We start from the raw sequence: 115,343 nt of genomic DNA on the forward strand, positions 1-115,343 counted from the left end.
CGGACGGTGACATTGGCTGGTAAAGGTGTGAAATCATATCATTACCACGGTCAACTGCCAGAGTGTACTGCGTTAAATCATTGGTGCCGATACTAAAGAAATCAACTTCTTTGGCCAAATGACGCGCAATTGTTGCGGCAGCCGGTGTTTCCACCATTACGCCGATTTCAATTGACTCGTCAAACGCTTTACCTTCGTCGCGCAGTTCCTGTTTGTAGATTTCGATCTCTTTGCGCAGTGCACGCACTTCTTCAACAGAGATGATCATCGGGAACATAATGCGCAATTTACCGAAAGCTGAGGCACGCAGGATAGCGCGGAGCTGATCGCGCAGGATCTCTTTACGATCCATCGCGATACGGATAGCGCGCCAGCCGAGGAACGGGTTCTCTTCTTTCGGGAAGTTCATGTATGGCAGCTCTTTGTCGCCGCCGATGTCCATGGTACGAACGATAACCGCCTGCGAGCCACACGCTTCAGCCACTGCTTTGTAAGCAGCAAACTGTTCTTCTTCAGTGGGCAGCGCGTCGCGGTCCATGAACAGGAACTCAGTACGATACAGACCAACGCCTTCAGCGCCGTTACGCTCTGCACCTTCAACGTCACGAACCGTACCAATGTTAGCGCATACTTCTACCTGGTGACCGTCCAGCGTAATAGCTGGCAGATCTTTCAGTTTAGCAAGCTCTGCTTTTTCAGAAGCCACTTGCTCCTGAACAGCGCGCATTTTATCAATAACTTCGTTGGTTGGATTGACGTAAACCTGATTATTTACGGCATCCAGAATCAGATAGTCGTCATTTTTCACCTGAGAGGTGACGCTACCGGTACCCACGATAGCAGGCAGTTCCAGAGAACGCGCCATGATAGAGGTGTGGGAAGTACGGCCACCCGCGTCGGTGATGAAACCCAGTACCTTCTTCAGGTTCAACTGTGCGGTTTCGGACGGTGTCAGGTCAGCGGCAACCAGAATGACTTCATCCTGAATGGCGCTCAGATCGATAATCTTCAGACCCAGGATATTGCGCAGCAGGCGCTTACCGATATCACGCACGTCAGCCGCACGCTCTTTCAGGTATTCATCATCCAGTTCTTCCAGGGCAGAAGCCTGACCTTCAATAACTTCATGAGCAGCTGCGTCAGCCGTCATGTGCTTATCTTTAATCAGGGCTATGATTTCCTGCTCCAGCTCCTCATCTTCGAGCAGCATAATATGCCCTTCAAAGATGGCTTCTTTTTCTTCACCGAACGTTTCACCAGCTTTCGTTTTGATCGTTTCCAGCTGGGCTGATGCCTTGGCACGACCGCTCAGAAAACGTTCAACTTCCTGATCAACCTGGTCGGCAGAAATTTTTTTCCGGTCAATGACGATTTCGTCTTCTTTCAGAAGCAGAGCTTTACCGAAAGCGATACCCGGGGATGCTAAAATGCCTGAAATCATAACCCTACCTTACTTGTGACTGATTTTTAAAAGAACCCGGAAAATTACTCGAGTTCCGCCATCAGTTTAACCAGATGTTCAACCGCTTTCTGCTCGTCTTCGCCTTCAGCGGAGATAGTCACAACGGTCCCTTGAGTCAGGCCCAGAGTCTGCAGTTTAAACAGGCTTTTTGCGCTGGCGCTTTTGCCGTTGGAAGTCACAGTAATTTCAGAAGTGAAGCCCTTAGCTTCTTTTACAAACTGGGCAGCAGGGCGGGTGTGCAGACCGTTCGGAGCGGTAATGGTAACTTCTTGCTGGAACATTGTATTTCCCCAACTTATAGGTTTAGTGTTGTGGAACTAAAGTCTAGCCTGGCGGTTTGACTTTAGCCTGTATTGTTAGCGCCAGTTTTTAACAGACGCGACGCACGAAGTGTTCTGTACAGTCCATTGCTGGCGGATATTGACCGCTGACGTTTCGTTCATCATTAAACATTATGCCGCTAAAGGAAGAATTGAACCAAATCATAAAATCGATTCAGCTAAGGCTTTTCCTGTAACGATTAATTTCGCGCATCAAAATAATTAGTCAGGTTAAATACCAGTTCCGACAGGCTGAATCAATGCCAGGAGAGGCTAAAATTTGAAGTAGGCCACAAAAAAGCACCTGAAAAGGTGCTTTTTTACGCATTTTTAACAAGCTGGCATTACTGTTGCAATTCTTTTTCGGTAAAGAGATCGGCAAATAATGCGGTGCTTAAATAACGCTCACCCGATGATGGCAGAATAACCACAATATTCTTATTGGTAAAGCTTTCATCTTCTTGTAGTTTCAACGCCGCAGCAACCGCCGCGCCGGAAGAGATTCCGGCAAGAATGCCTTCTTCTTCCATTAAACGACGTGCAGTAGAGATAGCTTCTTCATTGGTGATGCCAATAACTTTATCGACCAGTTTGAGATCAAGGTTCGCCGGGATAAAGCCAGCGCCGATGCCCTGGATTTTATGCGGGCCGGGTTTGATTTCTTCACCTGCCAGCGCCTGGGCGATGACGGGAGAATCGGTTGGCTCAACGGCGACAGAGATGAGATCAGTCTTGCCTTTGGTGCCTTTAATGTAGCGGCTAACGCCGGTCAGCGTACCGCCAGTACCGACACCCGCAATAAATACATCAACCTGACCGTCGGTATCTTCCCAGATCTCCGGACCGGTGGTTTTTTCATGAATTTCCGGATTCGCCGGGTTGCTGAATTGTTGCAGCAGCAGGTATTTCTCTGGGTTACTGGCGACAATTTCTTCTGCTTTTTGAATCGCGCCTTTCATGCCTTTCGCGCCTTCAGTCAGTACCAGGTTTGCGCCCAGGGCTTTCAGCAGTTTGCGACGTTCAATACTCATTGTCTCTGGCATGGTCAGAGTGAGTTTATAACCGCGAGCGGCTGCCACATAAGCCAGAGCAATACCAGTGTTGCCGCTGGTGGGTTCAACCAGTTCAACGCCGGGTTTCAGCACGCCGCGTTTTTCGGCATCCCAAATCATATTGGCACCGATACGGCACTTAACGCTGAAGCTGGGGTTACGAGATTCCACCTTCGCCAGAATACGTCCGTTACCGATGCGATTCAGGCGAACCAGCGGTGTGTGACCGATAGTCAGCGAGTTATCTTCAAAAATCTTACTCATGGCCTGTCCTTAACTGTATGAAATTGGGATACAACAGGTAGCATACCCGCTCAGAGAATATGCGGAAGTAAGGATTTAGCATATCTATATACAGAAGGGAAATAATGGCTTGCAAGATGGAATAAGGGTGGCATAAGCCACCCCTGTTTCATACAAAAAGTTTACAAAACAACCGGAAGATTGTTACCGCCATAATGCATGTTTAGCGCGATAGCAATCGACCCACATCGCTGTCGCGCCACAGACGGCCACCGGCATGATGAACAGGTTGAGCACCGGGATCATCGTGAACAGACTCGTTAATGCGCCAAACTGCATATTGGTGATTTTGCGCGTGCGCAGGGCAGTGCGCATCTCTTTGAACGGCACTTTGTGGTTGTCGAACGGATAGTCGCAGTACTGAATGGCTAACATCCAGGCGCTGAACAGGAACCACAACACTGGCGCGACGGTTTGCCCGATGCCCGGGATGAAGTAGAGGATCAGCAATACGATGGCGCGTGGCAAATACCACGCAAATTTTTGCCATTCGCGTTTCATAATTCGCGGCACATCTTTCATGATGCCAAAAATTCCGGTATCCGGCGGCGTAGCGCCTGTCAGCCTTGCTTCCAGCTGTTCAGCCAATAAACCGTTAAATGGCGCGGCAATCCAGTTCGCAATAGTTGAGAAAAAATAGCCAAAAATCAGTAGCACGGAGAGAACCGCGACAGGCCACAGCAAATAGCTTAACCATTGCAGCCAGTCAGGCACGTGGCTCATTAATGATGGGATCCAGACATCCAGTTGGGTAAAGAGCCACCAGAATGCACTTCCCATCAACAAAATATTGACTAACAGAGGTAAAATGACAAAACGCCGAATCCCGGGTTGCGAGACGAGCTTCCAGCCTTGCGCAAAATAGTAAAAACCGCTGCGTGGGGAAGATGTGTATGTTGAAACCATAATCAGGAGATGCTCCTTTTGACCAATCCCAGGAAAATTCTGCGTATTTTACCGACTAATTGCGCAATGGACAGTTAGGATATGTTCGAAAAAACAGCAAAAAGCACGATTTCATCTATCTTTGTGCTGTGAAAGTTAAGAGTGCACTTGCACTCGAGGTAATCGGCAAATACTCTTAGTGAGTAAATGTTTGCCGTGGTGGCAAGGTGTTAGAACAACAGAGAATATAATGATGCAGGATTTGCGTCTGATATTAATCATTGTTGGCGCGATCGCCATAATCGCTTTACTGGTACATGGTTTCTGGACCAGCCGTAAAGAACGATCTTCTATGTTCCGCGATCGGCCATTAAAACGAATGAAGTCAAAACGTGACGACGATTCTTATGACGAGGATGTCGAAGATGATGAGGGCGTTGGTGAGGTTCGTGTTCACCGCGTAAATCATGCCCCGGCTAACGCCCAGGAGCATGAGGCTGCTCGTCCGTCGCCGCAACACCAGTACCAACCGCCTTATGCGTCTGCGCAGCCGCGTCAACCGGTTCAGCAGCCGCCTGAAGCGCAGGTAGCGCCGCAACATGCTCCGCATTCAGCGCAGCCGGTTCAGCAACCGCAGCCAGTTCAGCAGCCGGCCTACCAGCCGCAGCCTGAACAGCCAGTTGTTTCGCATGTACCGCCAGCTCCACAACCGACGCAGCCAGTGCCCCAACCAGCGCAGCAGGCTTTCCAGGTTGCAGAACCCGTAGCGGCACCGCAGCCTGAACCTGTAAATGAACCGGCGCCTGTCATGGATAAGCCGAAACGCAAAGAAGCGGTGATCATTATGAACGTTGCGGCGCATCACGGTAGTGAGCTTAATGGTGAACTGCTTCTTAACAGCATTCAGCAGGCGGGCTTCATCTTTGGCGATATGAATATTTACCATCGTCATCTTAGCCCTGACGGCAGTGGCCCTGCGTTATTCAGCCTGGCGAATATGGTGAAACCGGGAACATTCGATCCTGAAATGAAGGATTTCACCACTCCTGGCGTCACTATCTTTATGCAGGTTCCGTCTTATGGTGATGAACTGCAAAACTTCAAGCTGATGCTGCAATCTGCGCAGCATATCGCTGATGAAGTCGGTGGCGTGGTTCTTGACGATCAGCGCCGTATGATGACTCCGCAGAAACTGCGCGAGTATCAGGACATCATCCGCGAAGTGAAAGACGCTAACGCCTGATACACTTAAGGCAAATTAACTCTTCTTCGAACCCCCGCTTGTCGGGGGTTTTTAGCATTGATGGTGCGATATGGAATCAATCGAAAGACAACTCACAGAACTGCGAACGACGCTTCGCCATCATGAATATCTTTATCATGTGATGGATGCGCCGGAAATTCCCGACGCTGAATACGACAGGCTGATGCGTGAGCTGCGCGAGCTGGAAGCAAAACATCCGGAACTCATTACCCCGGATTCACCAACCCAGCGCGTAGGCGCAGCACCGCTGGCAGCCTTCAGCCAGATTCGTCATGAAGTTCCGATGCTGTCGTTGGACAACGTTTTTGATGAAGAGAGTTTTCTCGCCTTCAACAAACGCGTACTGGATCGTCTGAAAAGTAACGAAAAAGTCACCTGGTGCTGTGAGCTGAAGCTGGATGGTCTTGCCGTCAGCATTCTGTATGAGAATGGCGTTCTGGTCAGTGCGGCGACCCGTGGCGATGGCACCACCGGAGAAGACATTACGTCTAACGTCCGTACTATCCGCGCTATTCCGTTGAAATTGCATGGTGAGAATATCCCGGCGCGCCTGGAAGTACGTGGTGAAGTATTCCTGCCGCAAGCGGGATTCGAAAAGATCAACGAAGAGGCGCGACGCACGGGCGGGAAAGTATTTGCTAACCCACGTAATGCGGCGGCAGGTTCGCTGCGTCAGCTTGATCCACGTATCACGGCGAAGCGACCGCTCACTTTCTTCTGCTACGGCGTTGGTGTGCTGGAAGGCGGCGAGCTGCCTGACACCCATCTTGGCCGTTTAATGCAATTTAAAAAGTGGGGATTACCGGTCAGCGATCGTGTCACGTTATGTGAATCGGCAGAAGAGGTGCTGGCGTTTTATCACAAAGTTGAAGAAGACCGCCCGACGTTGGGCTTTGATATCGACGGCGTGGTGATTAAAGTCAACTCACTGGCGCAGCAGGAACAGCTTGGCTTTGTTTCACGTGCCCCGCGCTGGGCAGTGGCGTTTAAATTCCCGGCGCAGGAACAGATGACTTTCGTGCGCGACGTTGAGTTTCAGGTTGGACGTACCGGCGCTATTACGCCCGTTGCGCGTCTGGAACCTGTACATGTTGCAGGTGTGCTGGTGAGCAATGCTACCTTACACAATGCCGATGAAATCGAACGTCTTGGTTTACGTATTGGCGATAAGGTGGTGATCCGCCGCGCTGGCGATGTGATCCCGCAGGTGGTTAACGTAGTGCTTTCTGAACGCCCGGAAGATACCCGTGAGGTTGTATTTCCGACGCATTGTCCGGTATGTGGTTCTGATGTTGAACGTGTGGAAGGAGAAGCAGTCGCCCGCTGTACTGGTGGCCTGATTTGCGGCGCTCAGCGTAAAGAGTCGCTGAAACATTTTGTTTCCCGCCGCGCGATGGACGTTGACGGTATGGGTGACAAAATCATCGACCAGCTTGTCGAAAAAGAGTACGTCCACACACCTGCTGACCTGTTCAAACTCACCGCAGGCAAACTGACCGGACTGGAGAGAATGGGGCCGAAATCAGCGCAAAACGTGGTTAACGCGCTGGAAAACGCGAAAGAAACCACCTTTTCCCGCTTCCTTTATGCGCTTGGCATCCGCGAAGTCGGCGAGGCCACTGCAGCAGGTCTGGCGGCATATTTCGGCACGCTGGAAGCACTGGAAGCAGCCTCGATTGAAGAGCTGCAAAAAGTTCCCGATGTCGGAATTGTCGTTGCATCCCATGTTCATAACTTCTTTGCCGAAGACAGTAACCGCAATGTCATCAGCGAGCTGTTAGCGGAAGGCGTTCGCTGGCCTGCGCCGGTCGTCATCAACGCTGAAGAGATCGACAGTCCGTTTGCCGGTAAAACCGTGGTGCTCACCGGTAGCTTAAGTCAGATGTCGCGTGATGACGCTAAAGCTCGCCTGGTCGAACTGGGCGCGAAAGTTGCGGGCAGCGTGTCGAAGAAAACCGATCTGGTGATCGCCGGAGAAGCCGCAGGTTCTAAACTGGCGAAAGCGCAGGAATTGGGCATTGAAGTGATCGACGAAGCTGAAATGCTACGTTTGCTGGGTAACTGAGATGGAAAAAGAGCAGCTGATTGAAATAGCCAATACGATAATGCCGTTTGGCAAGTATAAAGGGCGTCGCTTAATCGACCTGCCGGAAGAGTATCTTTTGTGGTTTGCCCGCAAGGATGAGTTCCCGGCGGGAAAACTCGGTGAGCTAATGCAAATCACGCTGCTGATTAAAACCGAGGGGCTGACGCAACTGGTTCAGCCCCTGAAACGACCGCTTTAAATCTTCCCAGCGTGGCTTTCCTGCTGCGCCTGTAGTTGCTCGGTCTGGCGCTTATAACGACGCGCCAGCACCGCGCAAACCATCAGCTGGATCTGATGGAAAATCATCAGTGGTAGCACCATCATACCGATAACTGACGTTGGGAACAGAATGTTCGCCATCGGAATACCATTCGCCAGGCTCTTTTTCGAACCACAGAAGACAATCGTTATCTCATCCGCTTTATTGAAACCTAGTCGGCGTGCCATAAAGACGTTAATCACAATCACGATAGCCAACAGCACGCAGCTGACCACCACGATAAACAGCAACGATCCCCAGCCGACTTTGTGCCAGATGCCGTTAACGACGGCTTCGCTGAACGCCGTATAGACCACCAACAGAATGGAGGTCTGGTCAGTTTTCGCAATCCACTTTTTATTGCGCGCCACCCAGTTGCCAATCCACGGGCGAGAAAGATGCCCCAACACAAAAGGTAGTAACAGCTGCAGCATAATCTTACCGACCTGCTCAAGGCTGCCCTCTGCACCGTGAACATTCATCACCAGACCAACCAGCAATGGCGAAAGGAAAATACCCAGCAGGCTGGATGCTGATGCAGAACAAACGGCCGCCGCGACGTTACCGCCCGCCATCGAAGTAAAAGCGATTGCAGACTGCACGGTGGCAGGGAGAATGCAAAGATAGAGAAAGCCGGAATAGAGCATGGGATCGACGTTTACGGGTTTCCACCAGGCAAACAACACGCCCAGAACCGGAAACAGCACGAAGGTACTGCACATCACCCACAAATGCAGTCGCCAGTGACTACCGCCTGCAATAATAGCCTCTCGCGACAACTTCGCGCCGTGCATAAAGAACAACAGGGCAATGGCTGCCGTGGTCAGATTTTCAAAGAAGGGGACAAAACCGCCTCTGGCCGGAAAGAAAGAAGCCAGTAATACCACCGTGACCAGGGTTAAGGTGAAAGGATCGAGGATACGAAAAAGTTTCATAAAGACTCCAGATGATCGATGGTGCTATTGTGCTTCTTTCAGTTTGAGAAATAAAATTGATTTATTGCATTCATTCATGAAGAAAATAGATGAATGACTCATTAAAACAATTAAATGTTTTCGTCACAGTAGCGCAGGAAGAACCGGTCACTTTCAACAACTGCTGAAGCATTAGAGGACGTGGAGCAAGAACAAGGAGAATAGTGATGGCAGGGCGAGAAGGGGATTCGTTGTATCATATATCGTGTTATGTATTTCTGCCGGGAATCCCGGCAGAAATGGTTCAGAAGTTAAATTTGACCGAGTAAATGATGGCGTCCTGATACCAGGCTTCTCCCAGCTTGTCATCCGCGTAGCGATACTGAATGCCTGCGGTGATTTTCGCGGTAGCGTTCCACCAGAGGGCGACCGCACCGTTCAGCCCTTCTTTACCGCCATTACCTGCTGCGTAGGTGGCATCACGATCAAACTCGTACTCGTTCCAGTTGGTGAGGGTGAATTTCTCTCTGCCCAGCATAAAGCTGTAACCCGCAACCCAACCTGCCACGTAACCGTTATCGCCAGTGTAATAGGTTTGATCCGTATAGCGTTTAGCGAAGAACGGTTTGAACCACCACCCCTTGCCAGTAAAGTTGTAGCCGATACCGTACAGGAACATATCATCGTGGAAATTCACACGATTTGCAGAACCGTAGGTGCCATACGCGTGCAGGTAGAGATTAAATCCGGTATCGCCCAGGTAAATGCGGTTGGTATTTTTAAAGGTATAACGCTGCTCGCTACCTGGTTTATCGTGGCGGTCGTTATAAAAGTTTTCCCAGTCGAAGAACCCGTACATTTCTCCCCAACTAAAGTTAGCGCCGCCTTCCAGTTCAAGATAACCAAAATCATCTTTGTGTGATTTGGTCGACGATTTCTCAGTGGTTCTGCTGGTCCAGTCCAGGTAATGCACGCCGATATCTGCAAATCCACTTTTAAATTCTGCATGAGATATAACAGGTATGGCTAATAAAGAGGAAAGAGTCAGAAGATGTTTTTTCATAGCATAAATCCCTATGCCGATCGTTATTAGTAGATTGCTTAATAAAATGGTTGCTTAAAAACGGCATATTGTTAATGCAAGGGAGTGAGTATCACCAATACAGTTTTTGCTGAGAATTAATAGTGAAAAGATATAAATCCATCGATATCGAATCACTATTGAATGCGTGAAAAAAGTGTATTGGTAAGAGCCGGGACAACCTCGCTATAAAAAGGCGTTAGATTCAACCCCACAGAAAAAGGATATATATGTCTCAGGCAAATTTTTCTCATAACCCGCTGTATTGCGTCGATATTATCCGGGCTTATAAACCAGATTTCACACCACGAGTGGTTTTTATTTTAGGTTCCGGGCTGGGCGCGCTGGCCGATCAGATTGAGAACGCTGTCGCCATTTCCTATGAAAAGCTGCCGGGCTTCCCGGTGAGTACGGTGCATGGACATGCAGGCGAGCTGGTGTTGGGGCATCTCCAGGGCGTTCCGGTGGCATGTATGAAAGGTCGGGGACATTTCTATGAAGGTCGTGGAATGACCATCATGACCGATGCGATTCGTACTTTCAAATTGCTGGGTTGTGAACTGCTGTTCTGCGCCAATGCGGCGGGATCACTGCGTCCGGAGGTGGGGGCGGGCAGTCTGGTTGCGCTGAAAGACCACATCAACACCATGCCGGGTACACCGATGGTGGGTCTTAACGATGAACGTTTTGGAGAACGCTTCTTCTCGCTGGCAAATGCCTATGATGCGGATTACCGGGCTCTGTTGCAAAAAGTGGCGAAAGAAGAGGGATTCCCCCTGACGGAAGGTGTGTTTGTTTCGTATCCGGGACCGAATTTCGAAACGGCGGCTGAAATTCGCATGATGCAAATTATTGGCGGGGATGTCGTTGGAATGTCCGTTGTGCCTGAAGTTATTTCAGCACGCCATTGTGACCTGAAGGTAGTGGCCGTTTCTGCGATTACCAATATGGCGGAAGGTCTGAGTGACGTGAAGCTCTCGCATACCCAAACGCTGGCAGCAGCGGAGCTCTCTAAGCAGAACTTTATCAACCTTATTTGCGGCTTTCTGCGCAATATTGCCTAAGTAAAACAACAATAAACGGCCTCACGGGTGAGGCCACATGATGCGATAAGGAAACGATTATGAGCATCGCTTTACGCTTAAAGGTAATGTCCTTTTTGCAATATTTTATCTGGGGGAGCTGGCTGGTTACCCTCGGTTCTTACATGATTAATACCCTTCATTTTACCGGCGCTAACGTCGGTATGGTCTACAGCTCCAAAGGGATTGCTGCGATAATTATGCCTGGCATTATGGGGATTATCGCGGATAAATGGCTGCGTGCGGAACGTGCATATATGCTGTGCCACTTGGTGTGTGCTGGTGTGCTTTTTTATGCGGCGTCGGTGAGTGATCCGGATACGATGTTTTGGGTGATGTTAGTCAATGCGATGGCATTTATGCCGACTATCGCATTATCGAACAGCGTCTCTTATTCCTGCCTCGCCCAGGCGGGGCTTGACCCGGTGACGGCTTTCCCGCCTATTCGCGTTTTTGGTACGGTGGGGTTCATCATCGCGATGTGGGCGGTAAGCTTACTGCATCTGGAATTGAGCAGTCTGCAACTGTATATCGCTTCCGGGGCGTCTCTGCTGCTGTCGGCTTATGCGCTGACTTTGCCTAAGATTCCTGTTGCGCAGAAAAAAGTGGCTACTTCGCTTGCCAGTAAGCTCGGTCTGGATGCCTTCGTCCTGTTCAAAAATCCACGCATGGCCATCTTTTTCCTCTTCGCCATGATGCTGGGCGCGGTACTGCAAATTACCAACGTTTTTGGCAACCCGTTCCTGCATGATTTTGCTCGTAACCCGGAGTTTGCTGATAGCTTCGTGGTGAAGTATCCGTCCATTTTACTGTCAGTTTCACAGATGGCTGAAGTCGGTTTTATTCTGACGATTCCGTTCTTTTTAAAGCGTTTCGGTATCAAAACGGTCATGCTTATGAGTATGGTGGCCTGGACGCTACGCTTTGGCTTCTTCGCTTATGGCGATCCGTCACCAACCGGGTTTATTTTGCTGCTGCTGTCGATGATTGTTTACGGCTGCGCGTTTGATTTCTTCAATATTTCCGGTTCGGTCTTTGTCGAACAGGAAGTTGATTCCAGCATTCGTGCCAGCGCACAGGGGCTCTTTATGACCATGGTAAATGGTGTCGGTGCGTGGGTCGGCTCGATTCTGAGCGGTATGGCAGTAGATTACTTCTCGGTAGATGGCGTAAAAGACTGGCAAACTATCTGGCTGATGTTTGCAGGATATTCTCTTTTCCTCGCAGTGATATTTTTCTTTGGGTTTAAATATAACCATGACCCTGAAAAGATAACACATCGAACAGTGACACATTAAAAGGATTTGCAGCTCTGTTTTTCGGGGCTGCTTTTATGATAAAGGTTAATTAGTGAAAGTTCTTCTGGTGTCGGTTTTGGCATTGGTGCTTTATTTACAATCGTGCGATTACCTATTCCTGTGCCAAATGTATTGCCGGGTATATTATCTATTGTGTTTATGTATGTAGGTTATCTGGTGGTGAAATACTTTATGCCGTGATAATTTAACAAGATATATTTATTAAACGGAGCACTTAATTATGGAACGCATTTACAGAACAGACCTTAAGTTGCTCCGTTATTTTCTTGCTGTAGCGGAAGAGTTACATTTTGGCCGCGCAGCGGCGCGTTTAAATATGTCTCAGCCTCCGCTCAGTATTCATATTAAAGAGCTGGAAAATCAACTTGGCACACAGCTTTTTATTCGTCACTCGCGCAGCGTCGTCCTGACACACGCGGGCAAAATTTTGATGGAAGAATCGCGCCGATTGCTGATGAATGCAAATCAGGTGTTGGCTCGGATTGAACAAATAGGGCGGGGAGAAGCAGGGCGGATTGAACTCGGTGTGGTCGGAACGGCAATGTGGGGACGGATGCGACCGGTTATGCGGCGATTTCTTAGGGAAAACCCCAACGTTGAAGTACTGTTTCGCGAAAAGATGCCTGCGATGCAAATGGCGCTGTTGGAGCGTCGCGAACTCGATGCCGGGATCTGGCGAATGGCGACAGAACCACCGGAAGATTTTACCAGCTTACGCTTGCATGAATCGGCGTTTCTGGTAGCGATGCCTGAAGAGCATCACCTCTCATCATATTCCGCCGTTCCGCTGGAAGCACTACGTGACGAGTATTTTGTCACAATGCCGCCCGTGTACACAGACTGGGATTTTTTGCAGCGTGTTTGTCAGCAGGCGGGGTTTTCACCGGTTGTTATTCGCGAAGTTAATGAACCGCAAACGGTGCTGGCCATGATCAGTATGGGTATTGGTATCACCTTGATAGCAGACAGCTACGCACAGATGAACTGGCCAGGTGTCATTTTCCGTCCGCTCAAAGAGCGCATCCCGGCAGATTTGTATATTGTTTATGAAACGCAGCAGGTGACACCCGCGATGGTTAAGCTGTTGGCAGCATTGACACAGTAGGCGAGGAGTTGCCGGAAATCGTAGGTCTGATAAGCGAAGCGCATCAGGCAATTTCGTAAATCGCAGATAGCAAAAAAGCGCCTTTAGGGCGCTTTTTTACATTGGTGGGTCGTGCAGGATTCGAACCTGCGACCAATTGATTAAAAGTCAACTGCTCTACCAACTGAGCTAACGACCCGAAGTGGTGGGTGATGACGGGATCGAACCGCCGACCCCCTCCTTGTAAGGGAGGTGCTCTCCCAGCTGAGCTAATCACCCACTTCGGTACTTCACATTGTTACAAGAAATTTAGCTGGCGAGAAAGTGGTGGGTGATGACGGGATCGAACCGCCGACCCCCTCCTTGTAAGGGAGGTGCTCTCCCAGCTGAGCTAATCACCCACTTCTCAATTTCTTGCTACACGGCGGAGACTACATAAAGTAGTTGGTGGGTGATGACGGGATCGAACCGCCGACCCCCTCCTTGTAAGGGAGGTGCTCTCCCAGCTGAGCTAATCACCCCCGCTGTGTGGAGTCGCATTATAGGGAGAGTTCGAAATGAGTCAACGCATTTTCTAAAGAATTTGTTTGTTCGTCGTAAAATTAAGCAGGGTGATCGCAAAACAGACCGTGTTGCGCAATTTCTCAACGAAAACAATAATGCATCATGTAGCAACCCGAACTACATTGAGGAATCAGGCTGGAGTGATAGAATATCGCCCACTCAATTTTTCCAGGATTTGCCGGTTGTCGGCATCTTTCTAAACGTAAGGCCATTTCATGAAAATCAAAACTCGCTTCGCGCCAAGCCCAACAGGCTATCTGCACGTTGGCGGCGCGCGTACTGCTCTTTATTCCTGGCTTTTTGCACGTAACCACGGCGGTGAGTTCGTGCTGCGTATTGAAGACACCGATCTTGAGCGTTCTACGCCGGAAGCTATCGAAGCCATTATGGATGGTATGAACTGGCTGAGTCTGGAGTGGGATGAAGGTCCGTACTATCAGACCAAACGTTTTGATCGCTATAACGCAGTTATCGATCAGATGCTGGAAGAGGGCACGGCCTATAAATGCTATTGCTCTAAAGAGCGTCTGGAAGCACTGCGTGAAGAGCAAATGGCGAAAGGTGAGAAGCCGCGTTATGACGGTCGCTGCCGCCACAGCCATGAGCATCATGCTGATGATGAACCGTGTGTCGTACGTTTTGCTAATCCGCAAGAAGGTTCTGTGGTTTTTGACGATCAGATCCGTGGTCCGATCGAGTTCAGCAACCAGGAGCTGGATGATCTGATTATCCGTCGTACCGATGGTTCTCCGACCTATAACTTCTGTGTAGTTGTCGATGACTGGGATATGGAAATCACCCATGTTATCCGTGGTGAAGACCATATCAACAACACGCCGCGCCAGATCAACATTCTGAAAGCCCTGAAAGCACCAGTGCCGGTTTACGCGCACGTTTCTATGATCAACGGCGATGACGGTAAAAAACTGTCCAAACGTCACGGTGCGGTCAGCGTAATGCAGTATCGCGACGACGGCTATCTGCCGGAAGCATTGCTGAACTATCTGGTGCGTCTGGGCTGGTCCCATGGCGATCAGGAAATCTTCACCCGTGAAGAGATGATCAAATACTTCACCCTGAATGCCGTCAGCAAATCTGCCAGCGCGTTCAATACCGACAAGCTGCTGTGGTTAAACCACCACTACATTAACACGCTGCCGCCGGAGTATGTTGCTACCCATTTACAGTGGCACATCGAGCAGGAAAATATCGATACCCGCAACGGCCCGCAGCTGGCGGATCTGGTTAAACTGCTGGGAGAACGCTGCAAAACTCTGAAAGAAATGGCACAGAGCTGCCGTTACTTCTACGAAGATTTTGCTGAGTTCGATGCCGATGCAGCGAAAAAACATCTGCGCCCGGTAGCGCGTCAGCCGCTGGAAGTGGTTCGCGACAAACTGGCAGCTATTACTGACTGGACAGCTGAAAACGTTCACCACGCTATTCAGACGACGGCGGACGAGCTGGAAGTGGGGATGGGCAAAGTCGGTATGCCGCTGCGTGTCGCTGTCACTGGTGCGGGGCAGTCGCCGGCACTGGATGTTACCGTTCACGCGATCGGCAAAGCTCGTAGCATCGAGCGCATCAACAAAGCTCTGGCTTTTATTGCTGAACGCGAAAGCCAGCAGTAATTAGCGCATAAAAGATAAACGGCAGGAGATAGTATCCTGCCGTTTTTTATTTATGCTGATTCGTCAATGTCGAGACGGGCAAGGAAATTACGAATCCCTTCACGCGATAAAAATTGCGCAACTTTTTCCTGCTCACTGTGAGTCATATTGTCTATTGCGCTGATTATTTGCCGATAAGCCGGAGTGCGCATACCCGGCGCGTATTCAGCAAGGGATTCTTCGGCCTCGAGAAGCATTGGCGTATTATGGAAGGCAGGCGTGTTTTGAATAAATTCGCAAACATGTGTGTCCAGTAGAATAAGTCTGGCTCGACCACCTTTCACTCCGGGAAATTTTTCTGTTTTCCAGCCTTTTTCTCTAATCCAGCGGTTAACTGTTTGTTTCGCCACACCGAGGCATTCCGCCAGTTCTTCGGTGGTCATTTTATTGCGTAATCTTTTCATATTATTTGCTGTTGCGAATCCCTAAGCGTTGTAATAACCCGATAATCCCTTCCCGCAGAAGCAATGATGTAAACTGCTTTTGTTCAGCCGGCGTCATCTCTTTCGCCAGCGTAGCTAACAGCACTTCAAGCGGTGCATCGCCAGACAGGGCGGGTATTTCTCCCTGACCCTCCGGGCGTTCTGCATTGCGAATATATTCACGAACCTGTTCATTGACGTGTACCAGTCGAGCCTTGCCCCCCTGGACGCCCGGTTTTGGTGATGTCGTCCAGCCTTCCTTGCGTACCCATTTATTAATGGTCTGCCGGCTATAACCGGTCAGTCTGGCAAGTTCATCTGGCGTCATCCTCTCCTTGAACATAACAATTCCCTGAATAGTTGTGGGTCTATTAAGTGTTCATTTTATAGCATCAATTTACATGAAACCGTGACATGAATAACTACTGAATGCGAGGCGTAATCCAAAAATGTTCATTTGCCTGATTTTTCAGCGATTGAAACAAGACGCTGCAATTTGCCGTTGACACATTCGGACGGAATTCATATGATGCCGCCCGTCAACTCGACAAGCTTTACGTGATGGGGCTATAGCTCAGCTGGGAGAGCGCTTGCATGGCATGCAAGAGGTCAGCGGTTCGATCCCGCTTAGCTCCACCAAATTTTGCACCCAGCAAATTTGGTACGTAAATGCATCGTGGGGCTATAGCTCAGCTGGGAGAGCGCTTGCATGGCATGCAAGAGGTCAGCGGTTCGATCCCGCTTAGCTCCACCAAATTTCAAACCCTCGCTGTGAAGCGGGGGTTTTTTGTCTCTGATTTTTGCCGCTTTTGTAATACAGTCTACGCCCGGGTTAGTGCCGCCTGGTGAAAGCATCATTGGATGAAAAAGCGGCAACAGGCCGACTCCTGTTTGCTTCGCGATGCGAATAAACTTATTATTTGGGTGCCTGAAAACCCCGATCAGTGAGAGTAGTCTACTCATGTTTGTGGAGCATAATCTGATAAAAAATATCAAGATATTCACACTGGCGTTTACGCTCACCGTGGTACTTATTCAGCTATCCCGTTTTATTTCGCCACTTGCCGTTATCCACTCCAGCTATATCTTTCTGGCGTGGATGCCACTGTGCGTAATGCTGTCAATATTGTTCATCTTTGGCTGGCGTGGTGTTGTTCCTGTTTTATGCGGGATGTTTTGCACTAATCTGTGGAATTTCCATCTCTCATTTTTGCAAACTGCCGTCATGCTCGGTAGCCAGACATTTGTAGTGCTGTGTGCCTGTGCAATATTACGCTGGCAGTTAGGAACGCGTTGGCGTTATGGGTTGACCACCCGATACGTCTGGCGACGTCTCTTCTGGCTTGGTTTAGTGACGCCGATTGGCATCAAAGGCAGCATGTATCTGGTGGGTAGCTTTTTTGATTTCCCGCTAAAGATATCGACATTTTTCGGCGATGCAGATGCTATTTTCACGGTCGTTGATTTACTTAGCCTTTTCACGGCAGTGTTGATTTACAACATGCTCTATTACTATCTCACTCGCATGATTGTAAGCCCCCACTTTGCGCAGATATTGTGGCGCAGGGATATCGCCCCGTCGCTGAACAAAGAGAAACGTGCATTTACTTTAAGCTGGCTGGCGGCTCTTAGCGTACTGCTACTTCTGATGTGTACGCCTTATGAAAACGACTTTATTGCCGGTTACCTGGTGCCCGTTTTCTTCATCATCTTTACCCTTGGTGTTGGTAAACTTCGTTATCCGTTTTTAAATCTCACCTGGGCTGTTTCGACTCTTTTCCTCTTGAATTACAACCAGAATTTTTTACAAGGGGTCGAAACTGAATATTCGCTGGCATTTATTCTCGCGGTGCTGATTTCCTTTAGCGTTTGCCTGCTTTACATGGTGCGTATTTACCATCGAAGTGAATGGCTTAATCGCCGCTGGCATTTGCAGGCGCTGACCGATCCATTAACGCTATTACCCAACTTTCGTGCACTCGAGCAATCGCAGGAGCAGGAGGCGGGAAAGAGTTTTTGCTGCCTGCGTATTGATAATCTTGAGTTTATGAGTCGTCATTACGGTCTGGTGATGCGTGTTCATTGTATCCGCTCAATTTACCGTACCTTGCTGCCGTTGATGCAGGAAAACGAAAAGTTGTATCAACTGCCGGGCAGTGAATTGCTGCTGGTACTGACCGGGCCGGAAACGGAAGGCCGACTACAGCATATGGTTAACATCCTCAATAGTCGGCAGATTCACTGGAACAACACCGGTCTGGATATGGGCTATGGTGCCGCCTGGGGGCGTTTTGATGGCAATCAGGAAACCCTGCAGCCTATGTTGGGGCAGTTAAGCTGGCTGGCGGAACAATCCTGCGTTCATCACCACGTGTTGGCGTTGGATAATCGAGAGGAGATGGCGTCCGGGCAGACCACCAAACAGGTACTGTTGCTGAACACCATTCGTAAGGCGTTAGATAATGGTGATTTGCTTCTCTACGCCCAGCCCATTCGTAACAAAGAGGGGCAGGGCTATGATGAGATCCTGGCGCGTCTGAAATATGACGACGGCATTATGACGCCGGATAAATTTCTGCCGCTTATCGCCCAGTTTAACCTTAGCGCGCGTTTCGATTTGCAGGTGCTGGAATCTCTGTTGAAGTGGTTAGCAACTCACCCTTCCAACAATAAAGGTCCACGCTTTTCAGTCAATTTAATGCCGCTCACTCTGTTGCAAAAAAATATCGCCGGGCGGATTATTCGTCTGTTTAAGCGTTATCACATCTCCCCGGAGACAGTCATTCTTGAGATCACCGAGGAGCAGGCGTTTTCAAATGCAGAGAGCAGCATGTACAACATCGAGCAACTGCATAAATTTGGCTTCCGTATTGCGATTGATGACTTTGGCACTGGTTATGCCAACTACGAGCGATTAAAACGTTTGCAGGCCGATATCATCAAGATTGATGGCGTCTTTGTGAAAGATATAGTGACTAATACGCTGGATGCGATGATTGTGCGGTCAATTACCGACCTGGCGAAAGCGAAGTCGTTAAGCGTGGTAGCGGAGTTTGTAGAAACGCAACAGCAGCAGGCGTTATTGCATAAACTTGGGGTGCAATATCTGCAAGGGTATTTGATTGGTCGCCCGCAGCCATTAGCTGATTAACAGGCATAAAAAAGCCGGGGGATTATCCCCGGCATTTGAGGCTGATGACAACCAGTAAACTGTCTGATGCGCTATGCTTATCAGGCCTGGGTGGAAATCACAATCTATTGAATTTGCGATGTTTTGTAGGCCGGATAAGGCGTTTACGCCGCATCCGGCATAAACAGAGCACACGTTGTCAACAAACTGAAGCCGGGGAACATTCCCCGGCTTTTTTAATGAATGTATTGGACTTACAGCACCAGTGCTGCGATTGACGCAGAAAGTACGCTCACCAGCGTAGAGCCGTAAACCAGTTTCAGACCGAAGCGAGAAACCACGTTACCTTGCTCTTCGTTCAGACCTTTAACCGCGCCCGCGATAATCCCGATAGAAGAGAAGTTAGCAAAGGATACCAGGAATACAGAGATGATGCCTTCTGCACGCGGAGAAAGCGTGGAAGCAATTTTCTGCAGATCCATCATCGCAACGAACTCGTTGGAAACCAGTTTGGTCGCCATGATACTGCCCACTTGCAGTGCTTCGTTGGATGGAACACCCATTACCCATGCAACCGGATAGAAGATGTAGCCCAGGATGCCCTGGAAGGAGATGCTGTAGCCAAACCAGCCAGTCACGGTGGCAAACAGTGCGTTCAATGCGGCGATCAGGGCGATAAAGCCGATCAGCATCGCTGCAACGATAATGGCAACTTTGAAACCTGCCAGAATGTATTCACCCAGCATTTCGAAGAAGCTCTGACCTTCGTGCAGGTTGGACATCTGAATGTTTTCTTCGCTGGCGTCAACACGGTAAGGGTTGATCAGCGACAGTACGATAAAGGTGCTGAACATGTTCAGTACCAGTGCAGCAACGACGTATTTCGGCTCCAGCATCGTCATGTATGCGCCAACGATGGACATCGACACGGTGGACATCGCTGTTGCTGCCATGGTGTACATACGATTACGGGAGATTTTGCCGAGGATATCTTTATAGGCGATAAAGTTCTCGGATTGTCCCAAAATCAGGGAACTGACGGCGTTAAAGGATTCCAGTTTGCCCATGCCATTGACTTTGGAAAGCAGGAAACCAATCGCGCGAATAATCACCGGCAACACGCGAATGTGCTGGAGAATACCGATCAACGCAGAAATAAAGACGATAGGGCACAGCACTTTCAGGAAGAAGAACGCCAGGCCTTGATCATTCATGCTACCAAAGACGAAGTTAGTACCTTCGTTGGCAAATCCGAGCAGTTTTTCGAACATTTCGGAGAAGCCTTTCACGAAGCCCAGACCAACGTCAGAGTTCAGGAAGAACCACGCCAGTAATACTTCGATAACAAGCAGTTGAATAATATAACGGATACGAATTTTTTTGCGGTCGCTGCTTGCCAGCAATGCGAGAATCGCAACAACGGCTAGTGCCAGTACAAAATGAAGGACGCGGTCCATATTTGCTCCAAATATGAGGCAGGTTAAATTTCCGTGCACATTCTATGCAACATGATTCAGGAAAACGAGATCTGACACACACTATAATGACGTCCTGTGACAAGCTTCAAAAATAGTGAGCTGTCCTACATTTCTGCTATGTTGTGTATGGAAGCGGAAAGTTATGTAAATGTGCTAACATTAAACATAAAAATAACATTCAAGCCATCAATCTTTTCTTAGTCATAATCCTGGTCTATCAGAGAAATCATCACAACCCATTTAAATGAATTTGATAATCATTCTCGTTTGACATAGCATGAAACATAGCAAAGGCTATGTTTTAGAGGCACAACAAGATGACGAACTATCGCGTTGAGAGTAGCAGCGGACGGGCGGCGCGCAAGATGAGGCTCGCATTAATGGGACCTGCGTTCATTGCGGCGATTGGTTATATCGATCCCGGCAACTTTGCGACCAATATTCAGGCGGGTGCCAGCTTCGGCTATAAGCTATTGTGGGTTGTTGTCTGGGCTAATCTGATGGCGATGCTGATTCAGATCCTCTCGGCCAAGCTGGGGATTGCCACCGGTAAAAATCTGGCGGAACAAATTCGCGATCACTACCCGCGTCCGGTCGTCTGGTTCTATTGGGTTCAGGCAGAAATTATTGCGATGGCTACCGACCTGGCGGAATTTATTGGCGCGGCTATCGGTTTCAAACTGATTCTTGGGGTTTCGCTGTTGCAGGGCGCCGTATTAACGGGTATCGCAACCTTCCTGATTTTAATGCTGCAACGTCGCGGGCAAAAACCGCTGGAGAAAGTGATTGGCGGGCTACTGCTGTTTGTCGCAGCGGCTTACATTGTTGAGCTGATCTTCTCCCAGCCTAACCTGGCGCAGTTAGGTAAAGGAATGGTGATCCCGAGTTTACCTACCTCAGAGGCGGTCTTCCTGGCTGCGGGTGTGCTGGGGGCGACGATTATGCCGCATGTGATTTATTTGCACTCTTCGCTGACCCAGCATCTGCATGATGGGTCACGCCAGCAACGTTATTCAGCCACCAAATGGGATGTCGCGATTGCCATGACTATTGCTGGTTTTGTCAATCTGGCGATGATGGCAACGGCTGCTGCCGCGTTCCACTTTTCCGGCCATACTGGTGTCGCCGATCTTGACGAAGCCTACCTGACGCTGCAACCGCTGTTAAGCAATGCTGCAGCGACTGTCTTTGGTTTAAGCCTGGTGGCAGCTGGGCTTTCTTCAACGGTGGTGGGTACGCTGGCGGGGCAGGTGGTCATGCAGGGTTTTATTCGTTTCCATATCCCGCTGTGGGTGCGCCGGACAGTTACCATGTTGCCGTCATTTATTGTCATCCTGATGGGATTAGATCCGACACGAATTCTGGTCATGAGCCAGGTGCTGCTAAGTTTTGGTATCGCCCTGGCGCTGGTTCCACTGTTGATTTTCACCAGTGACAGTAAGTTGATGGGCGATCTGGTGAACAGCAAACGCGTAAAACAGACTGGCTGGGTGATTGTGGTGTTGGTAGTGGCGTTGAATATCTGGCTGTTGGTGGGAACGGCGCTGGGGTTGTAGTTGAACGGGCGTCGCATCAGACACCACAGGCGGATGCGGCGTAAAACGCCTTATCCGCCCTACGCGTTCAATGGAGTGGGGCTGTAGGCCTGATAAGACGCACAAGCTTCGCATCAGGCATCGTGCTCCATTAGTGGATGTTTAATGACGATGTCCGTGTCCACGGCCTTTCCCGCGATGATCATCACGGTCGCGCCAGCCTTCACGATAGCCACGCTCATACGCTTTACGCTTATCCCAGCCACGGTGGTAGCCATTATCGTGACGCCACCAGCGGTTTTTACGCCATTCGTAATTACGGTGCCAGTAATCACGGTCGCGCCAGTGACCACCGTCCCAGTAATTACCGTAATGATCGCGATCGCCAATTTGTAATTTGATTGATGGCAGTAGGGTAATTTCACCTGCGTTTGCCGCAAGCGGGGTAAAAGCCATCAGGGCGGCCGCCAGAAACAGTGACCTGAACATTGTTATTCTCCTTCACGATCGAAGCCGTCAGCGGCCTGTTAACGCAATATTACGGGGAGGTAAAGCCCCGTTTCATCGCCATAACTCTTAAATCATGAGGGAGAGCATTTTTTGCTAAAGGCTATCGTGGGGTGGTTGCTGCTTCGGGCGATTCACAATCATCATTGGTTTGCCAGCCAGCAATAGCCATGCCGGAAGCATAACGATACAAAGTAGCGGTAGCAGATTGGTATCAGGTACAACGACCGCCGCCATAAACAGGCTTAACCAGCCATCGCGCGTTACCACCAGTACCATACCGAGAATAGCGCAGGAGACAGTAATTGCCGCCGGGACTGCGGGAACGTGTTCATGTAGCATCAAACCTAACGCCACGCCAACAAACACTGCCGGGAAGATTCGCCCGCCACGAAACCCGCTGGCGGCGGCAATGACCAGAGCGGCGAGCTTAATCACCGCCAGTAAAAAGTAATCACTGGTGCTGAAAGCCTGATTCATCACCATTTGCTGCATCTCATCCAGCCCTTTAAACAGTGAAACCGGCCCACCAATAACGCCCAAAATACCGAGAATAAACCCGCCAACCCCGAGCATGAGCACAGGGTTTTTAATCTGATGCATCATTGCGTGCAACCGTGGCAGACACCATACGGCGACCATCCCCGCAGCGATAGCAATCGCCGCTACAATCGCACCGCTGATGATGTCTGCCATCTGCATCTGTCCGTAATGCGCAATGGGCAGCGAAAAATGAGGATGGAAAAATAGACTTGTCGTCAGCGCACCAGCCGCCGCTGCCATTAACGGCGCAAAGAGTCGATCCCATAGCGGCACTTCATTACTGCCATTTAAGGTTTGCGAAAATATCAACGCCGCCGCGACAGGTGTGCCAAATAGCGCACCGATAGTTCCGGCTGAGGCTAAAATAGTCCATTCCATCCGGTTAACTCGAGGCAACAGACGAGCGCCTATCGCCACCGCTAGGGCGATATTAACGGTCATAATCGGATGTTCCGGCCCCAGGCTGACGCCACCGGCAAGACCGAGAATTAATGCTACGATAAGCCCTGGTAGCGCAGAAGGGGAGACTGGCGCGCCGATCAGCGGTTCACTGGCGGGATCTGGTCCGGCATGACCCTGGCTGAAACGGATAACCAGTCCCACTGCGATCCCCGTCAGCGTTAATATTCCGATGATCCACAGCGGTGAATCCTGGGCTATCCCCAGACTTCCCGGCAGTCGTTGCCAGAGTAAATTCTGTAATACCGAGGCGATTTTCATCACCACAATCAGAATAAGACTGGACGCAATCCCAATTGCCAGGGCAGGAAGCGATAATAACAACATGGTTCTGGCTCGCGAATGGAGCATGTTCTATTCCTTATGCGGGGTCAGATACTTAGTTTGCCCAGCTTGCATAAAGGCATCGCTGCAATTGGTGCTGAAACGATAAAGTAATAGTGTGACCCAGATCGATATTTACAGGGAGCCCGCCTTTCCGGCGTTGTTGTTAGGCTCCCAGGTATTTACAGTGTGAGAAAGAATTATTTTGACTTTAGCGGAGCAGTAGAAGAATGACAAAGTATGCATTAGTCGGTGATGTGGGCGGCACCAACGCACGTCTTGCTCTGTGTGATATTGCCAGTGGTGAAATCTCGCAGGCTAAAACCTATTCTGGGCTTGATTATCCCAGCCTGGAAGCGGTTATCCGCGTTTATCTCGAAGAACATAAGGTCGAGGTGAAAGACGGTTGTATTGCCATCGCTTGCCCAATTACCGGTGACTGGGTGGCAATGACCAACCATACCTGGGCGTTCTCAATTGCCGAAATGAAAAAGAATCTCGGTTTTAGCCATCTGGAAATTATTAACGATTTTACCGCTGTATCGATGGCGATCCCGATGCTGAAAAAAGAGCATCTGATCCAGTTTGGTGGTAAGGAACCGGTTGAAGGTAAACCTATCGCGGTTTACGGTGCCGGAACAGGGCTGGGAGTGGCGCATTTGGTTCATGTCGATAAACGCTGGGTAAGCCTGCCAGGCGAAGGCGGTCACGTTGATTTTGCGCCAAACAGCGAAGAAGAGGCCATTATTCTCGAAATACTGCGTGCTGAAATAGGCCATGTCTCTGCTGAACGCGTGCTCTCTGGACCAGGCCTGGTGAATTTGTACCGCGCGATTGTGAAAGCCGACAACTGCCTGCCAGAAAATCTCAAGCCAAAAGATATTACCGAACGCGCGCTGGCCGACAGTTGCACCGATTGCCGCCGCGCGTTGTCGCTGTTTTGCGTGATTATGGGCCGTTTTGGCGGCAATCTGGCGCTCAATCTCGGCACATTTGGCGGCGTGTATATTGCAGGCGGTATCGTGCCGCGTTTCCTTGAGTTCTTCAAAGCCTCTGGTTTCCGTGCCGCTTTTGAAGACAAAGGCCGCTTTAAAGAATATGTCCATGATATTCCGGCTTATCTCATCGTCCATGACAATCCGGGTCTTCTCGGCTCAGGCGCACATTTACGCCAGACCTTAGGGTACGTCCTGTAAATCCTTCCTGCCATATCGGGAGGCAACTCTCCCGATAACCTTTTAAATCATGCGGTTAGTTCAATTTTTCTTTGTGTTTCATCACAAGGCCGACCTGCGTCACACTTCCGCACTACGGGATTAATTCTCCAGTAAATGCATTATTTGTCTGGTAACGGCAATTTGTTTTGCACGTTCATAATTTCACTCGTTAACTATAAACGAACGAGGAAATAACGATGAGTAAGAAACTGATTGCCTTATGTGCCTGCCCGATGGGCCTTGCGCACACTTTTATGGCGGCTCAGGCGCTGGAAGAGGCCGCAGTGGAAGCTGGCTATGAAGTGAAGATTGAAACCCAGGGCGCAGACGGCATCCAGAATCGCCTGACGGCGCAGGATATCGCCGAAGCAACCATCATCATCCACTCCGTAGCTGTTACCCCGGAAGATAACGAACGTTTCGAATCCCGCGACGTTTATGAAATCACTTTGCAGGACGCAATTAAAAACGCTGCGGGCATCATCAAAGAAATCGAAGAGATGATTGCCGCTGAACAACCGTAATTTTCGACAGGGATAATTGTTATGGCCATTAAAAAACGCAGTGCAACCGTTGTGCCTGGCGCATCCGGTGCGGCAGCGGCAATTAAGAATCCGCAGGCCTCTAAAAGCAGCTTCTGGGGTGAACTTCCGCAGCATGTGATGTCAGGGATTTCACGCATGGTGCCGACCTTAATTATGGGCGGCGTGATCCTCGCTTTCAGCCAGCTGATTGCTTATAGCTGGCTAAAAATTCCCGCTGACATTGGCATTATGGATGCACTTAATAGCGGGAAATTTTCCGGTTTCGACCTCTCCTTACTGAAATTTGCCTGGCTGTCGCAGTCCTTCGGCGGCGTGTTGTTTGGTTTTGCCATTCCGATGTTTGCCGCTTTTGTGGCGAACTCTATCGGCGGCAAACTGGCGTTCCCGGCTGGGTTTATCGGCGGGTTGATGTCTACCCAGCCAACGCAACTGCTGAACTTTGATCCCAGTACTATGCAGTGGGCGACCTCTTCACCGGTGCCGTCTACCTTCATTGGTGCACTGATTATTTCCATCGTTGCGGGTTATCTCGTGAAGTGGATGAACCAGAAAATCCAGTTACCGGATTTCCTGTTAGCGTTCAAAACCACATTTTTGCTACCGATTCTTTCCGCCATTTTTGTCATGCTGGCGATGTATTACGTCATCACCCCATTTGGTGGTTGGATCAACGGTGGGATCCGTGCCGTATTGACCGCTGCAGGTGAGAAGGGGGCGCTGATGTATGCGATGGGTATCGCAGCAGCGACCGCAATCGACCTCGGTGGCCCAATCAACAAAGCAGCAGGTTTCGTTGCTTTCAGCTTTACCACTGACCACGTATTACCGGTTACCGCGCGTTCTATCGCAATCGTCATTCCGCCGATTGGTCTGGGTCTGGCGACTATTATCGACCGTCGTTTAACCGGCAAACGCCTGTTTAACGCCCAGCTTTATCCGCAGGGTAAAACCGCCATGTTCCTGGCGTTTATGGGGATCAGTGAAGGTGCGATTCCGTTTGCGCTGGAAAGCCCCATCACCGCAATTCCGTCCTATATGGTCGGTGCGGTTGTCGGCTCCACCGCCGCTGTCTGGTTGGGTGCAGTGCAATGGTTCCCTGAATCAGCAATCTGGGCGTGGCCGCTGGTGACTAATCTGGGCGTCTACATGGCGGGGATCGCGCTGGGGGCAATCATTACCGCGCTGATGGTGGTGTTCCTGCGTCTGATGATGTTCCGCAAAGGCAAATTGTTAATCGATAGCCTGTAAGAAGGAAAATCCAGATGACATTACTCGCTTCGCTGCGTGACTGGCTTAAGGCGCAACAACTGGATGCGGTGCTTCTCTCCTCACGACAGAACAAACAGCCGCATCTGGGGATCTCCACCGGATCAGGCTATGTGGTGATTAGCCGTGAGAGCGCGCACATTCTGGTGGATTCGCGCTATTACGTGGAGGTGGAAGCTCGTGCGCAAGGCTACCAGCTACATTTGCTTGACGCGACGCACACGCTGGCAACCATCGTCAATCAAATCATTGCCGATGAACAGCTGCAAACGCTCGGTTTTGAAGGCCTGCAGGTGAGTTGGGAAACCGCGCACCGCTGGCAGGCTGAACTTAATGCAAAGCTGGTCAGCGCCACGCCGGATGTGCTGCGGCAAATCAAAACGCCAGAGGAGGTGGAGAAAATCCGTCTCGCCTGTGGGATTGCCGATCGTGGTGCAGAGCATATTCGCCGCTTTATTCAGGCGGGGATGAGCGAATGCGAGATAGCTGCTGAACTGGAGTGGTTTATGCGCCAGCAGGGCGCAGAAAAAGCCTCCTTTGACACCATTGTCGCCAGTGGCTGGCGTGGAGCGTTACCACACGGTAAAGCCAGCGACAAAGTGGTTGCAGCGGGCGAGTTTGTCACCCTCGATTTTGGTGCGCTGTATCAGGGCTACTGCTCTGATATGACGCGCACCTTCCTGGTTAATGGCGAAGGGGTGAGCGCCGAATCTCACCCGCTGTTTAACGTCTATCAGATTGTCCTGCAAGCACAGCTCGCGGCAATCTCCGCGATTCGCCCCGGCGTGCGTTGCCAGCAGGTTGACGACGCCGCGCGCCGGGTGATTACAGAGGCAGGTTTTAGCGAGTATTTCGGCCATAACACCGGCCATGCTATCGGCATTGACGTTCATGAAGATCCACGTTTTTCACCACGTGATACCACGATGCTCCAGCCAGGCATGTTACTGACCGTAGAGCCGGGGATTTATTTGCCAGGACAAGGTGGGGTACGCATCGAAGATGTCGTGCTGGTTACCCCGCAAGGCGCAGAAGTGCTCTACACCATGCCGAAAACAGTGTTGCTCACGGGAGATGCATAATGGATTTATCGCTATTAAAAGCGTTGAGCGAGGCCGATTCGATCGCCTCCTCTGAACAGGAAGTCCGGCAGATCCTGCTGGATGAAGCGGATCGCCTGCAAAAAGAAGTGCGATTTGACGGTCTGGGATCGGTGCTGATCCGCCTGAATGAATCGACGGGGCCGAAGGTGATGATCTGCGCCCATATGGATGAAGTGGGGTTTATGGTGCGTAGCATCTCCCGCGAAGGCGCGATCGATGTGTTGCCGGTTGGCAACGTGCGCATGGCTGCCCGCCAGTTGCAGCCGGTGCGCATCACCACCCGTGAAGAGTGCAAAATACCTGGCCTGCTTGATGGCGAGAGGCAGGGGAATGACGTTAGCGCCATGCGCGTAGACATTGGTGCGCGTTCGTATGACGAAGTGATACAGGCGGGAATTCGTCCAGGCGATCGCGTCACGTTTGATACCACTTTTCAGGTTCTTCCTCACCAGAGAGTGATGGGGAAAGCCTTTGACGATCGCCTCGGTTGCTATCTGCTGGTGACTTTACTGCGCGGACGGCACGGCGCCGAACTGCCTGCGGAAGTGTGGCTGGTAGCCAGCTCCAGCGAAGAGGTCGGCTTACGCGGCGGGCAAACCGCTACCCGCGCGGTTTCACCAGACGTTGCGATTGTGCTGGATACCGCCTGCTGGGCGAAAAACTTTGATTATGGCGCGGCTAACCATCGTCAGATTGGTAACGGGCCGATGCTGGTGTTAAGCGACAAGTCGTTGATTGCGCCGCCAAAACTCACCGCCTGGATAGAAACCGTGGCGGCAGAAATTGGTGTGCCGTTGCAGGCCGATATGTTCAGCAACGGCGGTACGGACGGCGGAGCGGTGCATTTAACCGGTACTGGAGTACCTACGGTGGTGATGGGGCCAGCCACCCGCCACGGACATTGCGCCGCATCGATTGCCGATTGCCGCGACATTTTGCAGATGCAGCAACTTTTATCTGCCCTTATTCAACGTCTTACCCGTGAGACGGTTGTTCAACTGACGGATTTCAGATGATCTCCTGATTAACCCGGAGCGGTTATGTTATCGATTCAATTTCTCTGTCCTTTGCCTAACGGCCTTCATGCCCGTCCGGCGTGGGAACTTAAAGAACAGTGCAGTCAGTGGCAAAGTGAAGTGATCTTCATCAACCATCGCCAGAACGCCAAGGCCGATGCCAAAAGTTCACTGGCGCTGATTGGCACCGGCACCTTATTTAATGACAGTTGCAGCCTGAGCATTAGCGGCAGCGACGAAGAGCAGGCGCGGCGCGTACTCGAAGAGTACATCCAGGTGCGCTTTATCGACAGCGACAGCATCCAACCGACACAAGCAGAACTGACGGCGCATCCGCTGCCACGTTCATTAAGTCGCCTTAACCCGGATTTCCTGTACGGTAACGTGCTGGCGAGCGGCGTCGGCGTTGGTTCGTTAACGTTGTTGCAGAGCGACAGCCTCGACAGTTATCGGGCGATCCCTGCCAGTGCGCAAGACTCCACTCGCCTGGAACACAGCCTGGCAACGCTTGCCGAGCAACTGAACCAGCAACTGCGTGAGCGTGACGGCGAAAGTAAAACCATTCTTAGCGCCCATTTGTCGCTGATTCAGGATGAAGAGTTTGCGGGGAATATCCGTCGTCTGATGGCTGAACAACATCAGGGGCTGGGGGCGGCGATCGTCAGCAATATGGAGCAGGTTTGCGACAAACTTTCTGCTTCTGCCAGCGATTATCTGCGTGAGCGAGTTAGTGATATTCGTGATATCAGCGAACAGTTGCTGCATATCACTTGGCCGGAGTTGAAACCGCGCAATAATCTGCTGCTTGAAAAACCGACCATTCTGGTCGCAGAAGATTTAACCCCAAGCCAGTTTTTGAGCCTCGATTTAAAAAATCTTGCGGGCATGATTCTGGAGAAAACCGGGCGCACCTCGCATACCCTGATTCTGGCCCGCGCCTCGGCGATCCCGGTACTGAGCGGCCTGCCGCTGGATGCGATAGCCCGTTATGCCGGGCAACCTGCGGTGCTTGACGCCCAGTGCGGCGTGCTGGCGATCAATCCTGATGACGCGGTGAGCGGTTATTACCAGGTCGCGCAGACGCTGGCGGATAAACGTCAGCAGCAACAGGCGCAGGCTGCCGCGCAGCTGGCCTATTCCCGTGATAACAAGCGTATCGATATTGCCGCGAATATTGGCACCGCTCTGGAAGCACCAGGCGCGTTTGCCAACGGCGCGGAAGGCGTCGGGCTGTTCCGTACCGAAATGTTGTATATGGATCGCGACAGCGCGCCGGACGAACAGGAGCAGTTTGAAGCCTACCAGCAAGTGCTACTGGCGGCGGGCGACAAGCCGATTATCTTCCGCACGATGGACATCGGCGGCGATAAAAGCATTCCTTACCTCAACATTCCCCAGGAAGAGAACCCGTTCCTCGGCTATCGCGCGGTACGTATTTACCCGGAATTTGCCGGCCTGTTTCGCACTCAACTGCGGGCGATTTTACGTGCTGCAAGTTTTGGCAACGCCCGGTTGATGATTCCGATGGTTCACAGCCTCGATCAGATCTTATGGGTGAAGAGCGAGATCCAGAAAGCAATCGTTGAGCTTAAGCGCGATGGCCTGCGTCATGCAGAGGCGATTACGTTGGGTATCATGGTGGAAGTGCCGTCGGTTTGCTACATCATCGACCACTTCTGCGATGAGGTCGATTTCTTCAGTATTGGTTCCAACGATATGACCCAGTATCTGTATGCGGTCGATCGCAATAACCCGCGCGTATCGCCGCTGTATAACCCGATTACACCATCGTTCCTGCGCATGTTGCAGCAGATAGTGACCACTGCGCATCAGCGGGGAAAATGGGTGGGCATTTGTGGTGAACTGGGTGGTGAAAGCCGTTACCTGCCGCTACTGCTTGGGCTGGGTCTGGATGAGTTAAGCATGAGTAGCCCACGCATTCCGGCGGTGAAAAGCCAGTTGCGTCAACTGGATAGCGAGGCGTGTCGGGAACTGGCACGTCAGGCATGTGAATGTCGCAGCGCGCAGGAAATTGAAGCGTTACTCACCGCGTTTACGCCGGAAGAAGACGTTCGTCCGCTGCTGGCGCTAGAGAATATCTTTGTTGATCAGTCCTTTAGCAATAAAGAACAGGCGATTCAGTTCCTGTGCGGCAACCTCGGCGTTAACGGGCGCACTGAACATCCGTTCGAGCTGGAAGAAGATGTCTGGCAGCGGGAAGAGATTGTCACCACTGGCGTTGGTTTTGGCGTGGCGATCCCGCACACTAAATCTCAGTGGATCCGCCATTCCAGTATCAGCATTGCCCGGCTGGTGAAACCGATTGACTGGCAGTCAGAAATGGGCGAAGTCGAGCTGGTGATTATGCTGACGCTGGGCGCTAGCGAAGGGATGAATCATGTGAAAGTCTTCTCGCAGCTGGCGCGCAAACTGGTGAATAAAAACTTCCGCCAGTCGCTGTTCGCCGCGCAAGATGCACAAAGCATCCTGACGCTGCTGGAAACAGAATTAACCTTCTAAAGTTAGCCCTGAAAACGGGCGCTGTACTCTCCCGGCGTCAGGCCAAACTGACGCCGGAAGACGCGACAAAAATAGTCGCTGTCTGGAAAGCCGCAACGCTGTGCCACTTCATGAATCGACAGATGATATTTCTGCAAAATCATCCTCGCCTTTGCCATTCGCACCCAACGCACATATTCGATAAAACGCATCGTCCCATGCTGCGCAAACAGTTTTGACAGATGATTGGGCGTGATATTAAAAAACTGCGCCACGCTCTCGCGGGTGAGCGGCTGGGCGTAGTTATCCTGAACCCAGTTACAAATGCTGTGATAGAGAAAATCGCCGCGCGGCTGTGAATTGCCCGGCGGCATGTTCACCACATTTCGGCAAAGATGCAGCAAACTTAACACCAGCGGCTGAATGATATTCTGCTCCAGCGGCGAACGGCTGAGATGGGTGAGGGCAGTAAGCATCGCTTCACCTTCGCCACGTTGCAGGCTGGGAAGCTGGAGCTGGCGAACCGGATGCAGTAACGACGTGGTACGGCTATCGTAAAACGATAACCCCAGCCAGGTCGGCGCGAACACCAGGCTTAACAGCATCACCGGTTTTTTGTTCACTGGTAAATTAGCCGCGCGCGCCGGAATAAACAGCATTTCTCCTTCCACCAAACGTTGCTGTTTTGCTTCCAGCAGGTTGCCATATTCGCCGCGCAGCACAATATCCAGACGAGGAAAATCAATACACAAACTGCCCACCGGCAACGTGGCGGGCTGACTGGCAAACCAGACGCGCCCCAGTAGTTGCGGGTTAAGCACCAGGCCGCTGAACAGATCGGCGAAAAATTGTTGATCGGCGGGCAAGTCTGTTGCTTTCATGAAAGTTCCCGATTACAGATGCATTAACTGCCTGAATTCTTTTACTTTGCTACGGCTGACCGGCACTTCAAAATCCAGATCTTTCAGTCGCAGAATGTAGGTGTTATTAAACCACGGTTCGATTTCGCGGATTTTGTTCAGATTGACACAAAACGAGCGATGGCAGCGGAAAAAATGCGACGGTGGTAGCTTGCTGCAAAACTCGGTAATGTTCATCGGCATTACGTAGGATTCACGCCGCGTATAGACAAAGGTCATTTTTTCGTGCGCTTCGGCGTAATAGATATCGTTAATTGGCGTGACGATTATTCGCTCATCTTTCACCAGATTAATGGTGTCATTCTCACGCGTTACCGTCGCGGCAGGCGTACTGCTGGTCTGCTGTTGTTGCCAGGCCGCTTCCAGTTTTTGCAGCATCCCGGTAATGCGTGACTCCTGATACGGTTTGAGAATGTAGTCAAACGCCTCCAGTTCAAACGCTTCTACCGCATGTTCTTTCCACGCAGTGATGAACACAATAAATGGTTTATGGGCGAACTGGCTGATGTTTTGCGCCAGCAACACGCCATCCAGCGACGGAATATTGATATCCAGAAAAATGGCGTCGACGCGGTTATGCTGCAAAAACTTCAACACGTCCAGACCGTCGTCAAAGGTGCCGACAATCTCCATCTGGCTGTGCTCTTTAATTAGCCAGCTCAGTTCCTGTTGTGCCAGGAATTCGTCTTCAACAATGATGACTTTCACAATATCACTCCGGCTCAAAGCAATAACGTAGCCTGTGAGGCGACTGGGGTGCGTTGGTTAGGAATGTAAAACGCAATTTCCGTCCCCGGCTCCAGGCGGCGGATATGCAGCCCCTCGCCATACAATAACTTCACGCGATGATGGACATTCAGCAGGCCAATTTTATTGCCCGGCATTTCGTTCGCTTCGACCCGCTCAATCACTTTCGGATCGATGCCGTGCCCGGTATCTCTCACCGCAATGCGTACCCGATTACCGCACTCTGCAACGCTGATGGTGACAACGCCTTTACCTTTGCAAGGCTGAATACCGTGGACAATAGCGTTCTCCACCAACGGCTGGATCAGCAGGCTGGGTATACAGCAATTCACCTCTTCATCAATATCATAGATAACCGTCAGCTTGTCGCCAAAGCGAGCCTGCTCAATGGCGATATAGTCTTTTATTTGATACAGCTCTTTTTTGATATCGATTTGCTCATCGTCTTTTAATTCAATGTTATAGCGCAGATAACGTGACAGATTAAAGATCAGCTGGCGAGCGGTATCCGGATTCAGGCGAATTGATGAGGAGATTGCATTCAGAGCGTTAAACAGAAAATGGGGATTAATTTTGCTTTGCAGGGCGCGAAGCTCTGCCTTATTTGCCATTTCACGCAGCTGCTCGGCGCGAGAAACTTCCAGTTGCGTGGAGATGATTTGCGACAAACCGACCGCCATTTCCTGCAATGACGAGGTGATCTGATGTGCGTGGCAGTAGTAAATTTTCAGCGTCCCGGTAACGACTCCTTTCTCCCAAAGCGGGATCACCAGCATTGAGTGGATTTCCGGTGTGCGGTGAGCTTCATCATTATTTTTAATGATGATTTTTCCGTAATTCATCGCCTGACGTGTGGTTGGGCTAATAAAGTCATCACCATTCTGATAGTTATGTTCACCCACGCCAACGTAGGCCAGCACATGATCGGTATTGGTGATTGCTACCGCATCGGCGTGAATGTCATCGCGGATAATTTCGCAGACCTTGCGTAATGACTCGCTATTGACATGGCGAAACAGCGGCAGCGTTTTGTTGGCGATATCCAGCGCCAGCTTGGCTTGCCGCGCGGCGCTGGCCTCCTTTTCGCCCTCAACGCTTTGCACCAGCAGCACAATAAAACCGATACAGACGCTGCCGAGGATCATTGGAATCCCGATTTTTGACACAATGTCCAGCCCCAGTTCAGTGGTCGGCGCCCAGACAATCACCAGAATCATGGTCAGCGTTTCGCACAACATGCCGCCGAGAATACCGACTCGCCAACGCTGCGCTTTGGGGATTTTCAGATTGATCCAGCCCGATATACATCCCGCCAGAATACTGGTGATAAAGCAGGGGATCGCCGTCACGCCACCAATATCAATAAGATAGCGGTGAATCCCGGCTATCACGCCGGTAATGATCCCCACCCACGGGCCAAATAAAATCCCGCCGGACATCACCGCAATAATACGTACATTAACCAGTGAGCCTTCCACCGGCACACCGGACCAGGTGCTGAACAGGGCAAACAGCGAGAAAATGGCGGTAACGGCGAGCAGCTCTTTCGGTGAGTGTGCCGACTTGTGCAACAGTTCGCGAAACAGGCGGATACGGATGAGAAAGAACAGGCAGATAAGCATTAACGCTGCCCGATCGAAGACCGCCAGCAGCATGTTGAATATTTCGTGCACGGGTAACTCTGGATAAGGATTAAACCTCTATGATAGGTAACCTGAAGGCTGATGACCAGCAGGCCGTTTTTGAGGAAAAACCACAATTTTAAAAGGGGATTGTCAGGCAAATGGTGTATTGGCAATGCATCTCTTGATAATGCACACTCAATAAGTAAATTTATTGAAATTATAATGTTAATTAATATGAATTTAATTTTCCTGGAAGAAAGTAAGGATTTCCCGTTTTATTACAGGTTTTCCTCTTTTTTTGGTAGAAAAAAATATTTGCTAAAACGCTCGACAGACAGAAATTAATCAGGCTATTTTCAAAACAGCCACCATCGTGGCAGCGTCGCTCGGACGGTCCGGGCGCTAACGTTAATCTGAGGAAATTATGGCTGACACTCGCCCTGAACGTCGCTTTACGCGTATTGATCGTCTCCCGCCCTACGTTTTTAACATTACCGCTGAACTGAAAATGGCTGCGCGCCGGCGTGGCGAAGATATTATCGATTTCAGTATGGGCAATCCGGACGGCGCAACCCCGCCGCATATCGTCGAAAAACTCTGTACCGTGGCGCAGCGCCCGGACACACATGGCTATTCCACTTCACGTGGCATTCCCCGGTTGCGTCGCGCCATTTCCCACTGGTATCAGGATCGCTACGACGTTGAGATAGATCCGGAATCAGAAGCCATCGTCACCATTGGCTCGAAAGAGGGGCTGGCGCACCTGATGCTGGCGACGCTGGATCACGGCGACACTGTGCTGGTGCCGAATCCAAGTTATCCGATTCATATCTACGGCGCGGTGATTGCCGGTGCGCAGGTACGTTCAGTGCCACTGGTGGAGGGTGTTGATTTCTTCAATGAACTGGAACGCGCAATTCGCGAAAGTTATCCGAAACCGAAGATGATGATCCTCGGCTTCCCGTCGAACCCAACCGCGCAATGTGTGGAACTGGAATTCTTCGAAAAGGTTGTTGCGCTGGCGAAACGCTACGATGTACTGGTGGTTCACGACCTGGCCTATGCCGATATCGTCTACGATGGCTGGAAAGCGCCGTCAATCATGCAGGTTCCGGGCGCACGTGACGTGGCGGTCGAGTTCTTTACCTTGTCGAAAAGTTACAACATGGCAGGCTGGCGTATTGGCTTTATGGTCGGTAACAAAACGCTGGTCAGTGCGCTGGCGCGTATCAAAAGCTACCACGATTACGGTACTTTTACGCCATTGCAGGTGGCTGCAATTGCCGCGCTGGAAGGCGATCAACAGTGCGTGCGCGATATTGCCGAACAGTATAAGCGCCGCCGCGATGTGCTGGTAAAAGGGCTGCATGAAGCGGGCTGGATGGTTGAAATGCCGAAGGCTTCGATGTATGTCTGGGCAAAAATCCCTGAACCGTATGCGGCAATAGGCTCGCTGGAGTTTGCCAAAAAGCTGCTTAACGAAGCGAAGGTCTGTGTCTCTCCGGGGATTGGCTTTGGCGACTACGGCGACACGCATGTACGCTTTGCGCTGATTGAAAACCGTGACCGTATTCGTCAGGCGATACGCGGGATTAAAGCGATGTTCCGCGCAGACGGTTTACTGCCCGCCAGCAGTAAACATATTCACGAAAACGCCGAATAAATGCATTCTCAGAAAAGCAAACAGGAGCCAGATGGCTCCTGTTTTTCGTTGCACAGTTTGCTTTTAGATCATCAGGGCAAAAGTACCGGCCCAAACGATGACCATAAAAGAAATGCCCATAAAGAAATATTTCACTTTACATCTCTCCGCGTAATTACAGTTACGCCTGAATGACTTCATTACATCTGATACAGTGAGCTGACACCGGGAAAACGACCTTAACAGGCCTCTGTTTTGCCGTGGGCATCACCCCAGAATTCTGAGCTGATTTGCTCGAGACGGCGCTAATGTACGCCTAAAACTAAATTGAAACAAGTGGCATTTTCTTATTTACTTTTAGTAACTTACGAGTGTCTCATATCGGCGACAGTTTAATTTCTGTCAGTAATAATTCATGATTCAGCGAAGGGGAAAGCCTTAAGAAAAAAGCCATAAAAACCATTGAGTTATTATGGCTAATTTGAGGAGGGAAGAAGAGCTGGTCGTTTGTTAAACGTATAACGACGCTTCACCCACCGGACGCGTTTTGAAGCGGCGGTGGATCCAGAGATACTGCTCCGGTGCGCGCATAATCTCTTTCTCAATAATCTTGTTCATATAAGCCGCAGCCTGACCTTCATCAGTCGGGTAGCCTTCCATTTCTGGGGTGATATACAAACGGTATCCGCTGTAATCGGCTTTTCGTACCATCGTCACAGTCAACATGGCGGAACCTGAGAGGCGTGACAATACGTAAGTGCCATTGGTTGTCGCAACATTTTCTACCGCAAAGAACGGAGCGAAGGAGCTTCCTTTACGACCATAATCCTGGTCGGGAGCGAACCATACGGCTTCACCTTTTTTCAAAGCACCAACAATACCGCGCAGATTATTTCTGCCGATCATCGCTTTATTCGAACGCATCCGACCACGGGTCTGCACCCATTCCATCAATTGATTATTATGCGGACGATAAGTTGCCATCATTGGCTGGCAAATCCCCATTACGCGGCCGCCCAGTTCCAGTGACATAAAATGTACGCCGACTACCATCACGCCGCGATTTTGCATTTGTGCGCGTTGCAGGTTATCCAGACCTTCAACATCAAACCATTTACGCACGCGACGATCGGGCCAGAACCACGCCATGCCGGTTTCTACCAGAGCCATACCAAGAGAACGAAAGTTTTCGGCAATCATCTTCTCGCGTTCTTCAGATGAATGCTGTGGGAAGCAAAGTTCAAGGTTTTTGCGGGCGATGGATTCGCGACGTTTCAGAAATGGTCTGGCCATCGTGCCGATACGTGTGCCAAGAAAACACAGGACAGGATAAGGAAGCTGTACCCAAAGCCAGAGTACGCCCAGACCAAACCACGTGAGCCAGTAGCGAGGATGGAGAAACTCGCGGGAAAATTTGCGTTGTGGAAACATAGTTACCTTCTGTAGATACGAATTGTTGTATCGCAGAAGATTCCATGTCGACAGCGGTACACTCAATATATTAGGCCATCATGTACGACAATGGTTCCTGTAAAGAGTGTAAAGACTAGCCAGGACAAAACCACGAGGAGCATGAATGCGGTATTTCCATTTTATCATCAGCCGATTGTTTTCAGCTACTGATTATTAATCACTCAAGTAAATATTTTTCAGAACTGGAAGCTCTATTTTTAACATCTTGTTTTTATTAGGACTTGGCAAAAATTGCCAGCGATTAAGAATTGTCTTACTATTAAACTACCTGAAGTAACAGGTTTTTTAGCGCGGCAGGAGGTTGAGCTATGATTTATTTATGGATGTTTCTCGCTCTGTGTATCGTTTGTGTCAGCGGATATATTGGCCAGGTACTAAATGTAGTATCTGCTGTCTCTTCATTTTTCGGCATGGTGATCCTCGCCGCCCTCATTTATTACTTCACTATGTGGTTAACTGGCGGTAATGAGCTGGTAACGGGGATATTTATGTTTATTGCCCCAGCTTGTGGCTTGATGATCCGCTTTATGGTGGGGTATGGAAGGCGGTAATAGGGGGCGAAAATTTTTATGGCAGGTGTTCAGAGCACCAACTGAAGAGATTTTCACCTGTGACCATCCATTTCGTGAATATATAATGCCACTTTAGAGCAATCGGCTGGACATGACCGTTATTGTTGAGTTGGTGGCCGTTTTTACGTCATTTCCGATAAAAGGTCTTTGCATAGAATTATGCACAAACACGAAAAAAGAGAGTGTTAGAAATTCTGGGGCATTTCAGTAATTTGCAATCAGAAAGGAATGACGTATGTACCGGCCCTTCGATTTTGATGAAACCCTTAGGTGCTTCAGTCTGGATCTAACGGATGAAGACGGCATTTTAGATCATTTAATCAAACAGTTAACCTCAGCTGCATTGACTGCGGAATTTGGCTCTCGTCTGGTTCAGTAGTTGGAAGCCAGGTCTAAAAACGGTTCCAGTAAAAAGATTATTAAAGCCACAACGGGCAGTTTCGAATGGACTGCGTCACGCGACTCTAATCGCTCGGTTGACTCCCAATTAGTGAAAAAGCGCCAGACCACGTTCCCCGATAAGATCGAACAGATTATCATTCTCTTGTTGTGCTTGGGGTACGCTGCAGGATCTCTGCAGTGAGATTGAAGATTTATATGCTTTCAGCGTGCCCGCTATGACCATCATCGCCATGACAATAAGGCCATTTCTGAGTTAAACCAGTGGCAACAACGTCCACTGGAAAAGTTCTGAGTCTGTATCGGCTTAAAAAAGAATCGCTAGTTTCTGGTCATTTGTATCAAGTGACCAGCAAAATTAAAGCCCCTGCTTCGGGGCATAAATCATGCAATACTTTAGTGGCAGTGAATTTCGCTAATTAAGTTTGTTGGAACAATCATAACCCAGTTTGCTGGTTTGATTTGTATGGCTGAATTTGCGTTATCAATTTTTTCAGCGTGACATATTGAATAATAAAAATGATCATTTAAAAAAATGTTTTTCTTTGCCATTTCACCTTCTGATATTATGTCTGCATTCACAATATAAATACACAATAACACTCCGGAAATAAAATAAGATAAATAACTGATTGGCTTTGAGAGATTACATTGAGACAAACATGCTATGAACAATAAGATAGAGAGAAAGTTTGTTCCTACAAAATATCTATCAGGAAATGTAGTTTGATAGTTATTCAGGAGATCACTGAGACCGATTCTACCAAAAACAGTCGTAACAAGACAGATAAAGAGTGCGATCGCTAAAGTAAGTAAATGTTTTTTTATTGTTATATCTTTAGTTTTGCAAATAATAGTCGTACAAAAGGTAATATATATAAATGATAGAATTATTGATATTGAATCATTTAATTTTTCATACCACGGAAATATAAATGGATAAAGTAGCAGCCGAGCTGTTACCATTTCAATAATATTATTAGGGTTGTAGCCAGCGTCACCAAGTCCACCAGAGCCGTTGATTCGAGGAATTATAAATAAAGCTAATATGACCATGGATATTGCTAAAGGTAGCATGTCCTTAATTAAAATATACTTTTTTTCAATATTTAAAAACTTGAAGGAATAATAAACTCCTACAATTATAAATACGACTGGGTTTGTTGCGGCAGTTAACCAGATCATCATGTCAATAATAAATTTAGCAATTTTTTTATTGACGTACTCTCTCTGTATAATAAGAGCACTCGCTATAGCAGGCATATAAAAACCAATTTGTAACAAATGACCGATATTTTCAGATTGAGAATGGCCTAAAGGCAATAAGAGAGTTATGAAATATGCTAAAATAGAAAATAATGGATTGGATATTTTAATAATTAAATGAAAAGCCATAACGGCCATTAGACTATAGAAAAAATATGATACTACAGCTATAGATTGCGGAAGAAGTAATAAGGGACTCCCACTTATAATACTGCTGATTGATGTTGATACAAACAAAAACAAAATATTAAAGAATACAAAATAATCTTCTCTGGCATTAATGAAGGTTTCTAGCCAACCATGATTCAATGCATTAGCAACCCAGACACCATCTTCCGCATAAAGCCAGGGATTGATGATTGGAGTCGTATAACGCATAGCCAAAATTATCATGCCAAATATTATTAAAATAATATAACTGTTGATGTTTATATTTCTCATTTTCCTTTTCCTTGATTATAAAATCCAAAACACGCTTTAAATAAGACAATCAATATGGAAAAATTTCCTTTGATTCCATTTATTTTGGTAGGTATTTCACCTTTAGGATAACGACGAATGGTCGGAATTTCTAAGCAACGATAACCAAGTTGTGGGACTCGGTATGAGAGATATGCCAGTAGTTCATAAGATGAGAAAATATCACGGAACGGTGCAACACGCTCGTCAAGCAGCATTTTACTACTATAAGCCCTAAATCCTTGAGTAGTATCTGTCCATTTAAATCCTGAAAAGAAACTAAGCATAGGCGCATGGATAAAACGTATTGCAATATCTCGGGTGAGAGGAGTATTTTCTGCTACACCACCATTAAGGAAACGAGATGCCTGGACGAAATGTACACCATTTTTTAGTGCTGTGATAAATTGTGGAATAGCCACAGGATCATCTTTGTCATTTCCATCAATAGTCACAATGCCTTCATAACCTTGCTCAAGAGCAAAAGCATAGGCACATCTTAGCTGTGTGCTTAGCTTACCTTGTGCTTTTTTCAGTATTAGACCTCGAACGCCTTTTTCCTGTAGGATATTGGGATTTAGAGAACTATCGGTACTGCCACCATCAACAATAATTATATCCGCATAAGTTGATACATTTATGGCAGCCATTCTTGCTAATAGGTTATGTATACGATTGCCTTCGTTAATTACGGGGATAACGACGCAATAATTGTGTTTTTTACCAAGCCACATTTGGTTTTCGTAGGCAGGGACTTGCCATTTGGTGCGAAGTGTTTGAGATATGAATTCAGTCATAATGTTTGCTTAACTTTTTACTTAACTTTAAGGGTAATAAGGGCGACACCACTCATCACCAACAGAATTCCAGTAATGGTAGACCAGTAAACTGGTTCGCGGAAAATAACGACAGAGAATAATGCGACACAGGCAATTGCACCAGAGGTCAGTATTGGGTGTGCTACATTCAAAGGTAAAAATGCCAGGGTAACAGCATATAACAAAAAGGCAATTCCATATAGAAATATCCCTAACCATAATGGCCAATTTGCAAGCGCAGCAAGAGGTTCAGCCAGACTTGGGAGCCTTCTGGGAGGGGTTATTGCTAATTTTATAAGAACACTGGCCGAGGCATTAGAAAATATGCCAAGAATTAAAATGAGCCACTTCATGCTATTCCCTCTTTCTACTGACGATAATGAGAAATTGCGAAATCAAGAGCATCCTCAATAGAGGAAAGCGAATGTTTATTTTTGGGATCGAGCATTTCAATTGTTGCAATTGAGTTCGGTAATGCGTGATAGAGAGCATTAGCAATATGTGTATGATTCGCACCGCTACAGCCTAAAGGAGCCAGATCTGGTTCACTGAGATGAATGTGACCTATAATGTCAGCGTTTTGCTGAAGGATATCATTAATATTTTCTTTGTTAATTATGATGGCACCAGTATCCAGCTGCATTTTAATTGCTGGGTGATTTACTTGCCGAACAACAAAAGCAGTTTCAGCACTGTCAATCATAAAATTTGCCCCGTAACAGACTGGGTTTGGTTCAAGGCAAAAATAAACGCCTTCTTGCTGCGCAATATCACCAAGATGATTAAAGAAATTTATTGCAATTTCAAGAGTGATACTATCAGATAATCCCTTTCGGTCGCGGTTTTTAGGTGATCCAAATACTAATGCTGGAATTCCTAAACCGGCAGCAATACGACTGATAGCCTGTAAGTGAACCAACATTCTTTTTTGTACTTCGTTGGTTGAAAAAAGATTTAACCCTTGGGTTCCAAATAATAGTGATTGCATACCAACTAATGAAATTTCATTATCATGCCAGTAATTACGAACGGCAAATATTTCGTGTTCACTTGCGTCTAACGGATTGGAGAAGTATTTTCCAGGGACAATATCTATTGCATCAATCTGTCTGGAATGTAGTAGGTGACAGATAGAATCATCATTAGTTATATTCCAGGCTATACCTGAGAGTGAAAGTCTCATTTTAATTACTGCCTATTTTCAGATTGTGCATAAGCGCGTATTGCCATCAATGATTCACGACGGTTATACTGATAGTCATGATCGTTAGTAAATAAGTGGCTATGGCAACTTTTCATATCGTAATATCCAGGTTTATCCTGAATGTGATTGCAAAACTCGAAGCCAAAGCTATGTTGTGCTATATCAGCGACGCTTATTGGTGCCGCAGTCAAATGTACCAGCGATAATTTATGTTGTAGCGCAATGTTAATGTCATACCACAAGTTGATCATCGGGTAAAATTGAAAAACACTACGACTTTCAATTTGTAAAATATTATTTTTATGCAAAAAATCATAGATAATGTTTTTTTTGAGACCTGGCCCAACGAGGCCTGGTAACCGTACAATTAGATTGTCAGGGAATTGTTTGCTCACAAATTGTTCTAAATAATATCTGTGTGCACCGTAAGCATGTAATCCTTCTGTTTCGATTGATGTAGTCTCATCAACATTAACTGGATCTTTAAAGATATCTACAGTACTAATCAAAATGAATTTTTGACAAGATATGTTTTTTAATTTTTCAATTAGGTTATTGATTTTTTTTATGTCGTCGGCAGGATCTTTATTTGCAAGCCATTTTTGTGCAGGGGCACCGGCACAAACTACCGTGTCAAATGTTTTCCCAACAATTTCGCCGATGTTGGTTGAGCGATATAGTGCATCGAAACGACGTTGTCTTAATAAAGTTGTACCGACAAAACCGGAATATCCAATCAGTGCGTCCATTCTTCCCCCCTAGTCTGTGGTGTTAAACCATCACGACCAGTTTGTACATAATTAGACTCTAGTGGCAGAGACGTGTGCATGACATTAAACCTATCGGTATTAACCATAACTTCACTTGTTCGTTCATAAACCACTGCATATTCTGCCTGTGAGTTGCTTTCATCCAGCAGGCGCCCCAAATACTCGCCAAAAAAAGCCATCATGACGAACTGAATTATAAATAATGAAGTTACAACTAATATAGACGTTGTCCAGCCCTCAACAATAAGCCCACTGAACAGATGGATCAACACGCTATAACAAGCAAATAGAAAACCCGCAAGACTTCCGCCGAAACCGAGAATAGACATCCAACGTAGCGGCTTCGTGGAGTTAAATATTACCAAGTGCATCAATCGATGCAATGATTTTACTACCCCGGCGCCCTCTGATTGTTTTAGCGGTTTGTAGATGAGGGCTTCGGCTGGATAGCCGGTTTTGTGAATACGAAGATAGAATTGGTGGTGAAATCGACCGATTCGAGTAACGGCATTTACAGCGCGACGGCTTAAACAACGTAACCCCGTTGAATTAGAAGGAATCTCATAATCTATGGTGCGCAATGCAACATTCATGAGTCGACGAAGTATCCGATAACGTAGTGAACGAACGCTATTCGAGACACCAATTACGACATCGGCACCTTCACGACATTTGTTAACACTTTGAGGTACGACTTCTACCGGATCGGCCAGTGGATTCCATAAAACAACAAAATCACCAATAGCACTTTCTAATCCAGCCGCTAACGCAACATCATGAAATACGGGAGTGGATAGCTGGATTATTCGTACACAAGGAATATCCTTCAACACTCGATCTTCTACCTGTGCACTCGTACTGTCTAACCCCGGTGCTATCACGACTAATTCGTAATCACTGTATAGCGTATCCAGAAGTGAGGCAAGTTTAGATAAAGAAGCATAGATATAATTCAAGTGGTCTGGAATGACAATAACGACTGATACAAAAGATTCACTTTTCATTTTTATCAACTCAACTCGATCACGCGTTCTATTTCATGTAGAGCATCATAAATATTGTCAATTTTCCCACCCATCACGCAGTGAAGCCCCTTCAAAATATAATTCGGGCGAAATAAAATTGGGCGAGAATCATCGCTATCACTTCGTGGAAGGATTGTTTTTACTTCCCAGAGTGAGCTTTGATATTGGCATTCACTCAAACAAGGGATATAACGCGTGGCATCTCTTATCATATGCCCCCAGGCCGAATGCCGTTCATTTAGTTCATACTTTCTATATGCATCCTCATAAGGTTTATTTGGTCTGTCATTCCATTGGTAATGGGGTGTGTATCGAACATGGCTGAAGGAATGTAGTTGAGCTGGTGGGAATGGCATAACAGAAAAAAATGGGCCGCACATTAGTGTTAGCCCCATTTTTTTTAGCTCATCTGGAACAGTTACAAGGCACATTTCCGTCAGTTCATGACGAAGGGGAATTAATGTAAGCTCAGAACCATTCAAGAGATAATTAATTCTTGAATAAGTACAATTGAAAAGATGATCAACATAGCTAATATCTGGTTGTCCAGATATTGTTGTGATTACCTCTAACCCCTCACCAGATTTGCTAACTTTTTCAACAACCGCGTCCGTTACAATAGTAACTTTTGCTGCTGAAAGCCGTTGTTGCATTGTATTACGCAGCTTATGGGAATCAAATGCATACTCACGGGTAGTAAACACCGCATCGATAAGTACAGGATTAATCAAACGTTTCACTGACGGAGGAGCATCTTCACATTCAGCACCTATACGTTGACAAAATCGGCTAAATTGTGCACCTGTTATTTTACTCAACGCACCTGCAACAAGGTAATATTTGGCAAAATCATCTTCAATGCAGTCGCGAAATTCTGTAACAAAACGAGGGAAAGAGATACGAGAGCGTAACGCTGTCAAGATGCTGCGTGGATAATGATAGCCATTGTGCACTCGAGCCTGATTAACATAGGATGCACGGGACATGAGTTCCTGACTTTTCTCATAAACTGTAACTTTATAACCCTTCAATGCAAATTGTTCTGCCAGATACAAACCAAAAAAACCACCTCCTGCGATTGCAATATTTTTACTCCCCATAATCGTAATCTCCGAATAATACGTTAAAACTAGAAGTATTAATATTGATAAGTATTAATATTGATAAGTATTAACGTTGATAAGTATTAATGTGGTAAATTTGGGTGTGCAAAAACTTAACCGAAATTATATTTTTAGATTGTCCTTAATATTGGGATAATACTTAATTCGTGAGATGAATGAAAGTTTATTGTGAATTTTAGTGGTTTATTGAATTTGTTCATCTGAACAGCGGTGATATGCTCACCTTAGAACAAGCAAGTATCTCAATGAAAAGAAGAAATTTCAGTGAGGATTTTAAATGCGAATCCGGTCAAAGGGTTGTTGACCAGAACTACACAGTGGCTGATGCCGCCAAACTATGGATGTCGGCCTTTCCACGATGACAAGATGGGGCAAACAACTGCGCGATAAGCGTCATGGCAAAGCACCAAAAGCCTCCCCGATAACTCCGGAACAAATCGAAATACGTGAGCTAAAGAAAAGCTACAACGAATTGAAATGGAAAACGAAATATTAAAAAAGCTACCGCGATCTTGATGTCGGGCTCTCTGAACAGTTCTCGATAATCGGGAAACGCAGGGCGCGTTATCCTGTGGTCACTCTCTGCCATGTGTTCGGGGTTCATCGCAAGAGCTACAAATACTGGAAAAAACGTTCTGGAAAACCAGACGGCAGACGGGCTGTATTACGCAGTCAGGTACTTGAGCTACATGGCATCAGCCATGGTTCGGCCGGAGCAAGAAGCATCGCCACAATGGCAACCCAGAGAGGCTATCAGATGAGGCGCTGGTTTGCTGGCAGGTTTATGAAAGAGTAGGGGCTGGTCAGTTGCCAGCAGCCGACTCGCCGGTACAGGCGTGACGGTCATGAACATGTTGCTACTCCTGACCATCTTGAACGGCACTTCGCCGTGACAGAGCCAAATCAAGTGTGGTGTGGCGACGTGACGTATATCTGGACAGGTAAACGATGCTTAAGTCTTGCCAGGAGCTTTCCGGATAGAGAACGCACAGTATTCGAACATGGTTTGTTGCACAAGTGATGGTACTGTCAGAACGGCCTACTATATCAATAACTGTAATGGCCTCAGCATGACCAGTTGTGCCTATGAGTTACCATCCGCAACTGATATTGGAATGGGGGTAGCAATGCATTTGCAGTCAGGTAACGATAATACAATTAACGATTTTATATCCGTGATTATTGGAGATGCTTGATTTTTCAGCAATCGGAGATCAAGCATGTCCAACATGAAAATATTCATTACTGAACAACAAAAAGCTGAACTTGAACGCCTTCATGATTCCAGTCGTGACGGGCGAATCAGAGATCGTTTTAAAGTTATTCTTCTGGCTTCCGAAGGCTGGAGTTCTGCCATGATTGCTCAGGTTTTATGCCTACGTCAGACAATGATTGATCACCATATCACCGAATTCCTGAATAAAGGGAAACTGAAGCCCGAAAACGGCGGCTCATACAGCAAACTCAGAGCTGAACAAACGGCCTTTTTTATCAGCCAGTTATCAGATAATTTATTTCACCATACCCGTGATGTTATTGCGTTTGTCACCCGGACACGGAACATCATTTTCAGTATTCCGGGGATGAATAAGTGGCTGCATCGTAATGGTTTCACCTACAAAAAACCGTCAGGCGTTCCCCATAAATTCAGTGAAGAGAAACAAAGGCAATTGATTGAATATTATGAGAAACTGAAAACAACTGTGGGTGATGAACCGATTCTTTTTATTGATGGAGTCCATCCAACTTAGGCCACTAAAATCAGCTATGGCTGGATACGCAAAGGCCAGAAAAAAGCAGTAAAAACAACAGGCAGCCGCACACGCCTGAATATCATGGGGTGCTAAATCTGAAAGCACTGACGTCACCGCTAATCTGCGAATATAAAAACATTAATGAATATAATGTATCCCGTTTTTTCAATGAGATATGAAAGGTTTATCCTGATTATAACCAGAAAATCCATGTTATTCTGGATGGAGCAGGTTACCACCGTTCACAGTTAGTGAAAGACTGTGCGGAAGTGGTAAATATCAGGCTGCATTACCTTCCCCCTTACAGTCCAAACCTGAATCCGATAGAAAGAATGTGGAAATTAATGAACGAACATGCCCGGAATAATCGCTACTTCAGCAGTACGCGAGAGTTCAGGGACGCAATATCTGTCTTTTTTAACCAGACGCTGCCGGATATAGCGGACTCACTGACATCCAGAATTAATGATCACTTTCAGGTGCTCACACCCGCATCTTGAGGTTTATTGGGTATATATGCATACCAAAAGATGGAGAGGGGAATCCGATTGTTTCTGTTAAAGATAATAATTACGTAACTTTTAATAATCCAATGCTTTCGTGGGGGAAATTATATGCATGGGACTTCTACATACATGGTCCAGGTAATCATATTGTCATAAATGGTGGTAAATTTGGCACGGGAGTGCCGCTAATTGGCTGTACAGATGAAACTGCAGGGGTAACTTTTTATTGTATATAACACTTCGGCTAATATCTATACAGCAAGAATTACATCTGCTCAGAATGCCTTGCAACTAGAGTCATTAAGAGAACGACGCTCTATTGATGGTGAGATTGCGATAACATTTGGTGATTCGACAACAGGTATTGGACTTTTAGCTAGGGATGTTAAATATCATAAAAATGGTAGTTTGGTTACTATTGAGTTTATTATAAGACTGAACGGATTCGCAGATCAATTAGGTGAAATGAGAAACCTACCACACAAAGCCGCAAACCAAGCATCTGATGTTATTTCCATAACTTTTGGTTTGACAACTGGGTGGCAAGTGTTTACGGCATCCATTGATCGCGGAAATGATCACATTGATTTTTACAAATTTAACAACCCTGATTGTGATCCTGTACATAAAAGCGATGTCAATGTTGATGCCATAATAAAAGGCTCTATAACTTATAGTATTGATTTTTATTGGGCATAGAAAGCATTTAACAAAAATGGTTTATAAACACATTAATAAGGAAGTTGATGTTTATCATATTTTTACACCGTATATTGCGAATAGTATGATATGGGAAAAGAGAACTGGACTTTCGATCGGTATAGTATAAAATGCATGAAAAAAACATTAGGATTCATCCGTGATTAAGTCAATACAAATCTTAAGAGCACTTGCTGCGTGGGCAGTTGTTTATCATCACATTTCTCAAGTCATGTTTCAATGGTCTGTATCATCCAAATTGATGCACACTATTGCACTTAAGGCTGGCAATGGTGTTGATATATTTTTTGTCATAAGTGGCTTTATTATTTATAAGTCAATATTGAAAAATAATATTACACCTACATCATTTGCTCTCAATAGGATGGTAAGAATCATTCCTGCATATTGGTTTTACACATTGCTGGTAGTAATAATATCATACAACTTTCACGGAGTTATTCCATTTGCTGAAATTGGTGTAAATAATGTATTAAAAAGTCTTGCTTTTATTCCGGTAATGAATCAACAGATAGGTTGGTACATTCCAACCTTAACGGTTGGGTGGACTCTTAATTTTGAAATGCTATTTTATACTTGCGTATTTATTTCTCTGTTATTCCCTGGAAACAACAAAAGATTTTGCTGCGTTCTAATTCCTCTTGTTGTAATGAATTTGTTTTCATGGCTTGGCAATAATGAATCTACAGTATTTCTTTTCTATAATGATGAACTGTTATTTGAGTTCGTTATGGGGGTAGTAATAGCTATATGTTATAACAATGGGTTATTCAGAAATATTGGTGTTAAAACTGCTATAACAATATCCGTATTATCACTAATAAGTATATTTTTTAGCAATGAATCAAAAAGACTTCTCCAAATTGGAATCCCTTGCGCTGCTTTAATTGTTTCCGCTTTATGTCTTGAAAAGAATATTGGCAACAGTACTATATCAAGAATTGCATCTAAACTTGGAGACTGGTCATACTCGACATATCTTTCGCATGTGATCATTATATGTATAATAAATAAGCTATGTGATATCTATATGTTAGATAAATTATTGATGGTTGTACCAATTATAGTACTTATTCTTCTGTCTTCATACCTAAGCTATAAATATATTGAAGTTCCATGCGGCTTAATTTTGAAAAGAAAAACTAAAATTAAAGAAAATCTAAAATTAAATGCATCAAATAATTGTAAATAAAAAGATACGTTTAAGCGTAAGACAAAACTGAGACACACAAAGCTTTGCACTGGATTGCAAGGCTTTGTGCTATCCGAGATATAGTAAGGTTGACTCACCCCACCTTTTCATCAAGCCAATCCCCCCACCATTGCATCATTTCTCTGCGCTTATTGAGATACTGAGCATGGTTGTAAATATCACGCACAGATCCGCCATTGGCATGTGCCAGTTGCACTTCAATAGCATCAGCAGGCCATTCGTGCTCGTTCATAATCGTGCTGAATTCATGCCTGAATCCGTGACCGCTTTCCAGACCCTCATAGCCGATTTGTTTGATCACAAGTAGCACCGCGTTCTCGCAAATTGGCTTCTTCTTATCGCTGCGCCCGGCAAAAACAAACTCTGATACTGGTTTAGTGATTGAGCTTAGCGTAGTGAGAAGTTCAACTACCTGGTCTGACATCGGAACCACATGAATCCTGCGTCCCTTCATCACATTGGCGTCGATGGTGATAATCCTGTTTTCAAAATTGACGTTCTTCCATAGCATGGAACGAAGCTCTTTTGTTCTTAGGGCTGTGTAGCGTAAAACTTTGGTCGCAATGAGCGATACGATACTTCCTGAAAATGTTGCAAGTGCTTTGTTGAATGCCGGGATCTGGACGGCAGGTAAAAACGGGAAGTTCTTCTTGCGGTATCCCTTCATGGCGTCAGCAAGGTCAGGTGCAGGGTTATATTTAGCCCTGCCGGTGACAATAGCGTAACGGAAAACCTCGCCGCATCTTCTGCGGGCTTTATTTGCTCGCTCCATTGCACCGCGATCTTCAAATCTGCGGATTACTTCCAGCAGTTGCATCGGCTCAATATCCTGAATCTCAAGACCGCCGATGATGGGTAAAATGTCGTCATCAAACATTTTGGCAAGTTCAGTTGCATAGCCTACTGACCAGACTTGCTTCTTGTGCTCGTACCATTCCTTGTAAATCGCACTAAAGGAATTGTTGTTAGACGAAGCCTTTTTCGCCTTTACCGGATCGATGCCAACCGAGATGTCTTTCCTCGCAGTCCATGCTTTATCCCTTGCCTCTTGCAAAGTCATAAGCGGATATTTTCCGACGGTCAGGATTTTCTTCTTACCGTCAATCTTGTAGCGAAGCTGCCATACCTTTTTCCCGGATACAGGGACATAAAGGTACAGACCATCACCATCGAGAAGTCGATATGGTTTTTCTTTCGGCTTTGCTGCTTCAATCTGTTTAACAGTGAGCATGGGTAAAAATCCGGTGGGTAAAATTATTTTATCCACTTTTTACCCGTCATGGAGTGCGGCTGTTAACAATCTTACGCGAACTATGACGAACTGTGGATGCACGGAAAGCTTGATATTTATGGGATTTTGCGGACTGGTACGGATGGGAGCGAACTGATAAATGGTGTCCCCTGCAGGAATCGAACCTGCAATTAGCCCTTAGGAGGGGCTCGTTATATCCATTTAACTAAGAGGACAATGCGGCATGAGTATAACCGCTATTAAACAGCGGGGTAAGTACACTGCCGCTCGATTGCTTAAACCCTCGCCACTTATAGCGGATTTTTATCATTTTTCTTAATGATTTCCGCATGTTCTGCTTTCTGGCGTGCCTCTTCTTTACGCTTGTTACTCATATCGTTACGGATCTGCGCATGGCTCATTAATGCGAAGATGAAGGTGCCGCCGCAGATGTTTCCCGCCAGAGTAGGTAGCGCGAATGGCCAGATGAAATCGCTCCAGTGCAGCGTGCCGTTAAAGACCAGATAGAGGATCTCTACAGAACCGACGACGATGTGGGTAGTGTCGCCCAGTGCGATAAGCCATGTCATCAATATAATTACGACAATCTTTGCCGCTCCCGCAGCAGGGAACATCCATACCATTGTGGCTATAAGCCAGCCGGAGATGATCGCGTTGGCAAACATCTCGCTGGGGGTGTTTTTCATCACATCCATGCCGATTTTGACAAACGCATCGCGGGTTTCTTCATTAAAGATAGGCATATACTCAAACGCCCACGCCGCAATACCTGTTCCGAGAATATTACCCAGCAGTACGACACCCCATAACCGCATCAGTAAGCCGATGTTGCCGATAGTCGGTTTTTGCATCACCGGCAGTACCGCCGTTACGGTATTCTCAGTAAATAATTGCTGGCGAGCCATAATGACGATAATAAAACCAAAGGTATAACCCAGATTCTCCAGCAAAAAACTCCCCGGCACACCTTCCAGTTCGACATGAAATATCCCTTTTGCCAGTAGAGATGCGCCCATCGACAGACCCGCTGCAATGGCTGACCACAGTAGCGCCATTGCGTCGCGCTCCAGCTCTTTTTCGCCGTCCTGGCGGATATGTTCGTGAATAGCCATCGCTCTGGAGGGGAGCCGGTCTTCATCTATTTCTATTTTTTTCCCGCGTTCTTTTTCTTCGCTCTCTACTTCAAGTTCGTCGCTGTGTTTATCTATTTTGTCATTGTCCATGGTGTCGTCTCTTGAATTAGCACGTATAGCTCAAGCGTAGCGGCTTTTTTGCTCGCAACTGGCGGGAGTTACTCTGAAAATGTATAAAAGGCTGCGTTTGCCTTTTTCTGTTTCTACAGAATCAAGTAGCCTACAGGGCGGCGATTACCAGGCTATGATCAAGTCAGCATTCCAGGGCGTCTGGACATCAGTTGACGTGCTGTTACAATCGCCCACACCTAAACAGGCGGATACGGTATCGTTCCGTCATGGATGGCAAACTGCATAAGCCATAAAAAAGCCATAAAAAACAGGGAGACATTTATGAAGCTTCGCCTGTCGGCGCTTGCTCTGGGAACTACGCTTCTGGTGGGGTGTGCGAGTTCCGGTACAGATCAGCAAGGGCGTTCTGACCCGTTAGAAGGGTTCAACCGCACCATGTACAATTTTAACTTCAATGTGTTAGACCCGTATGTGGTTCGACCGGTAGCTGTCGTCTGGCGTGATTATGTTCCGCAACCGGCGCGTAACGGTTTGAGCAACTTTACCGGCAACCTTGAAGAACCTGCGGTGATGGTTAACTACTTCTTGCAGGGCGACCCTTATCAGGGGATGGTCCACTTTACCCGCTTTTTCCTGAACACCATTTTGGGTATGGGCGGCTTTATTGATGTTGCGGGGATGGCGAACCCGAAACTGCAACGCACTGAACCTCACCGTTTTGGTAGCACGCTCGGTCACTATGGCGTGGGCTATGGGCCGTACGTTCAGTTACCGTTCTACGGTAGCTTTACGCTGCGTGATGACGGCGGTGATATGGCAGATAGTCTTTACCCGGTACTTTCCTGGCTGACGTGGCCGATGTCGGTGGGTAAATGGACGCTTGAAGGGATCGAAACTCGTGCGCAGTTGCTGGATTCTGACGGCTTGCTTCGCCAGTCCTCCGATCCTTATATCATGGTGCGCGAGGCTTACTTCCAGCGTCATGATTTCATCGCCAATGGCGGTGAACTCAAACCACAAGAAAACCCGAATGCGCAAGCGATTCAGGATGATTTAAAAGATATCGATTCTGAATAAGCCGCAAATAAAAAGGTGAGTCGTAAAACTCACCTTTTTTCTTATTAAGCTAACGTGTTATTAGAACGCGTAATTAAAGTTAGTCCCGAACAGCCAGGCTTTACCTTCAGACTCGAAGGAATAAGCTGCCGCGCCTTCACCTTCGGTGAATTTCACTTTCTGACCATGCATATAAGATGCGCCAACGTCAATGGATGCATCTTCATTAAATGCGTAGGTTAACCCAGCACTTAACCACAAGCGATCCTGGTCAGGAATGGAAATAGAACGTTTATCTGCCGGAACCGGGCTGTCGTCATAGGCGATACCGGTACGGAAGGTCCAGTTTTTATCGTAATAGTAGGTTGCACCCAACGCGATACGATATGCGTCACGGAATCCTTCATCTTTATAGAACAGCGTCTGACCACTATCGCCTTTCGCTTTCAGCTCCTGAAACTGGCTCCAGCTGGTATAGGCCATGCTGTAGTGAATTGCCCACTGCGGCGCAACACGGTTATAACCAGAAATCTCCCACATCTCAGGCAGGTTGAGTGTCAAGGATCCATTTTGTGTTGCACCCATCGTGCCATACGGCAAGCCCATGTTACCCAAAATGTTGTTCAGATTTGGGTTAATGGAGCTTTTGTAATCCCCTTCGAAGTCGATTTTAACTTCTGAACGATATGTCAGGCCCCAACGGTTATCTTTATCCAGTTCATAAAGAATACCCGCGTTCCAGCCAAAGCCCCACTCGTCACCTTTCAGATGAGCAATTTGAGAGTCCGGAGTATTAATACCATTGGTCAATGAAGCGGGTACACCCTGGGCAATCAACTGTTGAGACAACAAAGGCCCCAGCGAACCGGCGTAACGCTCAATTTTTGCCTTGGCGTAAACAGCATCAAAACCAAGACCAAAACTCCAGCTATTGTTAAGGCGATAAGCCCCGCTAAGGTTAAGGTTGATTGTCTGCAGATCGGTTTTACCGCCATAGATACCAGCAGCGTAGTTGTCGGTAAATTCCGTAGCCAGGCCGTAGTTGGACGTTATTGACGCTCCCCAACCAAACTGATCGTTAATAGGCGCGACAAAGTGCAGGTTAGGTACCCACGCTGTCGGTGCGATATTTTTAGCATTTGCACTCTGACCGGTTAAATTAGAATGTCCGGTAATATCTACATCCGGATCAATATAAACCGCACCCGCAGAAAAAGTTGGGCGGTCAAACATGGTAATCAACGCGGGGTTACGGCTGACGTTACCGGCATCATCGGCAATTGCGCCTTCCCCTGAATAAGCCCGGCCCAGGCCAGAGGAAGAAAATTCGTTTAACTGAAAGCCTGCCGACCAGGCCTGGGTGGAGATAAGTGCCACTGCGACTGCGAGAGCAGACTTTGTAAACAGGGTTTTCTGGCTCATGACCATAACCTCAATAATTTATTTTTATACAAACTATGTTACGTGCTGTAACAGGAGCGCGAAGTGTAGGTGCTGATGTACATCTTAGAAATCAGACCAGTGGCGAGAGTATAGGTCTGACCAGATGGAATGTTGCAAGTATGTTTCTATCTTTTTTCAAATATGATCTAAGAAACGCGATCCAGCTGGCAAAATTTGGAGGTGGCGCACTCATGGATTCGGGTGAATTTTGTTTTAGATCATTTTTAAGTGTGATTTCGGTCACTTATCCGATTTTGCAGAATTAACAACTGGAGCAGCACTTTCCGGAAGCGTAAAATATCCACAACGTTTATCTGGCACCTTGGGTGCACATACAGAGGAAATCAACGATGAGTAAATGTAGTGCTGATGAAACCCCGGTTTGCTGCTGTATGGATGTTGGCACCATTATGGACAACTCCGACTGCACCGCGTCTTACAGCCGCGTGTTTGCAAACCGCGCAGAAGCAGAACAAATGCTGGCGGCGCTGACTGAAAAAGCCCGTGGCGTGGAATCCGAACCTTGCAAAATCACCCCGACTTTCACAGAAGAGTCTGACGGTGTTCGCCTGGATATCGATTTCACTTTTGCCTGCGAAGCTGAAATGCTGATCTTCCAGCTGGGTCTGCGTTAATTCCTCTCAGGTACGCACGCCCCTGCCAGTTGCTGGCAGGGGCGTTTTGTTTTCTCTTCTTCTTTTCTCTCTGTGTCATAGCTCCCACTTTCCCTTTTCTCCACTTGGCTAAATGTAAAAAAATGGTTAAGACTATGATCAGGTCAGACCACTTTATATATTTTTTTACAGGGGAGTGTTATGGGTCAGGTTTTACCGCTGGTTACCCGTCAGGGCGATCGTATCGCCATCGTTAGCGGATTACGCACGCCTTTTGCTCGCCAGGCGACGGCTTTTCATGGCATTCCCGCTGTTGATTTGGGGAAGATGGTCGTCGGAGAACTGCTTGCTCGTAGCGAGATCCCCGCCGAAGTGATTGAACAACTGGTATTTGGTCAGGTTGTGCAAATGCCGGAAGCCCCCAACATTGCGCGTGAAATTGTTCTTGGCACCGGAATGAACGTCCATACCGATGCTTACAGCGTCAGTCGTGCCTGTGCCACCAGTTTCCAGGCTGTGGCAAACGTTGCCGAAAGCCTGATGGCGGGAACTATTCGCGCGGGGATTGCCGGTGGGGCAGATTCCTCATCGGTATTGCCGATTGGCGTTAGTAAAAAGCTGGCGCGCGTGCTGGTGGATGTCAACAAAGCACGCACAATGAGCCAACGGCTGAAACTCTTTTCTCGCCTGCGTTTGCGTGACTTAATGCCTGTACCGCCTGCGGTAGCAGAATATTCCACAGGCTTGCGGATGGGTGACACCGCCGAACAAATGGCGAAAACCTACGGTATTACTCGCGAACAGCAAGATGCGCTGGCGCATCGTTCGCATCAGCGAGCCGCTCAGGCGTGGTCGGAAGGTAAACTCAAAGAAGAAGTGATGACCGCCTTTATCCCTCCTTATAAACAACCGTTCGCGGAAGATAATAATATTCGCGGTAATTCCACGCTTGCCGATTACGCAAAGCTGCGTCCGGCGTTTGATCGCAAACACGGAACGGTAACGGCGGCAAACAGTACGCCGCTGACCGATGGTGCTGCGGCGGTGATCCTGATGACCGAATCGCGGGCGAAAGAATTAGGGCTGGTGCCGCTGGGATATCTGCGCAGTTATGCATTTACCGCGATAGATGTCTGGCAGGACATGCTGCTCGGCCCGGCCTGGTCAACACCGCTGGCGCTGGAACGTGCCGGTTTGACGATGAGCGATCTGACATTGATTGATATGCACGAAGCCTTTGCTGCCCAGACGCTGGCGAATATTCAGTTACTGGGTAGCGAACGTTTTGCCCGCGATGTGCTGGGGCGCGCACATGCCACTGGTGAAGTGGACGACAGCAAATTTAACGTGCTTGGCGGCTCGATAGCTTACGGGCATCCCTTTGCGGCGACTGGCGCGCGGATGATAACTCAGACATTGCATGAACTTCGCCGACGCGGCGGTGGATTTGGTTTAGTGACCGCCTGTGCTGCCGGTGGGCTTGGCGCAGCAATGGTTCTGGAGGCGGAATAATGGAAATGGCATCAGCATTTACCCTCAATATGCGTCTGGACAACATTGCCATCATCACCATCGACGTTCCCGGTGAGAAAATGAACACCCTGAAGGCGGAGTTTGCCTCACAGGTGCGCGCCATTATTAAGCAACTCCGCGAAAATAAAGATCTGCGCGGCGTGGTGTTTATCTCCGCGAAACCAGACAACTTTATTGCCGGCGCGGATATCAACATGATCGGCAACTGCAAAACGGCGCAAGAAGCGGAAGCACTGGCGCGGCAGGGGCAACAGTTGATGGCGGAAATTCACGCCTTGCCAGTTCCGGTTATTGCCGCTATTCACGGCGCTTGCCTGGGCGGCGGGCTGGAGCTGGCATTAGCGTGCCACGGTCGTGTTTGTACTGACGATCCTAAAACGGTACTCGGTTTGCCTGAAGTTCAGCTTGGGTTGTTACCCGGTTCAGGTGGAACCCAGCGTTTACCGCGCCTGATAGGCGTCAGCACAGCATTAGAGATGATCCTCACCGGCAAGCAGCTTCGGGCAAAACAGGCGTTAAAGCTGGGGCTGGTGGATGATGTCGTTCCGCATTCCATTTTACTGGAAGCCGCTGTGGAGCTGGCGAAGCAGGATCGTCCGGTTTCGCGGACACTCCCGGTTCGCGAACGTGTGATGGCGGGGCCATTAGGTCGTGCGCTGTTATTCAAAATGGTAAGCAAAAAAACAGAACAGAAAACCCAGGGTAACTATCCGGCGACGGAACGTATTCTTGAGGTTGTCGAGACAGGGTTAGCGCAGGGCACCAGCAGCGGCTATGACGCTGAAGCAAGAGCCTTTGGTGAACTGGCGATGACGTCGCAATCAAAGGCATTGCGCAATATCTTTTTTGCCAGTACTGATGTGAAGAAAGATCCTGGCAGCAATGTTGCACCCGCTCCCTTAAACAGCGTGGGGATTTTAGGCGGCGGCTTGATGGGCGGCGGTATTGCTTACGTCACTGCCTGTAAAGCGGGTCTGCCGGTACGAATTAAAGATATCAACGCTCAGGGGATTAATCATGCGCTGAAATACAGTTGGGATCAGCTGGAGAGCAAAGTGCGCCGCCGTCATCTCAAAGCCAGTGAACGCGACAAACAGCTGGCGCTGATTTCGGGGGCGACGGATTATCGCGGCTTTGCCCATCGCGATCTGATTATTGAAGCAGTATTTGAAAATCTCGAATTAAAACAACAGATGGTGGCAGAAGTTGAGCAAAACTGCGCCACTCATACCATTTTTGCTTCGAATACCTCATCTTTACCGATTGGCGATATCGCCGCTCACGCCACGCGACCAGAGCAAGTTATCGGCCTGCATTTCTTCAGTCCGGTGGAAAAAATGCCGCTGGTGGAGATTATTCCTCATGCGGGGACATCGGCGCAAACCATCGCCACTACGGTAAAACTGGCGAAAAAACAGGGTAAAACGCCAATTGTCGTGCGTGATAAAGCCGGGTTTTACGTCAATCGCATCTTAGCGCCTTACATTAATGAAGCTATCCGCATGTTGACCGAAGGTGAGCGGGTAGAGCACATTGATGCCGCGCTGGTGAAATTTGGTTTTCCGGTAGGTCCAATCCAACTTTTGGATGAGGTAGGAATCGACACCGGGACTAAAATTATTCCTGTACTGGAAGCAGCTTATGGAGAACGTTTTAGCGCGCCTGCAAATGTTGTTTCTTCAATTTTGAACGACGATCGCAAAGGCAGAAAAAATGGCCGGGGTTTCTATCTTTATGGTCAGAAAGGGCGTAAAAGCAAAAAACAGGTCGATCCCGCTATTTACCCGCTGATTGGCGCGCAAGGGCAGGGGCGGCTTTCCGCACCGCAGGTTGCTGAACGGTGTGTGATGTTGATGCTGAATGAAGCAGTACGTTGTCTGGATGAGCAGGTTATCCGTAGCGTGCGTGACGGGGACATTGGCGCGGTATTTGGCATTGGTTTTCCACCGTTTCTTGGTGGGCCGTTCCGCTATATCGATTCTCTCGGCGCGGGTGAAGTGGTTGCAATAATGCAGCGACTGACCACGCAATATGGTTCTCGTTTTACTCCTTGCGAGCGTTTAGTAGAGATGAGCGAGCGAGGGGAAAGTTTTTGGAAAACAACTGCAACTGACCTGCAATAAGAAGGTCAAAGCTATATGAATCCGCGCTGAGTGGTGGAGTGCTGGTCAAAATGTAAACACATATTGACTATACTTACGCCATTGAGGTAAAAAACAGCGTTTCATTCGGTGAATGGATAAGGCACAATGCCGGCCACCGTCCTCTTTATCTGGTTTCAGATGAAAGAAGACGGGCGAATCTGGTTAACAAAAGCGGTGCAATATGCAAGTTTTTATCATGCGTCACGGCGACGCAGCCCTCGATGCCGCCAGTGATTCGGTTCGTCCTCTGACCACTAACGGTTGTGACGAATCTCGCCTGATGGCGAACTGGCTGAAAGGTCAAAAAGTGGAAATCGAACGCGTTCTGGTGAGCCCGTTCCTGCGAGCCGAGCAAACACTGGACGAAGTAGGGGATTGTCTGAACCTGCCTTCCAGTGCAGAAGTTCTGCCGGAGTTAACGCCCTGCGGCGATGTTGGCCTGGTCAGTGCCTATCTGCAGGCGTTGACCAATGAAGGTGTTGCTTCGGTACTGGTGATCTCCCATTTACCATTAGTCGGGTATCTGGTCGCCGAGTTATGTCCGGGCGAAACGCCGCCTATGTTTACCACCTCGGCCATTGCCAGCGTAACGCTTGATGAAAGCGGAAAAGGTCAATTCAACTGGCAGATGAGTCCGTGTAATCTGAAGATGGCAAAAGCAATTTGATATGAACGTGTAAGGCCCGCTGGCGTAAGCTGTCGGGCCTTAGTTTTGCTTACTGTATTGAAATCATTGCTATTTAAATGCGTTTAATCGTCCTGGTGTGAAAAAATAAATGTTTCCATTTATAGTAATGGTGCTTATTTATTTTCACAAAGTTACATATGGAAGTAATTGTTGCTTTTTTGCATGGGTTATTATTTTTCGAAAAGAGGTGTTAAAAAATAAAAGATAACATTGCTGAGTAGATATTTTTGGGTCTTGATATAATATTAATTCAGAAAGATTAATATTATATCTTCGAGAAGCTAAAGTCACAATTGCCATATTTATTTTTAGCTGTTTTATGATCCAGAATCATTCATGGTATAAAGTGTTTGTACCGTTTTGATGAAATGTTCTGCTGCTTTTTGAGATAACCCTCAAGCTATTATTTGTGCTGTTGATTATTTAAAAATTTCTACACTGTGTTGTTAGTAAATTTAAATTGAATCAGTCTCATTAAAATATCAACATTGCCGCCACGCCAAAGAATATCATCTCGTGCAACCCGTATTTTATGGATCAGAAATCCTATTCAATGGTTGGTTAAAAGCTGCTGAAGAAAGATTGAGGGATTTTATCGTCAATATTTCAGTTAGCTTATATTCTAATTATTTATGGTTTAAGGACAAATAATGAGTAAGTTTGTAAAAACAGCTATTGCAGCAGCAATGGTAATGGGTGCGTTCACTTCAACATCTTCTTTCGCAGAAGGTAACAACGGTACTGCCCGTTTTTACGGCACCATTGAAGATTCCGTTTGCTCAATCGTACCAGACGATCACAAACTGGAAGTGGATATGGGTAATATCGGTGCAGATAAACTGAAAAACAACGGCACTACCACGCCGAAAGATTTCCAGATTCGTTTGCAGGACTGTGTGTTTGATACCCAAACTACCATGACCACTACCTTCACCGGTACTGTGTCTACGGCGAATAGCGGCAACTATTACACCATTTTTAATACTGATACCGGTGCGGCGTTTAACAACGTGAGCCTGGCGATTGGTGATCAACAAGGAACCTCTTACAAAAGTGGCGCTGGCATTAATCAGCAGATCGTAAAAGATACTGCGACCTCCAAAGGCAAACCGAAACAAACTTTAAACTTTAAAGCCTGGCTGGTAGGTGCGACTGACGCGCCGGACCTGGGTGGTTTTGAAGCTAATACCACCTTCCAGATTACCTATCTCTAAGGTATGTCCCCTCATAGCAGCAATGCTATGAGGGGTTTTTAGCGTTTCGATAGTCTTTAAATAACCACGGATGGATACGTGTATGCCTGACCATTCCCTTTTCCGCTTACGGGCGCTTCCCTGGTGTGTTGCTATGGCAATATCTGGATGCCATATCAATGCCTGGGCCGACGAAGATATTCAGTTTGATTCCCGTTTTCTGGAATTAAAAGGCGACACGAAAATTGATCTGAAGCGTTTTTCCAGTCAGGGTTATGTTGAACCGGGTAAATATAATTTACAGGTTCAGGTAAATAAACAGCCGTTACCCGATGAATATGATATTTACTGGTATGCGTCAGAAAACGATAAAAATAAAACTTACGCCTGCCTGTCGCCAGAGCTGGTGGCGCAGCTGGGTTTTAAAGAAGATATTGCACAAAAATTGCAATGGGATCGCGATGGTAAATGCCTCAAACCAGGTCAACTTGACGGTCTGGAAATACGTGCTGATTTAAGCCAGTCCGCGCTGCTCATCACCTTACCGCAGGCTTATCTTGAATACAGCGATGTAGACTGGGATCCACCTTCGCGCTGGGATGATGGCATCCCCGGTTTCATTGCCGATTACAGCATCAACGCCCAAACCCGACACGAAGAAAATGGCGGCGATGACAGCAACGACATCAGCGGAAATGGTACGGTTGGCGTTAACCTTGGGCCGTGGCGTCTGCGCGCCGACTGGCAGAGCGATTATCAGCACACCCGCAGCAACGATGAAGAGACGGATAACAGCACCGAGAGAAATTGGGACTGGAGCCGTTACTACGCCTGGCGTGCGTTACCGAGCCTGAAAGCCAAACTGGCACTTGGCGAAGACTATCTCGACTCCGATATTTTTGATGGTTTTAACTACATCGGCGGTAGCATCAGTACCGACGATCAAATGTTGCCGCCGAACCTGCGCGGCTACGCCCCGGATATTTCCGGCGTGGCGCATACAGCGGCGAAAGTCACCGTTAGTCAGGCCGGGCGCATAATTTATGAAACCCAGGTGCCTGCCGGGCCATTCCGTATTCAGGATCTCGGTGAATTTAACTCTGGTACGCTGCATGTGCGCATTGAAGAGCTGAACGGTCAGGTGCAGGAGTATGACATTAGCACCGCTTCCATGCCGTTTCTGACGCGCCCGGGTCAGGTGCGCTACAAAGTGATGATGGGGCGCCCGCAGGAGTGGGGCCACCATGTACAGGGCGGATTCTTCTCCGGTGGCGAAGCGTCCTGGGGGATAGCCAACGGCTGGTCGCTGTACGGCGGGGCGCTGGGCGATGAAAACTACCAGTCTGCCGCGCTTGGCATCGGGCGCGATCTCTCCATTTTCGGCGCGATGGCGTTTGATATTACCCACTCGCATACCCGACTCGACGATTCAACCGCTTACGGCAAGGGTACGCTCGACGGTAACTCTTTCCGCGTCAGCTACTCCAAAGACTTTGATGAACTAAACAGCCGCGTCACCTTCGCCGGATACCGCTTCTCTGAAGAGAACTATATGACCATGAGCGAGTATCTGGACGCGAATGACAGCGAAATGGTTAGCGCCGGCAACGATAAAGAGATGTACACCGCCACCTATAACCAGAACTTCAGGGATGCCGGCGTTTCTGTTTATCTGAACTATACGCGCCATACCTACTGGGATCGCGAGGAGCAGACCAACTACAACGTCATGCTTTCCCATTATTTCAATATGGGCGGCATTCGCAACATGAGTATCTCCCTGACAGGTTATCGCTACGAGTATGACAACAGCGCCGACAAAGGCGTCTATATCTCCTTAAGTATGCCGTGGGGTGATAACAGCACCGTGAGTTACAACGGCAACTACGGCAGCGGTTCAGACAGCAGTCAGGTGGGATACTTCAACCGTATTGATGACGCCAGCCACTATCAGATAAACGTTGGCAGCAGTGAAAATCACTCCAGCGTCGATGGTTATTACAGCCATGACGGCTCTATGGCACACGTGGATCTGAGTGCTAACTACCATGAAGGGCAATACACTTCTGCCGGGCTGTCGCTGCAAGGTGGAGCCACGTTAACGGCGCACGGTGGCGCGTTGCATCGTACTCAAAACATGGGCGGTACGCGCCTGCTTATCGACGCTGACGGCGTGGCTGACGTACCGGTCGAAGGTAACGGTTCAGCAGTTTACACCAACATGTTCGGTAAAGCCGTCGTTGCGGACGTCAATAACTACTACCGTAACCAGGCCACGATTGACCTGACTAAACTGCCAGAGAACGCCGAAGCCACGCAGTCAGTGGTGCAGGCGACGCTGACCGAAGGAGCCATTGGCTACCGTAAATTTGCGGTCATCAGTGGACAAAAGGCGATGGCTGTCCTGCGCATGAGTGATGGCAGTTATCCACCATTTGGTGCAGAAGTGAAAAACGAACACGACCAACAGGTCGGCCTGGTCGATGACGACGGCAACGTCTATCTGGCTGGGGTAAAAGCTGGCGAACGTATGAGTGTCTCATGGAATGGGGCTTCCCACTGTGAGATCTCCCTGCCAGATCCATTGCCTGCTGACTTGTTCAATGGCCTGTTACTGCCGTGTAAGCAAAAAGGCACAGTGACGCCTGCTACGCCGGTGGAAATCAAACCGGTGATTCAGGAACAGACGCAACAGGTCACGCCGGGTACACCGCCAGTCGCTATCTCCGCTAACCAATAACGTGATTAAGGAATGATCCATGTATACACAGACTAATACTGCAAAAATGGTTGCCCCGGCGCTGGCGCTGCTGGTGACCGCCGCCAGTTTTACAACCCACGCATCGGTAACGCCCGACCGCACCCGCTTGATCTTCAAAGAAAGTGACAAATCCATCAGCGTCACGTTACGCAATAACGATCCTAAGCTGCCATACCTGGCGCAAAGCTGGATAGAAGACGAAAAGGGCAACAAAATCAGCTCTCCATTGACGGTACTGCCGCCAGTACAGCGCATTGATGCGATGATGAATGGTCAGGTAAAAGTCCAGGGAATGCCGGATATCAGCAAGTTACCCGCCGATCGTGAGAGCATGTTCTACTTTAACGTGCGTGAAATTCCGCCAAAATCGAACAAACCTAACACCCTGCAAATTGCGCTGCAAACGCGTATCAAATTGTTCTGGCGACCCAAGGCGCTGGCAGAAATCAACATGAGAGATCCGTGGCAGCACAAGGTGACCTTAACCCGCAATGGTCAGACCTTCACCGTTAATAACCCAACGCCGTATTACGTGATCCTCAGCAACGCCAGTACGCAGAAAAATGGTAATCCGGCAGCCGGGTTTACGCCGCTGGTGATGCCGCCTAAAACATCTGCGCCGTTGAATGTGAAGATGGACAGTGTGCCGGTGCTGACTTACGTCAACGACTACGGCGCGCGACTTTCGCTGATCTTTAAATGCAACGGCAATAGTTGCCAGGTGGATGCAGAGCAGAGCCGTAAAGGTTAATGCCGGGAGAGTCTTATGAAATACACGTTTCTGGTGGGAACGGGCATTTTGCTCCTGAGCGGCTGGCTGACGGGCAACATTGCCGTCGCAGGGGAAAGTAAAAAGGTGTCATTATCGTTGCGCATTCTGGTCGATGCGCCACCGCCCTGTTCCGTGAAGGGGAGCAATGTTGAATTTGGCAATGTGTACATTAGCAAAATAAATGGCACAAATTACCGCACGACGGATGCGCTTTATACCCTGAACTGCGGTAACAAAATAGCAGGTGTTGATGATCTGCGGATGCAGCTTAAAGGCTCCACCACCGTGATTAACGGGGAAACGGTCATTGCGACCGAAATTTCAGGCCTGGGCATTCGCATTGAAAACGGCGCCGATAACTCCCTGTTTAAAGTGGGTGAAGGTAACTGGTCTGATTTCAATACTAACCAATTACCCAATCTCAAAGCGGTGCCGGTAAAACAGAGTGGAGTGCAGCTTACGCCAGCGGAATTTAACGCCAGTATGACGATGGTGGTGGATTACCAATGAAAAAACTCTCGCTCTTTTTACTCTGCGCGTATGGCGGCATGGCTCTGGCCGCTGACGATGACATCACCTTCCACGGTACGCTGGTGGCACCGCCTGTCTGTACTATCAGCGGTGGAAAGACCATCGAAGTGGAATTTCGCGATCTCATCATCGACAGCATCAACGGGGACTATGGTCGCAAGGAAGTGAACTATGACCTGAGCTGTGACTCCGCAGTTCGCGATCCCGACTGGAATATGACGCTCACCTGGACGGGGACGCAGACCTCGTACAATGACGCAGCTATCGAAACAGACGTTCCCGGCTTTGGTATTGAGCTTCAGCACGATGGTCAGCGTTTTAAGCTGAATACGCCGCTTGCCATTAACGCCATCGATTTTACGCAAAAGCCGAAGCTGGAAGCTGTGCCGGTAAAATCGGCTGATGCTGTGTTGAGTGATACCACGTTTTCGGCCTGGGCAACATTACGGGTGGATTATCAATGAAGACAGGACGCATTTATTCGCTCGGTTACACACTGTTAGCGGGTCTGCTGCTGACCGGTAGTACTCGTACTCTGGCCGTGGACAACAACCTGCATTTTTCCGGCAACTTGTTAAGTCGTTCCTGCACGCTGGTGGTTGATGGCGGAAATCTGGCAGAAGTGCATTTTCCTGCCATCAGCCGTCAGGATCTTATGGTCGCCGGGGAATCCCCGCGCGTTCCGGTGGTGTTTAAGTTGAAAGATTGTAAGGGGCCAGCGAGTTACCAGGTGCAGGTGACCCTTACCGGTACGGAAGACAGCGAGCAACCGGGTTTCCTTGCGCTGGATACCACCTCAGCCGCTCAGGGCGTCGGGATTGGGATGGAGACGACCGACGGTGTGCGGGTGTCGATTAACAACCCGACCGGGGCGAAATTTACACTCAGCGATGGCAGCAATGACATTAATTTCAGGGCCTGGCTGCAGGCGAAAAGCGGTCGCGATGTCACGCTCGGTGATTTTACCGCCAACCTGACGGCAACCTTTGAGTATATATAAGATGAAAAAAATACGATTACTGCTTTGCGCCATGCTGGTGCTGTGTTTTAGCCAGGGAGCTCAGGCGAAACTGGGGGCAGTCTATAATAACGTGACGATCTATTATGGTACGGTTGGTGCCAATGCAACGCTTCGTTTCTACCTGGATTTACTCACCACCAATGGAGTTTATCATGGGGAGTATTATCAGAATCGATCGTATGGCGTCGCTATTGGGGATCTTCCTAATAAGTCATGGACTGGGCCGGGAAACATTCCTGCACCCAAAATAACGATAAAGTCGGGGGATTTTACACAAGACTCACATTGTCCGGGTGTTAAAGAGATTGATCCAAATTTTAACTGGAGATGTTCCGATCTCGTAATGACTATAGAAGTCTCCGGTTCGGCAGAGACGTGCCCGTGGATGGTGGGGATGACGGCAAACAGTTCTGTAACTGTATATTATAATTATCAACCGAGGGTAGAGAATTATAGGGGGCCTACCACCTATACAACAACTTGCCCAGGTGAGCCATTAACAAATTATGATATCTCCTGGAGTGCTAGTCGCGTTGTCCACAGCCAGCTATTGAATCTGAAATCAACCGGGGCCGTGATTGAACAAAACTTATCGACCTACCTGATGAAAGATGGTCAGCTCTGCGATGGCAGCGGAACGGATGAACGCGCCGCGTATTGTCGCTATGTAAATCAGTTGATTACCTTTACTGCTGAAGGATGCGATAACGCTAAAGTGACGGTGGCGCCAACCAGGCACCCGATTACCGATCGGCAACTGCACGATATGTTAGTGCGTGTCGATACCAGTAGCAGGCAGCCTATAGACGCTACGTGCCGATTCCAGTACATATTAAATATGCTGTAGCGCCCATGCCGGATATGGCGTTCACGCCGCATCCGGCATTTCTTGTCGGATGCGATGTTGACGCATCTTATCCGACCTACAAATTCCATATCCGGATGTTGCCATTCAGGGCAATTCTGGCGGCAGCCACTCTTCCACTTCAATCAACACCAGCAACGCCGCGTCGCCACCATACTCTTTCGGTGCCTGGTGAAATGCCATTACATGCGGATGCTGCGCCAGCCACAGCGGTGTTTGCTGTTTTAAAATATGCTTCCCGTGACCATGCATCACACAGGCACAAAACACATGCTCACGGCGGCAGGCGGCAATCAACGCGCCTAACTCTTGTTTGGCCTGAAGCTGCGTCAGACCATGCAAATCCAGAAACAGCTCTGGCGAATAATCACCACGGCGCAGTTTCTTCGCCTCAAAATGACTGACATCCGGGCGGACATATTTCACCGGGCCTTCGGTATTTAATAACGGTTGAAACTCATCGGAGAAATAATGACTGGCATCCGCCTGTTCCTGAATCAACCGCTTGACCGGCACTTCGCTGATTTTTTTACGCTGTGGTCGATGGACAATCGTGTCCTGCTTAATCTTGCGAGTGCCCGCCATCAGCTGGCGAAACAGTGCCTGATCCTCCTCGCTGAGTGTTGTTTTCTTTTTCATTTATGCATCTCTATTTTAATTTTCCTACAGTTTACCCGACTCGCAGCGCAATCGATCGGTCAAAACATAATTTTCCTGTGTCATCGCCGCGTGAATGCTGATTTATCGTCATCTTCATGGCAAACTAGCCGCCGAAATTAATGCGACCATGCCCTGGAGGAATACGTGGATAAAATTTTCGTCGATGAAGCAGTAAATGAGCTGCAAACCATTCAGGACATGTTGCGCTGGTCGGTTAGCCGCTTCAGCGCGGCAAATATCTGGTACGGTCACGGCACAGACAACCCGTGGGACGAAGCAGTGCAACTGGTGTTGCCGTCGCTCTACCTGCCGCTGGATATTCCGGAAGATATGCGTAACGCCCGCCTGACCTCCAGCGAAAAACACCGTATTGTTGAGCGCGTGATCCGCCGCGTCAACGAACGCATTCCGGTGGCCTATTTGACTAACAAAGCCTGGTTCTGCGGTCATGAATTTTACGTCGATGAACGCGTACTGGTGCCGCGTTCGCCGATTGGTGAACTGATCAACAATAAATTTGCCGGACTCATCAGCAAACAACCGCAGCATATTCTGGATATGTGCACTGGCAGCGGCTGCATTGCCATTGCCTGCGCTTATGCCTTCCCGGAAGCGGAAGTCGACGCGGTGGATATCTCTCCCGACGCGCTGGCGGTTGCCGAACAGAACATCGAAGAACACGGCCTGATCCATAACGTCATTCCGATTCGATCCGATCTGTTCCGTGACTTGCCGAAAGTGCAGTACGACCTGATCGTCACTAACCCGCCGTACGTCGATGCGGAAGATATGTCCGACCTGCCAAATGAATACCGCCACGAGCCGGAACTGGGTCTGGCATCTGGCACCGACGGCCTGAAACTGACTCGCCGCATTCTCGGTAACGCGGCAGATTACCTTGCTGATGATGGCGTGCTGATTTGTGAAGTGGGCAACAGCATGGTACATCTTATGGAACAATATCCGGATGTTCCGTTCACCTGGCTGGAGTTTGATAACGGCGGCGATGGTGTGTTTATGCTCACCAAAGCGCAGCTTATTGCGGCACGGGAACATTTTGGAATTTATAAAGATTAAGTAAACACGCAAACACAACAATAACGGAGCCGTGATGGCTGGAAACACAATTGGACAACTCTTTCGCGTAACCACCTTCGGCGAATCGCACGGGCTGGCGCTCGGCTGTATCGTCGATGGTGTTCCGCCAGGAATTCCGCTCACGGAAGCGGATCTGCAACATGACCTCGACCGTCGTCGCCCTGGGACATCGCGCTATACCACCCAGCGTCGTGAACCGGATCAGGTCAAAATTCTCTCCGGCGTTTTTGAAGGCGTCACCACCGGCACCAGCATTGGCTTGTTGATCGAAAACACCGACCAGCGTTCCCAGGATTACAGCGCAATTAAAGACGTTTTCCGTCCGGGTCATGCCGATTACACCTACGAACAAAAATACGGCCTGCGCGATTATCGCGGCGGCGGACGTTCTTCCGCCCGTGAAACCGCCATGCGCGTTGCGGCAGGGGCGATTGCCAAAAAATATCTCGCTGAGAAATTTGGTATTGAGATTCGCGGTTGCCTGACCCAAATGGGCGACATTCCGCTGGAAATCAAAGACTGGTCGCAGGTCGAGCAAAATCCGTTCTTCTGCCCGGACCCGGACAAAATCGACGCCTTAGATGAACTGATGCGCGCGCTGAAAAAAGAGGGCGATTCTATCGGCGCGAAAGTGACCGTTATTGCCAGTGGCGTCCCCGCCGGACTTGGCGAGCCGGTCTTTGATCGCCTGGATGCCGACATCGCCCACGCGCTGATGAGCATCAACGCGGTGAAAGGCGTGGAAATTGGCGATGGTTTTGACGTGGTGGCGCTGCGCGGCAGCCAGAATCGCGACGAAATCACCAAAGAAGGTTTCCAGAGCAACCACGCAGGCGGCATTCTTGGTGGTATCAGCAGCGGGCAACAAATCATTGCCCATATGGCGCTGAAACCGACCTCCAGCATTACCGTGCCTGGGCGCACGATCAACCGCTTTGGCGAAGAAGTTGAGATGATCACCAAAGGCCGTCACGACCCTTGTGTCGGGATCCGCGCGGTGCCGATCGCTGAAGCGATGCTGGCGATCGTTTTGATGGATCACCTGTTACGGCAACGGGCGCAAAATGCCGATGTGAAGACTGATATTCCACGCTGGTAAAACATGAACAAAACCGCGATTGCGCTGCTGGCCCTGCTTGCCAGTAGCGCCAGCCTGGCAGCGACGCCGTGGCAAAAAATAACCCAACCTGTGCCGGGTAGCGCACAATCGATAGGCAGTTTTTCTAATGGTTGTATCGTCGGCGCTGACACGCTGCCGATACAGTCCGAACATTATCAGGTGATGCGTACCGACCAGCGTCGCTATTTTGGACACCCGGATCTGGTGATGTTTATCCAGCGACTGAGTAGCCAGGTGAGCAATCTGGGCATGGGTACGGTGCTGATTGGCGATATGGGGATGCCTGCTGGTGGGCGCTTCAACGGTGGTCACGCCAGCCACCAGACCGGACTGGATGTCGATATCTTCCTGCAACTGCCGAAAAAACGCTGGACCTCCGCGCAGCTCTTGCGCCCGCAGGCACTGGACTTAGTTTCCCGCGACGGCAAACACGTCGTCCCGACGCTGTGGAAGCCGGAAATTTTCAGCCTGATCAAACTCGCTGCGCAGGACAAAGACGTCACCCGCATTTTTGTTAATCCGGCGATTAAACAACAACTTTGCCTTGATGCGGGCACCGATCGCGACTGGTTGCGTAAAGTGCGACCCTGGTTCCAGCATCGTGCGCATATGCATGTACGATTACGTTGTCCTGCCGATAGTCTGGAGTGTGAAGATCAACCTTTACCGCCACCAGGCGATGGTTGCGGGGCTGAACTGCAAAGCTGGTTTGAACCACCGAAACCAGGAACAACCAAGCCTGAGAAGAAGACACCGCCTCCGTTGCCGCCTTCCTGCCAGGCGCTACTGGATGAGCACGTGATCTAATGGAAACGTTTAATAGCCTGTTTATGGTCTCCCCGCTATTGCTGGGCGTTCTCTTTTTTGTCGCCATGCTGGCGGGATTTATTGACTCGATTGCCGGTGGCGGTGGGTTACTCACCATTCCGGCATTGATGGCGGCGGGGATGTCTCCGGCTAACGCGCTGGCAACTAATAAACTGCAAGCCTGCGGTGGCTCTATTTCCGCCACTATCTATTTTATTCGCCGCAAAGTCGTCAGCTTAAGCGATCAGAAACTCAATATCGCCATGACCTTTGTTGGTTCAATGAGCGGCGCATTGCTGGTGCAGTACGTGCAGGCTGATGTGCTACGGCAGATTTTACCCATCCTGGTGATTTGTATCGGTCTCTATTTCTTGCTGATGCCCAAACTGGGAGAAGAAGATCGCCAGCGCCGGATGTACGGCCTACCTTTTGCGTTAATTGCCGGTGGTTGTGTCGGTTTTTACGATGGATTCTTTGGTCCGGCAGCCGGATCGTTTTATGCGCTGGCCTTCGTTACGCTGTGCGGATTTAATCTTGCCAAAGCCACCGCCCACGCCAAATTACTCAACGCGACGTCAAACATCGGCGGCCTGTTGCTGTTTATTCTCGGCGGCAAAGTGATCTGGGCGACGGGTTTTGTGATGCTGGTGGGGCAGTTCCTCGGCGCGCGCATGGGTTCACGACTGGTGTTGAGCAAAGGACAAAAGCTGATCCGCCCGATGATTGTTATCGTCTCGGCGGTGATGAGTGCCAAATTACTTTACGATAGCCACGGACAGGAGATCCTCCACTGGTTGGGGATGAACTAATGAACAGTACACATCACTACGAGCAGTTGATTGAAATTTTTAATGGCTGCTTTGCCGATGAATTTAATACCCGTCTGATTAAAGGCGACGACGAACCGATCTATCTTCCTGCTGATGCGGAAGTACCGTATAACCGAATCGTCTTTGCTCATGGTTTTTATGCCAGCGCCATCCACGAAATTTCGCACTGGTGTATTGCCGGGAAAGCGCGCCGTGAACTGGTTGATTTCGGTTACTGGTATTGCCCGGACGGACGCGATGCCCAAACGCAAAGCCAGTTTGAAGATGTTGAAGTTAAGCCGCAGGCGCTCGACTGGTTGTTCTGCGTGGCGGCGGGATATCCGTTTAATGTTAGCTGCGACAATCTGGAAGGCGACTTCGAACCGGATCGCGTGGTGTTTCAACGGCGGGTACATGCTCAGGTCATGGATTATCTGGCAAACGGTATTCCCGAACGTCCGGCACGTTTCATAAACGCATTACAAAATTATTATCACACGCCGGAACTTACGGCGGAACAGTTCCCGTGGCCGGAAGAGCTCAACTGAAGTCAGCGCCACGTTTTACAATGAGGAAAGAAGATGATCGCGGAGTTTGAATCACGCATTCTGGCATTAATCGACGGTATGGTTGACCATGCCAGTGATGATGAGTTGTTTGCCAGTGGATATTTGCGTGGCCACCTGACATTAGCCATCGCAGAACTGGAAAGTGGTGATGACCACTCCGCCCAGGCGGTGCATACAACCGTTAGCCAGAGTCTGGAAAAAGCCATTGGTGCAGGTGAGTTGTCGCCGCGTGACCAGGCGCTGGTGACCGATATGTGGGAAAACCTGTTTCAGCAGGCGTCACAGCAGTAAGTAATGTGCCGGATAAGGCGTTCACGCCATATCCGGCAAGCAATGCCAGAGCAGATTACCCCGCCTTAACCGCTTTCCCTTTCAACAATTTCCGCACCCATAACCGATTCGGATTTAACGCCGCCAGCGTACTGGCATCCATCGGAATCGGTTCGTCGCTCATCTGCGCCGCCAGAATTTCGGCACACAGTGGGGCAGAACACAAACCACGCGAACCCAAAGCTGCAAGCATAAACAGATCGTCATAAATCGGCGCGCTTACCGCTTCATCTTTCTGTTCCGCCAGCGAGGCATATTCCGCGAGCGTTGCGTCATAATCGGGCACATTTCCCACCATTGGCAGATGATCGCGGGTAGCACAACGCACACCGCAACGAGCCTCTTTTTCACTGACATCGACTTCTGTCGCCCATTGCGCCTGTGGGAAACAATCAATCAACCGCTGGCGATTCTGCAGCTGATCATCTTCACTGTACGCCGTGTCCTCACTACCGCGATGGTAACTGGCGCCAATACAATGATGCTGATTCGCCGGATTTTGTGGCGTGAGATAACCGTCATAACACAGCACCTGCTTAAGCTTCGCCAGTTCCGGCGTTGTCGGAATATGGCTAACCTGCCCGGCAACTGAATACACTGGCAGAGGCGATGTTTGGCTGAAACGGCTAATTTGATGCCCGTTCGCCAGTACCACCACGCTATGCATCGTTTGCTGACTATCCGCAAATGTCAGTTGCCACTTATCATCTTTACGGGATAAATCCTTTAACTGATGCTGATAACGAATCTGCAAACCTTGCTGTTCCGCCAGTTCCAGCACATTACGGGTAAGTTCTGCCGGACACAGCCAGCCGCCTTGCGGATAAGTGATACCACCACAATTTGTCGCAACACCTGTAACGCCTTTAATCTCATTTGCATCGACCGCCATCGCCAGATCTGCGGGTAAATCCATCGACAACATCTGCGCGATTTTATGCTCGCTTTTCTCATCCCAGCCTAACTGCGTGACGCCGCACCAGTCATGATCAAATTTAACGGGCAATAAATCGTAAAGCCGACGAGCAAAAGTAAACGCATTAGAGAAAAAGCGGTTCAGCGCCTCATCATGTTTGCTCAACAACGGATACAGCGCCCCCTGGCGATTGCCAGAAGCACCCAGCGCAGGGGTATCATCCGCGCAATAAAGCGTTACCTGCCAGCCGCGCCGCAACAGCGCCAGAGACAATAACGCGCTGGCGATACCGCCGCCGATAACTGCGGCTTCCCGTGTGCTGCTACCTGTACGGTTAAACCACGGCGTGGAGGAGGGGAGTGGTAATGTCTGTTCCATCACGCCGCAAAGCATTTCCCGTTTCCGCCCAAAGCCCTTACGCTTTTGCATTGTGAATCCGGCTTCCTGCAAACCGCGACGGACAAATCCGGCAGATGTGAAGGTCGCCAGCGTGCCGCCAGGACGCGCCAGACGTGCCATGGCGTTAAAGAGATTTTGCGTCCACATATCCGGGTTTTTCGCAGGCGCAAAACCGTCCAGAAACCAGGCATCCACTTTTTGATTCAGCGAATCGTCCAGTTGGCTGGTCAGTTCGTTAATGTCGCCAAACCATAAATCCAGCGTTACGCGTCCTTCATCGAGCAATAAACGATGGCAACCGGGCAAGGGTAAAGGCCACTGCGCCTGGAGTTGTTCCGCCCACGGCGCCAGTTCCGGCCAGTGTTGATGCGCTAACGCTAAATCAGCACGGGTGAGGGGAAACTTCTCAAAACTAATGAAATGCAATCGCTGCAATTGTGCCTGCGGATGCGCCTGGCGAAACTGATCAAATGCCTGCCAAAGCGTCAGGAAGTTTAATCCGGTGCCGAAGCCGCTCTCCGCTACCACAAACAGAGGATCTGGATGAGCAGGAAAACGTGCCTCTAATTGGTTACCCCCAAGAAAAACATAACGCGTCTCTTCCAGCCCGTTATCGTTGGAAAAATAGACATCGTCAAAATCTCGGGAAACAGGTGTACCCTCAGCATTAAATTCGAGGTTGGCAGGTTGTATTGAGTAGTGTTTCACGTAAGTTACTCGTCTTACAGGCGGTGGCTCGATCTTAGCGATGTGTGTCAGGCCGCGCAAATTTCTCTATAAATTGTCTGATCGGACTTGTTCGGCGTACAAGTGTACGCTATTGTGCATTCGAAACTTACTCTATGTGCGACTTACAGAGGTATTGAATGAAACGTGCAGTGATTACTGGCCTGGGCATTGTTTCCAGCATCGGTAATAACCAGCAGGAAGTCCTGGCATCTCTGCGTGAAGGACGCTCAGGGATCACTTTCTCTCAGGAGCTGAAGGATTCCGGCATGCGTAGCCACGTCTGGGGCAACGTAAAACTGGATACCACTGGCCTCATTGACCGCAAAGTTGTGCGCTTTATGAGCGACGCATCCATCTATGCATTCCTTTCTATGGAGCAGGCAATTGCAGATGCTGGCCTCTCTCCGGAAGCTTACCAGAATAACCCGCGCGTTGGCCTGATTGCAGGTTCCGGCGGCGGTTCCCCGCGTTTCCAGGTGTTCGGCGCTGACGCAATGCGCGGCCCGCGCGGCCTGAAAGCGGTTGGCCCGTATGTGGTCACCAAAGCGATGGCATCTGGCGTTTCTGCCTGCCTCGCCACACCGTTTAAAATTCACGGTGTTAACTACTCCATCAGCTCCGCGTGTGCGACTTCCGCACACTGTATCGGCAACGCAGTCGAGCAGATCCAACTGGGCAAACAAGATATCGTGTTTGCTGGCGGCGGCGAAGAGCTGTGCTGGGAAATGGCGTGCGAATTCGACGCAATGGGCGCGCTGTCTACCAAATACAACGACACCCCGGAAAAAGCCTCCCGTACTTATGACGCTCATCGTGACGGTTTCGTTATCGCTGGCGGCGGCGGTATGGTCGTGGTGGAAGAGCTGGAACACGCTCTGGCACGTGGCGCTCACATTTACGCTGAAATCGTTGGCTACGGCGCAACGTCTGATGGCGCAGATATGGTTGCTCCGTCTGGTGAAGGCGCAGTTCGCTGCATGAAGATGGCGATGCACGGCGTTGATACCCCAATCGACTACCTGAACTCTCACGGTACTTCGACTCCGGTTGGCGATGTGAAAGAGCTGGCGGCTATCCGTGAAGTGTTCGGCGACAAGAGCCCGGCAATTTCTGCAACCAAAGCAATGACCGGTCACTCACTGGGCGCGGCGGGTGTGCAGGAAGCTATCTACTCTCTGCTGATGCTGGAACACGGCTTTATCGCCCCGAGCATCAACATTGAAGAGCTGGACGAGCAGGCGGCGGGTCTGAACATCGTGACCGAAACAACCGATCGCGAACTGACCACCGTTATGTCTAACAGCTTCGGCTTCGGCGGCACCAACGCCACGCTGGTAATGCGTAAGCTGAAAGATTAATAGGTAGAGTCGGTCGGATAAAACGCGCCAGCGTCTCATCCGACAGTAACGCAAAAGGGAACCTGATGGTTCCCTTTTTCACATCGTTGACAATCGCTGCCGCTTCCAGGCAAACTTCCCGCTTTGTCAATTGCCTTCTGAAAACACGTACGCGACGCACCGTAACCCTGAAAACCAGAGAGATGAGACGGGGACACTCCTCGCCTTGCGCTGCATTCTGGAGTAATGCATGACTGCTGTAAGCCAAACAGAAACACGATCTTCTGCCAATTTTTCACTCTTTCGTATCGCCTTTGCGGTTTTTCTAACTTACATGACCGTAGGGTTACCGTTGCCGGTTATCCCGCTGTTTGTTCATCATGAACTGGGCTATGGCAACACCATGGTCGGGATTGCCGTCGGCATTCAGTTTCTGGCTACGGTGCTGACGCGTGGCTACGCCGGGCGGCTGGCCGATCAATATGGCGCAAAACGTTCGGCGCTTCAGGGGATGTTAGCTTGTGGTCTGGCTGGCGGCGCGTTGCTGCTGGCGGCGCTTTTACCCGTCTCTGCACCGATTAAATTTACTCTGCTGGTTGTCGGACGTTTGATTCTTGGCTTTGGTGAAAGTCAGTTGCTGACAGGGGCTTTGACATGGGGATTAGGCATTGTCGGGCCGAAACACTCTGGTAAAGTGATGTCCTGGAACGGAATGGCCATTTACGGCGCACTGGCAGTCGGCGCACCGCTTGGCTTACTGATTCATAGCCATTATGATTTTGCCGCACTGGCGCTCACCACAATGGCATTACCCTTACTGGCGTGGGGCTGCAATGGCACAGTACGCAAAGTACCGGCAATGGCGGGAGAACGCCCATCGCTGTGGAGCGTTGTTGGGCTTATCTGGAAACCAGGGCTAGGACTGGCGCTTCAGGGTGTTGGCTTTGCGGTTATCGGGACTTTTGTTTCGCTTTACTTTGCCAGCAAAGGATGGGCGATGGCGGGCTTTACGCTCACTGCCTTTGGCGGCGCATTTGTCGTTATGCGCGTGATGTTTGGCTGGATGCCAGACCGTTTTGGCGGCGTAAAAGTGGCGATTGTCTCTCTGCTGGTGGAAACGGTAGGCCTGTTGCTGCTCTGGCAGGCACCGGGCGCGTGGGTCGCGTTAGCTGGCGCGGCGTTAACCGGAGCTGGGTGTTCGCTTATTTTCCCTGCGCTGGGCGTGGAAGTGGTTAAACGTGTTCCTTCCCAGGTTCGCGGTACTGCGCTCGGCGGCTATGCCGCGTTTCAGGATATCGCCCTCGGCGTTTCCGGGCCGCTGGCGGGAGTGCTGGCGACCTCGTTTGGCTACTCTTCAGTATTTCTTGCCGGGGCGATATCGGCGGTGCTGGGGATTATCGTGACGATACTGGCGTTTCGCCGGGGTTAACTCACCAGCCAAAACAACATCACAATGATGACGACGAATAATATCCACAAGCTGGGGCGCATTGATATTTTTTGTATCGTGTCAATTAATGGGGTAAAGGGATTGAACAGCGGTTGAATATCACGCGGTTCAATGCCTTTTACCCGCCGCTGATAGAGCTGGTTAAGGATATCCTCGGCCTGTGCAGAAGTCAGGGCTGAATGCGTAGAAAGGCCATACTTTTGCTCAACATAGGTCGATAATACCGTCAGCTCGCTGGCATCCAGTGGCTGTTTTAGCGCCATCTGGAGCGACTCCAGCGTCGGTGTGTGTTGCTGACTTAACGCCTGACGCGCCTGTAACCAGGTGACCAGATGGTTAAACTGTTTCGCCGGAATCAACTCGCCATCTTTCACCCCTGAAAGTTCCAGCATCGATTGCCAGATCTGTTTACTGGGTTCCCCCGTGGCTGCCGCGAGTTTTGTGACCAGTTGTTTGAGCGTATTGTGCTCCGCTGGTAATAAAGGTCGATCGGTCGCCTGGCGCTGTTGCGGCTGCGGGATAACCATCTTCCCTTCCTGTAGCAGAGTCAGGACGGTTTTTAACTGCTCTGGTGAGAGTTGATTCAGCGGCGTCTGACCAAAATTATGCCGGATATAATCCGTGACGGCCTGACGATTATTCCCCAGACGTAAATACTCCCCCAATTGAGCCAGAAGTTGGCGGACAGAATAACTTTTTTGCGCAGACAGCAGACGTTGCGCAAGGTTTTGTTCTGCGGCCGGGAAGTGGCGTGAAAGCAAAGGTGAATCACCCGGCAGACCGATGTCGTGCTTTATATTGGCCCACAATTCCGCTCTCTGCTGTTGCGTCAGCGAAGTTATTTTGGTCATCAAACTTTCCAACGCGGTACGTTGCAAGCTGGATAAAGGCTGATTGCCTGCGCCAGACGACAGGTTATCCCCCTGACCTGGTGGTTGCGCAGGTGGAAGGCCTGAAAGAGGTTGTATCATTACGTATCCTTATACCTGAAATCATCGCAAGTATGCCTGGCCGCGAGATTATGGCACACTTGTACGGTTAACTCTCGTTCTCATACAGGTAGCACAAACGTGAAAATCCTTGTTGATGAAAATATGCCTTATGCCCGCGAATTATTTAGCCGTCTGGGTGAGGTGAAAGCGGTTCCGGGGCGTCCAATTCCAGTCGCTGAACTGGATGATGCAGATGCGCTGATGGTGCGTTCAGTCACAAAAGTGAACGCGTCGCTGCTGACGGGGAAACCGGTAAAATTTGTTGGCACTGCCACGGCAGGGACAGACCATGTTGATGAGGCATGGTTGAAGCAGGCGGGAATTGGTTTTTCTGCGGCACCTGGCTGTAATGCGATTGCGGTAGTGGAATACGTTTTCTCGTCATTGCTGATGCTTGCCGAACGCGATGGATTTTCACTGCATGACCGTACCGTGGGGATCGTGGGCGTCGGTAATGTCGGTCGTCGATTACAGGCGCGGCTGGAGGCGTTGGGGATTAAAACCTTGCTTTGCGATCCGCCACGCGCCGATCGTGGGGATGAGGGAGATTTCCGTTCTCTTGATGAGCTGGTTCAGCACGCGGATATTCTGACTTTCCATACACCGCTCTTTAAAGATGGGCCGTACAAAACGCTACATCTGGCGGATGAAAAATTGATCCGCCGCCTGAAGCCAGGGACGATCTTGATTAACGCTTGCCGTGGCGCGGTCGTTGATAATACCGCGTTATTGACTTGCCTGAACGAAGGCCAGAAGTTAAGCGTGGTGCTGGATGTCTGGGAAGGGGAGCCGGAACTCAACGTAGAACTGTTGAAGAAAGTGGATATCGGCACGCCGCATATCGCCGGTTATACCCTGGAAGGAAAAGCGCGCGGAACCACACAAGTATTTGAAGCATACAGCAAATTTATTGGTCATGAGCAGCACGTTGCGCTGGATACCTTATTGCCAACGCCAGAGTTTGGTCGCATTACGCTGCATGGCTCGCTCGATCAGCCAACGCTGAAAAGGCTGGTGCATTTGGTGTATGATGTGCGCCGCGATGACGCACCGCTGCGTAAAGTCGCCGGGATACCGGGTGAGTTTGATAAACTGCGCAAAAACTACCTTGAGCGCCGTGAATGGTCGTCTCTGTATGTGATCTGTGATGACGCCAGCGCGGCGGCATTACTGTGTAAACTGGGTTTTAACGCCGTTCATCATCCGGCACGTTAATCTCTTCTTCATGCTCTCTGCTGTAATATTGGCAGGGAGCTTTGCTATTTCTGGAGTAAACCACCATGTCTGAAGGCTGGAACATTGCCGTCCTGGGCGCAACTGGCGCTGTGGGCGAAGCCCTGCTTGAAACGCTGGCTGAACGTCAGTTCCCGGTTGGGGAAATTTATGCACTGGCACGTAACGAAAGCGCAGGTGAACATCTGCGCTTTGGTGGTAAGACAATCACCGTGCAGGATGCCGCTGAATTTGACTGGACGCAGGCGCAACTTGCATTTTTTGTCGCAGGCAAAGAAGCGACCGCTGCCTGGGTTGAAGAAGCGACCAACGCGGGTTGTCTGGTGATCGACAGCAGCGGATTGTTTGCTCTCGAACCCGACGTACCGCTGGTGGTGCCGGAAGTGAATCCTTTTGTACTGACGGACTACCGTAATCGCAACGTTATTGCTGTTCCTGATAGCCTGACCAGTCAGTTACTGGCAGCACTGAAACCGTTAATCGATCAGGGCGGTTTGTCTCGTATCAGCGTCACCAGCCTGATTTCTGCCTCCGCCCAGGGTAAAAAAGCGGTCGATGCGTTAGCAGGGCAGAGCGCGAAATTGCTCAACGGTATTCCGATTGATGAAGAAGATTTCTTTGGTCGTCAGCTGGCGTTCAACATGCTACCCCTGTTGCCGGATCGCGAAGGTAGCGTGCGCGAAGAACGCCGTATCGTCGATGAAGTGCGCAAAATTATGCAGGACGAAGGACTGATGATTTCGGCAAGCGTCGTCCAGGCACCGGTATTTTATGGTCATGCTCAGATGGTCAACTTTGAAGCACTGCGTCCGCTGGCGGCGGAAGAAGCGCGTGATGCGTTTGCTCAAAGCGAAGATATTGAGCTTTCTGAAGAGAATGAATTTCCAACGCAGGTGGGCGATGCTTCCGGGTCGCCGCATCTTTCTGTTGGTTGCGTGCGTAATGACTATGGTATGCCGGAACAAATTCAGTTCTGGTCGGTGGCTGATAACGTTCGCTTTGGCGGCGCATTGATGGCAGTGAAGATCGCTGAAAAACTGGTGCAGGAGTACCTGTACTAATGTCCGACCAGCAACAACCGCCAGTTTATAAAATTGCGCTGGGCATTGAGTACGACGGCAGCAGATATTACGGCTGGCAACGGCAGAACGAAGTTCGCAGCGTGCAGGAGAAGCTGGAAAAGGCGCTCTCGCAGGTGGCGAACGAACCGATCACCGTCTTCTGCGCCGGGCGTACCGACGCAGGCGTACACGGCACCGGGCAGGTTGTGCATTTCGAAACCACCGCGCAGCGTAAAGACGCTGCGTGGACGTTGGGCGTAAATGCGAATTTACCTGGTGACATCGCCGTTCGTTGGGTTAAAGCTGTACCCGATGATTTTCATGCCCGATTTAGCGCCACGGCTCGCCGTTATCGCTACATCATCTACAATCATCGGCTGCGCCCGGCAGTACTGAGTAAAGGGGTAACCCACTTTTACGAACCGCTGGACGCCGAACGGATGCATCGGGCTGCGCAATGTCTGCTGGGCGAGAATGATTTCACCTCGTTTCGCGCGGTGCAGTGCCAGTCCCGAACGCCGTGGCGCAATGTTATGCATATCAACGTCACGCGTCACGGTCCTTATGTGGTGGTGGATATCAAAGCGAATGCCTTTGTACACCATATGGTGAGGAATATTGTTGGCAGCCTGATGGAAGTCGGTGCCCACAACCAGCCAGAGAGCTGGATAGCAGAGCTGTTGGCGGCAAAGGACAGAACGCTGGCGGCAGCAACGGCGAAAGCGGAAGGTCTGTATCTGGTTGCGGTGGATTACCCTGACCGATTTGATCTTCCAAAGCCGCCAATGGGCCCGCTATTTCTGGCGGACTAATGAGAATAATGCTCTGAACATTTCAGGCCGTAGCCAACGCAGTTACGGCCTGAAAGAGTAAGAGCAAAAGGCATAGGCAATTATGGACCTGATTTATTTCCTCATCGATTTTATCCTGCACATTGATGTGCATCTGGCGGAGCTGGTCGCAGAGTATGGCGTCTGGGTTTATGCCATCCTGTTTTTGATTTTGTTCTGTGAAACCGGTCTGGTGGTGACACCGTTTCTGCCGGGAGATTCGCTGCTGTTTGTCGCTGGAGCACTGGCTTCGCTTGAAACCAACGATCTCAATGTTCATATGATGGTCGTACTGATGTTAATTGCCGCGATTGTTGGTGATGCAGTTAACTACACCATCGGACGGTTGTTCGGGGAGAAATTATTCAGTAATCCGAACTCGAAAATTTTCCGTCGTAGCTATCTCGACAAAACGCATCAGTTTTATGAGAAACACGGCGGCAAAACCATTATTCTCGCCCGTTTTGTGCCGATCGTCAGAACGTTCGCCCCGTTTGTTGCGGGGATGGGCCACATGTCGTACCGTCATTTCGCCGCTTACAATGTGATCGGCGCGCTGTTATGGGTACTGCTTTTTACCTACGCAGGCTATTTCTTCGGTACAATCCCAATGGTTCAGGATAACCTTAAGCTGCTGATCGTCGGGATTATTGTGGTTTCCATATTGCCGGGCGTCATCGAAATTATCCGTCACAAACGCGCTGCGGCACGCGCCGCAAAATAAAGTAACTCGGCGGTTCGACCACTTTTTTATCCAAAGTTTCGGGCTGTTATGTTTTAATGTGCAACATTAATGGTCTGTTGGGGGCAAAAATGGCATTATGCGTCCCCAAAGATAAAACTGGCATCGAACCAGGTTCAGACAGAAAGGTCCCTAATGAGCTGGATTGAACGAATTAAAAGCAACATTACTCCCACCCGCAAGGCAAGCATTCCTGAAGGTGTGTGGACTAAGTGTGATAGCTGCGGTCAGGTTTTATACCGTGCAGAGCTGGAACGTAATCTTGAGGTCTGTCCGAAGTGTGACCATCACATGCGTATGACGGCGCGTAATCGCCTGCATAGCCTGTTAGATGAAGGAAGCCTTGTGGAGCTGGGTAGCGAGCTTGAGCCGAAAGATGTGCTGAAGTTCCGTGACTCCAAAAAGTATAAAGATCGTCTGGCATCAGCACAGAAAGAAACCGGCGAAAAAGACGCGCTGGTAGTAATGAAAGGCACCCTGTATGGAATGCCGGTCGTTGCTGCTGCCTTCGAATTTGCCTTTATGGGCGGTTCAATGGGATCCGTAGTGGGTGCTCGTTTTGTGCGTGCCGTTGAGCAGGCGCTGGAAGACAACTGCCCGCTTATCTGCTTTTCCGCCTCTGGTGGCGCACGTATGCAAGAGGCGCTGATGTCGCTGATGCAGATGGCGAAAACCTCTGCGGCGCTGGCGAAAATGCAAGAGCGCGGTCTGCCGTACATTTCCGTACTGACCGATCCGACCATGGGCGGCGTTTCTGCAAGTTTCGCGATGCTTGGCGATCTCAATATTGCTGAACCGAAAGCGTTGATCGGCTTTGCCGGCCCGCGTGTTATTGAACAGACCGTTCGCGAAAAACTGCCGCCGGGATTCCAGCGCAGTGAGTTCCTGATCGAAAAAGGCGCGATCGACATGATCGTCCGCCGTCCGGAAATGCGCCTGAAACTGGCGAGCATTCTGGCGAAGCTGATGAATCTGCCAGCGCCAAATCCTGAAGCGCCACGTGAAGGCGAAGTGGTGCCACCAGCACCGGATCAGGAACCTGAGGCCTGATAACTGATAAGGGCAGGGCCGCTGGCTCTGCCCTTTTGCTATTATCCCCGTAATGAATCAGCGGATACCATGATTATCAAACGCACACCTCAAGCCGCGTCGCCTTTGGCTTCGTGGCTTTCTTATCTGGAAAACCTGCACAGTAAGACTATCGATCTCGGCCTTGAGCGCGTAAGCCAGGTGGCAGCGCGTCTCGGCGTTCTGAAACCAGCACCGTTTGTGTTTACCGTTGCGGGTACTAATGGCAAAGGCACAACCTGCCGCACGCTGGAATCGATACTCATGGCGGCAGGGTACAAAGTGGGTGTTTACAGTTCGCCGCATCTGGTGCGTTATACCGAGCGCGTTCGTGTACAGGGTCAGGAACTACCAGAATCGGCCCACACCGCCTCTTTTGCTGAGATTGAATCGGCACGCGGTGATATTTCCCTGACCTATTTTGAATTCGGCACGTTGTCGGCGCTGTGGCTGTTTAAACAGGCGCAACTTGATGTGGTAATTCTGGAAGTGGGGCTGGGTGGTCGTCTGGATGCCACCAATATTGTCGATGCTGATGTAGCCGTGGTGACCAGCATTGCGCTGGATCATACCGACTGGCTGGGGCCAGATCGCGAAAGCATTGGTCGCGAGAAAGCAGGGATCTTCCGCAGTGAAAGACCGGCGATCGTTGGTGAACCTGAAATGCCGTACACCATCGCCGATGTGGCGCATGAGAAGGGCGCACTGTTGCGACGTCGAGGCGTAGAGTGGAATTATTCCGTCAGCGACCATGACTGGTCGTTTACCGACGCACACGGTACGCTGGAAAACCTGCCGTTACCGCTTGTCCCACAACCGAATGCCGCAACGGCGCTGGCGGCGCTGCGTGCCAGCGGCCTGGAGGTCAGTGAGCAGGCAATTCGCGATGGTATTGCCAGCGCAATTTTGCCGGGACGTTTCCAGATTGTGAGCGAGTCGCCACGCGTCATTTTTGATGTCGCCCATAATCCCCATGCGGCAGAATATCTTACCGGGCGTATGAAAGCGTTACCGAAAAACGGGCGCGTACTGGCAGTAATCGGTATGCTACATGATAAAGATATTGCTGGGACATTGGCCTGGTTGAAAAGCGTGGTGGATGACTGGTATTGTGCGCCACTGGAAGGGCCGCGCGGTGCCACGGCAGAACAACTGCTTGAGCATTTGGGTAACGGCAAATCATTTGATAGCGTTGCGCAGGCATGGGATGCTGCAATGGCGGACGCTAAACCGGAAGATACCGTGCTGGTGTGTGGTTCATTCCACACGGTCGCACATGTCATGGAAGTGATTGACGCGAGGAGAAGCGGTGGCGAGTAAGTTTCAGAATCGGTTAGTTGGCACAATAGTGCTGGTGGCGCTGGGAGTGATTGTGCTGCCAGGGCTGCTGGACGGGCAGAAAAAACATTATCAGGATGAGTTCGCGGCAATCCCGCTGGTGCCTAAAGCGGGCGATCGCGATGAGCCTGATATGATGCCAGCCGCTACCCAGGCATTGCCGACACAGCCGCCTGAAGGGGCTGCAGAGGAGGTGCGTGCGGGCGATGCTGCGGCACCTTCGCTCGATCCGGCAATTATTGCGGCCAATAATACCGAGTTTGAACCGGAACCTGCACCGGTCGCTCCACCGAAACCAAAACCGGTGGAGCCGCCTAAGCCGAAAGTAGAAGCACCGCCTGCGCCGAAGCCAGAACCGAAACCGGTCGTGGAGGAAAAAGCTGCACCGACGGGTAAAGCGTATGTTGTGCAACTGGGCGCGCTGAAAAATGCCGACAAAGTGAATGAGATTGTTGGTAAATTGCGCGGTGCGGGATACCGGGTTTATACGTCGCCGTCAACGCCAGTACAGGGTAAAATTACCCGTATTCTGGTTGGGCCGGATGCCTCGAAAGAGAAGCTGAAAGGCTCGCTGGGTGAGCTGAAGCAGCTTTCTGGCTTAAGCGGCGTGGTAATGGGCTATACGCCGAATTAATACGGTCTTGCCTGATGCGATCTTATCAGGCCCGAACAGGAGCAGCCCTGTAGGTCGGATAAGGCGTTTACGCCGCATCCGACACGTATTGCCCGATGCCGCAAAGGCAAAAAAAACCGATGGCGTTGAATATTTTTTCAGCGCCATTTTTATTGATGCGTGGGAAGGAAATCCCTACGCAAACGTTTTCTTTTTCTGTTAGAATGCGCCCCGAACAGGATGACAGGGCGTAAAATCGTGGGACACATATGGTCTGGATTGATTACGCCATAATCGCGGTGATTGCTTTTTCCTCTCTGGTTAGCCTGATCCGTGGCTTTGTTCGTGAAGCGTTATCGCTGGTGACATGGGGTTGTGCTTTCTTTGTCGCCAGTCATTACTACACTTACCTGTCACCCTGGTTTACGGGCTTTGAAGACGAACTGGTTCGAAATGGGATTGCCATCGCGGTACTGTTTATTGCCACGCTTATCGTTGGCGCTATCGTGAACTTCGTGATAGGCCAGCTAGTGGAGAAAACAGGGTTGTCAGGCACCGATCGGGTGCTGGGCGTCTGTTTCGGTGCGTTGCGTGGTGTGCTGATTGTTGCTGCCATTCTTTTCTTTCTCGACTCCTTTACCGGAGTGTCGAAAAGCGAAGACTGGAGCAAATCACAGCTGATCCCGCAGTTCAGTTTTATCATCAGATGGTTTTTTGATTATCTGCAAAGCTCGTCAAGTTTCTTGCCCAGGATCTAACGGTTCTGAGATGTGGCTTAACGAGGAAAAAGACGTATGTGCGGTATTGTCGGTATCGCCGGTGTTATGCCGGTTAACCAATCGATTTATGATGCCTTAACGGTGCTTCAGCATCGCGGTCAGGATGCCGCTGGCATCATCACCATTGATGCCAATAACTGCTTCCGTTTGCGTAAAGCGAACGGTCTGGTGAGCGATATATTTGAAGCTCGCCATATGCAGCGTTTGCAGGGCAATATGGGCATTGGTCATGTGCGTTACCCTACGGCTGGCAGCTCCAGCGCCTCTGAAGCACAGCCGTTTTACGTTAACTCCCCGTATGGCATCACGCTTGCCCATAATGGCAATCTGACTAACGCTCACGAGTTGCGTAAAAAGCTGTTTGAAGAAAAACGCCGCCACATCAACACTACTTCCGACTCGGAAATTCTGCTCAATATCTTCGCCAGTGAACTGGACAACTTTCGCCATTACCCGCTGGAAGCCGACAACATTTTTGCCGCCATTGCCGCCACAAACCGCCAGATCCGTGGCGCGTATGCCTGTGTGGCGATGATTATCGGCCACGGTATGGTCGCGTTTCGCGATCCTAACGGCATTCGTCCGCTGGTGTTAGGGAAGCGCGATATTGATGAGAATCGCACAGAATATATGGTCGCTTCTGAAAGCGTTGCGCTCGACACCCTGGGCTTTGAGTTCCTGCGTGATGTCGCTCCTGGTGAAGCGATTTACATCACTGAAGACGGACAGTTGTTTACCCGCCAGTGTGCCGACAATCCGGTCAGCAATCCGTGCCTGTTTGAGTATGTTTACTTCGCCCGCCCGGACTCGTTCATCGACAAAATTTCCGTTTACAGCGCCCGCGTCAATATGGGAACGAAACTTGGCGAAAAAATTGCCCGTGAATGGGAAGATCTGGATATCGACGTGGTTATTCCAATCCCGGAAACTTCCTGCGATATCGCGCTGGAAATCGCTCGAATTCTGGGTAAACCGTACCGCCAGGGATTTGTCAAAAATCGTTACGTTGGTCGCACCTTCATCATGCCGGGTCAGCAACTGCGTCGTAAGTCCGTGCGTCGTAAACTGAACGCTAACCGCGCCGAGTTCCGCGATAAAAACGTCCTGCTGGTCGATGACTCTATCGTCCGTGGCACCACCTCTGAGCAGATTATCGAGATGGCACGCGAAGCCGGAGCGAAGAAAGTTTACCTCGCCTCTGCGGCACCGGAAATTCGCTTCCCGAACGTTTATGGTATTGATATGCCGAGCGCCACGGAGCTTATCGCCCACGGTCGTGAAGTGGATGAAATTCGCCAGATCATTGGTGCTGACGGACTTATCTTCCAGGATCTCAACGATCTGATCGAAGCCGTTCGCGCTGAAAACCCGGATATCCAGCAGTTTGAATGCTCGGTGTTCAACGGCGTCTACGTCACCAAAGATGTTGATCAGGGCTACCTCGATTTCCTCGATACTTTACGTAATGACGACGCCAAAGCGGTGCAGCGCCAGAACGAAGTAGAAAATCTGGAAATGCATAACGAAGGATGACGCCTTCACGCAGGGTGCCGGTCTGGCACCCTGACTTGCAACTCCCGCCGAAATCCTGCAAAGTCTGCCTGCAAGTCTGACAGGGCAACTATTTATGAAACGACTCATTGTAGGCATCAGCGGTGCCAGCGGCGCGATTTATGGCGTGCGTTTATTACAGGTTCTGCGCGATGTCGCAGATGTTGAAACGCATCTGGTGATGAGCCAGGCGGCGCGCCAGACCTTATCCCTCGAAACGGATTTTTCCCTGCGCGAGGTGCAAGCGTTAGCCGATGTGACGCACGATGCGCGCGATATTGCTGCCAGCATTTCTTCCGGTTCTTTCCAGACGTTGGGGATGGTGATTTTACCCTGTTCAATCAAAACCCTTTCCGGCATTGTCCATAGCTATACCGATGGTTTACTGACCCGTGCGGCAGACGTGGTGCTGAAAGAGCGTCGCCCGCTGGTGCTCTGCGTGCGTGAAACACCGTTGCATTTAGGCCACCTGCGGTTAATGACTCAGGCGGCGGAAATTGGTGCGGTGATTATGCCTCCCGTTCCGGCGTTTTATCATCGCCCACAATCGCTTGATGATGTGATAAATCAGACGGTTAACCGTGTACTTGACCAGTTTGCGATAACCCTTCCCGAAGATCTCTTTGCCCGCTGGCAGGGCGTATAACTTTGCTGTTGCCCTGTTTCAGGGCAATTTTGCAACCGCGATCAAATCCTCGACATTTTGTTCCTGTCATTGAATCGAAACGCTGCGATTGAACCGTCATACCTGCTATCTTCAACTTCAGGACAATAACGCAACGTCTTGTTAACATATTTAACATCGAATGTTTCTGCTGTCGGCAAGATGGCATAAGACCTGCATGAAAGAGCCTGCAACACACAACACAATACACAACATAAAAAAGCCATTTCACTTGAGGGTTATGTATGAAGAAGTCGATTCTCGCTCTGTCTTTGTTAGTCGGTCTCTCCGCAGCGGCTTCCAGCTATGCGGCGCTGCCGGAGACGGTACGTATCGGAACGGATACCACCTATGCACCGTTCTCATCGAAAGATGCCAAAGGTGACTTTGTTGGCTTTGATATCGATCTCGGTAACGAGATGTGCAAACGGATGCAGGTGAAATGTACCTGGGTTGCCAGTGACTTTGATGCGCTGATCCCCTCACTGAAAGCGAAAAAAATCGACGCCATTATTTCGTCGCTCTCCATTACCGATAAACGTCAGCAGGAGATTGCCTTCTCCGACAAGCTGTACGCCGCAGATTCTCGTTTGATTGCTGCCAAAGGTTCGCCGATCCAGCCGACGCTGGATTCACTGAAAGGTAAACATGTTGGCGTGCTGCAAGGCTCCACCCAGGAAGCGTATGCTAATGACAACTGGCGCAGTAAAGGCGTCGATGTGGTGGCCTATGCTAACCAGGATTTGGTCTATTCCGATCTGGATGCTGGTCGTCTGGATGCCGCTCTGCAGGATGAAGTGGCTGCCAGCGAAGGTTTCCTCAAGCAACCCGCCGGTAAAGAGTTCGCCTTTGCTGGCTCATCAGTGAAAGACAAAAAATACTTCGGTGATGGTACAGGCGTAGGGCTACGTAAAGATGATGCCGAACTGAAAGCCGCCTTTGATAAGGCGCTTGGCGAACTGCGTCAGGACGGCACCTACGACAAGATGGCGAAAAAGTATTTCGACTTTAATGTCTATGGTGACTGATACGTCGCAGGGAAGTAGCGCCTGATGGGGAATCATCATGGTGCACGCCAGGTTTGTTGCACTATCGTGGTGCATTGAAATGCATACTTAAGCATTTTTAATGAAAAATAATACGTCTAACGGGGCGGGATATTTTGCCTTGATGGTCAATTTTATGGCACGATAAGTGTAACAAACCTGTAAATATTCCCTATAAAAAGACTGTCAGTTGAGGACATTATGAAAAAACTGGTGCTATCGCTCTCTCTGGTTCTGGCCTTCTCCAGCGCAACTGCAGCGTTTGCTGCGATCCCGCAAAACATCCGCATCGGCACCGATCCGACCTATGCGCCATTTGAATCAAAAAATTCACAAGGCGAACTGGTTGGCTTCGATATCGATCTGGCGAAGGAGTTGTGCAAGCGCATCAATACGCAATGTACGTTTGTCGAAAACCCGCTGGATGCGTTAATCCCGTCCTTAAAAGCGAAGAAGATTGACGCCATCATGTCATCGCTTTCCATTACGGAAAAACGTCAGCAAGAAATTGCCTTCACCGACAAACTGTACGCTGCCGATTCTCGTCTGGTGGTGGCGAAAAATTCCGACATTCAGCCGACAGTCGAGTCGCTGAAAGGCAAACGGGTAGGCGTATTGCAGGGCACCACCCAGGAGACGTTCGGTAATGAACACTGGGCACCAAAAGGCATTGAAATCGTCTCGTATCAGGGGCAGGACAACATTTATTCTGACCTGACTGCCGGACGTATTGATGCCGCGTTCCAGGATGAGGTCGCTGCCAGCGAAGGTTTCCTCAAACAATCCGTCGGTAAAGATTACAAATTCGGTGGTCCGTCTGTTAAAGATGAAAAACTGTTTGGCGTAGGGACCGGCATGGGCCTGCGTAAAGAAGATAACGAACTGCGCGAGGCACTGAACAAAGCCTTTGCCGAAATGCGCGCTGACGGTACTTACGAGAAATTAGCGAAAAAGTACTTCGATTTTGATGTTTATGGTGGTTAATCGCCATCGGTGAAAGAAAGCCCGCTCCCTTCGGGTAACCGGAGGGAGACAAGAGGCGGTAATTCACCACACACGACAGGACAGGCAGCATGTTGTATGGGTTTTCAGGTGTTATTTTACAGGGTGCGCTCGTCACGCTGGAGCTGGCGATCAGCTCTGTAGTGCTCGCTGTAATCATCGGTTTAATTGGCGCTGGCGGTAAGCTCTCGCAAAATCGGCTTTCGGGGCTGATTTTCGAAGGGTACACCACGCTGATTCGTGGCGTGCCGGACTTGGTGTTGATGCTGCTGATTTTCTACGGTTTGCAGATTGCGCTAAACACGGTGACGGAGGCGATGGGCGTCGGGCAGATTGATATCGATCCGATGGTCGCTGGTATTATCACTCTCGGTTTTATCTACGGTGCTTATTTTACCGAAACGTTCCGTGGTGCTTTTATGGCAGTGCCGAAAGGGCATATAGAGGCGGCGACGGCGTTTGGTTTTACTCGTGGGCAAGTGTTTCGGCGGATCATGTTTCCGGCGATGATGCGTTACGCCCTGCCAGGCATTGGCAACAACTGGCAGGTGATCCTTAAATCTACCGCTCTGGTTTCGTTACTCGGCCTGGAAGATGTGGTCAAAGCCACGCAACTTGCGGGTAAAAGTACCTGGGAACCGTTCTATTTCGCCATCGTCTGCGGCGTGATTTATCTGGTTTTCACCACCGTTTCCAATGGTGTGCTGCTGTTCCTTGAGCGCCGCTACTCCGTGGGTGTGAAGAGGGCTGACCTGTGATCGAAATCTTACATGAATACTGGAAACCGCTGCTGTGGACCGACGGTTATCGCTTTACTGGTGTGGCGATCACTCTGTGGCTGCTTATTTTGTCGGTAGTGATAGGCGGAGTCCTGGCGCTGTTTCTGGCGATTGGTCGTGTCTCAAGTAATAAATACATCCAGTTTCCAATCTGGTTATTTACCTATATTTTTCGCGGTACGCCGCTGTATGTTCAGTTGCTGGTGTTCTATTCCGGCATGTACACGCTGGAGATTGTTAAGGGAACCGAATTCCTTAACGCTTTCTTCCGCAGTGGCCTGAACTGTACCGTGCTGGCGCTGACGCTTAACACCTGCGCTTATACTACCGAGATTTTTGCCGGGGCAATCCGTTCAGTGCCGCATGGGGAAATTGAAGCCGCCAGAGCCTACGGTTTCTCAACCTTTAAAATGTATCGCTGCATTATTTTGCCTTCTGCGCTGCGTATTGCGTTACCGGCATACAGCAACGAAGTGATCCTGATGCTGCACTCTACTGCGCTGGCGTTTACGGCCACGGTGCCGGATCTGCTGAAAATAGCCCGCGATATTAACGCCGCCACGTATCAACCTTTTACCGCCTTCGGCATTGCCGCGGTGCTCTATTTAATCATCTCTTATGTCCTGATCAGCCTCTTTCGCAGAGCGGAAAAACGCTGGTTGCAGCATGTGAAACCTTCTTCAACGCACTGAGAATACGATGTCCGAGAATAAATTAAACGTTATCGATTTGCACAAACGCTACGGCGAACATGAAGTGCTGAAAGGGGTTTCCCTGCAGGCGAACGCCGGAGATGTGATAAGCATCATCGGGTCGTCGGGATCGGGGAAAAGTACCTTTTTGCGATGCATTAACTTCCTCGAAAAGCCGAGCGAAGGATCGATCGTGGTTAATGGTCAGACGATCAATCTGGTGCGTGACAAAGACGGTCAACTCAAAGTCGCCGATAAAAATCAGCTGCGCTTACTGCGCACACGCCTGACCATGGTGTTCCAGCACTTCAATCTCTGGAGCCATATGACGGTGCTGGAAAACGTCATGGAAGCGCCGATTCAGGTGTTGGGCCTGAGCAAGCAGGAAGCTCGCGAGCGGGCGGTGAAGTATCTGGCGAAAGTCGGCATAGACGAACGTGCGCAGGGTAAATACCCGGTGCACCTGTCCGGTGGTCAGCAACAGCGTGTTTCCATCGCAAGGGCGCTGGCAATGGAACCGGAAGTTCTGCTGTTTGATGAACCTACCTCGGCGCTCGATCCTGAACTGGTAGGCGAGGTGTTGCGTATTATGCAGCAGCTCGCAGAAGAGGGGAAAACGATGGTTGTAGTGACCCACGAAATGGGCTTTGCCCGCCACGTCTCCACGCATGTAATTTTTCTTCATCAAGGGAAAATTGAAGAAGAGGGTACGCCAGAAAAGTTATTCGGCAACCCGCAAAGTCCGCGTCTGCAACAGTTCCTTAAGGGATCGCTAAAATAATTATCTCTCCGGTGGCTAATGCTGCCGGTGTATTTTCAGGGGGAATTTGCGAGTCAGCTTCCGCTGAAATGTAAAAGTTGCAGTCCGCTAAAAATACTTCTGAATTCGCTGTCCAAAGATAAAAACTGCCTGCTGCATTGGGTGTTAATCGTGGTTATTGTCGCGTCATCTTAAATTTGAGGGGTGACGGAACGCCATGACAATATCGACAACTTCCACGCCGCATGATGCGGTATTTAAATCTTTTTTACGCCATCCAGACACTGCGCGGGATTTTATTGATATTCATCTTCCCGCACCGCTGCGCAAACTGTGTGATTTAACGACGCTCAAACTGGAACCCAACAGTTTTATTGATGAAGACCTGCGGCAATATTATTCCGACCTCTTGTGGTCTGTGAAAACGCAGGAGGGAGTGGGTTATATTTATGTAGTGATAGAGCACCAAAGTAAGCCGGAAGAACTAATGGCTTTTCGCATGATGCGCTATTCCATCGCGGCGATGCAAAACCATCTGGATGCGGGCTATAAAGAACTTCCGTTGGTGATCCCAATGCTGTTTTATCATGGTTGCAGAAGCCCTTATCCTTATTCTCTCTGCTGGCTTGATGAATTTGCTGAGCCTGCGATTGCCCGCAAAATATATTCATCAGCGTTTCCGTTGGTGGATATTACCGTGGTGCCGGATGACGAGATTATGCAACACCGCAAAATGGCGCTGTTGGAGTTAATTCAGAAACATATTCGCCAGCGCGATCTGTTGGGATTAGTCGATCAAATTGTTTCGCTGCTAGTTACAGGGAACACTAATGACAGACAGCTAAAAGCCCTGTTTAATTACGTATTACAAACAGGGGATGCCCAGCGTTTCCGTGCATTTATTGGTGAGATAACAGAACGCGCACCACAAGAAAAGGAGAAACTGATGACCATTGCTGACAGATTACGTGAAGAAGGGCGGAATGATGGATTAATTCTGGGCAAACGCGAAGAAGCCCTGCGTATTGCTCAGGAGATGTTGGAGAGAGGGTTAGACAGAGAGTTAGTTCTGATGGTGACCAGACTTTCGCCAGACGATCTTATCGCGCAAAGCCACTAATCCTGTAACACTGGGATTAACTGGCGGATGTTTGCAGTAAACCACATCAGCGAACGACATCCGCCAGCGCCTCTTCTAAATCGTACCAGCGAAAAGCGAACCCCGCTTCTTCAAGCCGTTTTGGCAAGGCGCGTTGTCCGCCCAATACCAGAACCGATGATTCCCCCATCAGCAAGCGAATAGCTGTGGCAGGGACGCGCAAAATCGCCGGGCGATGCAGCGCATGACCAAGCGCATGGGCAAATTGTTCATTGTGTACCGGATATGGCGAGACCATATTAAATGGCCCGCGCAGATCGTTATCCAGCAGCCAGAGAATACCGTTGACCATATCATCAATATGAATCCAGGCCAGATACTGCCGACCGGAGCCAATCGGACCGCCCAGGCCAAGGCGAAACGGAGGCAGCATTTTGCCGAGGATACCGCCATCCGAAGCCAGTACTACGCCGGTACGCAGCAGGCACACTCGTGTTTTGTCGCTTTGCGCCCGACAGGCAATTTCCTCCCAACGGGCGCAGAGTTTATGGGTAAATTCGTTATGTGGCGGTTCTTCTTCAGTGACCACGACTTCACCTAAGTCACCATAATATCCCGCCGCCGAGCCTGAAATGAGCACTGACGGCGGCGTGTCGCTGGCGTTAATCAAATCCACCAGTTTTTGCGTGATATTCCAGCGGCTTTGGCAGAGGAGATCTTTTTGCTCGCGAGTCCAGCGTTTATCAGCAATCGGTTCTCCGGCCAGGTTGATTACTGCATCAACGCTGTTGAGGTTGCTTTGATCGGCAAGCCCTTGCCATAGTGTCACTCGGGAGCCGAGAACGGAACTGGCTGTCTGCGGGTTACGCGTTACCACCGTTACCTGATGGCCCAGTTCCAACAAGCGTGGGATTAAATGGCGACCAATTAATCCCGTCCCTCCGGTGATCACTATATTCATGCAGCCTCCCGATATAGCGGTTAACGCTGCCAGCTCAAGGTCATGGATACCGAATCGGCATAGCGCAGCGCGTGAAGTTTATCGATCTCCACTTCAGCATACGTCACCCAGTGATGTTCACGTGCGATATCGAGCACATCCTGAGTTAATTTTTCCAGCAAAGAGAAACGGTTATTCTCTACGTGTTGAATGATGTTTTTGGTAACGGTGCGATAATTCAGCGCGTCATTAATATCTTCGCTGGTACGCGCTTTATCGGCGGGGTAATGGATCGTCACGTTGATAACGATATCCTGACGGTTGTTAATCTCTTCGTCTTTAATTCCGATAAATGTACGTAAGCGAAGGTTCTTTATACGAATAATCGCGGCAGGTTGTGCCATTGCAGGTTCTCCGTTGTTTTATTTAGGATTAAATAATACACGAGAACCAGGTTCTGTTAACTATTCGAAATCTCATCATTTACTTGTGCTTTTAGTAGCGCCTGCCCGGTAGCAGGACGTGAGCGGATTCGTTCATACCAGTTTTTTACTGCCGGATACATCGCGAGATCAATTCGCTGGCGAGTCCATGCATTAACCCACGGCCAACAGGCAATATCTGCAATACTGTAGTTTTCACCGCCCAGCCAGGGCGAGTTTTCCAGGCGCTTATTCAGCACATGATACAGACGCTGAGTTTCAACCTGATAACGCTCAATTGCATAGGGAATAGTCTGTGGCGCTGCATGATTAAAATGGTGATTTTGCCCGAGCATCGGCCCCAGGCCTCCAACCTGCCAGAATAACCACTGTAATGTGGCGGCGCGCTCACGCGGTTCATGACCTAAAAATAGCCCTGTTTTTTCCGCCAGATACAACAAAATTGCACCTGACTCAAAGAGGCTTAATGGTTCACCGCCGTCAGTCGGGGCATGATCAACAATCGCCGGAATTTTATTGTTGGGCGAAATGCGCAAAAACTCCGGGCGAAACTGACCACCTTTACCGAGGTCAACTTTGATTAAGCGATAATCCAGTCCCGCCTCTTCGAGAAACAACGTAATTTTGTGACCATTCGGCGTTGGGGCGAAATAGAGATCGATCATTGCAGCTCCGGTTATCTAATAATCTGAACACATCAAGTATAGAAAGCGCAGCGACTTGTGTAAGTTTTCATCAAGTAACCGTGACAAAAAGGCTCTATAGTTTGATAGCAAGCCCATTTATCGCTGAGGACATAATGAGTAAACCTGCAATCACGCTGTGGTCAGATGCCCATTTTTTCTCCCCTTATGTGTTATCCGCCTGGGTGGCGTTGCAGGAGAAAGGCCTGCCTTTTCATATAAAAACCATCAACCTCGACAGCGGTGAACATTTGCGGCCGACGTGGCAAGGTTACGGACAGACACGGCGCGTGCCGTTGTTACAAATTGATGATTTTGAGTTAAGTGAATCCTCTGCCATTGCAGAATATCTGGAGGATCGTTTTGCGCCGCCGACCTGGGAGCGCATTTATCCGCTTGATTTGCAAAATCGGGCGCGGGCACGGCAGATTCAGGCCTGGCTACGCAGCGATCTGATGCCCATCCGCGAAGAGCGTCCGACGGATGTTGTCTTTGCTGGTGCGAAAAAAGCGCCATTAACGGTGGAGGGAAAGGCCAGTGCAGAGAAACTGTTCGCGATGGCAGAACATTTACTGGCGCATGACCAGCCGAATCTGTTTGGTGAGTGGTGTATTGCAGATACTGATTTGGCGTTAATGATTAACCGCCTGGTATTACAGGGTGATGAGGTGCCGGAACGTCTGGTGGATTATGCAGCATTCCAGTGGCAGCGGGCTTCAGTTCAGCTTTTTATTGCACTTTCGGCGAAGCAATCTGGCTGATAGAGGCGATAGAATCCAGTATCATAGCTTACGTTTTTTCGACGAGGAGTGAGTGATGAAACTGATGTTTGCATCGGACATTCATGGGTCGTTACCGGCGACGGAACGTGTTCTGGATTTGTTTGCCCAGAGCGGAGCTCAGTGGCTGGTGATTCTTGGCGACGTGCTGAATCATGGCCCGAGAAACGCCCTGCCTGAAGGGTATGCGCCAGCCAAAGTAGCCGAACGGCTGAATGAGGTGGCGCATAAAGTTATCGCCGTGCGCGGCAACTGCGATAGCGAAGTGGATCAGATGCTGCTGCACTTCCCTATAACCGCACCGTGGCAACAGGTATTACTGGAAAAGCAACGTCTGTTTCTGACGCATGGTCATCTGTTTGGCCCGGATAATCTGCCGGCTTTAAACCAGAACGACGTGCTGGTGTACGGTCATACCCATCTACCAGTGGCGGAACAGCGGGGTGAAATTTTCCACTTTAACCCCGGTTCGGTAAGCATTCCGAAAGGCGGCTATCCGGCGAGCTATGGCATGTTGGATGATGACGTACTAAGCGTAATCGCACTCAATGATCAAAGTATCATTGCGCAGATCGCGATTAATCCGTAATTTACTCCACAACTCAAAATGCGCCGTAAGAGCGCCAGAAAAAGAAGGTTTCCTGATAATGGAACAGCGTCGTTTGGCAAGTACTGAATGGGTGGATATTGTCAATGAAGAGAACGAAGTCATTGCACAAGCCAGCCGGGAACAAATGCGGGCACAGTGTCTGCGTCATCGTGCAACTTATATCGTCGTGCATGATGGCATGGGCAAAATTCTTGTGCAGCGTCGTACCGAGACAAAAGACTTTTTACCCGGCATGTTAGATGCGACCGCTGGTGGTGTGGTCCAGGCCGATGAGCAACTGCTGGAATCCGCACGTCGCGAAGCGGAAGAAGAGTTGGGCATTGCTGGTGTCCCCTTTGCCGAGCACGGGCAGTTCTATTTCGAAGATAAAAATTGCCGTGTCTGGGGCGCGCTGTTCAGTTGTGTCTCTCACGGTCCATTCGCCCTCCAGGAAGATGAAGTCAGTGAAGTTTGCTGGCTAACGCCGGAAGAAATCACCGCACGTTGCGATGAGTTTACTCCAGACTCGCTGAAAGCTCTGGCGTTGTGGATGAAGCGCAATGCCAAAAATGAAGCCGTAGAGACTGAAACGGCAGAATGAAAAAAGAGCCGCAATTGCGGCTCTTAACATTTTTAATGGTAGCCCATTAACTGAGCGCCGATCACCACGACGCTGGACATAATAAACAGCAGTCCAAGCAGTGTCGCACCCACTTTCAGCCAGTTACGGAAGTCCACCCGGCAAACGCCGAGCGTCGCCATTAGCGAAGCCGAGGTCGGGTAAATGATGTGACTGAAGCCATCGCCAAACTGGAACGCCAGCACGGTAACCTGACGGTTAACACCGACCAGATCGCCAAGCGGTGCCAGTAACGGCATGGTTAGCGCAGCCTGACCAGAACCGGATGTCACGAAGAAATTGAATACCGCCTGGAAGAGCAACATAAACCAGGCCGCGACAGCGTTATCCAGACCGCTAATGGCATTGGCAATGCTGTTGAGGATAGTATTCAGCACGCTGGCCTCACCAGCTTCACCGTTACCCACCAGAAGCAAAATCCCTTTGGCGAAACCCACCAGCAGGGCAGGGGCGATCATCATGCGCGCGCCTTCGGTAAAGGATGAAGCCATGGTATTTACCGTCATGCCGTTAAGACTGAAGACAACGCCGATGATGCCAATCACCAGCCCCATAGTGAAGAACTGGCTGGCGATTTCTGGAATAAACCAGGCATTAACGATCACCCCCCAAATCACCCAGATCATAACGGCGGTCAGGACAATCAATACCAGCCAGTCACCAAAGGTAAACGGACGTTGTTCAACGTCAGCCTGCTTTTCACGGAAGAAGCGATCGGAATCATGCACGCGTGACAACAGAGGATTCTTTTTCACTCGTGAGGCGTAAACCATGGTAAAGATCAGGCCAATCAGAGTGGCGATAACCCACACCACAATGCGCAGGCCGGAGCCGGAAAGCACCGGAACGCCAGCAATCCCCTGGGCGACAACTACGCAGAACGGGTTCATCCACGAGCTGGCAAAACCGATTTGAGTGGCGATATAGGTCACCAGGACGGTAGTAATACTGTCATAACCCAGTCGTACCATTAGCGGGGCAATGATGATGGCAAAGGCGACGGCCTCTTCCCCCATGCCGAACACCGCACCACCGAGCGAAAAGAGAATAAACAGCGCAGGAATAAAGAGAATTTCATTCCCTCGTGTATGGCGGATAAGCGCCAGTATGCCGTTATCAATGGTTCCTGTACGCATCACGATGCCAAATGCACCGCCAATCACCAGCATAAACATGATGATGCCAACGGCTGTCCCGTATTTCGATCCGGAGGTTAACCCTTCAAACGGGAAGTTCATCAGGCCAGGGCGTTCATCGCCCGTCGAGAACAGTTGTACGCGGTGATACTCAGGTTCGCCGGCCTCGTTGGTCAGAATGCGAAATGAGTGAGGGTCTACGACTTTGCGTGTTTTCGTCTGACCATCAACCTGGTACTGCACTTCCTGACTGTCAAACATCCCCACCGGAACAACCCATGTGGCGAGACTGGTTAAAATAGCGACAAAAAAGATAATCACCAGCGTATCGGGCATTGCCCATCTTCTGGTTGGTTTGGATTCAGTTATTGCGGACATAGCGCAAATTTTCCCTTGCACAAGACAAAGTGGTAAGTATGCAAAGTGATATGGCGCAATTCATTGATGCAGCGCAGTTAAGCAAGATAATCAGAAAGGAGTAATGCAAATTAAGAGAATAAAAAACCGGAAATAGTGACTATTTCCGGTTCAGATATCCGCAGCGCAAGGCTGCGGATTATGACGAGATTACTGCTGCTGTTGTGCAGACTGAATCGCAGTCAGCGCGATGGTGTAGACGATGTCGTCAACCAGTGCGCCACGGGACAGGTCGTTAACCGGCTTGCGCATACCCTGCAGCATCGGCCCGATGGAGATCAGGTCGGCAGAACGCTGTACCGCTTTGTAGGTGGTGTTACCGGTGTTCAGATCCGGGAAGATGAACACGGTAGCGCGACCTGCAACCGGAGAGTTCGGCGCTTTGGATTTCGCAACGTCAGCCATTACCGCAGCGTCGTACTGCAGCGGACCGTCGATCATCAGGTCAGGACGTTTTTCCTGCGCCAGACGAGTTGCTTCGCGAACTTTTTCTACGTCGCTACCTGCACCAGAAGTACCGGTGGAGTAGGAGAGCATAGCAACACGCGGTTCGATACCGAAGGCTGCGGCGGAATCTGCGGACTGAATCGCAATTTCTGCCAGCTGTTCTGCGGTCGGATCCGGGTTGATCGCACAGTCACCGTAAACGTAAACCTGTTCCGGCAGCAGCATGAAGAACACGGAAGATACCAGGGAGCTGCCCGGTGCCGTTTTGATCAGCTGCAGCGGCGGACGGATGGTGTTTGCGGTGGTGTGAACAGCACCGGAAACCAGACCGTCAACTTCATCCTGTTCCAGCATCAGCGTACCGAGAACCACGTTGTCTTCCAGCTGTTCGCGGGCAACGGTTTCGGTCATACCTTTGTTCTTACGCAGTTCGACCAGACGAGCAACATAGCTTTCGCGAACCACTTCTGGATCAACGATTTCGATGCCTGCGCCCAGTTCTACGCCCTGAGACGCTGCAACGCGGTTGATCTCTGCCGGATTACCCAGCAGAACGCAAGTTGCGATACCACGTTCAGCACAGATAGCGGCTGCTTTAACCGTACGCGGTTCGTCGCCTTCCGGCAGAACAATACGTTTGCCCGCTTTGCGCGCCAGTTCAGTCAGCTGATAACGGAACGCTGGCGGAGAGAGACGACGGCTGCGCTCGGAAGTGGCAGTCAGAGAATCGATCCAGTCAGCGTTGATGTAGTTAGCAACATATTCCTGAACTTTCTCGATACGCTCATGATCGTCAACCGGAACTTCCAGGTTGAAGCTCTGCAGGCTCAGAGAAGTCTGCCAGGTGTTGGTGTTCACCATAAATACCGGCAGGCCGGTAGCGAAAGCACGTTCGCACAGTTTAGAAATGCGCGCGTCCATTTCGTAGCCGCCAGTCAGCAGCAGGGCCCCGATTTCTACGCCGTTCATTGCAGCCAGGCAAGCGGCAACCAGCACGTCAGGACGGTCTGCGGAAGTCACCAGCAGAGAACCGGCACGGAAGTGCTCCAGCATGTGCGGAATGCTGCGTGCGCAGAAAGTTACGGATTTAACGCGGCGAGTGTTGATGTCGCCTTCGTTGATGATGGTCGCATTCAGGTGACGCGCCATATCGATCGCACGGGTTGCGATCAGATCAAAGCTCCACGGCACAGCGCCGAGAACCGGCAATGGGCTGGATTCTTGCAGCTTCGCCGGATCAACATTGTTGACTTTAGCTTTGGAAGAGTCGTCGAAAATCTCGGACAGATCCGGGCGAGTACGCCCTTGTTCATCAACCGGTGCGTTCAGTTTGTTAACGATAACGCCGGTGATATTGGTGTTTTTTGCACCGCCGAAGCTGTTGCGGGTCAGTTCGATACGCTCTTTCAGCTGTTCCGGGGTGTCAGTGCCCTGAGACATAACGAAGACGATTTCCGCATTCAGCGTTTTGGCGATTTCGTAGTTCAGAGACTGGGCAAACTGGTGCTTACGTGTCGGGACCAGACCTTCAACCAGAACCACTTCAGCGTCTTTGGTGTTAGCATGGTAGTTCGCGACGATCTCTTCCATCAGCACATCTTTTTTATTGCTGGAAAGCAGACCTTCAACGTAACTCATTTTCAGCGGTTCAGCGGCTGTCGTGGTGGAAGAATTCGCACGCACAATAGTCGTTGTCTGATCGGGCGCATCGCCACCGGTACGCGGCTGAGCGATAGGTTTGAAAACGCTCAGACGAACGCCTTTGCGTTCCATTGCACGGATCACGCCAAGACTGACGCTGGTCAGACCGACGCTGGTTCCGGTAGGGATCAGCATAATAATACGGGACACGGTTTATCCTCTTTCGTTACCGCCGGTTTGGCGGGTTACAAAACAGCACCGCCAGCAGGGCTGGCGGTGTGGAATCAGGCGGTCAGGCGGCAGGCGTCTTGCGCGATAACCAGCTCTTCGTTGGTTGGGATCACAACAGCAGGGCGGGTGCCTTCTTTGTTGATGAAACCAGATTTGCCGAAACGTGCAGCCAGGTTGCGTTCATGATCAACTTCAAAGCCCAGCACGCCCAGTTTGCCCAGAGACAGTTCACGAACCATCGCGGCATTTTCACCGATACCACCGGTGAATACAACTGCGTCCAGACGACCATCCATCAGTGCAGTGTATGCACCGATATATTTCGCCAGACGGTGGCAGTAAACGTCCATTGCGCGCTTCGCGTCTTCTTTAGTCGCGTAGTTGTCTTCAACATAGCGGCAGTCGCTGGTGACTTCGGTCAGACCCAGCAGGCCAGACTCTTTGGTCAGCATTTTGTTGATTGCGTCAACGCTCATGCCCAGGGTGTCGTGCAGGTGGAAGATGATAGCCGGGTCGATATCGCCAGAGCGAGTACCCATTACCAGACCTTCCAGCGGGGTCAGACCCATAGAGGTGTCAACGCATTTACCGTTGCGGATAGCAGAAACGGAACCACCGTTGCCCAGGTGGCAGGTGATGATGTTCAGCTCTTCTACCGGTTTGTTCAGCATTTTTGCCGCTTCCTGGGTTACATAGAAGTGGCTGGTGCCGTGCGCGCCGTAACGACGGATGCCGTGCTCTTTGTACAGGTTGTACGGCAGAGCGTAGAGGTAAGACTCTTCCGGCATAGTCTGGTGGAACGCAGTGTCAAATACAGCAACGTTTTTGTCTTTCAGCTGCGGGAAAGATTTCAGAGCTTCTTCGATACCGATCAGGTGAGCCGGGTTGTGCAGCGGTGCAAAAGAAGCCGCATCTTTGATACCCTGAATAACAGACTCATCGATCACTACGGAGCTGGTATACTTCTCGCCGCCGTGTACGATACGGTGACCGATAGCGGTCAGCTGCGCAGAAAGTTCTGGTTTTTGTGCCAGAATATTATTAACGATAAAGTTGAGCGCTTCGCTGTGAGCGGCGCCTGCACCTAAAGCCGCTTCTTGTTTATTGCCGTCCATTTTCCATTTGATGCGTGCTTCGGGCAGGTGGAAACATTCGGCTAAACCAGAAAGGTACTCTTCACCATTTACAGCATCGATGATTGCAAATTTCAGTGAAGAACTACCGCAGTTCAGAACCAGTACTAACTTACTCGACATGGAAGTACCTATAATTGATACGTGGCTAAAAAAACGTCAGGGAGCCATAGAGCGTAGCGCATGATGACACCGACATTTATGATTAACATCATGCACTGCAAATTTTTTTTGCATGATGGAATAAATATCTTGAGTCTATGCCATTTTGCGTAATTTTCAGCCAATGGCATAATGTATATGAATTTGACGACTCAATGAATATGTACTACTTAGGCCTTCAGGCTGCTAAAGGATACCTGATAGTGGGTATGGAAGACAAAATGTTTTGAACGTTGTCCCGCTGAGTTGTGAATTTGCACAAATTTTTGAATTTTTATATGTGAAGTTGAGGTGAAGCATGTCAACGCCGGATAATCGTTCTGTTAATTTTTTTAGCTTGTTTCGCCGGGGACAGCATTACTCAAAGACGTGGCCGCTGGAAAAACGCCTTGCCCCGGTCTTTGTTGAAAATCGCGTTATCAAGATGACGCGCTATGCGATTCGTTTTATGCCGCCGATTGCTGTGTTCACTCTCTGCTGGCAAATTGCACTAGGCGGTCAGCTTGGGCCGGCTGTTGCTACTGCGTTGTTCGCCCTGAGTTTGCCGATGCAGGGGCTATGGTGGCTGGGCAAACGTTCTGTTACGCCATTACCACCAGCGATCCTGAGTTGGTTTTATGAGGTTCGCGGTAAATTGCAGGAGGCCGGGCAAGCATTAGCACCCGTAGAAGGCAAGCCTGATTATCAGGCATTAGCTGACACGCTTAAGCGCGCCTTCAAACAACTGGATAAAACTTTCCTTGATGATTTGTAATTGACCCCTGATTACGCATATAAAAGAAGGCAGACATCGGCCTTCTTTTTTTTCACCGTAGTAAAGTGATACAGGAGTCAACAATGGAAATGACCAACGCGCAACGTCTTATTTTGTCTAACCAGTACAAAATGATGACTATGCTCGATCCGGCAAATGCTGAACGTTATCGTCGTCTGCAAACAATCATTGAACGCGGTTATGGATTGCAGATGCGTGAACTGGATCGTGAGTTTGGCGAGCTGAAAGAAGAAACCTGCCGCACTATCATCGACATTATGGAGATGTATCACGCACTGCATGTCTCCTGGTCTAATTTGCAGGATCAACAAGCTATCGATGAACGCCGTGTCACTTTCCTCGGCTTCGACGCTGCCACCGAAGCACGTTATCTCGGTTATGTACGCTTTATGGTTAATGTCGAAGGGCGTTACACCCATTTTGATGCCGGGACTCACGGCTTTAATGCCCAGACGCCAATGTGGGAGAAATACCAACGCATGTTGAACGTCTGGCATTCTTGCCCGCGTCAGTATCATCTGAGCACAAACGAAATTAATCAAATCATTAACGCCTGAGGAGGCTTGCGTGCGGTGCAAAGGTTTTCTGTTTGATCTTGATGGTACGCTGGTAGACTCCCTGCCTGCGGTAGAGCGGGCGTGGAGCAACTGGGCGAGACGCCATGGATTAACGCCGGAAGAAGTGCTGGCTTTTATTCACGGTAAACAGGCAATAACGTCTCTGCGCCATTTTATGGTGGGGAAATCGGAGGCGGAAATTGCTGCAGAGTTTACGCGTCTGGAGCAAATTGAGGCTACGGAAACCGAAGGAATTTCTGCACTTCCTGGGGCAATCGCCTTACTCAATCATTTGAATAAAGCGGGTATTCCATGGGCGATTGTGACTTCAGGTTCAATGCCAGTTGCACGAGCGCGCCACAAAGTAGCCGGACTTCCTGCACCGGAAGTATTTGTTACTGCGGAGCGGGTGAAACGTGGGAAACCAGAGCCCGACGCGTATCAGTTAGGCGCGCAACTGCTGGGTCTTGCACCACACGAATGCGTTGTAGTGGAAGACGCTCCCGCAGGTGTGCTTTCTGGCCTGGCAGCGGGATGCCATGTTATTGCGGTTAATGCACCGGCAGACACTCCACGTCTGAATGAGGTAGATTTGGTTCTCCATAGTCTGGAGCAAATTACTGTGACCAAACAGCCAAATGGCGATGTTATTATTTCGTGAAACACCTAATCATGATTTAGCCCCGTCTCGTCGGGGCTTTTTTGTGGCAGAATCACATCCCCCTCAATTAACAAGGATAAGTTGTGAACGGTGAATTGATCTGGGTTCTCTCATTACTGGCCGTTGCCATAGTCCTGTTTGCAACAGGCAGAGTGCGTATGGATGCGGTCGCTTTGTTTGTTATTGTCGCGTTTGCATTAAGCGGAACGCTGACGGTCCCCGAAGTTTTTTCCGGCTTTTCCGATCCTAACATTGTGCTGATCGCCGCCCTGTTTATTATTGGCGATGGTTTAGTCCGTACCGGCGTTGCCACCGTGATGGGGACATGGCTGGTCAAAGTGGCCGGCAACAGTGAAATCAAAATGCTGGTTTTACTGATGTTAACTGTCGCGGGTCTTGGCGCATTTATGAGTTCAACTGGCGTCGTCGCTATCTTTATTCCCGTGGTGTTAAGCGTTGCCATGCGTATGCAAACGTCGCCGTCGCGCCTGATGATGCCGCTAAGTTTTGCCGGGTTGATTAGCGGCATGATGACGCTGGTGGCGACCCCGCCTAACCTGGTGGTGAACAGCGAACTGCTACGCGAGGGTTATCACGGGTTTAGTTTCTTTAGCGTAACGCCTATCGGCCTGGTCGTATTGGTACTCGGCATCTTATACATGCTGGTGATGCGTTTTATGCTGAAAGGGGATTCCCAGACCCCGCAGCGCGAAGGCTGGACGCGTCGCACCTTCCGCGATCTTATTCGTGAATACCGTCTTACCGGGCGTGCGCGCCGTCTGGCTATTCGCCCCGGTTCGCCGATGATCGGTCAACGGCTGGACGACCTTAAATTGCGTGAACGCTATGGTGCAAACGTCATTGGTGTTGAACGCTGGCGGCGTTTTCGTCGTGTTATTGTGAATGTGAACGGGGTTTCTGAATTTCGCGCGCGTGACGTTTTGCTTATTGATATGTCAGCGGCTGACGTCGATCTCCGGCAATTTTGCAGTGAACAATTACTGGAGCCGATGGTTTTGCGCGGCGAGTATTTTTCCGATCAGGCTCTTGATGTCGGTATGGCAGAGATTTCATTAATTCCTGAGTCAGAGCTTATTGGTAAATCGGTTCGCGAAATCGGCTTTCGTACCCGCTACGGGCTGAATGTCGTGGGGCTGAAACGCAATGGCGTGGCGCTGGAAGGTTCGTTGGCGGATGAACCTCTGCTGCTGGGCGATATTATTCTGGTGGTTGGTAACTGGAAACTGATCGGTATGCTGGCAAAACAGGGCCGCGATTTTGTGGCGCTGAATTTACCGGAAGAAGTGAGTGAAGCATCACCCGCACACAGCCAGGCGCCACATGCCATTTTCTGTCTGGTGCTGATGGTGGCGTTAATGCTGACCGATGAAATTCCTAACCCTGTTGCCGCTATCATTGCCTGCCTGCTGATGGGGAAATTCCGCTGTATCGATGCCGAAAGTGCCTATAAATCCATTCACTGGCCGAGCATTATTTTGATCGTTGGGATGATGCCGTTTGCTGTGGCATTACAGAAAACCGGTGGTGTCGCGCTCGCGGTGAAAGGGCTGATGGACATCGGCGGCGGTTACGGGCCGCATATGATGCTGGTCTGTTTGTTTGTCTTGTCGGCAGTTATTGGGTTATTTATCTCTAATACCGCGACGGCGGTGTTGATGGCTCCGATTGCGCTGGCTGCCGCAAAAACAATGGGCGTATCACCTTATCCGTTCGCAATGGTCGTGGCGATGGCTGCATCCGCCGCTTTTATGACGCCAGTTTCTTCCCCCGTTAACACACTGGTATTAGGCCCGGGGAATTACAGTTTCAGTGACTTTGTGAAGCTGGGAGTACCGTTCACCATTATCGTGATGGTGGTTTGTGTGGTGATGATCCCGATGTTGTTTCCATTTTGACGAGAGCCAGATGTCGCATCCGTTGCTTATTGCCTGATGCGACGCTGGCGCGTCTTATCAGGCTGTGTCGGCTGGTATCAGGCTGCTTACAGCGGTGAATCCTGGCTAATCTCATCGAGCGAAAGATGAAAGCTGGGAACAAATACCTCCATGAAGTAGTCCATCTCCTGGCTGCGGCGCGCTTCAAGCGTCGCTTCCAGTCGCGTTTTTGCCAGCAAAAATTCATTATTTCCGGCTGCGAGTTCTTCCAGGCATTTCAGATACGCACACAGCGCATCCGCCTGTTTAACCAGTGACTTTTCTTCATCGCTATACGCATTTTCATCGATTAATGGCGCAAAAATATCCCGCAGCTCCTCTGGAACCATATCGACAAGTTTTTGCTGAGCGATTTTCTCAATGGCTTTATATTCCAGGGCGATTTGCGAGTTGAAGTATTTCACCGGAGTAGGGAGATCGCCAGTGAGCACTTCAGAGGCATCGTGGTACATCGCCAGCAGTGCGATGCGTTCTGCATTCACCTGTCCGCCAAATTTGCGATTCTTGATGGCTGCCAGTGCATGGGCGACCATCGCTACCTGCAAACTGTGTTCGGACACATTTTCCGTCCGCACGTTGCGCATTAGCGGCCAGCGGTTAATGAGTTTCAGGCGGGAGAGGTGGGCAAAAAAATGGCTCTGTTTCATAGTGACCTTACGAGTGATGACATCCTGAGGTCATTGTGGAGGGATAACACTGCCGGATGCAATCTCCGGCAGTGAATTTAAGATTACAACTGATGATAACCGGAAAGGAAACGAGCGAACTTGCTCAAGGACAGTTCGATATCATCAACACGCGGCAGCGTGACAATGCGGAAGTGATCCGGCCATGGCCAGTTAAATGCAGTTCCTTGTACCAGCAGAACTTTTTCCTGTAACAGGAAATCCAGTACCATCTTCTGATCGTCGTGAATATTAAAGCGTTTGGCGTCGATTTTCGGGAACATATACAGTGCGCCGCGCGGCTTCACGCAGGAAACACCTGGAATGTCGTTAATCAATTCCCAGGCGCGATTACGCTGCTCGTAAAGACGTCCACCCGGCATGATAAACTCGCTGATGCTCTGATAGCCGCCGAGTGCGGTCTGTATTGCGTGTTGTGCGGGAACGTTAGCGCACAGTCGCATTGAGGCCAGCATTTCCAGACCTTCGATGTAGCCTTTGGCGTGTTTTTTCGGCCCGTTCAGCACCATCCAGCCCTGACGGAAGCCAGCAACACGATACGTTTTCGACAGTCCATTAAAGGTAATAGTCAGCAAGTCAGGAGCTAACGGCGCAATCGAGTGATGCTCAGCGTCGTCATAGAGGATTTTGTCGTAAATTTCATCGGCGAAGATAATGAGATTATGTTGACGCGCAATCTCCACAATCTCCATCAAAAGTTCTTTGGAATATACTGCGCCGGTTGGGTTGTTCGGGTTGATAATAACAATGCCGCGCGTGCGTGGCGTAATTTTGGCGCGAATGTCATCGAGATCCGGGAACCAGTCAGAGGATTCATCGCAAAGATAGTGCACTGCTTTACCGCCGGAGAGCGAAACTGCCGCTGTCCATAGAGGGTAATCAGGCGCAGGAACCAACATTTCGTCCCCACTGTTCAGCAATGCCTGCATTGCCTGAACGATAAGCTCTGATACACCATTGCCAATGTAAATATCTTCCACGGTAACATCACGCATACCGCGAGCCTGGTAGTGCTGCATGATGGCTTTACGCGCGGAGTAAAGACCTTTGGAATCGCAATAGCCCTGAGCTGTCGGGAGGTTGCGTATCACGTCAACCAGGATTTCATCGGGTGCGTCAAAACCGAACGGCGCTGGGTTGCCGATGTTCAGTTTCAGTACCTTGTTACCTTCTTCTTCCAGGCGTTTTGCTTCTTTCAGCACCGGACCACGGATGTCGTAACAGACATTCTCTAATTTGCTGGATTTTTCAATGGGGGACATGAATCTTGACCTTTTTGCTGTTATCGCCACTCCCTGCCGTGGAAGTCAGCTTAGAACAATGTACTCCCCCGAGGCGGCGTTTTGAAGTTCTGCAGAACAAGATTTTGCTGGCAGAGAAAGAGGAATTGTGCTGTTAATAACTTAATTATCGCAAAATAATAAGATGCATATACTTAATAAGTGATGTTTGGTAGTGATTTATTCTGAATATCAATTCAGAGTATGGTTTTTTTGTCTGATAGATAAATGTGTAAAATTTCTTCGGCTTAAGAAATCACGAACATAAAGCATTCATGATATTTTCGTTATAAGTGAAAAATTAACGAGTAGTGATTGCCGATGTGTCGTATAGGTGATGACGGGGGAAATTATTGTTAAGAGGAATTAATGAATGCGGGTGATGCTAATTAATTATTATTTAATATTCAAAAAGGCTTTGTTGTGCATATTAATAATAGAAGATTACTTTGCCTAACATAACATAACTTTGCATCAGATAATTCGCAATGACCCTTATAAATAAAAGGGTTTTAGGGTAAAATGCCTACTTTAATGACGGAGCACCTGCTTTTGATGCAGCCTCATCCTCGCTGTTTGTACGCGTACACGTATTAGCCGCGCTGCTGCGAGGGAGTGGAGCAGGGAGCAACATTTACATTTACATAAACTCTCGCATGTCATAAATAGAAAAGAGTGAGTAACTTAATAGATATGCGATCCCTGAAGATATATTCTGTGATCTACTTCAGGCATTATAACGGAACAATGTGAGCCACATTTTTAGTGCAACTCATATGCATTTTTACTTTCATCCGGGTTCCGGATGAAACTGCCAGGGAGGCACATTACAAATGGAATTGCTTGTTTGTGTGTGCACAGCATTAACCAGCTCAGTATGAGCCGCCAGTAAGTGATAATATATGATAAGTGCAAATCGTCCGATAATTAACCTCGACCTCGATCTGCTGAGAACATTTGTTGCTGTTGCCGATCTGAACACTTTTGCTGCTGCAGCTGCCGCTGTGTGTCGTACTCAGTCCGCTGTTAGCCAGCAAATGCAACGTCTGGAACAACTCGTTGGGAAAGAACTGTTCGCTCGGCATGGTCGCAACAAACTGTTAACTGAACATGGCATTCAGCTTCTTGGTTACGCCAGGAAAATCCTGCGTTTTAATGATGAGGCTTGCTCATCATTGATGTTCAGTAATCTTCAGGGCGTGTTAACTATCGGTGCTTCAGATGAATCTGCTGATACGATCTTACCTTTCCTGCTTAATCGCGTAAGTTCGGTTTATCCGAAACTTGCGCTGGATGTCCGCGTTAAACGCAATGCCTATATGGCAGAAATGTTGAAGTCCCAGGAAGTGGATTTAATGGTTACCACTCATCGTCCTGATACCTTTAAGGCGTTGAACCTGCGTACTTCGCCAACGCACTGGTATTGCGCTGCGGAATATGTGTTGCAAAAAGGCGAGCCGATCCCACTTGTGCTGCTGGATGACCCTAGTCCGTTCCGTGACATGGTTCTGGCAACGCTCAATAAAGCGGAGATTCCATGGCGCCTGGCGTATGTTGCCTCCACATTACCGGCGGTTCGTGCTGCAGTAAAAGCGGGTCTTGGCGTGACAGCAAGACCGGTTGAGATGATGAGTCCGGAACTGCGCGTTTTGAGCGCGGTAGACGGTTTACCTCCACTCCCAGATACCGAATATTTGCTGTGCTATGATCCGTCCAGCAATAATGAGTTGGCGCAGGTGATATACCAGGCAATGGAGAGTTATCACAACCCATGGCAATACAGCCCGCTGACTCCCCAGGAGGGGGACGATTCCCTGTTGATAGAAGGGGATTACGAATAATCGTCTGGCAATAACAATTTCTGATGATAAGTTTGTAAAAATAAGCCACTGGTGATTAATAAAACGCCAGTGGCTTTTTTTACAATAAATCCTTAAGAATTTTCCTCACGGCGAACAAAAGTGTTCATTTTTCAATCATCAGCCATTCTCCACGCTTACGAACAAAAAATCGCCTGAAAAAAATCTCCTGCTACAATGATGTTAAAAAATACGTAAAATTATTGCTGTGTTTTTGTTATGGATTAACAAAAGCGTGTCACAGATCAAGAAAATACTCTCTTTTGGGGGGAGGAATCGACACAAATTCCTGTCAAAATAGACCCGTATTTTTTCCATTGCTTCACAACGGACACGATTCAACAACATCTAATTTTCCTGGAGTTGTCAACAATCTGGGGCTATAGGGCATTAAATGCAAAAGTTGTTGATATCATGTAAATTAATGTGAAGAAACCTTTGTTAAAGTTGACAAAAGGTTATAGAAAGGAGTAAAAGACCACATCAATTAGCTGTATAAAATAGTTTCTACAGTGATTGTAAGGTTTTTTTTATTCCTCCCCATGAATCGATGTGGCGTCCATCTGCCGTGAAGAGCAGTGAGTCTGGCGCTACTTTTGATGAGTAAGCAATGAGTATGTCAACATCCACTGAAGTCATCGCTCATCACTGGGCATTCGCTATCTTTCTTATCGTTGCCATTGGCCTGTGTTGCCTGATGCTGGTAGGCGGTTGGTTTTTAGGCGGTCGCGCACGCGCGAGGTCGAAAAACGTGCCGTTTGAATCAGGTATCGACTCGGTCGGCTCCGCCCGCTTACGCCTGTCTGCCAAGTTTTATCTGGTGGCCATGTTCTTCGTTATCTTCGACGTTGAGGCGCTGTATCTGTTCGCATGGTCAACTTCCATTCGCGAAAGCGGCTGGATTGGCTTTGTAGAAGCGGCAATTTTTATTTTTGTGTTACTGGCTGGTCTGGTTTATCTGGTGCGTATTGGCGCGCTGGACTGGACGCCCGCGCGTTCTCGCCGCGAGCGTATGAACCCGGAAACGAACAGTATCGCTAATCGTCAACGCTAACCGCGAGGCATTAAGATGGATTATACGCTCACCCGCATAGATCCCAACGGTGAGAACGACCGTTACCCCCTGCAAAAGCAGGAGATCGTAACCGACCCTCTGGAGCAAGAAGTTAACAAAAACGTGTTTATGGGCAAGCTCAATGACATGGTTAACTGGGGTCGTAAAAACTCAATTTGGCCGTATAACTTCGGTCTTTCCTGCTGTTACGTTGAGATGGTGACCTCATTTACTGCGGTGCATGACGTGGCGCGTTTTGGCGCAGAAGTATTACGTGCTTCGCCGCGTCAGGCTGACCTGATGGTGGTGGCAGGAACCTGCTTTACCAAAATGGCGCCGGTTATTCAGCGTCTGTATGACCAGATGCTGGAGCCGAAATGGGTTATCTCCATGGGAGCCTGTGCCAACTCTGGCGGTATGTACGACATTTATTCCGTTGTACAGGGCGTTGATAAATTCATTCCGGTTGATGTGTATATCCCGGGGTGTCCGCCGCGTCCAGAAGCGTATATGCAGGCACTGATGCTGTTGCAGGAATCTATTGGTAAAGAACGTCGCCCGCTCTCCTGGGTCGTTGGCGATCAGGGCGTTTATCGCGCCAATATGCAATCAGAGCGCGAACGCAAGCGCGGTGAACGCATTGCCGTTACCAACCTGCGCACCCCTGACGAGATTTAATTTGCGCCTGTCGGCAAAGGTATTTTTCTTCGCTTATTCCTAAATCTATTGCGCGAAGCCACGCCGACAGTCACCACGGACCATATGCAATGGTGAACAATATGACCGACTTAACCGCGCAAGAACCCGCCTGGCAGACCCGCGATCATCTTGATGATCCGGTGATAGGCGAACTGCGCAACCGTTTTGGGCCGGATGCCTTTACTGTTCAGGCGACTCGCACCGGGGTTCCCGTTGTGTGGATCAAGCGTGAACAATTACTGGAAGTTGGCGATTTCTTAAAGAAACTGCCGAAACCTTACGTCATGCTGTTTGATTTACACGGCATGGACGAACGTCTGCGCACCCACCGCGAAGGGCTACCTGCTGCGGATTTTTCTGTTTTCTACCATCTGATTTCCATCGATCGTAACCGCGACATCATGCTGAAGGTGGCGCTGGCTGAAAACGACTTGCACGTACCGACCTTTACCAAATTGTTCCCGAACGCCAACTGGTATGAGCGTGAAACCTGGGATCTGTTTGGCATTACTTTCGATGGTCACCCGAACCTGCGCCGCATCATGATGCCGCAAACCTGGAAAGGTCACCCGCTGCGTAAAGATTACCCGGCGCGCGCAACCGAATTCTCGCCGTTTGAGCTGACCAAAGCCAAACAGGATCTGGAGATGGAAGCCCTGACCTTCAAACCGGAAGAGTGGGGGATGAAGCGTGGCACCGAAAACGAGGACTTCATGTTCCTCAACCTCGGTCCGAACCACCCGTCGGCGCACGGGGCTTTCCGTATCGTTTTGCAACTCGACGGCGAAGAGATTGTCGACTGCGTACCAGACATCGGCTACCACCACCGTGGCGCGGAGAAAATGGGCGAACGCCAGTCATGGCACAGCTACATTCCGTATACCGACCGTATCGAATACCTCGGCGGCTGCGTTAACGAAATGCCTTATGTGCTGGCGGTAGAGAAACTGGCCGGAATTACCGTGCCGGATCGCGTTAACGTGATTCGCGTAATGCTTTCCGAACTGTTCCGTATCAATAGCCACCTGCTGTACATCTCGACCTTTATTCAGGACGTCGGCGCAATGACGCCAGTATTCTTCGCCTTTACCGATCGTCAGAAAATTTACGATCTGGTGGAAGCAATCACTGGTTTCCGTATGCACCCGGCGTGGTTCCGTATTGGCGGCGTAGCGCACGACCTGCCACGTGGCTGGGATCGTCTGCTGCGTGAGTTCCTCGACTGGATGCCGAAACGTCTGGCGTCTTACGAGAAAGCGGCGCTGCAAAACACCATTCTGAAAGGCCGTTCCCAGGGCGTTGCCGCCTACGGTGCGAAAGAGGCGCTGGAGTGGGGCACCACCGGTGCTGGCCTGCGAGCCACCGGGATCGACTTCGACGTGCGTAAGGCGCGTCCTTATTCTGGCTATGAAAACTTCGACTTTGAAATCCCGGTTGGTGGTGGCGTTTCTGACTGCTACACCCGCGTAATGCTGAAAGTGGAAGAGCTGCGCCAGAGCCTGCGCATTCTTGAGCAGTGCCTCAACAACATGCCGGAAGGCCCGTTCAAAGCGGATCACCCGCTGACTACGCCGCCGCCGAAAGAGCGCACGCTGCAACATATCGAAACCCTGATCACCCACTTCCTGCAAGTGTCGTGGGGACCGGTGATGCCTGCCAATGAATCCTTCCAGATGATTGAGGCGACCAAAGGGATCAACAGTTACTACCTGACCAGCGACGGCAGCACCATGAGTTATCGCACCCGTATCCGCACGCCGAGTTATGCGCACTTGCAGCAAATTCCGGCGGCGATCCGTGGCAGCCTGGTGTCTGACCTGATTGTTTATCTGGGCAGTATCGATTTTGTTATGTCAGATGTGGACCGCTAATTATGCACGAGAATCAACAACCACAAACCGAGGCTTTTGAGCTGAGTGCGGCAGAGCGTGAAGCGATTGAGCACGAGATGCACCACTACGAAGACCCGCGTGCGGCGTCCATTGAAGCCCTGAAGATCGTTCAGAAGCAGCGTGGCTGGGTGCCGGACGGTGCGATCCACGCGATCGCTGACGTTCTGGGTATTCCGGCGAGCGATGTCGAAGGCGTGGCAACATTCTACAGCCAGATCTTCCGCCAGCCAGTTGGTCGCCATGTGATCCGTTATTGCGACAGCGTGGTCTGTCACATCAACGGTTACCAGGGCATTCAGGCGGCGCTGGAGAAAAAACTAAACATCAAACCAGGGCAAACGACGTTTGACGGTCGCTTTACGCTGCTGCCAACCTGCTGCCTGGGGAACTGTGATAAAGGGCCGAACATGATGATCGATGAGGACACTCACGCGCATCTGACCCCGGAAGCGATCCCTGAACTGCTGGAGCGGTATAAATGAAAAACATTATCCGTACTCCCGAAACGCATCCGCTGACCTGGCGTCTGCGTGATGATAAACAGCCAGTGTGGCTGGATGAATACCGCAGCAAAAACGGTTACGAAGGGGCGCGTAAGGCGCTGACCGGACTTTCTCCGGACGAAATCGTTACTCAGGTAAAAGACTCCGGCCTGAAAGGGCGCGGCGGTGCAGGCTTTTCTACTGGCCTGAAGTGGAGCCTGATGCCGAAAGACGAATCCATGAACATCCGTTACCTGCTGTGTAACGCCGATGAAATGGAGCCGGGCACCTATAAAGACCGCCTGCTGATGGAACAACTGCCGCACCTGCTGGTGGAAGGCATGCTCATCTCCGCGTTTGCGCTGAAAGCTTACCGTGGCTATATCTTCCTGCGCGGCGAATATATCGAAGCGGCAGTGAATCTACGCCGTGCCATTGCCGAAGCCACCGAAGCGGGTCTGCTTGGCAAAAACATTATGGGAACAGGTTTTGATTTCGAACTGTTCGTCCATACCGGGGCAGGGCGCTACATCTGCGGGGAAGAAACAGCGTTAATCAACTCCCTGGAAGGGCGTCGCGCTAACCCGCGCTCGAAGCCCCCCTTCCCGGCAACCTCCGGCGCATGGGGTAAACCAACCTGCGTCAACAACGTCGAAACCCTGTGTAACGTTCCGGCAATCCTTGCTAACGGCGTGGAGTGGTATCAGAACATCTCGAAAAGCAAAGATGCTGGCACCAAGCTGATGGGCTTCTCCGGTCGGGTGAAAAATCCGGGTCTGTGGGAACTGCCGTTCGGCACTACCGCACGCGAGATCCTCGAAGATTACGCCGGTGGTATGCGTGACGGCCTGAAATTCAAAGCCTGGCAGCCAGGCGGCGCGGGCACCGACTTCCTGACCGAAGCGCACCTTGACCTGCCGATGGAATTCGAAAGTATCGGTAAAGCGGGCAGCCGTCTGGGGACGGCGCTGGCGATGGCGGTTGACCATGAGATCAACATGGTATCGCTGGTGCGTAACCTGGAA

The 115,343-nt window shown here is 49.7% G+C and carries 107 protein-coding genes, 7 tRNA genes and 2 pseudogenes (2 of these 116 only partly in view); 74 read left to right on the forward strand and 42 right to left on the reverse strand.

From position 1 onward, the window contains the following. The 4 genes from ptsI to cysZ all read right to left on the reverse strand — a co-directional run. On the reverse strand, window positions 1-1,441 hold the 5' portion of the coding sequence (ptsI, locus tag C3D30_RS07700) for a phosphoenolpyruvate-protein phosphotransferase PtsI (RefSeq protein ID WP_000623136.1). The gene continues 287 nt to the left of window position 1, outside the view; the window shows 1,441 of its 1,728 coding nt (coding positions 1-1,441); its start codon is at window positions 1,439-1,441; the stop codon falls past the left edge of the window. A gap of 44 nt (window positions 1,442-1,485) precedes the next feature. After that, window positions 1,486-1,743, reverse strand: coding sequence for a phosphocarrier protein Hpr (ptsH, locus tag C3D30_RS07705; RefSeq protein ID WP_000487600.1), 258 nt, complete (start codon window positions 1,741-1,743; stop codon window positions 1,486-1,488). A 383-nt stretch (window positions 1,744-2,126) separates the two neighbouring features. Then, a complete protein-coding gene (gene cysK, locus C3D30_RS07715; protein ID WP_000034402.1) occupies window positions 2,127-3,098 on the reverse strand; it encodes a cysteine synthase A in 972 nt (323 codons plus the stop codon). Between the two features lie 183 nt (window positions 3,099-3,281). After that, entirely contained in the window at window positions 3,282-4,043 is a 762-nt protein-coding gene (cysZ, locus tag C3D30_RS07720; RefSeq protein WP_000255355.1) for a sulfate transporter CysZ, read from the reverse strand. Between the two features lie 229 nt (window positions 4,044-4,272). Between cysZ and zipA the strand changes: the two genes are divergently transcribed. The 3 genes from zipA (at window position 4,273) to C3D30_RS07735 (ending at window position 7,571) form a co-directional block, all read left to right on the forward strand. Further along, the gene (zipA, locus tag C3D30_RS07725) at window positions 4,273-5,265 is read left to right on the forward strand and encodes a cell division protein ZipA (RefSeq protein ID WP_105286702.1); all 993 of its coding nucleotides are present in this window, start codon (window positions 4,273-4,275) and stop codon (window positions 5,263-5,265) included. 70 nt (window positions 5,266-5,335) lie between these two features. Next, window positions 5,336-7,351 carry an NAD-dependent DNA ligase LigA gene (ligA, locus tag C3D30_RS07730; protein WP_000443722.1) on the forward strand — a complete coding sequence of 672 codons (2,016 nt, stop codon included), beginning with the start codon at window positions 5,336-5,338 and terminating at the stop codon, window positions 7,349-7,351. Window position 7,352: 1 nt separating this feature from the next. Further along, window positions 7,353-7,571: a DUF3820 family protein gene (locus C3D30_RS07735; RefSeq protein ID WP_000410201.1), complete on the forward strand. Its 219-nt coding sequence runs from the start codon at window positions 7,353-7,355 to the stop codon at window positions 7,569-7,571. Here the strand turns inward: C3D30_RS07735 and C3D30_RS07740 are convergent. Beyond that, a complete protein-coding gene (locus tag C3D30_RS07740; RefSeq protein ID WP_000765628.1) occupies window positions 7,568-8,566 on the reverse strand; it encodes a bile acid:sodium symporter family protein in 999 nt (332 codons plus the stop codon). The genes C3D30_RS07735 and C3D30_RS07740 overlap by 4 nt on opposite strands. Before the next feature lie 283 nt (window positions 8,567-8,849). Next, window positions 8,850-9,608, reverse strand: coding sequence for a nucleoside-specific channel-forming Tsx family protein (locus tag C3D30_RS07745; RefSeq protein WP_105285186.1), 759 nt, complete (start codon window positions 9,606-9,608; stop codon window positions 8,850-8,852). A 248-nt stretch (window positions 9,609-9,856) separates the two neighbouring features. Between C3D30_RS07745 and xapA the strand changes: the two genes are divergently transcribed. Genes xapA through xapR form a run of 4 tightly spaced genes read left to right on the forward strand, consistent with a single transcriptional unit; the run spans window position 9,857 to window position 13,132 of the window. Then, window positions 9,857-10,690 carry a xanthosine phosphorylase gene (gene xapA, locus C3D30_RS07750; RefSeq protein ID WP_105285187.1) on the forward strand — a complete coding sequence of 278 codons (834 nt, stop codon included), beginning with the start codon at window positions 9,857-9,859 and terminating at the stop codon, window positions 10,688-10,690. A gap of 59 nt (window positions 10,691-10,749) precedes the next feature. Next, window positions 10,750-12,006: a xanthosine/proton symporter XapB gene (xapB, locus tag C3D30_RS07755; RefSeq protein WP_000020386.1), complete on the forward strand. Its 1,257-nt coding sequence runs from the start codon at window positions 10,750-10,752 to the stop codon at window positions 12,004-12,006. 48 nt (window positions 12,007-12,054) lie between these two features. Continuing rightward, complete coding sequence (locus C3D30_RS07760; protein ID WP_105286703.1) at window positions 12,055-12,207, forward strand: DUF1427 family protein; 153 nt, start codon at window positions 12,055-12,057, stop codon at window positions 12,205-12,207. 40 nt (window positions 12,208-12,247) lie between these two features. Beyond that, window positions 12,248-13,132, forward strand: a complete 885-nt coding sequence (gene xapR / locus C3D30_RS07765; protein ID WP_000439927.1) for a DNA-binding transcriptional regulator XapR — start codon at window positions 12,248-12,250, stop codon at window positions 13,130-13,132. Between the two features lie 102 nt (window positions 13,133-13,234). Here xapR and C3D30_RS07770 read toward each other — a convergent pair. The 4 genes from C3D30_RS07770 to C3D30_RS07785 form a co-directional block, all read right to left on the reverse strand. After that, window positions 13,235-13,310: transfer RNA gene (locus tag C3D30_RS07770), tRNA-Lys, on the reverse strand. A 4-nt stretch (window positions 13,311-13,314) separates the two neighbouring features. Beyond that, window positions 13,315-13,390, reverse strand: a tRNA-Val gene (locus C3D30_RS07775). A gap of 46 nt (window positions 13,391-13,436) precedes the next feature. After that, window positions 13,437-13,512: transfer RNA gene (locus tag C3D30_RS07780), tRNA-Val, on the reverse strand. A 44-nt stretch (window positions 13,513-13,556) separates the two neighbouring features. Next, a tRNA-Val gene (locus C3D30_RS07785) sits at window positions 13,557-13,632 on the reverse strand. A gap of 258 nt (window positions 13,633-13,890) precedes the next feature. Here C3D30_RS07785 and gltX point away from each other — a divergent pair. After that, entirely contained in the window at window positions 13,891-15,306 is a 1,416-nt protein-coding gene (gene gltX, locus C3D30_RS07790; RefSeq protein ID WP_016158730.1) for a glutamate--tRNA ligase, read from the forward strand. Between the two features lie 50 nt (window positions 15,307-15,356). Here the strand turns inward: gltX and C3D30_RS07795 are convergent, their stop codons facing one another. Next, the gene (locus C3D30_RS07795; RefSeq protein WP_000826491.1) at window positions 15,357-15,749 is read right to left on the reverse strand and encodes a MerR family transcriptional regulator; all 393 of its coding nucleotides are present in this window, start codon (window positions 15,747-15,749) and stop codon (window positions 15,357-15,359) included. A gap of 1 nt (window position 15,750) precedes the next feature. Beyond that, a complete protein-coding gene (locus C3D30_RS07800) occupies window positions 15,751-16,110 on the reverse strand; it encodes a YfeC-like transcriptional regulator (RefSeq protein ID WP_000472025.1) in 360 nt (119 codons plus the stop codon). A gap of 220 nt (window positions 16,111-16,330) precedes the next feature. Between C3D30_RS07800 and C3D30_RS07805 the strand changes: the two genes are divergently transcribed. From C3D30_RS07805 to C3D30_RS07815, 3 genes are all read left to right on the forward strand, one after another. Beyond that, a tRNA-Ala gene (locus C3D30_RS07805) sits at window positions 16,331-16,406 on the forward strand. A gap of 39 nt (window positions 16,407-16,445) precedes the next feature. Continuing rightward, a tRNA-Ala gene (locus tag C3D30_RS07810) sits at window positions 16,446-16,521 on the forward strand. A gap of 207 nt (window positions 16,522-16,728) precedes the next feature. Beyond that, window positions 16,729-18,918: a bifunctional diguanylate cyclase/phosphodiesterase gene (locus C3D30_RS07815; RefSeq protein WP_010351047.1), complete on the forward strand. Its 2,190-nt coding sequence runs from the start codon at window positions 16,729-16,731 to the stop codon at window positions 18,916-18,918. 233 nt (window positions 18,919-19,151) lie between these two features. Here C3D30_RS07815 and nupC read toward each other — a convergent pair whose 3' ends face one another. Beyond that, window positions 19,152-20,354 carry a nucleoside permease NupC gene (gene nupC, locus C3D30_RS07820; RefSeq protein WP_010351048.1) on the reverse strand — a complete coding sequence of 401 codons (1,203 nt, stop codon included), beginning with the start codon at window positions 20,352-20,354 and terminating at the stop codon, window positions 19,152-19,154. A gap of 298 nt (window positions 20,355-20,652) precedes the next feature. Between nupC and C3D30_RS20825 the strand changes: the two genes are divergently transcribed. Next, a complete protein-coding gene (locus C3D30_RS20825; protein WP_423779531.1) occupies window positions 20,653-20,712 on the forward strand; it encodes a hypothetical protein in 60 nt (19 codons plus the stop codon). Next, window positions 20,693-21,931, forward strand: a complete 1,239-nt coding sequence (locus C3D30_RS07825) for an Nramp family divalent metal transporter (protein ID WP_016158728.1) — start codon at window positions 20,693-20,695, stop codon at window positions 21,929-21,931. The genes C3D30_RS20825 and C3D30_RS07825 overlap by 20 nt, the downstream gene beginning before the upstream one ends. Before the next feature lie 141 nt (window positions 21,932-22,072). Here the strand turns inward: C3D30_RS07825 and ypeC are convergent, their stop codons facing one another. Continuing rightward, the gene (gene ypeC, locus C3D30_RS07830) at window positions 22,073-22,399 is read right to left on the reverse strand and encodes a DUF2502 domain-containing protein YpeC (protein WP_000490072.1); all 327 of its coding nucleotides are present in this window, start codon (window positions 22,397-22,399) and stop codon (window positions 22,073-22,075) included. Window positions 22,400-22,513: 114 nt separating this feature from the next. Continuing rightward, window positions 22,514-23,770 carry an ion channel protein gene (locus C3D30_RS07835; RefSeq protein WP_105286704.1) on the reverse strand — a complete coding sequence of 419 codons (1,257 nt, stop codon included), beginning with the start codon at window positions 23,768-23,770 and terminating at the stop codon, window positions 22,514-22,516. A 203-nt stretch (window positions 23,771-23,973) separates the two neighbouring features. On the opposite strand from C3D30_RS07835, the gene glk reads away from it, so the two are divergent. From glk to ptsP, 6 genes are all read left to right on the forward strand, one after another. Next, a complete protein-coding gene (gene glk / locus C3D30_RS07840; protein ID WP_105286705.1) occupies window positions 23,974-24,939 on the forward strand; it encodes a glucokinase in 966 nt (321 codons plus the stop codon). Window positions 24,940-25,157: 218 nt separating this feature from the next. Next, entirely contained in the window at window positions 25,158-25,484 is a 327-nt protein-coding gene (locus tag C3D30_RS07845; protein ID WP_000038454.1) for a PTS fructose transporter subunit IIB, read from the forward strand. 21 nt (window positions 25,485-25,505) lie between these two features. After that, window positions 25,506-26,753 carry a PTS fructose transporter subunit IIC gene (locus C3D30_RS07850; protein ID WP_032225848.1) on the forward strand — a complete coding sequence of 416 codons (1,248 nt, stop codon included), beginning with the start codon at window positions 25,506-25,508 and terminating at the stop codon, window positions 26,751-26,753. Between the two features lie 14 nt (window positions 26,754-26,767). Next, complete coding sequence (ypdF, locus tag C3D30_RS07855; RefSeq protein ID WP_105286706.1) at window positions 26,768-27,853, forward strand: aminopeptidase; 1,086 nt, start codon at window positions 26,768-26,770, stop codon at window positions 27,851-27,853. Beyond that, on the forward strand, window positions 27,853-28,890 hold the full coding sequence (gene ypdE, locus C3D30_RS07860; RefSeq protein WP_105286707.1) for an aminopeptidase: 1,038 nt from the start codon (window positions 27,853-27,855) through the stop codon (window positions 28,888-28,890). Before ypdF ends, ypdE begins: the two co-directional genes overlap by 1 nt. A 24-nt stretch (window positions 28,891-28,914) precedes the next feature. Further along, window positions 28,915-31,410, forward strand: a complete 2,496-nt coding sequence (gene ptsP, locus C3D30_RS07865) for a phosphoenolpyruvate--protein phosphotransferase (RefSeq protein ID WP_105286708.1) — start codon at window positions 28,915-28,917, stop codon at window positions 31,408-31,410. A gap of 2 nt (window positions 31,411-31,412) precedes the next feature. Here the strand turns inward: ptsP and C3D30_RS07870 are convergent, their stop codons facing one another. From C3D30_RS07870 to ypdA, 3 genes are read right to left on the reverse strand one after another with little or no spacing between them, the layout of a single operon-like run. Next, complete coding sequence (locus tag C3D30_RS07870) at window positions 31,413-32,270, reverse strand: AraC family transcriptional regulator (protein WP_105286709.1); 858 nt, start codon at window positions 32,268-32,270, stop codon at window positions 31,413-31,415. A 12-nt stretch (window positions 32,271-32,282) separates the two neighbouring features. Continuing rightward, on the reverse strand, window positions 32,283-33,017 hold the full coding sequence (gene ypdB / locus C3D30_RS07875) for a two-component system response regulator YpdB (protein ID WP_001295458.1): 735 nt from the start codon (window positions 33,015-33,017) through the stop codon (window positions 32,283-32,285). A 14-nt stretch (window positions 33,018-33,031) separates the two neighbouring features. Beyond that, window positions 33,032-34,729, reverse strand: a complete 1,698-nt coding sequence (gene ypdA, locus C3D30_RS07880; RefSeq protein ID WP_000544385.1) for a two-component system sensor histidine kinase YpdA — start codon at window positions 34,727-34,729, stop codon at window positions 33,032-33,034. Window positions 34,730-35,105: 376 nt separating this feature from the next. On the opposite strand from ypdA, the gene alaC reads away from it, so the two are divergent. Continuing rightward, complete coding sequence (gene alaC, locus C3D30_RS07890; protein ID WP_000785907.1) at window positions 35,106-36,344, forward strand: alanine transaminase; 1,239 nt, start codon at window positions 35,106-35,108, stop codon at window positions 36,342-36,344. Window positions 36,345-36,407: 63 nt separating this feature from the next. Here the strand turns inward: alaC and ypdK are convergent, their stop codons facing one another. Together ypdK and lpxP are read right to left on the reverse strand one after the other, a co-directional pair. Beyond that, entirely contained in the window at window positions 36,408-36,479 is a 72-nt protein-coding gene (gene ypdK, locus C3D30_RS07895) for a membrane protein YpdK (protein ID WP_010723117.1), read from the reverse strand. A gap of 354 nt (window positions 36,480-36,833) precedes the next feature. Then, window positions 36,834-37,754 (reverse strand): kdo(2)-lipid IV(A) palmitoleoyltransferase, encoded by a 921-nt coding sequence (lpxP, locus tag C3D30_RS07900; protein WP_000484420.1) that lies wholly within the window; start codon window positions 37,752-37,754, stop codon window positions 36,834-36,836. Window positions 37,755-38,104: 350 nt separating this feature from the next. Between lpxP and C3D30_RS07910 the strand changes: the two genes are divergently transcribed. After that, on the forward strand, window positions 38,105-38,347 hold the full coding sequence (locus tag C3D30_RS07910) for a YfdY family protein (RefSeq protein ID WP_000639882.1): 243 nt from the start codon (window positions 38,105-38,107) through the stop codon (window positions 38,345-38,347). Between the two features lie 816 nt (window positions 38,348-39,163). On the opposite strand, the gene C3D30_RS07915 is transcribed toward C3D30_RS07910, so the two are convergent. The 7 genes from C3D30_RS07915 to C3D30_RS07945 are packed head-to-tail and all read right to left on the reverse strand — an operon-like array spanning window position 39,164 to window position 45,409. Continuing rightward, window positions 39,164-40,474, reverse strand: a complete 1,311-nt coding sequence (locus C3D30_RS07915) for a hypothetical protein (protein WP_105286710.1) — start codon at window positions 40,472-40,474, stop codon at window positions 39,164-39,166. Then, window positions 40,471-41,289: a glycosyltransferase family 2 protein gene (locus C3D30_RS07920; protein ID WP_105286711.1), complete on the reverse strand. Its 819-nt coding sequence runs from the start codon at window positions 41,287-41,289 to the stop codon at window positions 40,471-40,473. Before C3D30_RS07920 ends, C3D30_RS07915 begins: the two co-directional genes overlap by 4 nt. A 17-nt stretch (window positions 41,290-41,306) precedes the next feature. Then, a complete protein-coding gene (locus C3D30_RS07925; RefSeq protein WP_016158714.1) occupies window positions 41,307-41,663 on the reverse strand; it encodes a DMT family transporter in 357 nt (118 codons plus the stop codon). A 14-nt stretch (window positions 41,664-41,677) separates the two neighbouring features. Continuing rightward, the gene (locus C3D30_RS07930) at window positions 41,678-42,493 is read right to left on the reverse strand and encodes a sugar phosphate isomerase/epimerase family protein (protein WP_105286712.1); all 816 of its coding nucleotides are present in this window, start codon (window positions 42,491-42,493) and stop codon (window positions 41,678-41,680) included. A gap of 5 nt (window positions 42,494-42,498) precedes the next feature. Continuing rightward, window positions 42,499-43,263 carry a Rossmann-fold NAD(P)-binding domain-containing protein gene (locus C3D30_RS07935; RefSeq protein WP_105286713.1) on the reverse strand — a complete coding sequence of 255 codons (765 nt, stop codon included), beginning with the start codon at window positions 43,261-43,263 and terminating at the stop codon, window positions 42,499-42,501. Beyond that, window positions 43,251-44,288: a glycosyltransferase family protein gene (locus C3D30_RS07940; protein WP_016158710.1), complete on the reverse strand. Its 1,038-nt coding sequence runs from the start codon at window positions 44,286-44,288 to the stop codon at window positions 43,251-43,253. The genes C3D30_RS07935 and C3D30_RS07940 overlap by 13 nt, the downstream gene beginning before the upstream one ends. A gap of 5 nt (window positions 44,289-44,293) precedes the next feature. Beyond that, complete coding sequence (locus tag C3D30_RS07945) at window positions 44,294-45,409, reverse strand: FAD-dependent oxidoreductase (protein WP_105286714.1); 1,116 nt, start codon at window positions 45,407-45,409, stop codon at window positions 44,294-44,296. Between the two features lie 269 nt (window positions 45,410-45,678). Here C3D30_RS07945 and C3D30_RS07950 point away from each other — a divergent pair. The 4 genes and pseudogenes from C3D30_RS07950 to C3D30_RS07965 all read left to right on the forward strand — a co-directional run. Continuing rightward, window positions 45,679-46,397: pseudogene (locus C3D30_RS07950) on the forward strand (IS3 family transposase); the annotation flags it as partial. A gap of 265 nt (window positions 46,398-46,662) precedes the next feature. Beyond that, window positions 46,663-47,687 (forward strand): annotated as a pseudogene (locus tag C3D30_RS07955) (IS630 family transposase). Between the two features lie 291 nt (window positions 47,688-47,978). Further along, entirely contained in the window at window positions 47,979-48,392 is a 414-nt protein-coding gene (locus C3D30_RS07960) for a hypothetical protein (RefSeq protein WP_105286715.1), read from the forward strand. A gap of 160 nt (window positions 48,393-48,552) precedes the next feature. Beyond that, window positions 48,553-49,605: an acyltransferase family protein gene (locus tag C3D30_RS07965; RefSeq protein WP_105286716.1), complete on the forward strand. Its 1,053-nt coding sequence runs from the start codon at window positions 48,553-48,555 to the stop codon at window positions 49,603-49,605. Window positions 49,606-49,699: 94 nt separating this feature from the next. Here C3D30_RS07965 and intS read toward each other — a convergent pair whose 3' ends face one another. From intS to C3D30_RS07980, 3 genes are all read right to left on the reverse strand, one after another. After that, window positions 49,700-50,857 carry a prophage integrase IntS gene (intS, locus tag C3D30_RS07970; RefSeq protein ID WP_105286717.1) on the reverse strand — a complete coding sequence of 386 codons (1,158 nt, stop codon included), beginning with the start codon at window positions 50,855-50,857 and terminating at the stop codon, window positions 49,700-49,702. Between the two features lie 161 nt (window positions 50,858-51,018). Then, window positions 51,019-51,093, reverse strand: a tRNA-Arg gene (locus C3D30_RS07975). 75 nt (window positions 51,094-51,168) lie between these two features. Beyond that, window positions 51,169-52,101, reverse strand: coding sequence for a formate/nitrite transporter family protein (locus tag C3D30_RS07980; protein WP_016158707.1), 933 nt, complete (start codon window positions 52,099-52,101; stop codon window positions 51,169-51,171). Between the two features lie 303 nt (window positions 52,102-52,404). Between C3D30_RS07980 and mlaA the strand changes: the two genes are divergently transcribed. Beyond that, window positions 52,405-53,160 carry a phospholipid-binding lipoprotein MlaA gene (mlaA, locus tag C3D30_RS07990; protein ID WP_000776783.1) on the forward strand — a complete coding sequence of 252 codons (756 nt, stop codon included), beginning with the start codon at window positions 52,405-52,407 and terminating at the stop codon, window positions 53,158-53,160. A gap of 60 nt (window positions 53,161-53,220) precedes the next feature. Here the strand turns inward: mlaA and fadL are convergent, their stop codons facing one another. After that, window positions 53,221-54,561 (reverse strand): long-chain fatty acid transporter FadL, encoded by a 1,341-nt coding sequence (gene fadL / locus C3D30_RS07995; RefSeq protein WP_010355469.1) that lies wholly within the window; start codon window positions 54,559-54,561, stop codon window positions 53,221-53,223. 371 nt (window positions 54,562-54,932) lie between these two features. Here fadL and C3D30_RS08005 point away from each other — a divergent pair, with 371 nt between their 5' ends. The 11 genes from C3D30_RS08005 to C3D30_RS08055 all read left to right on the forward strand — a co-directional run bounded on the left by C3D30_RS08005 (window position 54,933) and on the right by C3D30_RS08055 (window position 66,686). Continuing rightward, window positions 54,933-55,217, forward strand: a complete 285-nt coding sequence (locus C3D30_RS08005; RefSeq protein WP_010353400.1) for a YfcZ/YiiS family protein — start codon at window positions 54,933-54,935, stop codon at window positions 55,215-55,217. A gap of 180 nt (window positions 55,218-55,397) precedes the next feature. Next, window positions 55,398-56,708 (forward strand): acetyl-CoA C-acyltransferase FadI, encoded by a 1,311-nt coding sequence (gene fadI / locus C3D30_RS08010; RefSeq protein ID WP_016231839.1) that lies wholly within the window; start codon window positions 55,398-55,400, stop codon window positions 56,706-56,708. Beyond that, complete coding sequence (fadJ, locus tag C3D30_RS08015; protein ID WP_105285572.1) at window positions 56,708-58,852, forward strand: fatty acid oxidation complex subunit alpha FadJ; 2,145 nt, start codon at window positions 56,708-56,710, stop codon at window positions 58,850-58,852. The genes fadI and fadJ overlap by 1 nt, the downstream gene beginning before the upstream one ends. Window positions 58,853-59,054: 202 nt before the next feature. Next, entirely contained in the window at window positions 59,055-59,540 is a 486-nt protein-coding gene (sixA, locus tag C3D30_RS08020) for a phosphohistidine phosphatase SixA (protein WP_001195811.1), read from the forward strand. 671 nt (window positions 59,541-60,211) lie between these two features. Continuing rightward, entirely contained in the window at window positions 60,212-60,775 is a 564-nt protein-coding gene (locus tag C3D30_RS08025; protein WP_000033321.1) for a fimbrial protein, read from the forward strand. An 82-nt stretch (window positions 60,776-60,857) separates the two neighbouring features. Then, window positions 60,858-63,494, forward strand: coding sequence for a fimbrial biogenesis outer membrane usher protein (locus C3D30_RS08030; protein ID WP_105286719.1), 2,637 nt, complete (start codon window positions 60,858-60,860; stop codon window positions 63,492-63,494). 19 nt (window positions 63,495-63,513) lie between these two features. Beyond that, window positions 63,514-64,266: a fimbria/pilus periplasmic chaperone gene (locus tag C3D30_RS08035; protein WP_000288638.1), complete on the forward strand. Its 753-nt coding sequence runs from the start codon at window positions 63,514-63,516 to the stop codon at window positions 64,264-64,266. Between the two features lie 15 nt (window positions 64,267-64,281). After that, entirely contained in the window at window positions 64,282-64,797 is a 516-nt protein-coding gene (locus C3D30_RS08040) for a fimbrial protein (protein ID WP_000877922.1), read from the forward strand. Continuing rightward, a complete protein-coding gene (locus C3D30_RS08045) occupies window positions 64,794-65,282 on the forward strand; it encodes a fimbrial protein (protein WP_105286720.1) in 489 nt (162 codons plus the stop codon). The genes C3D30_RS08040 and C3D30_RS08045 overlap by 4 nt, the downstream gene beginning before the upstream one ends. Further along, window positions 65,279-65,818, forward strand: coding sequence for a fimbrial protein (locus tag C3D30_RS08050; RefSeq protein ID WP_105286721.1), 540 nt, complete (start codon window positions 65,279-65,281; stop codon window positions 65,816-65,818). The genes C3D30_RS08045 and C3D30_RS08050 overlap by 4 nt, the downstream gene beginning before the upstream one ends. Before the next feature lies 1 nt (window position 65,819). Beyond that, the gene (locus C3D30_RS08055; protein WP_105285569.1) at window positions 65,820-66,686 is read left to right on the forward strand and encodes a StfH/YfcO family fimbrial adhesin; all 867 of its coding nucleotides are present in this window, start codon (window positions 65,820-65,822) and stop codon (window positions 66,684-66,686) included. Window positions 66,687-66,791: 105 nt separating this feature from the next. On the opposite strand, the gene smrB is transcribed toward C3D30_RS08055, so the two are convergent. After that, the gene (gene smrB, locus C3D30_RS08060; protein WP_000730806.1) at window positions 66,792-67,343 is read right to left on the reverse strand and encodes an endonuclease SmrB; all 552 of its coding nucleotides are present in this window, start codon (window positions 67,341-67,343) and stop codon (window positions 66,792-66,794) included. A gap of 165 nt (window positions 67,344-67,508) precedes the next feature. On the opposite strand from smrB, the gene prmB reads away from it, so the two are divergent. Genes prmB through C3D30_RS08090 form a run of 6 tightly spaced genes read left to right on the forward strand, consistent with a single transcriptional unit; the run spans window position 67,509 to window position 72,058 of the window. Then, entirely contained in the window at window positions 67,509-68,441 is a 933-nt protein-coding gene (gene prmB, locus C3D30_RS08065; RefSeq protein WP_010351486.1) for a 50S ribosomal protein L3 N(5)-glutamine methyltransferase, read from the forward strand. A gap of 34 nt (window positions 68,442-68,475) precedes the next feature. Continuing rightward, entirely contained in the window at window positions 68,476-69,561 is a 1,086-nt protein-coding gene (gene aroC, locus C3D30_RS08070; protein WP_010351484.1) for a chorismate synthase, read from the forward strand. A 3-nt stretch (window positions 69,562-69,564) separates the two neighbouring features. Beyond that, on the forward strand, window positions 69,565-70,389 hold the full coding sequence (gene mepA, locus C3D30_RS08075; protein WP_001043810.1) for a penicillin-insensitive murein endopeptidase: 825 nt from the start codon (window positions 69,565-69,567) through the stop codon (window positions 70,387-70,389). Further along, window positions 70,389-71,198 carry a sulfite exporter TauE/SafE family protein gene (locus tag C3D30_RS08080; protein ID WP_000447361.1) on the forward strand — a complete coding sequence of 270 codons (810 nt, stop codon included), beginning with the start codon at window positions 70,389-70,391 and terminating at the stop codon, window positions 71,196-71,198. The genes mepA and C3D30_RS08080 overlap by 1 nt, the downstream gene beginning before the upstream one ends. Continuing rightward, window positions 71,198-71,746, forward strand: coding sequence for an elongation factor P hydroxylase (gene epmC / locus C3D30_RS08085; protein ID WP_001089209.1), 549 nt, complete (start codon window positions 71,198-71,200; stop codon window positions 71,744-71,746). The genes C3D30_RS08080 and epmC overlap by 1 nt, the downstream gene beginning before the upstream one ends. Window positions 71,747-71,779: 33 nt before the next feature. Next, window positions 71,780-72,058 carry a YfcL family protein gene (locus C3D30_RS08090; protein ID WP_000559764.1) on the forward strand — a complete coding sequence of 93 codons (279 nt, stop codon included), beginning with the start codon at window positions 71,780-71,782 and terminating at the stop codon, window positions 72,056-72,058. A 55-nt stretch (window positions 72,059-72,113) separates the two neighbouring features. Here the strand turns inward: C3D30_RS08090 and mnmC are convergent, their stop codons facing one another. Then, window positions 72,114-74,120, reverse strand: a complete 2,007-nt coding sequence (gene mnmC / locus C3D30_RS08095) for a bifunctional tRNA (5-methylaminomethyl-2-thiouridine)(34)-methyltransferase MnmC2/FAD-dependent 5-carboxymethylaminomethyl-2-thiouridine(34) oxidoreductase MnmC1 (protein ID WP_105285567.1) — start codon at window positions 74,118-74,120, stop codon at window positions 72,114-72,116. A 158-nt stretch (window positions 74,121-74,278) separates the two neighbouring features. On the opposite strand from mnmC, the gene fabB reads away from it, so the two are divergent. Together fabB and C3D30_RS08110 are read left to right on the forward strand one after the other, a co-directional pair. Next, on the forward strand, window positions 74,279-75,499 hold the full coding sequence (gene fabB / locus C3D30_RS08100) for a beta-ketoacyl-ACP synthase I (protein WP_000817178.1): 1,221 nt from the start codon (window positions 74,279-74,281) through the stop codon (window positions 75,497-75,499). 229 nt (window positions 75,500-75,728) lie between these two features. Continuing rightward, window positions 75,729-76,907, forward strand: coding sequence for an MFS transporter (locus tag C3D30_RS08110; RefSeq protein ID WP_105286722.1), 1,179 nt, complete (start codon window positions 75,729-75,731; stop codon window positions 76,905-76,907). Here C3D30_RS08110 and flk read toward each other — a convergent pair. After that, on the reverse strand, window positions 76,904-77,899 hold the full coding sequence (gene flk / locus C3D30_RS08115; RefSeq protein ID WP_105286723.1) for a flagella biosynthesis regulator Flk: 996 nt from the start codon (window positions 77,897-77,899) through the stop codon (window positions 76,904-76,906). The two genes, C3D30_RS08110 and flk, sit on opposite strands and share 4 nt — an antisense overlap. Before the next feature lie 99 nt (window positions 77,900-77,998). On the opposite strand from flk, the gene pdxB reads away from it, so the two are divergent. The 16 genes from pdxB (at window position 77,999) to rpnB (ending at window position 93,198) form a co-directional block, all read left to right on the forward strand. Then, entirely contained in the window at window positions 77,999-79,135 is a 1,137-nt protein-coding gene (gene pdxB / locus C3D30_RS08120; protein ID WP_000699164.1) for a 4-phosphoerythronate dehydrogenase PdxB, read from the forward strand. Between the two features lie 65 nt (window positions 79,136-79,200). Further along, window positions 79,201-80,214 (forward strand): aspartate-semialdehyde dehydrogenase, encoded by a 1,014-nt coding sequence (locus C3D30_RS08125; RefSeq protein WP_001289152.1) that lies wholly within the window; start codon window positions 79,201-79,203, stop codon window positions 80,212-80,214. Next, window positions 80,214-81,026 (forward strand): tRNA pseudouridine(38-40) synthase TruA, encoded by an 813-nt coding sequence (gene truA / locus C3D30_RS08130; protein WP_001283597.1) that lies wholly within the window; start codon window positions 80,214-80,216, stop codon window positions 81,024-81,026. Before C3D30_RS08125 ends, truA begins: the two co-directional genes overlap by 1 nt. Window positions 81,027-81,108: 82 nt before the next feature. Continuing rightward, window positions 81,109-81,768 (forward strand): DedA family protein, encoded by a 660-nt coding sequence (locus tag C3D30_RS08135; RefSeq protein WP_000364335.1) that lies wholly within the window; start codon window positions 81,109-81,111, stop codon window positions 81,766-81,768. A gap of 153 nt (window positions 81,769-81,921) precedes the next feature. Further along, complete coding sequence (gene accD / locus C3D30_RS08140; RefSeq protein ID WP_000118402.1) at window positions 81,922-82,836, forward strand: acetyl-CoA carboxylase, carboxyltransferase subunit beta; 915 nt, start codon at window positions 81,922-81,924, stop codon at window positions 82,834-82,836. Between the two features lie 69 nt (window positions 82,837-82,905). Then, on the forward strand, window positions 82,906-84,174 hold the full coding sequence (gene folC, locus C3D30_RS08145; protein WP_000584560.1) for a bifunctional tetrahydrofolate synthase/dihydrofolate synthase: 1,269 nt from the start codon (window positions 82,906-82,908) through the stop codon (window positions 84,172-84,174). Beyond that, a complete protein-coding gene (gene dedD, locus C3D30_RS08150; protein ID WP_000146984.1) occupies window positions 84,164-84,826 on the forward strand; it encodes a cell division protein DedD in 663 nt (220 codons plus the stop codon). The genes folC and dedD overlap by 11 nt, the downstream gene beginning before the upstream one ends. 248 nt (window positions 84,827-85,074) lie before the next feature. Continuing rightward, window positions 85,075-85,563: a colicin V production protein gene (cvpA, locus tag C3D30_RS08155; RefSeq protein WP_000262106.1), complete on the forward strand. Its 489-nt coding sequence runs from the start codon at window positions 85,075-85,077 to the stop codon at window positions 85,561-85,563. A gap of 36 nt (window positions 85,564-85,599) precedes the next feature. Beyond that, window positions 85,600-87,117, forward strand: a complete 1,518-nt coding sequence (purF, locus tag C3D30_RS08160; protein WP_000334208.1) for an amidophosphoribosyltransferase — start codon at window positions 85,600-85,602, stop codon at window positions 87,115-87,117. 94 nt (window positions 87,118-87,211) lie between these two features. Next, complete coding sequence (gene ubiX / locus C3D30_RS08165; RefSeq protein ID WP_000825692.1) at window positions 87,212-87,781, forward strand: flavin prenyltransferase UbiX; 570 nt, start codon at window positions 87,212-87,214, stop codon at window positions 87,779-87,781. Between the two features lie 263 nt (window positions 87,782-88,044). Continuing rightward, window positions 88,045-88,827 carry a lysine/arginine/ornithine ABC transporter substrate-binding protein ArgT gene (gene argT, locus C3D30_RS08170; RefSeq protein ID WP_000748253.1) on the forward strand — a complete coding sequence of 261 codons (783 nt, stop codon included), beginning with the start codon at window positions 88,045-88,047 and terminating at the stop codon, window positions 88,825-88,827. Window positions 88,828-89,046: 219 nt separating this feature from the next. Beyond that, a complete protein-coding gene (hisJ, locus tag C3D30_RS08175; RefSeq protein ID WP_021555577.1) occupies window positions 89,047-89,829 on the forward strand; it encodes a histidine ABC transporter substrate-binding protein HisJ in 783 nt (260 codons plus the stop codon). 89 nt (window positions 89,830-89,918) lie between these two features. Further along, window positions 89,919-90,605, forward strand: a complete 687-nt coding sequence (gene hisQ / locus C3D30_RS08180) for a histidine ABC transporter permease HisQ (protein ID WP_000965518.1) — start codon at window positions 89,919-89,921, stop codon at window positions 90,603-90,605. Further along, window positions 90,602-91,318, forward strand: a complete 717-nt coding sequence (locus tag C3D30_RS08185; RefSeq protein WP_000569958.1) for an ABC transporter permease — start codon at window positions 90,602-90,604, stop codon at window positions 91,316-91,318. The genes hisQ and C3D30_RS08185 overlap by 4 nt, the downstream gene beginning before the upstream one ends. 7 nt (window positions 91,319-91,325) lie before the next feature. Continuing rightward, window positions 91,326-92,099 carry a histidine ABC transporter ATP-binding protein HisP gene (gene hisP / locus C3D30_RS08190; protein WP_001293616.1) on the forward strand — a complete coding sequence of 258 codons (774 nt, stop codon included), beginning with the start codon at window positions 91,326-91,328 and terminating at the stop codon, window positions 92,097-92,099. Window positions 92,100-92,295: 196 nt separating this feature from the next. After that, window positions 92,296-93,198: a recombination-promoting nuclease RpnB gene (gene rpnB / locus C3D30_RS08195; RefSeq protein ID WP_095575889.1), complete on the forward strand. Its 903-nt coding sequence runs from the start codon at window positions 92,296-92,298 to the stop codon at window positions 93,196-93,198. A 46-nt stretch (window positions 93,199-93,244) separates the two neighbouring features. On the opposite strand, the gene C3D30_RS08200 is transcribed toward rpnB, so the two are convergent. From C3D30_RS08200 to yfcG, 3 genes are read right to left on the reverse strand one after another with little or no spacing between them, the layout of a single operon-like run. Then, window positions 93,245-94,138 carry a TIGR01777 family oxidoreductase gene (locus tag C3D30_RS08200; RefSeq protein ID WP_016158689.1) on the reverse strand — a complete coding sequence of 298 codons (894 nt, stop codon included), beginning with the start codon at window positions 94,136-94,138 and terminating at the stop codon, window positions 93,245-93,247. Between the two features lie 20 nt (window positions 94,139-94,158). After that, the gene (folX, locus tag C3D30_RS08205) at window positions 94,159-94,521 is read right to left on the reverse strand and encodes a dihydroneopterin triphosphate 2'-epimerase (protein WP_000068454.1); all 363 of its coding nucleotides are present in this window, start codon (window positions 94,519-94,521) and stop codon (window positions 94,159-94,161) included. Between the two features lie 56 nt (window positions 94,522-94,577). Continuing rightward, window positions 94,578-95,225 carry a GSH-dependent disulfide bond oxidoreductase gene (yfcG, locus tag C3D30_RS08210; protein WP_000566492.1) on the reverse strand — a complete coding sequence of 216 codons (648 nt, stop codon included), beginning with the start codon at window positions 95,223-95,225 and terminating at the stop codon, window positions 94,578-94,580. A gap of 134 nt (window positions 95,226-95,359) precedes the next feature. Between yfcG and yfcF the strand changes: the two genes are divergently transcribed. Genes yfcF through yfcD form a run of 3 tightly spaced genes read left to right on the forward strand, consistent with a single transcriptional unit; the run spans window position 95,360 to window position 97,212 of the window. After that, window positions 95,360-96,004, forward strand: coding sequence for a glutathione transferase (gene yfcF / locus C3D30_RS08215; protein ID WP_000042422.1), 645 nt, complete (start codon window positions 95,360-95,362; stop codon window positions 96,002-96,004). Between the two features lie 55 nt (window positions 96,005-96,059). Beyond that, the gene (gene yfcE, locus C3D30_RS08220; protein WP_010351461.1) at window positions 96,060-96,611 is read left to right on the forward strand and encodes a phosphodiesterase; all 552 of its coding nucleotides are present in this window, start codon (window positions 96,060-96,062) and stop codon (window positions 96,609-96,611) included. A 58-nt stretch (window positions 96,612-96,669) separates the two neighbouring features. Continuing rightward, window positions 96,670-97,212, forward strand: a complete 543-nt coding sequence (gene yfcD, locus C3D30_RS08225; RefSeq protein WP_000437935.1) for an NUDIX hydrolase YfcD — start codon at window positions 96,670-96,672, stop codon at window positions 97,210-97,212. A gap of 32 nt (window positions 97,213-97,244) precedes the next feature. On the opposite strand, the gene yfcC is transcribed toward yfcD, so the two are convergent. The 3 genes from yfcC to ackA form a co-directional block, all read right to left on the reverse strand. Beyond that, window positions 97,245-98,765: a putative basic amino acid antiporter YfcC gene (gene yfcC / locus C3D30_RS08230; protein ID WP_105286724.1), complete on the reverse strand. Its 1,521-nt coding sequence runs from the start codon at window positions 98,763-98,765 to the stop codon at window positions 97,245-97,247. Between the two features lie 189 nt (window positions 98,766-98,954). Beyond that, on the reverse strand, window positions 98,955-101,102 hold the full coding sequence (pta, locus tag C3D30_RS08235; RefSeq protein ID WP_000086701.1) for a phosphate acetyltransferase: 2,148 nt from the start codon (window positions 101,100-101,102) through the stop codon (window positions 98,955-98,957). A gap of 74 nt (window positions 101,103-101,176) precedes the next feature. After that, window positions 101,177-102,379, reverse strand: coding sequence for an acetate kinase (gene ackA, locus C3D30_RS08240; protein ID WP_000095696.1), 1,203 nt, complete (start codon window positions 102,377-102,379; stop codon window positions 101,177-101,179). Window positions 102,380-102,716: 337 nt separating this feature from the next. Here ackA and yfbV point away from each other — a divergent pair, with 337 nt between their 5' ends. The 4 genes from yfbV (at window position 102,717) to C3D30_RS08260 (ending at window position 106,327) form a co-directional block, all read left to right on the forward strand. Further along, entirely contained in the window at window positions 102,717-103,172 is a 456-nt protein-coding gene (gene yfbV, locus C3D30_RS08245) for a terminus macrodomain insulation protein YfbV (protein ID WP_000106629.1), read from the forward strand. 83 nt (window positions 103,173-103,255) lie between these two features. Further along, entirely contained in the window at window positions 103,256-103,750 is a 495-nt protein-coding gene (locus tag C3D30_RS08250) for a YfbU family protein (RefSeq protein ID WP_000426118.1), read from the forward strand. A gap of 10 nt (window positions 103,751-103,760) precedes the next feature. Further along, window positions 103,761-104,411: a hexitol phosphatase HxpA gene (hxpA, locus tag C3D30_RS08255; RefSeq protein WP_105286725.1), complete on the forward strand. Its 651-nt coding sequence runs from the start codon at window positions 103,761-103,763 to the stop codon at window positions 104,409-104,411. 83 nt (window positions 104,412-104,494) lie between these two features. After that, window positions 104,495-106,327 (forward strand): SLC13 family permease, encoded by a 1,833-nt coding sequence (locus tag C3D30_RS08260; protein WP_105286726.1) that lies wholly within the window; start codon window positions 104,495-104,497, stop codon window positions 106,325-106,327. Window positions 106,328-106,413: 86 nt separating this feature from the next. Here C3D30_RS08260 and yfbR read toward each other — a convergent pair whose 3' ends face one another. Together yfbR and alaA are read right to left on the reverse strand one after the other, a co-directional pair. Beyond that, window positions 106,414-107,013 carry a 5'-deoxynucleotidase gene (gene yfbR, locus C3D30_RS08265; protein ID WP_105286727.1) on the reverse strand — a complete coding sequence of 200 codons (600 nt, stop codon included), beginning with the start codon at window positions 107,011-107,013 and terminating at the stop codon, window positions 106,414-106,416. Window positions 107,014-107,096: 83 nt separating this feature from the next. Next, complete coding sequence (gene alaA, locus C3D30_RS08270) at window positions 107,097-108,314, reverse strand: alanine transaminase AlaA (RefSeq protein WP_000074519.1); 1,218 nt, start codon at window positions 108,312-108,314, stop codon at window positions 107,097-107,099. A 920-nt stretch (window positions 108,315-109,234) separates the two neighbouring features. On the opposite strand from alaA, the gene lrhA reads away from it, so the two are divergent. The 6 genes from lrhA to nuoF all read left to right on the forward strand — a co-directional run. Then, window positions 109,235-110,173, forward strand: a complete 939-nt coding sequence (gene lrhA, locus C3D30_RS08275) for a transcriptional regulator LrhA (protein ID WP_000622298.1) — start codon at window positions 109,235-109,237, stop codon at window positions 110,171-110,173. Between the two features lie 628 nt (window positions 110,174-110,801). Then, window positions 110,802-111,245, forward strand: a complete 444-nt coding sequence (nuoA, locus tag C3D30_RS08280; protein ID WP_000062994.1) for an NADH-quinone oxidoreductase subunit NuoA — start codon at window positions 110,802-110,804, stop codon at window positions 111,243-111,245. Between the two features lie 15 nt (window positions 111,246-111,260). After that, complete coding sequence (gene nuoB / locus C3D30_RS08285; RefSeq protein ID WP_000386733.1) at window positions 111,261-111,923, forward strand: NADH-quinone oxidoreductase subunit NuoB; 663 nt, start codon at window positions 111,261-111,263, stop codon at window positions 111,921-111,923. Between the two features lie 89 nt (window positions 111,924-112,012). Next, window positions 112,013-113,815: an NADH-quinone oxidoreductase subunit C/D gene (gene nuoC / locus C3D30_RS08290; protein ID WP_000247878.1), complete on the forward strand. Its 1,803-nt coding sequence runs from the start codon at window positions 112,013-112,015 to the stop codon at window positions 113,813-113,815. A gap of 2 nt (window positions 113,816-113,817) precedes the next feature. Then, a complete protein-coding gene (gene nuoE / locus C3D30_RS08295) occupies window positions 113,818-114,318 on the forward strand; it encodes an NADH-quinone oxidoreductase subunit NuoE (RefSeq protein WP_000545042.1) in 501 nt (166 codons plus the stop codon). Next, window positions 114,315-115,343, forward strand: partial view of an NADH-quinone oxidoreductase subunit NuoF gene (gene nuoF, locus C3D30_RS08300; protein WP_000789511.1) — the 5' portion only. 309 nt of this gene lie beyond the right edge of the window; only the first 1,029 of its 1,338 coding nucleotides appear in the window; the start codon lies at window positions 114,315-114,317; its stop codon lies beyond the right edge, outside the window. The genes nuoE and nuoF overlap by 4 nt, the downstream gene beginning before the upstream one ends.

Source organism: Escherichia sp. MOD1-EC5433, from assembly GCF_002966005.1.
GTDB classification, from domain to species: domain Bacteria; phylum Pseudomonadota; class Gammaproteobacteria; order Enterobacterales; family Enterobacteriaceae; genus Escherichia; species Escherichia ruysiae.

Excerpts from the sequence above, each read along its gene's own strand:
- C3D30_RS07735 (WP_000410201.1), top strand. The coding sequence starts at position 7,353 with ATGGAAAAAGAGCAGCTGATTGAAATAGCCAATACGATAATGCCGTTT.
- C3D30_RS08050 (WP_105286721.1), top strand. The coding sequence starts at position 65,279 with ATGAAGACAGGACGCATTTATTCGCTCGGTTACACACTGTTAGCGGGT.
- C3D30_RS07980 (WP_016158707.1), bottom strand. The coding sequence starts at position 52,101 with ATGGACAATGACAAAATAGATAAACACAGCGACGAACTTGAAGTAGAG.
- ligA (WP_000443722.1), top strand. The coding sequence starts at position 5,336 with ATGGAATCAATCGAAAGACAACTCACAGAACTGCGAACGACGCTTCGC.
- C3D30_RS07850 (WP_032225848.1), top strand. The coding sequence starts at position 25,506 with ATGGCCATTAAAAAACGCAGTGCAACCGTTGTGCCTGGCGCATCCGGT.
- lpxP (WP_000484420.1), bottom strand. The coding sequence starts at position 37,754 with ATGTTTCCACAACGCAAATTTTCCCGCGAGTTTCTCCATCCTCGCTAC.
- C3D30_RS07920 (WP_105286711.1), bottom strand. The coding sequence starts at position 41,289 with ATGACTGAATTCATATCTCAAACACTTCGCACCAAATGGCAAGTCCCT.
- truA (WP_001283597.1), top strand. The coding sequence starts at position 80,214 with ATGTCCGACCAGCAACAACCGCCAGTTTATAAAATTGCGCTGGGCATT.
- C3D30_RS07740 (WP_000765628.1), bottom strand. The coding sequence starts at position 8,566 with ATGAAACTTTTTCGTATCCTCGATCCTTTCACCTTAACCCTGGTCACG.
- fadJ (WP_105285572.1), top strand. The coding sequence starts at position 56,708 with ATGGAAATGGCATCAGCATTTACCCTCAATATGCGTCTGGACAACATT.
- ptsP (WP_105286708.1), top strand. The coding sequence starts at position 28,915 with ATGTTATCGATTCAATTTCTCTGTCCTTTGCCTAACGGCCTTCATGCC.
- C3D30_RS07930 (WP_105286712.1), bottom strand. The coding sequence starts at position 42,493 with ATGAGACTTTCACTCTCAGGTATAGCCTGGAATATAACTAATGATGAT.
- C3D30_RS07835 (WP_105286704.1), bottom strand. The coding sequence starts at position 23,770 with ATGCTCCATTCGCGAGCCAGAACCATGTTGTTATTATCGCTTCCTGCC.
- C3D30_RS08200 (WP_016158689.1), bottom strand. The coding sequence starts at position 94,138 with ATGAATATAGTGATCACCGGAGGGACGGGATTAATTGGTCGCCATTTA.
- yfbV (WP_000106629.1), top strand. The coding sequence starts at position 102,717 with ATGTCAACGCCGGATAATCGTTCTGTTAATTTTTTTAGCTTGTTTCGC.
- yfcF (WP_000042422.1), top strand. The coding sequence starts at position 95,360 with ATGAGTAAACCTGCAATCACGCTGTGGTCAGATGCCCATTTTTTCTCC.
- yfcD (WP_000437935.1), top strand. The coding sequence starts at position 96,670 with ATGGAACAGCGTCGTTTGGCAAGTACTGAATGGGTGGATATTGTCAAT.
- ypeC (WP_000490072.1), bottom strand. The coding sequence starts at position 22,399 with ATGTTCAGGTCACTGTTTCTGGCGGCCGCCCTGATGGCTTTTACCCCG.
- yfcC (WP_105286724.1), bottom strand. The coding sequence starts at position 98,765 with ATGTCCGCAATAACTGAATCCAAACCAACCAGAAGATGGGCAATGCCC.
- ypdF (WP_105286706.1), top strand. The coding sequence starts at position 26,768 with ATGACATTACTCGCTTCGCTGCGTGACTGGCTTAAGGCGCAACAACTG.
- C3D30_RS08090 (WP_000559764.1), top strand. The coding sequence starts at position 71,780 with ATGATCGCGGAGTTTGAATCACGCATTCTGGCATTAATCGACGGTATG.
- nuoE (WP_000545042.1), top strand. The coding sequence starts at position 113,818 with ATGCACGAGAATCAACAACCACAAACCGAGGCTTTTGAGCTGAGTGCG.
- nuoA (WP_000062994.1), top strand. The coding sequence starts at position 110,802 with ATGAGTATGTCAACATCCACTGAAGTCATCGCTCATCACTGGGCATTC.
- mepA (WP_001043810.1), top strand. The coding sequence starts at position 69,565 with ATGAACAAAACCGCGATTGCGCTGCTGGCCCTGCTTGCCAGTAGCGCC.
- ackA (WP_000095696.1), bottom strand. The coding sequence starts at position 102,379 with ATGTCGAGTAAGTTAGTACTGGTTCTGAACTGCGGTAGTTCTTCACTG.
- fabB (WP_000817178.1), top strand. The coding sequence starts at position 74,279 with ATGAAACGTGCAGTGATTACTGGCCTGGGCATTGTTTCCAGCATCGGT.
- alaC (WP_000785907.1), top strand. The coding sequence starts at position 35,106 with ATGGCTGACACTCGCCCTGAACGTCGCTTTACGCGTATTGATCGTCTC.
- flk (WP_105286723.1), bottom strand. The coding sequence starts at position 77,899 with ATGATACAACCTCTTTCAGGCCTTCCACCTGCGCAACCACCAGGTCAG.
- C3D30_RS07935 (WP_105286713.1), bottom strand. The coding sequence starts at position 43,263 with ATGGACGCACTGATTGGATATTCCGGTTTTGTCGGTACAACTTTATTA.
- C3D30_RS08135 (WP_000364335.1), top strand. The coding sequence starts at position 81,109 with ATGGACCTGATTTATTTCCTCATCGATTTTATCCTGCACATTGATGTG.
- hisJ (WP_021555577.1), top strand. The coding sequence starts at position 89,047 with ATGAAAAAACTGGTGCTATCGCTCTCTCTGGTTCTGGCCTTCTCCAGC.
- nupC (WP_010351048.1), bottom strand. The coding sequence starts at position 20,354 with ATGGACCGCGTCCTTCATTTTGTACTGGCACTAGCCGTTGTTGCGATT.
- alaA (WP_000074519.1), bottom strand. The coding sequence starts at position 108,314 with ATGTCCCCCATTGAAAAATCCAGCAAATTAGAGAATGTCTGTTACGAC.
- fadI (WP_016231839.1), top strand. The coding sequence starts at position 55,398 with ATGGGTCAGGTTTTACCGCTGGTTACCCGTCAGGGCGATCGTATCGCC.
- intS (WP_105286717.1), bottom strand. The coding sequence starts at position 50,857 with ATGCTCACTGTTAAACAGATTGAAGCAGCAAAGCCGAAAGAAAAACCA.
- C3D30_RS07800 (WP_000472025.1), bottom strand. The coding sequence starts at position 16,110 with ATGTTCAAGGAGAGGATGACGCCAGATGAACTTGCCAGACTGACCGGT.
- sixA (WP_001195811.1), top strand. The coding sequence starts at position 59,055 with ATGCAAGTTTTTATCATGCGTCACGGCGACGCAGCCCTCGATGCCGCC.
- C3D30_RS08110 (WP_105286722.1), top strand. The coding sequence starts at position 75,729 with ATGACTGCTGTAAGCCAAACAGAAACACGATCTTCTGCCAATTTTTCA.
- C3D30_RS07845 (WP_000038454.1), top strand. The coding sequence starts at position 25,158 with ATGAGTAAGAAACTGATTGCCTTATGTGCCTGCCCGATGGGCCTTGCG.
- cysZ (WP_000255355.1), bottom strand. The coding sequence starts at position 4,043 with ATGGTTTCAACATACACATCTTCCCCACGCAGCGGTTTTTACTATTTT.
- C3D30_RS08035 (WP_000288638.1), top strand. The coding sequence starts at position 63,514 with ATGTATACACAGACTAATACTGCAAAAATGGTTGCCCCGGCGCTGGCG.
- C3D30_RS07745 (WP_105285186.1), bottom strand. The coding sequence starts at position 9,608 with ATGAAAAAACATCTTCTGACTCTTTCCTCTTTATTAGCCATACCTGTT.
- C3D30_RS08125 (WP_001289152.1), top strand. The coding sequence starts at position 79,201 with ATGTCTGAAGGCTGGAACATTGCCGTCCTGGGCGCAACTGGCGCTGTG.
- argT (WP_000748253.1), top strand. The coding sequence starts at position 88,045 with ATGAAGAAGTCGATTCTCGCTCTGTCTTTGTTAGTCGGTCTCTCCGCA.
- yfbR (WP_105286727.1), bottom strand. The coding sequence starts at position 107,013 with ATGAAACAGAGCCATTTTTTTGCCCACCTCTCCCGCCTGAAACTCATT.
- ubiX (WP_000825692.1), top strand. The coding sequence starts at position 87,212 with ATGAAACGACTCATTGTAGGCATCAGCGGTGCCAGCGGCGCGATTTAT.
- C3D30_RS08025 (WP_000033321.1), top strand. The coding sequence starts at position 60,212 with ATGAGTAAGTTTGTAAAAACAGCTATTGCAGCAGCAATGGTAATGGGT.
- ypdE (WP_105286707.1), top strand. The coding sequence starts at position 27,853 with ATGGATTTATCGCTATTAAAAGCGTTGAGCGAGGCCGATTCGATCGCC.
- folX (WP_000068454.1), bottom strand. The coding sequence starts at position 94,521 with ATGGCACAACCTGCCGCGATTATTCGTATAAAGAACCTTCGCTTACGT.
- epmC (WP_001089209.1), top strand. The coding sequence starts at position 71,198 with ATGAACAGTACACATCACTACGAGCAGTTGATTGAAATTTTTAATGGC.
- xapA (WP_105285187.1), top strand. The coding sequence starts at position 9,857 with ATGTCTCAGGCAAATTTTTCTCATAACCCGCTGTATTGCGTCGATATT.
- smrB (WP_000730806.1), bottom strand. The coding sequence starts at position 67,343 with ATGAAAAAGAAAACAACACTCAGCGAGGAGGATCAGGCACTGTTTCGC.
- nuoB (WP_000386733.1), top strand. The coding sequence starts at position 111,261 with ATGGATTATACGCTCACCCGCATAGATCCCAACGGTGAGAACGACCGT.
- yfcG (WP_000566492.1), bottom strand. The coding sequence starts at position 95,225 with ATGATCGATCTCTATTTCGCCCCAACGCCGAATGGTCACAAAATTACG.
- yfcE (WP_010351461.1), top strand. The coding sequence starts at position 96,060 with ATGAAACTGATGTTTGCATCGGACATTCATGGGTCGTTACCGGCGACG.
- C3D30_RS08040 (WP_000877922.1), top strand. The coding sequence starts at position 64,282 with ATGAAATACACGTTTCTGGTGGGAACGGGCATTTTGCTCCTGAGCGGC.
- fadL (WP_010355469.1), bottom strand. The coding sequence starts at position 54,561 with ATGAGCCAGAAAACCCTGTTTACAAAGTCTGCTCTCGCAGTCGCAGTG.
- lrhA (WP_000622298.1), top strand. The coding sequence starts at position 109,235 with ATGATAAGTGCAAATCGTCCGATAATTAACCTCGACCTCGATCTGCTG.
- C3D30_RS08080 (WP_000447361.1), top strand. The coding sequence starts at position 70,389 with ATGGAAACGTTTAATAGCCTGTTTATGGTCTCCCCGCTATTGCTGGGC.
- purF (WP_000334208.1), top strand. The coding sequence starts at position 85,600 with ATGTGCGGTATTGTCGGTATCGCCGGTGTTATGCCGGTTAACCAATCG.
- C3D30_RS08055 (WP_105285569.1), top strand. The coding sequence starts at position 65,820 with ATGAAAAAAATACGATTACTGCTTTGCGCCATGCTGGTGCTGTGTTTT.
- nuoC (WP_000247878.1), top strand. The coding sequence starts at position 112,013 with ATGGTGAACAATATGACCGACTTAACCGCGCAAGAACCCGCCTGGCAG.
- glk (WP_105286705.1), top strand. The coding sequence starts at position 23,974 with ATGACAAAGTATGCATTAGTCGGTGATGTGGGCGGCACCAACGCACGT.
- mlaA (WP_000776783.1), top strand. The coding sequence starts at position 52,405 with ATGAAGCTTCGCCTGTCGGCGCTTGCTCTGGGAACTACGCTTCTGGTG.
- cysK (WP_000034402.1), bottom strand. The coding sequence starts at position 3,098 with ATGAGTAAGATTTTTGAAGATAACTCGCTGACTATCGGTCACACACCG.
- C3D30_RS07915 (WP_105286710.1), bottom strand. The coding sequence starts at position 40,474 with ATGAGAAATATAAACATCAACAGTTATATTATTTTAATAATATTTGGC.
- hisQ (WP_000965518.1), top strand. The coding sequence starts at position 89,919 with ATGTTGTATGGGTTTTCAGGTGTTATTTTACAGGGTGCGCTCGTCACG.
- C3D30_RS07925 (WP_016158714.1), bottom strand. The coding sequence starts at position 41,663 with ATGAAGTGGCTCATTTTAATTCTTGGCATATTTTCTAATGCCTCGGCC.
- accD (WP_000118402.1), top strand. The coding sequence starts at position 81,922 with ATGAGCTGGATTGAACGAATTAAAAGCAACATTACTCCCACCCGCAAG.
- C3D30_RS07870 (WP_105286709.1), bottom strand. The coding sequence starts at position 32,270 with ATGAAAGCAACAGACTTGCCCGCCGATCAACAATTTTTCGCCGATCTG.
- C3D30_RS08005 (WP_010353400.1), top strand. The coding sequence starts at position 54,933 with ATGAGTAAATGTAGTGCTGATGAAACCCCGGTTTGCTGCTGTATGGAT.
- xapB (WP_000020386.1), top strand. The coding sequence starts at position 10,750 with ATGAGCATCGCTTTACGCTTAAAGGTAATGTCCTTTTTGCAATATTTT.
- ptsH (WP_000487600.1), bottom strand. The coding sequence starts at position 1,743 with ATGTTCCAGCAAGAAGTTACCATTACCGCTCCGAACGGTCTGCACACC.
- C3D30_RS07825 (WP_016158728.1), top strand. The coding sequence starts at position 20,693 with ATGACGAACTATCGCGTTGAGAGTAGCAGCGGACGGGCGGCGCGCAAG.
- C3D30_RS08030 (WP_105286719.1), top strand. The coding sequence starts at position 60,858 with ATGCCTGACCATTCCCTTTTCCGCTTACGGGCGCTTCCCTGGTGTGTT.
- rpnB (WP_095575889.1), top strand. The coding sequence starts at position 92,296 with ATGACAATATCGACAACTTCCACGCCGCATGATGCGGTATTTAAATCT.
- C3D30_RS07795 (WP_000826491.1), bottom strand. The coding sequence starts at position 15,749 with ATGAAAAGATTACGCAATAAAATGACCACCGAAGAACTGGCGGAATGC.
- hisP (WP_001293616.1), top strand. The coding sequence starts at position 91,326 with ATGTCCGAGAATAAATTAAACGTTATCGATTTGCACAAACGCTACGGC.
- C3D30_RS08250 (WP_000426118.1), top strand. The coding sequence starts at position 103,256 with ATGGAAATGACCAACGCGCAACGTCTTATTTTGTCTAACCAGTACAAA.
- C3D30_RS07940 (WP_016158710.1), bottom strand. The coding sequence starts at position 44,288 with ATGAAAAGTGAATCTTTTGTATCAGTCGTTATTGTCATTCCAGACCAC.
- cvpA (WP_000262106.1), top strand. The coding sequence starts at position 85,075 with ATGGTCTGGATTGATTACGCCATAATCGCGGTGATTGCTTTTTCCTCT.
- gltX (WP_016158730.1), top strand. The coding sequence starts at position 13,891 with ATGAAAATCAAAACTCGCTTCGCGCCAAGCCCAACAGGCTATCTGCAC.
- C3D30_RS07945 (WP_105286714.1), bottom strand. The coding sequence starts at position 45,409 with ATGGGGAGTAAAAATATTGCAATCGCAGGAGGTGGTTTTTTTGGTTTG.
- C3D30_RS08045 (WP_105286720.1), top strand. The coding sequence starts at position 64,794 with ATGAAAAAACTCTCGCTCTTTTTACTCTGCGCGTATGGCGGCATGGCT.
- folC (WP_000584560.1), top strand. The coding sequence starts at position 82,906 with ATGATTATCAAACGCACACCTCAAGCCGCGTCGCCTTTGGCTTCGTGG.
- aroC (WP_010351484.1), top strand. The coding sequence starts at position 68,476 with ATGGCTGGAAACACAATTGGACAACTCTTTCGCGTAACCACCTTCGGC.
- C3D30_RS07910 (WP_000639882.1), top strand. The coding sequence starts at position 38,105 with ATGATTTATTTATGGATGTTTCTCGCTCTGTGTATCGTTTGTGTCAGC.
- C3D30_RS07815 (WP_010351047.1), top strand. The coding sequence starts at position 16,729 with ATGTTTGTGGAGCATAATCTGATAAAAAATATCAAGATATTCACACTG.
- zipA (WP_105286702.1), top strand. The coding sequence starts at position 4,273 with ATGATGCAGGATTTGCGTCTGATATTAATCATTGTTGGCGCGATCGCC.
- xapR (WP_000439927.1), top strand. The coding sequence starts at position 12,248 with ATGGAACGCATTTACAGAACAGACCTTAAGTTGCTCCGTTATTTTCTT.